A 113,557-nucleotide genomic window follows, 5' to 3' on the forward strand; every position below is an offset into this window, starting at 1 on the left:
GGATTGCGTAGAAATAAGGCGCAAGCAGATCGGCAATCGACTGGGCGTTTTGCACGTCGCGCATGGTGTAGCAGGCGGGCGTGAGACTGGAACAGCTCAACGCGCCGATGATATCGCCCTGCGCCTTCAAAGGCACATGCAGGCGCCCTTTCAGGTCATGTTCGATAATCGGACTGGAAAACGAACCTTCGAAATGAAAGCGCGGATCCGCGCGTGCGTCATCGGTCAGAAGGTAACCAGCCTCGCCCGACAACAGAGTACGGATAGGACTGCCGGACAGAAGCGCTGGCGGATTGCGGCTCCAGGCGGTGGCGATGCCAGCCTCGTAGGCAATGTGGAATTTTCCATCGAGCATCTTGATGCAGACGTCCAGATGGTCATACGGCAGGATATGCGTGATCTCTGCCGCCACGGCCTGAATGATGGAATCGAAGTCGAGTTGTCCGGCCAGCAATCTGGAAATATTCAGATAGTGGTCGAGCAACCTTTGAGGCGCGAGTTCGGCCAAGCGTTTCTCCTCCAGAACGCAAATTGCTGCTTATGAAGCTCTATAATACGCCGTGACATCCTCGGTGCGTCTTGCGGGAAACCGCAATTTTGCTGCGGGAACCCGCAGCGCAGTTGCTTCATTCGGCCTTCACAGAAAGCTCCTCTTCTTTCATCCTCGCTTCACCAGAAAATTGCCCGCTAGACAAGAGTGAAATCGAGTCAATTGCGGTTGGTGCCGTTGAGGAGCGGCGGTGCGGGAGGCTTCGCACCATATTCAATTTTAACGAACCGAAGCGCCGGGGCGCTGCGGGGCGGAATATTTGCAACCGGGAGGAAAGAATGAAGCTTGGGAAAATCCTTTTTGCGTCTGCGGCATTGGCAGGCGTTCTTTCGGCAGGCAGCGCGCTCGCCGACACTTCATCGAAGAAGATAGCGTTCTCGAACAACTATGCGGGTAATTCCTGGCGTCAGGCCATGCTGGAAAGCTGGGACAAGATCACCAAGGAAGCCGTGAAAGCTGGTGTGGTGGCTGCCGCTGATCCATTCACGACCGCCGAAAACCAGGCGACGGAACAGGCCGCCCAGATCCAGAACATGATCCTGCAGGGCTATGACGCGATCGTCATCAACGCCGCTTCGCCAACCGCTCTGAACGGCGCTGTCAAGGAAGCCTGCGATGCGGGCATCACCGTCGTTTCCTTCGACGGTATCGTCACAGAGCCTTGTGCGTGGCGCATCGCGGTCGATTTCAAGGCCATGGGCGAGGGCCAGATCGACTATCTCGCAAAGCGCTTCCCCGATGGCGGCAATCTGCTTGAAATCCGCGGCCTCGCCGGTGTTTCAGTCGATGACAATATTCATGCCGGTATCGAAGAAGGCGTTAAGAAAAATCCGAAGTTCAAGATCGTCGGTTCCGTCAACGGTGACTGGGCGGCAGACGTCGCGCAGCGCGCCGTTGCCGGTATCCTGCCGAGCCTGCCGAAAATCGACGCTGTCGTGACGCAAGGTGGCGACGGCTATGGTGCGGCACAGGCATTTGCTGCCGCCAAGCGCGAAACGCCGACAATCATCATGGGCAACCGTGAAGACGAACTGCAGTGGTGGAAGAGCCAAAAAGACGCCAATGGCTATGAAACCATGTCGGTTTCGATTGCGCCCGGCGTGTCCACGCTGGCTTTCTGGGTCGCACAGCAGATTCTCGACGGCAAGGAAGTGAAGAAGGAACTCGTCGTTCCGTTCCTCAGCGTCAGCCAGGAATCGCTCGACAAGGACCTCGCCAACACCCAGAAGGGTGGCGTCGCCAATGTCGAATATTCGCTGGAAGACGCCCAGAAAGTCATCGACGCCGCGAAATAAACCAGGCCGTTCACATAATCAAATGACAAGGGCGGGCTTCGCTCCCGCCCTTTTCCATCGTTTGTTCTTCCACATTTCCAGCAATCAGTTGAGCGTATGACAGAAACAGCAGAGAAACAGGAGGTCGTCGCCGCGCGCAATATTCGCGTGCAGTTCGGTGCAGTAAAAGCACTGGATGGCGCCGAACTCGTGATCCGCGAAGGCGAATGCGTGGGTCTGGTCGGCCACAATGGCGCAGGCAAATCCACCATCGTCAATGTCATCAATGGCGGGCTTTCCCCGCATGAGGGCAGCCTTTCCTATCACGGCCAGCCGGGACATGGCGTGGCGATAGCGCGCAAGCACGGCGTGCGCTGCGTGTTTCAGGAATTGTCGCTGTTTCCAAACCTCACCATTGCCGAAAATGTGCGCATCATGCAGCGCGACCTGACGGGCGCGAGCTGGCGCGGCAAGGCCGTCGAACTGATTTCCAAAAAGCTCGACGAGATTTTTCCCGGCCACAAGATCGACTGCGCCGCCACCATCGACGAACTTTCCATCGCCGAGCGCCAGATGGTGGAAATCGCCATCAACTTTACCGCGCCCGGCACCGCGCCGAAACTGGTTATTCTCGATGAACCAACCTCATCGCTTGATGCAGGCATCGCCGCGCAGCTCATGGCCTATGTGCGCCGTTTCGTCGGTACCGGCGGCGCCGTTATCCTGATTTCGCATATGTTGGGCGAAATTCTTACGACCTCGGACCGCATCGTCGTGATGAAGGACGGCAAGGTCGTCGCCAACCGTGCCGCCAGCGACTTTACCAATCGCAGTCTCGTGGAAGCCATGGGCAGCGTCGAGCGCGAAAAGGCTGCGCGCCGCGTTGCAAAGACCGATGCGAGCGGCACGCCCGTCTTGTCCTTCGCCAAGCGCGCCAGCGATATCAAACCGTTTCAGGCATTCAAGGGCGAAGTCATCGGTCTCGCCGGTCTGGCTGGACACGGGCAGACCAGGATGCTGCTTGATCTTTACTATGCGCGGCGGCCAAACTGGGTTCCGGCCCGCACATGCGAAATCGCCTTCGTGGCGGGCGACCGCAGCCTCAATGGCACCTTCCCGCTATGGAGCATTCTGCACAATCTTACCATCGGCTCGCTGGACCGGCTGTCGTCTGCAAAGCTCGTTGACCAGAAGCGAGAAGACACGCTTGGCGGCCAGTGGAAAGACCGCATCCAGATTCGCACCCCGGATATGGGCAACCGCATCCTGTCGCTTTCGGGCGGCAACCAGCAGAAGGTACTTTTCGCCCGCGCCCTGGCGACCAGCGCCAATGCGATCTTGATGGACGATCCGATGCGCGGCGTCGATGTCGGCACCAAGCAGGAAGTCTATGAAATTCTGCGCCATGAGGCCGAAAACGGACGCACCTTCGTCTGGTACTCCACCGAAATGGATGAAATCGAACTATGTGACCGCGTCTATGTTTTCCGTGACGGCGCTATCGTTGCGGAACTGACCGGCGAAGACATTACGGAAAAGAACGTGCTTGCAGCATCCTTTGAGGGAGGTCACGAATAATGCGCCTTTCCTCTTCCTCCATCCGCCTGCTGACGCCGGTATTCTCGCTGGTCCTGCTGCTTGCCGCCGTCTTCTACATGCAGCCGCGCGCCATGAGCTATACGGGGCTGAACCTGCTGTTCAATCTGGCAGTGCCTATCGCTCTGGCGACCATCGCCCAGATGCTGATCATGGCCGTCAACGATCTCGACCTTTCGATGGGAACCTTTGTGAGCTTTGTCGTCTGCGTTGCGGCGACCTACCTCAACACGGCTCCCCTCATCGGTGTGCTGATCCTCGCAGCCGCAATTGCCGCTTATGCGGCGCTCGGCGCGATCATTCACCTGCGCAATCTGCCTTCCATCGTTGTGACACTGGGCATGAGCTTCGTCTGGGGCGGTTTAGCCGTGTTGCTGTTGCCCTCGCCCGGTGGGCAGGCGCCGGACTGGGCGCGCTGGATCATGACAGCCAAGCCGCCTTTGATCCCGATGGCGATCATCGCCAGCATCGTGATTGCCATCGTCACGCATTTCATCGTGATGCGCTCGACCTTCGGCGTGCTGATGCGCGGCGCGGGCGGCAATACCCGCTCCATCGAGCGCGCAGGCTGGTCGGTCACTGCCATCCGCGCTGCGACCTATGCGCTGGCCGCCTTCTTCGCGGTGTTGGCCGGGATTGCACTGGTCGGTCTCACCACATCGGCAGATGCCAATATCGCGTTACGTTATACGCTTCTGTCCATCGCAGGCGTTATTCTCGGCGGTGGTGAGTTTGTCGGCGGACGTGTATCGCCCATCGGTGCCGTCATCGGTGCCCTGACGCTGACCCTTGCCGGGTCCTTCCTCTCCTTCATGCGCATTTCGCCGGACTGGCAGATCGGTGCGCAAGGCGGCATTCTCATCGTGGTGCTGGCTTTGCGCCTCTTCCTTAATCGCCTCGAAAAGAGGGAGAAAAAGCAATGAGCGGTCTCGCTGTCCTTACCAGCCGTCCGTGGATATGGTCGTTTATCGCGACCGCAGCGGTATGGATCATCACCATCCTCTTCACCGGTGGCGCAGGCGCACACGGGCTTTCCCATGCAGCCTTCACCTTCGCGTCCTTTTCGGTGATCGTCGGGCTGGGACAGATGTTCGTCATTACGCTCGGACCCGGTAATATCGACCTGTCGGTGCCCGCCAACATGACGCTCGCCGCCACACTGGCGCTGAAGCTCATGGATACGCAGGACGGCATGGTGCTGGCGGGCCTCGCCGTCGCCATCCTGATCGGTATCGCCATCGGCATCTGCAATTACGCGCTGATCAAGCTCCTGCGCATTCCGCCCATCATCGCCACCTTGTCGATGAGCTTCCTGATCCAGTCCACCGCCATCTGGAGCAATCGCGGCCTACGCGTAAAACCGCCGGAAAGCCTTTCGCAATTCACCACCGCCTCCACGCTCGGCATTCCTAATGTCGCGATCGTTGCACTAATCCTGTCGGTCATCGGCTGGGTGCTTTTGAAAAAGAGCATCTATGGACGCTGGATTTCGGCAATCGGCCAGAATCCTTTCGCCGCTCGCATGGCGGGCGTTCCGGTCGATGGCACCCGCTTCATCACCTATCTGCTCTGCGGCGTGCTGGCTTCGCTCTGCGGCTTCCTGCTTGCCTGCTTTTCGGGCGGTGCAGCGCTGAACATGGGCACGGAATATCTCCTGATGTCGATTGCCGTCGTCATCATCGGCGGAACGGCGGTCGCGGGCGGCGATTCCAACATCCCCGGCATCTGGGGTGCCGCCCTCTTCATGTTCCTCATCGTTTCAATGCTCAACACCTACGGCTTCGGCGCCGGTGTTCGCCTTGTACTGACTGGCCTCACCATTATCGCGGTGATCTTCCTCGCCAGTGGCCGACGGGCAGAGCGCTAAATTCTCTTGGAGTATCTCCCTTGTCTCAGACTGTTTCGATCTACGAAATCCACGACGAACGTTTCAAGCAGATGATCGTGCCGAGCGCCGATCTGGACGAACTTTATAGCGGCTGCCGCTGGGCGGAAGGCCCGGTCTGGTTCAATGATCTGAACTGCCTTCTGTGGAGCGATATCCCGAACCAGCGCATCCTGCGCTGGGTACCGGACGGCGAGGTTGGCGGCGGTGTTTCGGTATTCCGCAACCCGTCCAATTTTTCCAACGGCAATACGCGTGACCGCGAAGGACGCCTCATCACCTGCGAGCATGGCGGCCGTCGCGTCACCCGCACGGAAGCGGATGGCAGCATCACCGTGCTGGCCGACAGCTATCAGGGCAAAAAGCTGAATGCGCCGAACGACGTCATCGTGCGCTCTGATGGAACGGTGTGGTTCACCGATCCGACCTACGGCATTCTGGCGGATTATGAAGGCTACAAGGCCGACCCGGAACAGCCGTCGCGCAATGTCTATCGCCTCGACCCGAAGACCGGTGATATCGATGCCGTTGTTACGGATTTCCACCAGCCGAACGGGCTTGCCTTTTCGCCAGACGAAACCAGGCTCTATGTCGCCGACAGCGCCTATAGCCACGACCAGAACGCACCGCGCCACATCCGTGTCTTTGACGTTGTGGATGGCGGCAAGCGCCTGTCGGGCGGCAGTGTGTTCTGCACCATTGACAACGGCCTGCCGGACGGCTTCCGCTTCGATACGGATGGCAATCTGTGGACCAGCGCAGGCGATGGCGTGCACTGCTTCTCGCCGGAAGGCATGCTCCTCGGCAAGATCAAGACGCCACAAACGGTCGCCAATGTGACCTTCGGCGGCCCCCGCCGCAATCGCCTGTTCATCACGGCCACGAAATCGCTATATGCGGTCTATCTCACCGTGACCGGCGCGCAATACCCTTAAAAAATAGCGGCGGCTTTCCAAAACGAAAAGCCGCCGCTCTCTATAATTAAGTATATTAATTCATTGAGAAACTAAATTCGCCACATGCTCCGTTGATTTAACAACCGCCGTAAAACGGGCATGCCAATAATCTTTCTTCATTCAAAACGGGCCTCTCCGACCGAAAATCGAAGCGACCCACATATCCGGACAGTGAATGACGGAACAAATCAAAGACTGATCTCTTCTGTCCTTCAGCCATGCGCCCGATAAGTAAGGCCGACGCCTTGCATATGGGTACATGTCCTGATGTGCAGAACCTGTATAATCCAATCGTCAACGCAATGGAAACAGATTGTCAACAAAAGAGGTAAAATTACTGTGAGGAAAACCAGTAAAAACTACAATCTTTCATGATGTTAACCGAATAACCCAAGAAATTATATTAGCAATACCTACTTCATAATCCTATTTATTTCCCGTTGATTAGAATATCTGCATCAACCGTAACAATGACTTGCGGCGGGCCGATTACACATCCCAGTCAGGCGGAGTGCCTAAGTTCCAATGAACGGTGGCTCGGTGCACGATAACGAATATGGCAGCCATCGATACCGTGATATTCCACGTCGACTTCTACGCCAAAGACTTCGGCGATGCGCTCCGCTCGCAAGACATCGCGCGGCGTACCGAGCGCAACGAGATTGCCCTTATCCATCACCGCGATACGGTCGCAGAACATCGCGGCATGGTTCAAGTCATGCAAGGCAGCCACGACCGTGAGCTTCTGGCGACTGACAAGATCGAGCAACCCGATCTGATGCCCAATATCGAGATGATTGGTCGGCTCGTCCAGAAGCAGTATCCGCGGTTCCTGCGCCAGGGCGCGCGCTATATGCAGACGCTGCCGCTCGCCTCCAGAGAGCGTGTGCCAATAGCGGTCGGCAAGATGGACCATATCAACGTTGACCAACGCCTGGCCAACGATTGCATCATCTTCCGCCGACCACGGCGACAGCGCGCCGAGATAGGGCGTCCGCCCAAGCTCTACGGCCTGACGCGCCGTAATGCGCTCCGTCGTTCCTGCCTGTTGCTCGACCAGCGCCAGTTGCCGTGCAATCTCGCGACGGCTGAAACTGTCGATAGGCGCTCCGCACAGGCTGACTTCACCCACACGGCATCGACGGACACCGGAAAGCAAAGACAGAAAACTCGTTTTGCCCGATCCGTTCGGACCGATGATGCCGAGAAACTCGCCCTCCCTCACCTCCAGCGAAACATTCCGCAGAATTTCGACATTGCCCGCCGACCAGCCGACATTGCGCGCCGAGAGGATCATGACGAAGCCCTCCTTTGTCCCAGCAACAAGGCGAAGGCCGGCGCACCGAACAAAGCCGTGATGACACCGATCGGCAAAACCTGCCCCGGAATGATGATGCGCGACAGGATGTCGGCGACGATCATGAAGATTGCTCCAATCAGTGCTGCCGCTGGCAACAACCTGCCATGACGGACCCCGACCACCATTCGCGCCGCATGGGGAATGACAAGCCCGATAAAACCGACTGACCCGACGATGGAAACCATAACCGCCGTCATCATGGCGCTGACACCGATCAGCACCGCATAGACGCGACGTACCGGTATGCCGAGCGAAGCGGCGGATTCCGTTCCGAAGGTGAAAGCATCAAGCGCACGCGCATGCCATAGGCAGATGGCAAGACCGATCAGGCAAGCTGGCAAAGCGAGCGTGACGTCCGGCCAGCGCACGCCGGAAAGATTGCCCAAAAGCCAAAACATGATGCCGCGTGCCTGCTCGGCATTTGCAGCCTTGGTGACGATGAACGAAGTCAAGGCATTGAAAAGCTGTGAACCGGCAATGCCTGCGAGGATGATCGCGCTGCTGCCGCGCCCCGCCCGCAGTGCCAGCAAGGACACGAGACAGAAAGCAACGATAGCGCCAATGAACGCACCGAGCGATAACGTCAGCACGCCAGCACCGATGCCAAGGATGGCGACGCTGACAGCCCCTGTCGAGGCACCGGCGGAGATGCCCAGAATATAAGGATCAGCGAGCGAGTTTCGAAGCAGCGACTGCAGAATGACGCCGGATATTGCAAGCGACGCGCCGCAACATGCCGCGATGAAAGCACGGCTGAGGCGATAACTCCAGACGATCCCTTCATCGATGGGTTCAAGCGGATATCCGGCATTCCACACCCGGTTGGCCACGGTCTTCGCAACCACATCGAGCGGTATCGCCGTTTCGCCTATCGCAGCTCCAAGCCAAAGGGCAAAAAGCAACAGGACAAGCGAAAAGGCCAGAAAGAACACGCCGGAGCGTGCCCTTCCCTTCTGTTTGAAGCCCGTTGTCGCTGCCCGCGCCGTCACTTGTTCAGGTCCGAGGCGGCAATGTCAGCGGCAAGCGTTTCGATGCCTTCGATCACGCGAAGCGACGTGCTCATCGACTGCGCATCCATGTCGAAGACATGCTTGCCCTTGACCGCAGGCATCAGCTTCGTGACCGCATCATTGTCCAGAAACTGGTGCTTGACGGCAATGTCGTCAGCCGGATAGCGACGGCGATCCAGTTTTGCAGCAACGATCATCGAAGGGTTCGATTTCGCAATCGTTTCCCATCCGACCGTCGGCCATTCCTCCTCACTGTCGATCACATTCTTGATGCCGAGTGCCGAAAGAATATAAGCGGGCGCACCGAACTTGCCCGCGACATAGGGATCGGCATCCACCTGCGTGCTGGAGAACCAGACGACGGCGGACAGCTTGCCGCCAGCAGACCCGACCTTCTCGCGTGCAGCCGCTTCTCGCGCCTTCAAGTCAGCGACGAGTCTCTCGCCACGCTCCTGCACATTGAAGATTTCCGCCAGTTCGGTAATTTCCTGATAGACGATATCCATCTTGAAGGCTGCCGTGCGAACGCCGTCGCCACCGCCGGAATTGTCTTTGCCAACGCAATCGGATGGCGATGTGTAAGCCGGAATACCCAGTTCCTCGAACTGCTCAGGCTTTGCCACGATGCCTGTCGGGCCGACATGCCACTGGAAATCTGCCGTCACGATATCCGGCTTCTGCGCCAGAACACTTTCAAAGCTGGGATCATTATCGGCAAGCCGCTTTACCTTGGCGTTCACCTCCTCAAAGCCCTTGAGAACAGGGCCAAACCAGACCGCTGTGCCGACAACCCTGTCGCCGAGGCCAAGGCTGTAAAGAATTTCTGTGCTGCTCTGACCAACCGCAACCGCGCGGGTGGGTACCTGTTTGAAGGTAACGTCACGACCGCAATTTTTCAGCGTCAGCGGATATTGCGTTTCCGCTGCCTGTGCGGCCACCCCGCCTGCGAAAAAAAATGCGGCCGCGCAAAAGGCGGCGCGAAACGGCATCTTGCCGAGAATATTCATGAAAGTCCCCGAAATGATGAGAGAAAGACGCCCTGTCAGGCAGCGGAAAGAATCCGGCGCAGAAGACGGACAGGCATATCCGGAGACACGTCGAAATCATGCGATGACGATGGAAGAATGCGTCCTACGACGCGGAAATCTGTCATAACCAGCTCCTGCTCCGGGCATCCCCGCCCGTGACAATGGACAACACTAGACGGCAGGTCTCCTGGCTCACGAATATCTGCTGTTCATCTGCCTTCCCGCGCTTCTCCGGCACAGTGGCATGACGCTTTGAACGTCACGAGGATGAACGGCAATCCGCTTACAGTTGCGGGGGCAGCCACGGTCTTGGCCCCTTTTCGGGTCGTCCTCACCGTGTTCCCTATTAATCCCCTTCGCTCTCGGTCGGGGAACCGTCGTTACACTATTACGTCGGCGTATCGTCGCCGTCAAGCGCATCTCACCCGCTATTTCGGCATACTATTTTCAAGCGATTCGAAAGCCCGTTACGTAAATTACGGCCAAACTATTGTCGCATGTGCTGGCCTATTGAATTTGTTTTCGCTAATCTCCATGTAGTCTGCTCCCGCTAGAGGAGCGGGACTTGGGGAGGTCCGCCGGAGGGCGGCATACATTCCATTTGGGAGGACATATGCGTAGATTTATTCTGGCCCTGACGTCGGTAGCGGCGTTGGCTATGGCGGGTTCTGCTTCAGCGGAAGACTACAAAGTGCTGGCGCCTGCCGCTCCGGGCGGCGGCTGGGACCAGACGGCGCGCACGATGCAGAGCGCGCTTCAGGACGAAAAGATTTCCGGCAGCGTGCAGGTCATCAACGTTCCGGGCGCAGGCGGCACCATCGGTCTCGCGCAGTTCGTGAACCAGAACAAGGGCGATCCAAGCCAGCTCATCGTTGGCGGCTATGTCATGGTCGGCGCTATCCTGACCAACAAATCACCGGTGACACTTGATGCCATCACGCCAATCGCTCGTCTTACCGGCGAATATGAAGCTATCGTCGTACCCGCTGCTTCCGACATCCAGAATCTTGGCGATCTTGCAGCAAAGCTGAAAGCCGATCCTGGCTCTGTTTCCTGGGGCGGCGGTTCCGCTGGCGGCACCGATCACATCACCGCGGGCCTCTTTGCCAAGGCAGCAGGCGTCGACCCGACCAAGGTCAACTACATTGCCTTTTCCGGCGGCGGCGAAGCATTGGCGGCCATTCTCGGCAATCAGGTGACCGTTGGCATTTCCGGCTACGGCGAATTCGAAGCCCAGATCAAGGCTGGTACGCTGCGCATCATCGGCATTTCGAGTGACGAGCGCGTGGAAGGCATCGACGCACCGACCTTCAAGGAAGGCGGCGTGGATGTTTCGATCCAGAACTGGCGTATGGTGGGTGCAGCTCCCGGCATCACTGCCGAACAGGAAGCTGCCATCAATGCCGATATCGAGAAAATGGCGAAGTCGGAATCCTGGCAGAAGGCGCTTAAGGATAAAGGCTGGGCGGACACCTATCTTGCCGGTCCAGCGTTCAAGGAGCAGCTTGCCAAGGACGTCGCCGCGACTGAAACCATCCTCAAGGAAATCGGCCTCGTCAAATGACAGGATCAGACCAGCAGGAAAAGCGCCGCCCGGAAGGGGCGGCGCCAGATTTCGCCGCTCTTGTCATCGCACTCGTTCTTGCAGCCGTCGCCATTGCCATTGCCTGGTCGACGACCTACGGCAACGACGTGACGAGCTACTCACCGGTTGGCCCAAAAACCGTTCCCTATGTCGTCGCAGCCGGATTGTTCGGCCTTGCCGTCTGGACCGTGTTCGAAGCGCTTCGCGGCGACTTTCCCGAGCGTGAGCATCAGGAAATGGCCCCTATGGCATGGATCATCGGCGGTCTGGCCATCCAGATGCTGACGATGAAGACTGTCGGCTTTTCCCTGTCCACCGGCCTGCTTTTCGCAGCAACCGCGCGCGGCTTCGGCTATCGCAAATTCTGGATCAGCGTTCCCGTCGGCATCGTCTTCGCCTTCGTGATCTGGTTCATCTTTGCGCGCGGCCTGCAGCTATCGCTGCCGTCCGGCTGGCTCGAACAATTCGTTTAGAGACGGAGCGCTTTCATGGATACTGTCGCACTTCTCGCCAACGGACTTCTGGTGGCGCTTGAACCATCGAATCTTCTTTATGCGCTGATCGGCGTCACGCTCGGCACAGCCGTTGGCGTGCTCCCCGGCATCGGCCCGGCGCTCACCGTAGCGCTCCTTCTGCCCGTTACCTACAAGCTGGACCCGTCCGGCTCCCTCATCATGTTCGCGGGCATCTATTACGGCGGCATGTATGGCGGCTCGACCACGTCGATCCTGCTGAATACGCCGGGAGAAAGCGCCTCCATCGTCACCGCGCTTGAAGGCAACAAAATGGCCCGCGCCGGACGGGGCGGGCCGGCGCTTGCAACAGCAGCTATCGGCTCCTTCATTGCGGGCCTGATCGCAACGCTGGCACTTGCCTTCGTTGCGCCCTGGGTCGTGAAATTCGCCTTGTCCTTCGGGCCTTCCGAATATTTCGCGCTCATGCTTCTGGCTTTCATGACGGTCTCGGCCGCATTTGGCGATTCCACACTGCGCGGCCTGACATCCCTGTTCATCGGTCTGGCGCTCGGCCTCGTCGGCATTGATCAGTTGACCGGTCAGGCACGCCTTGTCATGGGAACGCCGAACCTGCTCGATGGCATCAATGTCACGACACTGGCGGTCGCGCTGTTCGCCATCGGCGAAACGCTGGCGGTCGTGTCGAAGAAGCTCAGACCGGAAGATGAAGTCATCGCCGTCAAGGGTTCCGTCTGGATGACGAAGAATGACTGGAAGCGCTCATGGATGCCGTGGTTGCGCGGCACCGCCATAGGCTTTCCGATCGGAGCCATGCCAGCAGGCGGCGCCGATGTGTCGAGCTTCCTTTCCTATTCGGCGGAACGGCAGTTCTCGAAACATCCCGAGGAATTCGGCAAAGGCGCCATTGAAGGTGTTGCGGGACCGGAGGCGGCCAACAATGCTTCCGCTGCCGGAACACTCGTGCCACTTCTGACGCTTGGGCTGCCAACCACGGCAACCGCAGCAATCATGTTGGCGGGTTTCCAGCAGTTCGGCCTGCAACCCGGCCCTCTCCTGTTCGTGACCAATGCCACGCTGGTCTGGGGTCTGGTGGCGAGCCTTCTCGTAGCCAATCTGATGTTGCTGGTTCTCAACCTGCCGCTGATCGGCTTGTGGGTGAAGATGCTCACCATCCCGCGTCACTGGCTTTATGCGGGCATTCTGGTTTTCGCCACGCTTGGAACCATTGGCGCGAATGCCTCAACCTCGATGCTGTTCGGCCTGCCGGTCTCATTCGAGCTTGGGCTGCTTCTGGCGTTCGGTGTCCTCGGCTATGTGCTGCGGCGCTTCTCATACCCCATCGCGCCAGTCGTCGTTGGCCTGATCCTCGGACCAATGGCCGAGAAAAGCTTGCGTCAGGCACTGCAGATCAGCCAGGGCAACCCGATGGCTCTGGTGCATTCCTGGGTATCGATTGTGCTGATCGCACTGGCGATTGCCGCAGTCGTCGTCCCCATGATCATGCGCCAGCGCGGCAAGGGTGAATTGCTGAGCCAGATGGCGACGGATGAGGATTAAACAAAAAAAAGCCCCGCAAAAGCGGGGCTTTTTTACTCAGATACACATACGCTTACTTAACTGCTCAACCCTGAATACGACGGAACTGGTCAACGTCGATGCCAAGCGTCTCAAGGTCCTGGGCAGTTGGCTTCTGACCAGCGCGCACAGCAGCAGAAGCACGAACGGCGCTACCGAATTGCGCGAATGCACGACCGAAACGATTATTGAAGCGGGTAAACATTTTTCTCTCCATCACGGACACTTCGTTGGTCCGCACCCATGAGATGGTGATGGCCTTGGCTCCTTAGAAGATCGGCATTTGCATGCCAGCCATGCAGTTTTGACATGCTCCTTTCAGCCCGTCTTGATTGCGATCAATGCCGCCTGCTCGCTGGCTTGCGAAGCTCATTTCAACCAAAGGAAGGAGCCACAGAATGTCGAATACCCCCCATACGCTTGGAGAAGAGTTTCCCGGCCAGCTCGATGCCATTCATGCCCTGAAAGCAAAGGATGCGCATTTTGCTCGCATTCTGGAAGAGTATGATTCCATCAATGACCGCATTCACCGGGCCGAAACGAAGATTGCGCCCGTGAGCCAGGAAGAAGAAACAAACCTGCGCAAACAGCGCCTCACCTTGAAGGACAGCATCGCCGAGGCGCTTGCCGAAGCCTAAGCCGTCATCAGGACAAATCGTTGCCCCGACAACGGCTCAGGAGGCTTTGCCCTCGATCTTGTCGTTGACTTTGCTGTTGTCAGGGCCAACCGAGTTTTCCATCCTGCCCACCACGATCAGAACCGTTACGGCGATGAACGTCGCCATGATCGCGATATGCCAGAGGCCGAGGCCACTGGCGAGGCCGACGGATGCCGCAAGCCACATACCAGCACCGGTCGTAATGCCGGTTATTTTACCGCGTGCGAAAATAATAAACCCCGCCGCCAGGAACGCGACGCCGCTTGTGATCGCTTCAACGAGCCGCGAGGGGTCCATCCGGATATTCTGATCATTAAATACCGGCACATTGACCAGTTCCAGCGAGACAATTGTAAAGGTAGCCGAGGCGAGACAGACCAGCATGTGGGTCTTCAGCCCGGCGGGACGCCTCCGCCATTCCCGCTCCAGACCGATGATGGAACCAAGCAGCGTTGCTAGCAGCATTCGCGCCAGAACCACCGGCAAACTGATTACATTGTCGTGCGTAAATTCAGCCCAGAATTGTTCCATGCCCGATAACGGGCATGGTGGGGTTTGGTTCCGCTACGGCCAAAAGCTAACAACAGCGATGACCTACAGTCATTTTGCCGATGCTGGTGGAACCGTTTCTGTCGTGGCAGGCGGCAAGGAATTCTCGCCATTGGGGGTGTTCTCGTCGGGAGAAATAACAGCGCCGTAGATCTCTACCAGTACCCACACGACGAGCGCCGCCGCGATACTGACCAGCAACACTATGAGAACGGGCTTACCTTCACGGCCTTGTCTTGCTTCAGTCGGGTTGACCTGTTTCATGGATCAAATCCTCCTGTTCGTTTCAGCGGCATGAAACGTGCCGCTATAGACCTAATGGAAGGATAGGGCTTTTGTTCCAATCAGTGCGAGATGCCTTGCATCGCTTTGCCGCTAATCGATTGGTTTCATTGAGTTTGCCAAAGACTGGTGAGCGAGCGCTTCAGCGCTGGCTCAAACTCGCAACAAATGTATGAGGGGCAATGGTACGGTCGGTTGGAGTTGAACCAACGACCTCAGGAGCCACAATCCTGCGCTCTAACCAACTGAGCTACGACCGCGTACCTTTGTGTCGGCTGCGTGACGCTCTGGCGTCGCCGACAGGGGGTCACATACGGAGAATCGATCCATATTGCAAGTGATTATAGCTCTCTTTTTTGAGAAATTCCCAATTGCAGGATTCTATATCAAATCCTGCTCATAAAGGTCACGCGCTGGTAACCATTATAGATGACCGGCTGTGTACAACTCGGATATTGGATCGAGCCTGTAAAATTGCCTTTCCCGCATTAACTAATGAAACAGAAAATGCAGCCCATACCCAATGGCAATGTGGACCCGCGCCCATAAGAGGCTTATTAACAGGACGTTAACAAGTACTGCGGGCGGTCGAAAGAACAGGTAAGGACAGGTATGTCAGGATCATACCCCTTCATCGATATTGCCGCGCTGGATTCGATCCGCGAAGGCTTTGCAAAGGGTGATGCGCAGCTCGTGCTGACGCACGACCTGTCGGCAGTGCTTTGGGTCAATGGACCCGGCGCGAAGCTTTTCGGCTTTGATCGCGTGGAAGACATGATCGGCGGCAGTCTCGATTTGCCCATAGCCACACGCCGACAGATTGCTTCGTCAAACGCCGATACGGACGGCCCGGCCCGAACCGTTTCCGTTCGGCTCGGCGGCGGGTTGCGTTCCGATCTTACCCGTTTCAACGTTTCTCATATCACGCTTCCAGACGGAGTGTCCGGACTACTGCTGACTGCCGACAGCAAGGACGCCAAGGCAGAAGCCGTCATTTCCGGCCTCAGCGACGACAGCACGCATATTGCCCTGATCGATGCGAACAGCCGGGTGATTGCCGCAAGCCCGCGTTTTGCTGCGCTCGACATTTCCTCCGCCACGCTGGAAGACCTCGTCATCGAGGCTGCAGACGCAACCGACCGTATCGTCAAGCGCCGCATCCGTGCCGGAAAACACTCCGTACCGGGAGCGATTGCCCGGCTGACCGACATACCGCCTATGCATCTTCTCTGCATCATCGGCGACGCCCCTGTCTCGGCACTTGCCGCACCAGCCGCATTGCAGGGCGAAGCTGAAGATATTCTGGAAGAAATGCTTCCCGAGCCTGTGGAGACCCCGAAAGCCGAAGCGACTAAGGAAGAGACCTCTGCGGAGCAGCCGAAGCCCCGCGGCTTCATATTCGACCAGGATGCACCGCCTGCCCGCTTCATTTGGAAAGTGGGACCGGACGGTGCATTCAGTGAAGTATCGCCAGACCTTGCTGCGACGATCGGGCCGAATGCGGCCGACATCGTTGGACGTCGCTTTGCCGATGTTGCAAATGTCTTCGGCTTCGATCCGGATGGCAGCATTACAGCTCTGCTCGACAAGCGCGATACATGGTCGGGAAAACGGTTGATGTGGCCGGTCGAAGGTACGGATCTGCGCGTGCCGGTCGAGCTTGCCGCTCTGCCCGTCTATTCCCGCGACCGGAAGTTCACCGGTTTCCGTGGCTTTGGTGTGGTGCGCCCGGCAGAGGCCGAGAAAGACCCCGAAGAAATCGGACTTGTGCTTGCAGGTGGTATTCCGCAGGCGCGCAAGCCCGTCAGCGAGCCGGTTGAAACTGCCGTCTCTGCAGAAGACGACGACGTTCTGGCGTTCACAGAAGAAGTTGCCAATGACGACAGCCCTGTCGCAACGCTTCCCAAACCGCCGCTCGATATCGCACCGAACCCCGGACGCCGCGATTCCGACAAGGTCATCAGCTTGCTGAATGCCTGTGCAGAAGAGAAAGTCGCTGCGGATCAGGCCCGGATGCTGAAAGAGAGGGAACATGAAAAGCGTCCCGAAGGCGGGCTCACCAAGACCGAGCGCAACGCATTCCGCGAAATCGCCGACCGTCTGCGCAAGCAGGGCCTTGCCAACTCGCGCGCCGAAAGCGACGCGAGCGTAATATCGGAAGAGGCAACGGCGGATCGCCCGCAGCCGGTCGAAAAGACTGACGTAAAAGCGTCGCTCATCGGTGCAGATGCCACCGAAACCACGTCATTCTCGACGCCCGAGACCACCCATGCGAATGAAACCGCCCTCTTGGCCAATCTGCCGGTACCGGTCATTATTCATTCGGGTGACAACGTCCATTACGTCAACCAGGCCCTGCTTGACCTCACCGGCTATGAATCGCTCGACGATATTCGCGATGCGGGTGGCGTCGACGTGCTGTTCAACAGCGATAGCGACGATGGTGAATCGCGACAGGGCATGGTGCTGCGCCGTGCCAATGGCAGCGAAGAACCTGTCGATGCGCACCTCAATGCCATTTCCTGGCGCGATGGCCGTGCACTTATGCTGAGCCTGATGCCGGTAGCGGCACCTGCTGAGACCATTACCGCACCGACCACAGCGCCAGTCGCGGTAGACCCAGTCGCGAACGCGGACGGCGAAAAGCAGGCGCTTGCAGATAATGTCGAGGAACTGAAGACCATTCTCGACACGGCGACGGACGGTGTTGTCCTCATCGATCCGGAAGGCCGCATCCGTTCCATGAACCATTCGGCCTCGGCCCTGTTCGGCTACGAACGCGACGAGACGGAAGGCAAGTTCTTCTCGATGCTGTTTGCCATCGAAAGCCAGCGTGCCGCGATGGACTATCTGCACGGCCTTTCGGGCAACGGCGTTCTGAGTGTCCTCAATGACGGGCGCGAAGTGATCGGTCGTGAAGCCAAGGGCGGGTTCATTCCGCTGTTCATGACCATCGGCAAACTGCCGCATACGCGTGGCTTCTGCGCCGTTCTGCGTGACATCACGCAGTGGAAGCGTACCGAAGAAGAACTGACCAATGCGCGCAAGGAAGCTGAACGCGCCTCAAGCCAGAAAACCGAGTTTCTGGCGCGTATCAGCCACGAAATCCGCACGCCGCTCAATGCGATCATCGGCTTTTCCGAGCTGATGGCCGACGAGAAATTCGGTCCAATTGGCAATGACCGCTACCGGGACTACCTGCGCGACATCAATCGTTCCGGCAATCACGTTCTGGCACTGGTCAACGATCTGCTCGATATTTCGAAGATCGAAGCCGGCGCTCTGGATATGAAATTCGAAGCAGTCTCGCTCAACGATGCCATTGCCGAAGCAATCGCACTGATGCAGCCACAGGCCAATCGCGAACGCGTCATCATCCGTTCGAGCTTCCAGTCCAACCTGCCCGACATTGTTGCCGATACGCGTTCGATCAAGCAGGTGGCTCTGAACCTTCTGTCCAATGCCGTGCGCTTCACTGCGCCGGGCGGTCAGGTGATCGTGTCGACAAGCTACGAGATGAACGGCGACGTCGTGATGCGGGTGCGCGATACGGGCATCGGCATGACCAAATCCGAGGTTGAGCAAGCACTGAAGCCGTTCCGCCAGATCAACGCGCTGGAACGTCGCAAGGCTGAAAGCGCGAAGGATTGGCGCAGCGAAGGCACCGGACTGGGTTTACCTCTGACAAAAGCCATGGTGGAAGCCAATCGTGCGCAATTCGCCATCGATTCCACTCCGGGACACGGAACGGTGGTTGAGATCGCCTTTCCGCCAACCCGCGTTCTGGCTGACTGATCTGCATCGTCAATAATCAAGAAACCTCCCATGGCGGGAGGTTTTTTTATGGCCTCGCGTGAGCAAAAAAAAGCGCCGGACGAACCGGCGCTATCAGAATCTCAGAGACAAAGGACACAAAAGCAATCCGCAATGGAGCACCGGAAACGGCAGCTCGATCATCACTCAGTGTTGCATTTGTTATCGCGTAAAGCCGGTTAACGACGCCTTAAATTCTTCGTTCAGAATTTACACATTGGTAGCGACTGTAAAATCAGGGTTAATTTCCGTGCAGCAATTGATTAACCATAGGATAGAAGCAGCACTGGTGATTTGATTCCGTCTTCTGCCACCGTAGATGACGGGTCATGCTTCCGGCGTCTTTGCTTTGGATCATTGCTGGTTTAAAGCTTGGTAGAACTCACTGATTGGATGGTTGATGCGCTGGCCCCGATTTATGCGCCTCATAATTGCGCTCGTCATTCTATGCGCCGCGGCTGCAGCAACCTTGCTGGCCGTGGTGCCTTTTATCGTCTCTACCGATGCCATCCGTATCCGTGTTGCGCAGGAAATCAGCGCCTGGACAGGCTATAGCGTTGAACTGCGGCAAGCCCCTCGCCTGAAAGTGTTCCCTGTTCTGCGCGCATCCTTGAATGGTGTAACGCTTAGCAAACTCACCGATCAAGGTCAGAAACCGCTCATGAGCGCGGACCGCATCGATGTGGAACTATCGCCGCTCGATGCCATCATGGGGCACATCTCGTTCTCCGAAACGCAGATCGTCCGTCCGCATATAAACCTCGACGGACCTGTTTCAAATTTCTCACAGCTTCTCGACGCTGTCGCCAATTCCAATGGGCGTCTCGGCACCGCCATCCGCGCGCAGCGCGCATTGCAGCAAAGCGGTTCCGGCGATAATGCGCTGGCAGCACAGCAAGCCTCGCAACCCTTCGGCCGCGTCGTGGTTCGCGACGGGACGATTGCGTTCAACCGTCCGGGCAGCGAACCGGAAATCACCAGTGACGAGCAGATCACCGATGTCAATGCAACGCTGGAATGGCCGCGCACGTCGAGCGCCGCGACGCTGAAAGGCAACGCCAAATGGCGCAACGAGACGTCCCAGTTCAGCCTGACCGCTGCGCAAGCTCTGCCGCTTCTGGCAGGCGGCACATCGGATGTGACTGCGAGCCTGACCGCCAACCCGTTAAGCCTCACATTTCAGGGCAAGGCGAATATTTCCAAGGATCGCTTTTTCGAAGGTGATTTGACGGCCAAAACCCCGTCACTGAGCGGTGCAGTACGCTGGCTCAGTCTCCCGCCAATTGCGGGCAGCGCCGAAATAGGTGCGTTTTCGCTGGAATCCACCATCACAGCGACGCCGAAACGGCTGAAGTTCGCGGATGTGGAAATGACCGCCAGTGACAGTCCTGCCAAGGGCGTGATCGAGATCGGCCTGGAACAGGACCAGCCTGCGGTAACAGGCACGCTGGCTTTCGACAAGCTGGATCTTCGCCGCCTGTTTTCAGCCTTCATTCCGTTACCGGATAGCGGTGCACGTTCGCCGAACGAGCGCAACAATCCCGACCGCGATGTCGTCGACACGAGCTTCATAGACCGCGCGGAAGTGGATCTGCGGCTTTCGGCACAGAATGCCACAGCAGGCCCCGTGAATATGACGGGTGTGGCCGCTGCGGTGCAGATACGGGGTGGTCGCGCCATCTTCGATATCGGCGACGCCAAGGCCTTCAACGGCATCATGCAAGCCAATGTGCAGATCGTGCGCGACCTGAAAAGCGCCAGCGGCGAATTGCGCTTCAACGCCTCGGATATCGACAGTTCGCAGTTCTTCACAGCACTTGGCTTCGACAAACCTTTCATAAGCGGCAAGGGCAATGTTTCCCTGTTCATGAAAGGTCCGGCCAATCGCTGGTCCGGCCTTTTGACCAATGCGCAAGGTAATGTTTCCATCCAGCTCAACAATGGTCAGATGCAGGGCTTTGCCGTGCAGGACTTTCTCACCAAGGCGCAAAGCCAGCGCTTTTTCGCTCTCGAGCGGAAGGAAAATGTCGCGCTGGCATTCAATCGTCTGGACGTGAAGGCCAACCTGTCCGATGGCGTTGCGACGCTGGAAAATGCCCGCCTTGATACGTCCGACGGCACGCTGACACTTGCAGGCATCGTGCCTTTCGTGGATCGCAGTCTGGCGCTGAGCGGCGAAGTCGTCTTTCCCAGCAGCCAGCCGCAACAACCGCAGGAAAGCGGCACCGATGGCCAGACCAGCCAGCCGCCTGCTGAAACCCCGCCTGCCAAGCCACCGCTCAATTTCTTCGTCGGCGGCTCGTGGGACCGGCCATTTATTTCTCCGTCTTCAATGGGAACGGGGCAGTAATCAAGGCGACCTGCCGGTCTGAACGCCTCGGCCCCTCCTGAGAGCGCGTTTCGATCTGAATGAATCAGATCGGCGCTCTAAATTCTTCTATTTGAAGCATAATCTTATCGATCCACGTTTCGCTCCGGTCGGATTATGCTCTGGCGTAAAAGCCACCTCCCTTTACGCCTTTCGGTGATGTCAGCCAGCCGAAGACCCGAATTGACCGACTGGCCTGCGCCCCCGAAAATCAGCGTCTTTCATAGAAGCATTTCCAGCAAAAATGCGGTGCGGTTTTGCGTCGGACAATGCGTAGACCAAGTTAATTGTGCGGGGGGCGCGGTTGTGCCGACACATACCCAGCCAGAACGTTATCCCGAACTCGATGCGCTGCGCGGACTGGCGGCGACTGTCGTTTTGCTGCGGCACTTTGTGAATATCTGGCCCTATGATGCCATGGGGCCCTATTTTTTCATTCTGCTGCGATCGCCCCTCCGTTTCTTTTTTGCTGCGCATGAAGCAGTTCTGCTGTTTTTCCTGTTGAGCGGCTTCGTTCTGACACTGCCATTCATGCGCCGCGTGCCATCCTATCCAGCCTATCTTGTTCGGCGCACCTGCCGGATATACTTGCCTTATCTCGTCGCGCTCTCGCTCGCACTTGCTGGCGCCCTGTTTCTGAACGGGCCTATCCAGCAGCTCAGCAACTGGTTCAATCTCACATGGACCATACCGGTGACGCCACAAATGATCGCACAGCACGTGCTGTTCATCGGCTCTTATCCCAATGGTGAAGTGAATACCGCGTTCTGGTCTCTCGTTTATGAGATGCGGATATCGATCATATTTCCGCTGCTCTTCGTCATCACCGTGACATTGCGGCCCTCGGCTGCGATTGCGGTGGCTTTCGGGCTTTCCGTTCTCGCCAATGCCTTCCGCTCCGATCCCTATACTGGCGGCTGGTGGATAACCGTGCATTTTGCAAGCTTCTTCCTGCTCGGCAGTCTCATGGCGCAGAACCTGTCAGCCATACAGAGCTTCTACAGGCGACTATCCAACCGAAGGACTGTCGCAATCAATAGCCTGGCTCTCCTGCTGGTTACATATGGAGCCGGGCCGCCCATGCTGAAGAACTGGTTCGGAGATCTCACAGACTGGGCCACGATGGCGGGGCTTGTCTGGATCATCGTGCTTGCAACTTCAAGCGATACCTTACGCCGCTTCTTGCTGCGGCCCTTGCCACAGTTTCTCGGGCGCATTTCCTATAGTCTCTATCTGGTTCATGCCACCGTGCTCTTCACACTGGTGCATGTATTTTACGGGCATGTCGCTCTGATAGCACTGCTACCCGCCTACATTATCCTGAGCATCGGCCTTGCAACGCTGATGCATCGCTATGTCGAAGTGCCGACCATGGCACAGGGCAAGCTTCTCGCCGCACGGTTTGCCTACTGACCGGATGGCCAGCAGGCAAATACTCCCGTTTTATCCCATACGGAATGCCGCCTGTTCGTCGCGGCGACGCTGCACTTCACGACGCTTGTTGACAATCGAGGCGATGATAACGCCGACCGTCACCAGCGCGATCAGGATGGTGCAGATCGCATTGATTTCCGGCGTCACGCCAAGACGCACCTGGCTGTAGATTTTCATCGGCAGCGTGGTTGCGCCCGGACCGGATGTAAAGCTCGCAATCACCAGATCGTCGAGTGACAGGGTGAATGCAAGCATCCAGCCCGAAACCACTGCGGGCAGGATCACCGGCAGCGTTACCTTCATGAAGGTCGTGACCGGCGGCGCGCCAAGGTCCATTGCCGCTTCTTCCAGTGAGCGGTCAAAGCTCACCAGTCGCGACTGCACCACGACTGCCACGAAACACATCGAAAACGTAATGTGGGCCAGCGTCACCGTCCAGAAGCCGCGGTCGAAATTCATCGCCACGAAGAGCAGAAGCAGCGACAGGCCGGTAATGACATCCGGCATGACGAGCGGCGCGTAGACCATACCGGAAAACAGGATGCGTCCGCGAAAGCGCGTATAGCGTGTGAGCGCCAATGCGGCGAGCGTGCCCAGAACAGTTGCAATCGTTGCAGACAGGAGGCCGACGCGGATCGTTACCCACGCCGCATCCATCAGAGCTTGGTTGCGGAACAGTTCGACATACCACTTGGTCGAAAACCCTGCCCAGACCGTGACCAGCCGGGATTCGTTGAACGAGTAGATGACCAGCAGGACGATGGGCAGATAAAGGAAGGCAAAGCCCAGAGCCACCGATGCAATGTTGAAGCGGGACCAGTTGTTTTGCATCCTATTTCCCCTTTTCCTGCTGACGCGCCTGCACCTGCTGGAAGATCACAATCGGAACGATCAGCAGGATCAGGAGCACCACGGCCACTGCCGACGAGACCGGCCAGTCACGGTTGGAGAAGAACTCGCTCCAGATCGTCTTGCCGATCATGAGTGTCTGCGAACCACCGAGAAGATCGGGGATGACGAATTCACCCACTGCCGGAATAAACACGAGGAAGCTACCAGCCAGGACGCCAGCCAGCGACAACGGGAAGGTGATCTTCCAGAAAGCGGCGAACGGCGTGCAACCCAGATCCTGCGCCGCTTCAATGAGCGAATAATCCATCTTTTCCAGCGACGAATAAATCGGCAGCACCATGAACGGCAGATAGGAATAGACGATACCGATGAAGATGGCTGTATCGGTATTGAGAATAGTAAGCGGCGTATCGATGATGTTGAGCCACATCAGAAACTGGTTCAGCAGGCCTTCCGGCTTCAGAATGCCGATCCACGCATAGACGCGGATCAGAAACGACGTCCAGAACGGCAGGATCACCAGCATCAGCAATGTCGGACGAATCGTCGTCGGCGCGCGCGCCATGCCATAAGCCATCGGATAGGCCACGAGTAGCGTCAGGACGGTGGAGATAGCCGCAATGCGGACACTCGACAGATAGGCCTTGTAATAAAGCGGATCATCAAGCAGCCACAGATAATTGTCGAAGGAGAGCTGTTTGATTTTCTCCCAGATCGCGGCAAATCCCAGCGTCAGGTCGAAGGTCGGCGTATAGGCCGGGATCGCCATCGCGACTTCCGAAAGGGAAATTTTGAAGACGATGAAAAACGGGACGAGAAAGAATACCAGCAGCCAGAGATAAGGCACTGCGATGACGAGACGGCTGGCAATGGAAGCGATGAGCTTCTGCATGGTGGCCTCCTCAGGCGGTCAGCACCAGACCGGCATCGGTATCGAAGGAAACCCAGACGCGCTCGTCATAGGTCAGCGGATTTTCGGTTCTGCGCACGGCATTGAGGCTTGCTGCCTTGATCGTGCGGCCATTGTCGAGCCGCACATGGAACACCGTCATGTCGCCGAAATAGGCAATATCCCAAAGCTCGCCTTCCACCGCATTAACCGAAGCATCGTCCGGCTTTTCGCGTGTGATCCGCGTCTTTTCAGGACGCACCGCATACCAGACCTTCTGGCCCGGATTGAGTTCTTCTCGAGTCTCGGTCTGAATGTGAAAACCGAATTTTTCGGTCGCGATTTCCGCCTCGCCATTCGCGGCCTTCACCACCTCGCCTTCGATAATATTCACATTACCGATAAAGTCGGCCACGAATTTGGAGCCTGGCGCCTCATAGACTTCCGCTGGCGTCGCCACCTGCTTGATGCGACCCTTGTCCATCACCGCAATGCGGTCGGACATGGTCATAGCTTCTTCCTGATCGTGGGTGACGACCATGAAGGTCATGCCAAGCTTGACCTGCAAATCCATCAGTTCGAACTGGGTTTCCTCGCGCAGCTTCTTGTCGAGCGCGCCCAGCGGTTCGTCCAGCAGCAGCACCTTCGGGCGCTTGGCAACGGAACGGGCAAGCGCCACGCGCTGGCGCTGGCCGCCGGACAACTGATGTGGCTTGCGCTTGCCATATTGCTCCAGCTTCACGAGCTTGAGCATTTCGGCGACGCGCGCGTCTATTTCCGATTTCGCCATGCCGTCCTGCTTGAGACCGAAGGCGATATTGCTCTCGACCGTCATATGCGGAAACAGCGCATAGGACTGGAACATCATGTTGACCGGGCGCTTATAGGGTGGGATGCCGCGCATATCCTGACCGTCGAGCGTGATACGACCCGATGTCGGCTCCTCGAAACCTGCCAGCATGCGCATCAGCGTGGTCTTGCCACAGCCGGAAGCACCCAGCAGCGCGAAAAACTCGCGGTTGAAAACATTAAGCGACAGATCATCGACGGCGGTAAAATCGCCGAATATTTTCGTCACATTCTCAAAAGAAATGAAGGGCTTGGCCGCCGGATCGTTCCAGGGCGCAAATTTGCGGCGAAAGCTGCCAAAAGATTCCATTCCGTTCCCCTATAAACTAACCGGAACCTGATCCCGCGGGCAAAACCCACTTGTTACAAGACGCAGAGCGGCCCTCCGTCTGCACAGTGGGCCGCTCTTCACGATGTCGGTTGGGACATATCGGTCCCATAGTATTTTGGCTCTTACTGGCCGGTGACGATCTTCGTCCAGGCGCGGGTGACCACGCGCTGGGTCTTGGTGTCGTAAGGCGTCGGCACGAACAGCTTCTTCATGACGTCTTCGGTCGGATAGATTTCCGGATCGTCAAGAATTTCCTTGTCGATGAACTCCTGCGAAGCCTTGTTGCCATTGGCATAGAACACGTAGTTCGAAGCCTTGGCAGCCACTTCCGGGCGCATCATGTAGTTCATGAATTCAAGCGCTTCCGGCACATGCTTGGCGTCTGCCGGGATCGCCATCTGGTCGAACCAGATCAGCGCGCCTTCCTTCGGGATCGAATAGCCGATCTCGACGCCCTGCTTGGCCTTTTCGGCGCGATCACGTGCCTGGAAGATATCGCCTGAATAGCCGATCGCCATGCAGATATCGCCATTGGCCAGCGCATTGATGTATTCCGACGAGTGGAACTTGCGGATATTCGGGCGGATCTTGAGATAGAGATCCTGCGCCTTCTGCAAATCGTCCGGTGACGGCGAATTCGGGTCCAGACCCAGATAATTGAGCGCCGGACGCAGCATTTCACTGGCTGAATCGAGCAGATAGATGCCGCAATCCTTCAGCTTGGCCGACTGTTCCGGGTCGAAGAGCACCGCCCAGGAATCTATGGTATCGGTGCCGAGCGCTTCCTTGATCTTGGCCTTGTTGTAGCCGATGCCGGTCGTGCCCCACATATAGTTGACAGAATATTCGTTGCCCGGATCGTAAGTTGCGACACGGGTCGAAATTTCGTCCCACATGTTCTTGAGGTTCGGCAGCTTGTCCTTGTCGAGCTTCAGAAACACGCCTGCCGGAATCTGGCGACCAAGGAATTCTCCCGACGGCACGACCAGATCATAGCCGCTGCCGCCAGCCAGAAGCTTGGTTTCCAGAATTTCGTTGGAGTCGTAAACGTCGTAGACGACCTTGATCCCGGTTTCCTTGGTGAAATCCTTGAGGATGGAGTCGTCGATATAATCCGACCAGTTATAGATATTGACCACCCGCTCCTGCGCACTCGCGGAAAATGTGGCAGCCGCTACAAAGCCTGTCACGACGGTCGTTGCCAGAAGGAAGGATTTGATCCCCATCATTTGCTCCAATCTGCACATTAAATTCCGGTGCAGGTTCAAGGTGGATATACTGTTTCTTTATTGCACTTTTTTAGATTGCACAGCATTCGTCAACAGGGTCGTGACAGGACGAACATAAAAATTGCATCTCAAAGGCTCCCCAAGGGGCGATGAGATTTCGGTTATGTTGAGTCGAAAATGATGAGGCTCGAGAACCGGAGAGGAGCGTACTACCAAGCAAAGTCCCGAAAAGTTGCAGACTTTTCGGAAAAGACCATGCGTGGAAGACTACTACGTGAGCACCGGAAGCGAAAAACCGCTCCATTTGCAGGCCAGCAGAACCGAAATATCGCGCCCCTACTGGAAGTCGAACGCAGAAAGCCCCGCCACCATCTCGTCCAGACCGAGCGGGCGTGTCAGCGGTGGCTCGGCGCGGGTGATGCAGCCCTGTCTTTCGCACAGACGACAGGCCGGGCCAATCTCGGTGTTGCCCGCCTTCGAAAGCGAAGCGCCATAGACAGTTTCAACGCCCGTTTCCAGCGCACAACCAAGCAATAGTGCCGTCCGGCGCGGGCGCTCACTGAATGCGCCTTGCGGTCCTTCCAGAGTGCGCGCGATGGTCAAAAATGCAGAACCGTCCGGCAATTCCGCCGGTTCGACCAGCACCTGGCCCGCCTGTGCAAAAGCGGCATAGACCGGCAATTTCGGGCATTGCCCGCCGAAGCGCACCGGAAAACCTTCCGCACCTGCAACACGCAGGCGATTGCCGGCATGGTCGATTTCCATGACGAAGAAGGGCAGCGCACTTGCCCCCTGCCGCTGCAAGGTGGTCAGGCGGTTTGCCGCCTGCTGGAATGAAACGCCGAAGCGCGTGCGGAGCACATCGACATCATAACGGGCCCGGACAGCGGCATCACGAAACTGGCGATAAGGCATCATCAAGGCCTGCGCCGCATAGCGCGCCAGTTCGAAACGCGCGATGCGCTTTGCCTCGCCTGACGACAGTTTCAAGCCTTCCGTCTCCGCACCGATCACCACCTGCATGCGGATCAGCGCCGCCTCCATGGCGATTTCCTGCAACTGATCGAAGGGGGACAGACGCTCTGAAATAAACAGTCGCTGCGAATGCCGGTCATAACGCCTGCGCCAGTTCGGCATGGTGGCAACCGGCAGCGTGCGAACCGTGATGCCATGCTCGCGCCGCAGCCAATCCTTTAAGGCTGTCGACAGATCGCCATCCGGCTTCAACAGTGCGAAAAAACTTTCTGCCTCTTCCTCGATGCGCGGATAATGGTTGGCCCGCCGCGCCATCACATCGCGCACTTCATCCAGCGGCAGGCGCGTCGCCGAAAGCTCTGCCCCACTTCCCTCATGCGACAGCAATTGCGACAGATCGGACAGGCGCTGCTGCTGCTCGCGATAGGCACGGTAAAGCTTCATGATGCCGACGGCAGCATTGGGCGCAGCCTCACCGATTTCGACCAGTTCCTGATCGCCGGGCAGTTCGCCGGTCAGAAGCGGATCGGAGAACACTTCCTTCAGACCCGTGATCGTGGAGCCGCTTTCAGCCTGAAGACTGTCAAGGTCGAGCTTGTAAACGCTGGCAAGCTTCAGCAGAAGCTGCACCGTCAGCGGTCGTTGATTGCGCTCTATCAGGTTCAGGTAAGACGGCGAAATGCCAAGCGCTTCGGCCATGGCCGTCTGGGTCAGGCCCCGCTCGTTGCGGATGCGCCTGATGCGTGGCCCGGCAAATATCTTGCGTTCGCTCACCTGGTTCTCCCGACCCATAACGGCAATTTTACAATTCATGACAGAATAGGCGCAAAAATCGATTTTAACAAGATTTACAGATTTACATCGTCACCCAGTCAAAACTCCGACAGCATTACCTCAATTATATGCCCATTTCTCCGGTTTCTCTGGCACTTCAATAATCTCATTTGTAAATCTGGTCACAGAAAGAGCGACCATCAGATGCTCTACAAATACCGACTACAACACGAGGAGACACCGAAATGACAGATTTTTACAGCCTTATTCCTTCGGCACCAAAGGGTCGCTTCGACGGCATCCAGCGTGCGCATACGGCCGAAGATGTAAAAAGGCTGCGCGGTTCGGTGGAGATCAAGTACTCGCTCGCTGAAATGGGCGCTAACCGCCTCTGGAAGCTGATCCATGAGGAAGATTTCGTCAATGCGCTCGGCGCGCTTTCCGGCAATCAGGCCATGCAGATGGTTCGCGCCGGCCTGAAGGCGATCTACCTCTCCGGCTGGCAGGTTGCGGCGGATGCGAATACGGCATCGGCCATGTATCCGGACCAGTCGCTTTATCCGGCCAATGCCGCCCCGGAACTCGCCAAGCGCATCAACAAGACGTTGCAGCGTGCCGACCAGATTGAAACAGCAGAAGGCAATGGACTTTCGGTCGATACGTGGTTTGCGCCAATTGTTGCCGATGCGGAAGCAGGCTTCGGCGGTCCGCTGAACGCTTTCGAGATCATGAAAGCCTTCATCGAGGCGGGTGCAGCAGGCGTGCATTATGAAGACCAGCTCGCTTCGGAAAAGAAGTGCGGCCATCTCGGCGGCAAGGTTCTGATCCCGACGGCAGCGCATATCCGCAACCTCAACGCGGCACGCCTGGCAGCAGACGTGATGGGAACGGCCACGCTGGTCATCGCCCGCACGGATGCGGAAGCTGCCAAGCTTCTGACCTCGGACATCGACGAGCGCGACCAGCCCTTTGTCGACTACGATGCAGGCCGCACGGCTGAAGGCTTCTATCAGGTGAAGAACGGCATCGAGCCATGTATCGCCCGTGCGATTGCCTATGCGCCCTATTGCGATCTGATCTGGATGGAAACGTCCAAGCCCGATCTCGAACAGGCTCGCCGCTTCGCGGAAGCCGTGCACAAGGCGCATCCGGGCAAGAAGCTCGCCTATAACTGCTCGCCGTCGTTCAACTGGAAGAAGAACCTCGACGACGCCACGATTGCCAAGTTCCAGCGTGAGCTGGGCGCGATGGGCTACAAGTTCCAGTTCATCACGCTGGCGGGTTTCCACCAGCTCAACTTCGGCATGTTCGAACTGGCACGCGGTTACAAGGACCGGCAGATGGCAGCCTATTCCGAACTGCAGCAGGCGGAGTTTGCAGCCGAAGCCAACGGCTACACCGCGACCAAGCATCAGCGTGAAGTCGGCACCGGCTATTTCGATGCCGTGTCACTCGCAATCACCGGCGGCCAGTCTTCGACCACCGCCATGAAGGAATCGACTGAAACAGCACAGTTCAGACCGGCTGCTGAATAACAGCCCGGCGACAAACAGGAGGAACAGTTCCATGAATTCGCCAGCACGCGTCAAGGAAAGAGCAGAAGAACAATCTTCAAGCATGACCACGGATCAGCAGACCGTTATCCGTATGCTCGCCAACGATCTGCATCGCCTCAACTACACCGTCATGAAGGCGGTCGAGGCAGGCGTTTCCGTGGAACTGGTCCGTTCCGCCCGGCATCATGGTGGAGACGGCAACTGGGGCGATCTGTTGATCCCCGTTATCGTCACCCACGACAAATGATGACGATCTTGACCACCGCCGTCGCCACCATGTTCATGCACATTGCTTTTGGCAGCGACAGAATGTCCGAACTGGCAGTTACCCGTAAAATTTGATGAAACGGGGTTGATCTGCCACTCGCTTTATGGTCGGATTTCCTCAACTGACCTCCCCCGGCTGGCCCTGCCAGTCGGGGCTTTTTTTACATCAGATGATAATCGACGGGCTGCGGAAGGTCGGGCAGGTTTTCCTCACCCAGCGCTTCTCGCAGATTGATTTCGATTGTGTCGGCGATAGCACCGATGGGCAGATCGTTCGGCAGCGTTCCAAATGGTTCTTCCAATTCATCGCCCAGCGCATCCAGCCCAAAGAAAGTATAGGCCACCAGCGTCGTCGCAAATGGTGTTCCCCAACCAAGCATATCCGCAAAGCCGAACGGTATGAAGAAACAGAACAGATAGGCCGTGCGGTGCAGAAGCAGCGTATAGCCGAAGGGAACCGGCGTGAACCGCAATCGCTCGCATGCCGCCTGAACTTCCGCCAATGCGGAAACTGAACTGTCTAGCGTCTGGAAATCGACCGGATGTAACCCGTCCTTCACCCGCATACCCGCAAGCACCGCACCGAGCTGGCGCAAGATGAAATCGGGCTTGTTGCGGCTTTTGCTCAACGACACCTGCTCTTCTGCGGACAGCCATTTGTCGTATTTGTTTGGACCGGCGGTTTCCTCTGGCCGAAGATGACTGACCATGGCCTGCGAAAAGGCAATTGCATAAAGGAGCAGCTTTTTCCTGCTGCCTTCAAGCTCCCGCGTGTTTTCCAGCAGCAGCGTCTGACGCGCCAGACTCCGCGTCGTATAGACGAGCTTTCCCCAGATTTTGCGCGCTTCCCACCAGCGATCATAACAGGCGTTGTTGCGAAAACCGAGGAAGATCGAAAGCGCAATGCCGAGCAGCGCCAAGGCCGTTCCATTGTTGACGGCGGGCACCCAACCCGGAAAAGCGCGATGCGCCCAGACGACCAAGAGCGACAGAAGAAAAACCGCAAAGATCTGCGGCAGGATGCGCAGGATGATGGAGCCCTTCAGAATGAAGAAGAGTTTCCACAGAGGCGGGCGCGGGCGAACGATCATCTCAACTCAGTCCGGAAAATGGATGGCAGCAGCCCTATACACCTTTCTTTCGTTCCAACGCCATCCCGAACAATCTTGATCGAAAATTCACTCAATGCTGGCAAAACCCTGCTCCGTGCATTGGCACGAAAAACCTGGGAGGATGATTGTGCTTTCCGGGATCGTCTACGAAAACATCCCCTTGCGGGGGCAAGGAACACAGGAATTTTCATGTCTGTTCAGTCTCTCATTGACAGTATCGCCACCAAGATCAACATCGATCCGCAGCTTGCAGAAAAGCTGGCCGGTTCGGTGTTTTCGGTTCTGCAGCACAGTGCGCCTGAAATCGGCAACAAGATTTTCGCGCTCCTGCCGGATGCCCAGCAGCTCGCCAGTGCCCACGACGTGCTTGCCTCAAGCACCGGCGGCATCATGGGTGCGCTTTCGGGCCTGATGGACAATGTGGCGGGCGAAAAGATGAGCGCACTTTTGAAAGCTGCCGCTACGCTTCGTTCCAGCGGCCTCTCAAGCGACCAGATCACCGAAGCAGGCGGACAGGTGATCAATTATGTGCGCGATCATGATCCACAACTGGTTGACCAACTGGTTACGAACGTGCCGGCTCTGAAGGGCCATTTCGGCCTCTGACACATCGATTTTTATTTGTGTGCGCTTTCTGCGATGGCGCACACAAAAGCTTGCCGGACCCATTTGTCATTGCCGCCTGTCGCAGCTATCATGCCGCTATCGAAATCATTCTCTGGTGATGGATGTCTGCTGATACGACGGAAAAGAAGGTTACGCGCGCCCCGCGTCGCCGTACGCCTGCTTATGTCAAATCTCTTCGCGGTGTGAAAAACTGGAAGCAGGCAACCGAATGGCTTGCCTGGCGCGATATCGAAGACATCGAATGCATCACCCCCGATCAGGCGGGGGTTGCCCGCGGCAAGATGATGCCGTCGAAGAAGTTCACCTCCAATACCTCGCTGGCATTGCCTTCCGCCGTCTTCATGACAACAATTTCCGGCGACTATCCGGAAGACGGCTACGGCTTCCATTACCCCGAAGATGATGGCGACCTGAAGCTGGTACCGGACCTATCGACCCTTTCGGTCGTGCCATGGGAGTCCGATCCGACCGCACAGGTTATCTGCGATCTCGCTTATCAGGACGGACGCGGGGTGGAATTCACCCCGCGCAATGTGCTGCGCAATGTGGTTGCCGCCTATAGCAAGCGTGGTCTGAAGCCGGTTGTGGCACCGGAAATCGAGTTCTATCTGGTCCGCAAGAACCCCGACCCGGATTATCCGCTGACACCGCCGGTCGGACGCTCGGGCCGCGCCATTGGTGGCGGACAGGGCTATTCGATTGCGGGCGTCAATGAGTTCGACGAACTGATCGACGATATCTATCATTTCTCCGAGGGCCAGGGGCTGGAGATCGACACGCTGATCCACGAAGAAGGTGCCGGTCAGCTTGAGATCAACCTGCGCCACGGCGATCCGGTGGAACTGGCTGACCAGGTTTTTCTGTTCAAGCGCACGATCCGCGAGGCGGCGCTCAAGCACGACATGTATGCCACATTCATGGCCAAGCCCATTCAGGGCCAGCCCGGATCGGCAATGCACATTCACCAGTCCATCGTGGACAAGAAGACCGGACGCAACATTTTCACCAATGAGGATGGCAGCGAAAGCGAAGCTTTCCGCCACTTTATCGGCGGTATGCAGCGTCACGTGCCGAATGCGCTTGTCATGTTCGCGCCTTACGTGAACTCCTACCGCCGCCTGACGCCGGACGCTTCCGCGCCCGTCAACGTCAAATGGGGATACGATAACCGCACCACCGCTTTCCGCGTGCCGCGCTCCGACCCCAATGGGCGCCGCGTGGAAAACCGCATCCCCTCCTCCGACGCCAATCCCTATCTCGCTCTGGCGGCTTCGCTTGCCTGCGGCCTGATCGGCCTTGTAAACAAGATCGAACCCGAACAACCTGCAACCACGAGCGTCAACACCAAGGAAGTCGAGCTGCCCCGCGGCCTGATCGACGCGGTGGAACTGTTCGAAGAGGACGCAGAGCTGCGCAACCTGTTCGGCAGTTCCTTCGTCACGACCTACGCAGCCATCAAACGCGCCGAGTTCGAAACCTTCATGGAAGTCATCAGCCCTTGGGAACGCGAGTTTTTGCTGCTCAATGTTTAGTATAGGGCAGTAGGGCAGTAGGGCAGTAGGGCAGTAGGGCAGTAGGGCAGTAGGGCAGTAGGGCAGTAGGGAAAAGCTAAACGGGGGATCATGGCAGTCAATTCATATCGTGATCTTCTTGTTTGGCAGCAAGCGATGGAAATGGTCACCTCAATCTACAAGGTGACCGATTGCTGGCCCAAGGAAGAAATCTACGGTCTGACAAGTCAGGTTCGACGTGCTGCCGTTTCTGTTCCTGCGAATATCGCTGAAGGCTTTGGGCGAGAAAATCGCGGCTCCTACCAGCAATTCCTGCGCATTGCCCAAGGCTCTCTCAAGGAAATGGAAACGCATCTCCTCATCGCCGAAAGGCTTGGTTTCATGCAGAACGAAACAATCAATTCAATGTTGGTGAAAAGCGAAAGTATAGGCAAACTTCTCAGACTTCTGATCCGGAAACTCTCCGATCAATAACATAATGCCTTATTGCCCTACTGCCTTACTGCCCTACCCACCCGGAGCCGCCAATGCCCTACCAGTCCCCAATCTCGCCCGGCTATTCCTGGTACGAGGCGACGGTTCCCGACCGGCCGCAATATCCCGAGATGGATGGCTCGCGGCAGGCGGATGTCGTTGTCATTGGCGGCGGATATACGGGGCTTTCGGCTGCCTATCATCTGGCGAGGCAGGGCGTGGATGTCACGCTCATCGACGGTGCGCGGTTCGGCGATGGGGCGTCGGGGCGCAATGGCGGCCAGTTCGGCACAGGCCAGCGCACATGGGCCGAAGACCTTGAAGCGAAATACGGCCTTGAACGTGCCAAGGCCCTGTTCGACGTCGCGGAGGAGGCCAAGGCCTATCTCCTTGCCTTTGCCGACGAACACAGGATCGACATGGAATATGTGCCCGGCCAGATTTCGGTCGTGCACAAGCCGCGCTATCTGAAGCCGTATGAGCGCCATGTCGAGGTAATGGCAAGCCGGTTCAACTATCCGCATTTGCGTTTGCTCGACCGCACTGAAACGGCGAGCCTGCTTGGTTCCGAACGCTATTATGGCGGCGTCTATGATGCGGGCACCGGCCATATTCATCCGCTGAAACTGCTTGTCGGAACAGCGAAAGCCGCCCATGCCGCAGGCGCAAAGCTTTTTGAAGACACCAGAGCCACCAGGATCAGCACCGCAAGCGGGCGGGTCGAAGTCGAAACCAATCGTGGAACCATATCCGCGCGAAACGCCTTCATTGCGGTGAATGCCTATGGCGGATTGCTGGAGCCGGTCAGCGCATCGCATGTCATGCCGATCCGCTCGTTCATCGGCGCAACAGTGCCGCTCGGCGACAATAGCCCGGTTATTCCGGGTGGTGAATCCATTGACGATTCCCGCTTCGTGGTGCGTTATTTCCGCCGTTCGAAGGACGGCAGGCTGCTGTTCGGCGGGCGCGAAGCCTATACTGCCGACAATCCGCGCGACATCAGCACGCATATCCGCCGCCAGATCGCCGAGATTTATCCGGCGCTGGACAAGGTCGAGATCACCCATGCATGGGGCGGTTCGGTCGGCATAACCATGCCGCGCCAGCCCTTCGTGCGTGAAGTGATGCCCGGTGTCATTTCAGCAGGCGGCTATTCCGGCCACGGTGTCATGCTGGCCAATTATATGGGCAAGCTCTATGCGGAAACCGTCGCAGGCAATCGCGACAGGCTGAAACTGTTCGAAGAACTGCGCATTCCCGCCTTCCCCGGCGGCCGCACTTTCCGCTCGCCGCTGCTGTTCCTCGCCCTGTCATGGTATGCGCTGATGGATAGAATATAGCCGTTACTTTGGCTTGTTTGCTGTACGCTCCAGCTTGGTCAAAACCTCGATCAGATTGGGGGCAAGTTCGCGTATTTCGGCCAGGTGCGCGGCACTCAGCCGCTCAAGAACCTGCTCTGCCTTGTCGGTCAAAGCCAATGTGTGGCGGCGACGGTCCGAGGGGTCAACCATCCGCATCGCCAGATCGGCATCCGCCAGTCTGCCAACCAGCTCCGTTGCCGTGTGCGGCGCGATGACAAGCCACTCCGCAAGGTTACCGACCGTCATCGGCGTATCAGCCGCATGGGCCTTGATCGCAAGCAACGCCTGATGCTGTTGCGCCGGGAGCCCTTCCGCTTCCGCAGCCGTCGCGCTGAAACTCATGAACCGGCGCAAACGATAACGAAGTTCCGCAAGCGCCTGATAGTCGGCTTGTGTCAAAGCATCCGGATTTCTTTTCACAACACGCTTCTCCCGTGCGCCTTCTATCTGCGAAGCCGCACTGCTCCGGTCTTTCCGAAGGCGTTTTGCAGCAATCCCTTTCCCCATAGCAAGCCCCTTGTCCAAACACAAAGATGGCGATTGATTTATATCGTATTACGATATATTTAACCCGCCGTTAGAGCGCATCCCGAAAAGTGTGAAACGATTTTCGGATCAGATGCGCGTCAAAACAAACCGTTGAGACGCGCCGATCTGATTCAATCAGATCGAGACGCGCTCTAAGTCGCTCTCCCCCAAAGCTAGCGTATCCGCCGAGAAAGACAGGAGTTTGCTATGGCCCGGCAAAACGAGTTTCGAGGACCCCACGATTTCACCGGTGGCGTGGCGCGCCGCGTTGCCGGCGATTTTACCGCCGACAGGCGAATGCTGCTCCTGATCGCGATGGCGATTGTCATTGGCGCTGTCAGTACCGCTGCCGCATGGGTGCTCGTAAGCCTGATCGCCTTCGTCACCAATCTGGTCTGGTTTGGCCGCGTCAGCATTGATCCGGCAACGCTGGCGCATCTTTCACCGTCCGTCTGGATCGTTCTCATCCCCATATTGGGCGGTCTGGCAATTGGGCTGATGGCACGTTACGGCTCGGAGAAAATTCGCGGACACGGTATTCCCGAAGCGATTGAAGCCATCCTGATCGGTGGCAGCCGCATGTCGCTTAAAGTGGCGATACTAAAGCCGCTCTCATCGGCGATTTCGATCGGCACGGGCGGTCCGTTCGGTGCCGAAGGTCCGATCATCATGACGGGCGGAGCTATCGGATCGCTCTTTGCGCAATTGTTCCAGATGAGCTCAGCCGAGCGGAAAACCTTGCTCGTCGCCGGTGCCGCCGCTGGCATGACCGCCATTTTCGGCACGCCCATTGCCGCCGTGATGCTGGGCGTCGAACTGCTGCTCTTCGAGTGGAAGCCCCGCAGCTTCATTCCCGTTGCGGCTGCAGCAGCGGTTGCCAACACGAACCGCCCCTTGTTCTTCGAGACAGGTCCGCTGTTTCAGACCCATTTTCATCTGGTCCTGCCCTGGTGGGGAATAGCAGCATGTGCACTGATCGGCATCGTTGCCGGGCTGCAATCGGGGTTGCTCACCACACTCCTCTACAAGCTGGAGGATACATTTGAACGTTTGCCCATTCACTGGATGTGGTGGCCTGCAATCGGCGGCATTGCCATTGGTATTGGCGGCCTGATCGAGCCGCGTGCGCTTGGCGTCGGCTATGATCTCATCGACGGTTTTCTCAACGATAAATTCCTGGCAACCACGGTGCTGGTGGTGCTGCTCGTCAAAAGCGCAATCTGGCTCTGTGCGTTGGCATCCGGCACTTCCGGGGGCGTTCTGGCGCCGCTTCTGATCTTCGGCGGCGCGATGGGCTGGCTGCTTGGCCTGATCATGCCGGGTGGAGAACCGGGTTTCTGGGCGCTTCTCGGAATGGCTGCCATGATGGGTGGAACGATGCGCGCGCCGCTGACCGGCACCTTCTTTGCCGTCGAGGTTACCGGCGATTTCGGCCAGATCGTTCCGGTTTTCGTCGCAACGGTGACCGCCTATGCAGTGACGGTTCTTCTGCTCAAGCGCTCCATCCTGACCGAGAAAATTGCACGACGCGGACAGCACATCACGCGCGAATATGGCGTCAGCCCGTTTGAATCCGTCCGCGTGCATGAAGTCATGGTGACGAACGTGGACACGTTACCGGCAAACATGACCGTGCAGGAAGCCTCCGCCTTCTTTGCCTCGGAGACAGCGCGACATCGGCTTTATCCGGTCATTGACAACGACCGTGTCCTTGTCGGCGTGGTGACACGCGCGGATGCGCTGGAATGGCAGAGAAAGACGGAACTGTCGGGCCAAACGCTTGCAGACTCGATTTCCGACACATCCACTCCGGTGGGCCATCAGGATGATAGCGTAGCCTTCATCACCGACATGATGATCGCGACCGATTGCGGACGCATCCCCATTGTGACACGCGAAGGAAAGCTCTGCGGACTGGTCAGCCGGAAGGATCTCCTGCAACTGAGAGGCCAGATCATCGGCAGTGAAACGGAACGAAAGTCTTTCCTGCGCGCTGCGGAAGCTGGCTAAACTGCTTCACAAGAGAAAGGCGGAGCACCCTTCGGCACCCCGCCTTTCTTACCACCGCCCGGTAATATTCACTATTTTACGCTACGCTCTCGCCGGTTTTTGCGGCCAGACGCTGATAGGTTTCCTCAACTACGTCACGCAGCGGAAGAATGCCGCTCATGCACAACAATGCGTGCAAGTGCTGGCGGGCACCCTCATAGCCCACGAGCGGCGCATAGGGCTGCATGATGATGTTGGCTTCCTCCGGATAGAGTTCCTGATATTCGGCGAAATTGGTGAAACTCTTATAGCTGTCGCCACGCATCAGATAGGTTTCCACGGCAGCCCCTTCCGCCAGCACGGCTTCATGACTGTCGAGAACGATATTGTAATAGTCGATCGTTTTGTCCATCGATACGCGCGCTATGCTTTGACCATTGACCAGGTCCTTCGCGCGGATCAGCACGCCGTCGATAAGCAATGCGTGGTTGGGTGAAAGATAAAGGTCGCGCTGCGGTGTTTTGCTGTCGATAGCATAGCGCTTGACGCGGATCGGCATCACGCTCTCATTCCATTGCGTGCCGCCTTTTCTATGGTTCTGCCAGCCCACCCATTTGACCGGGCGCGTTTCACCCCGAGCCGTTGTCACAAGATCGCCGACAGTCAATGTCTCCACCGCCACCAGGCCGGTTGGGGTCTCGACGAGTGTGCCTTTCAAAAGGCAGTTAGCGCCGGAAACACCTCCCTTTCCTCTTTCTCTCCTCCACCATTTTCTGCCCATGGCGTGTGCCGGCGATGATGAAATCGATGAAGTCAGGACCCCGAGTGCCGCAACCTTTACGGCAGCGGCGGCAGTAAGACCCAAAAAATGCCGTCGCGCACGACTGCGCGGCGAATGCCCGTTCCTTTCTGAAGACATGAATCCCTCCGCTCTTCTCGTTACGGCACCGGCCTGAAAATCAGCGTGGATTTCTGGCAAAGCACGATGCGCAGCTTCAAAAACTGAAGCGTCGTTCCGTGTTGCGCGGATCAGCGGCGCTTCAATGCTTTGCCCCAATTCAGAGCGCATTTCGATCCGATTGAATCAGATCGCCGCGCTCATTGTCTTGTTTGACGCGCATCTTGTCCCAACACCGTTTCACACTTTTCGGGATGCACGCTAACGATTCCGATCTTATCTGATCGCGACCCCGAAAAAATTGCCGCAATCAGGTCAAAAGCCTTCTCGAATAGGCGTAGACCCTAAGCCGAAAGGTGAGTTTTTCTGCCATTGAAAGGCGTTGCCCGCGGGCGTTCGAGCTGATCGAGGTTAAGCCCGCTCCTGCAAGTGTGATTTGTCAGCCTTTTAAAAATAGTATACCCCCCTATTCTAATAGAAAGGCTGTTTCAATGAGCGTGCATCATCATACGAACCATTCCGGCCATCACCTGCATTCCAGGCATGAGCATGTCTTCCTGGGAGAAAATCACCGGCGCAACGAAAAGCGCACCTGGATCGTGATCGCCATCACGGCAACGATGATGATAATCGAGATCACAGCCGGCAACCTTTATGGCTCCATGGCGCTGACTGCCGACGGCTGGCATATGTCCACCCATGCGGCGGCAATGCTGATCGCGGCCCTTGCCTATCTCTATGCACGCAAGCACGCGCATAATTCGCGGTTCACATTCGGCACCGGCAAACTCGGCGATCTGGCCGGCTTTGCCAGTGCCATCGTTCTGGCGCTGATCGCCCTCTTGATCGGCTGGGAAAGCTTCTGGCGCTTCAGCATGCCGGTCAGCATAAATTTTCACGAGGCCATTCTGGTTGCCGTCATCGGGCTTGCCGTCAACCTCGTCTGTGCCTGGCTTCTCAGGGATGATCATTCCCACCACCACGGGCACCATGATCACGGTCATGAGGGAAGCCACGACCAGAACCTGCGTGCAGCCTATATGCATGTGCTTGCCGATGCTCTGACGTCTGTGCTTGCCATCGCAGCGCTTCTGCTGGGCAGTCTTTACGGCTGGCTCTGGCTTGACCCGGCAATGGGTATCGTCGGCGCGGCGGTGATCGCGCACTGGTCATGGGGATTGATAAAGGACACCGGTTCGACGCTGCTGGACTATCTGCCGGAAGGTGAAGATCTGCCGGAAGAGATCGCTGAAATCATCAGTCGCGAAGGCGGAGAGATCGCCGATCTGCATGTCTGGCAACTTGGACCCGGCCATCACGGTGCATTGTTTCGATCATAGCGGAAGAGCCGAGAGCCCCCTCCTATTACCGGAACAAGCTTGCAGCGATCCATGATTTGTCGCATGTGACCGTAGAGGTGGAAGCGCGCGCCGCCTGAATATGGAGCATGCCTCCCAAAAGTGGGAACCGGTTTTGGGATAAAGACATGCGTGAATGTCAGCAACATTGCCATGAAGGACCAAGGCTCCCATGACCCATACGATCCGCGAAAAGCAGAAGCTCATCAACCGCGTGCGCCGCATTCGCGGCCAGCTTGAGGGTGTGGAACGGATGCTCGAGGAAGAGAAGGGCTGCGCGGAAGTCATGCAGGTGATTGCGGGCGTACGCGGCGCGGTCAACGGGCTCATGGCGGAGGTGATTGAAGACCATATTCTGATGCATGTTGCCGATGGCGCCCTTCCGCAAAAAGAGCGCGACGAAGGTGCAGGCGAACTGGTCGACGTGGTTCGCGCCTATATGAAATAGGCTTTCAGGACCCGGCTTCGTGTCAAGACGTATTTTTATCGTCACAAGGACAGCAACATTCCTGCGCCGGATGATTTCCCCTATTGCGTGCAATTGGAAAAACACTAACCTTCCAACTGTGGCATAGCGAGTCTATGTCGGGGCTTGGAGAGAAATACGAATGAAACAGAAACTTATTGTTGCGGCTGCTATCATGGCCGCAATGGCGACGCCTGCGCTGTCGGCAGATCTCGGCGTGTCGTTTCAATGGGGACCAACGAAGAAGTGCTTTGATTCAAAGTCGCCGCCGTTCAACATCACCGGCGTTCCAAAGGAAACGAAAACGCTGACGTTCCGCATGGTGGATCGCAATGCCATGGGTTTTGAACATGGCGGTGGCAAGGTCGCCTATAATGGCAAGGCCGCTATCCCTTATGGTGCATTTCGCTACAAGGGGCCATGCCCTCCAGGCGGTTCCCACAACTACTCGTGGACTGTGAAGGCGCTGGATGCCAGCGGCAAAACGCTTGCCGAAGGCAAAGCAGCGAGGATGTTCCCGTAGGACTTCATCCAGCGTCCAGGGAGACTGTTGACATCCGCATAAAGCAGGAATAGCTAGACAGCATGAACAAAGTACTCATCAGCACCCGGTCTTATTACGCTCCGCTCATATAGCGGCGGGTTTGCTTTGTCATAGTTCAACCGCTGCATTGCCAGCGGTTGATTTTCAAGGACAGCACCTCTGGCCATGCGGCCATAAAGAGGTCAGTCCATGTCTCGCGACAACAATCAGCATATGAAAATTGGTATTATCGGCTTTGGTGCATTCGGGCAGCTTATCGCCCGTCACCTGAACCCGTATTTCCAGTTATATGCTTACGATCCTGCCGCAGACCTTGATCGGATAGCGCTGATGCATGGCGTCACCCTGACCTCTCTGGAAGAGGTCGCCCTCTGCGATATCGTCATCCTTGCAACGCCGGTCGCAACGCTTGACCGCGTGGTGGAAATGATCGCCCCGCATCTGCGCCCCGGCACGCTTGTTCTCGATGTCGGCTCGGTCAAGGTCGGGCCAGCCGATATCATGCGGCGTGGCCTGCCTGCGCATGTCGATATTGTCGCCACACATCCGCTCTTCGGTCCGCAGAGTGCGCGCGACGGTATAACAGGCCTGAAAATCGCCTTCTGCCCCGTGCGCGGCACGCGGTTCCACCGCATTGCTGCTTTCCTGAAAAGGGAACTTGTGCTCGATGTCATCATAACAACGCCGGAAGATCATGACCGCGAGGCGGCAATGGTTCAGGGGCTGACGCATCTGATCGCCAAGGTTCTGGTGCAGATGGAGCCGCTACCAACCCGCATGACAACGAAGAGCTTCGACCTTCTGATGCAGGCGGTCGGCATGGTTCGCCATGATGCGCCGGAAGTGTTTCAGGCCATCGAGTACGCCAATCCCTATGCTTCGCAGGTTCGAAAGCGTTTCTTTGAATTAGCAGATCACGTCAATGATGAGTTGGCGCGTTCTCATCCAGTGATCGCGAAGGATCAGGATAAGCCCGTCTGTCCTGCGAATGCTACTACAGGGGCATTTCGGAAGTCTGCTTGACCGTCTGGCTTGGCACGTCGGTCTTCAGGTTCTGAACGCCCTTGATCCGGCTCAGATATTCCGACTGGAAGCGGCGGTAATCCTCGATATCCGCCGCAACCACCCGGATCATCGCATCATAATCGCCGAGCATGAAATAGCATTCGAGCACCTGCGGCAGCTTCAATATCTCCTTGGCGAAGGTCTGAAGCGTTTCCTCGTCCTGCTTGTCCAGCCGGATGCGCGTGAAGAAAGTCAGTCCCTTGCCAACCTTGGCCGGGTTCAGCACCGCGACATAGCGGTCGATCACGCCCGCCTCTTCCAGAAGTTTCACCCGCCGCAGGCACGGCGAAGGCGACAGGCCGACCTCGCGCGCGAGATCGTTATTGGCAATGCGACCGTCGCGCTGCAGTACGCGCAGAATCCGTTTGTCAATCTCATCCAGCTTCATTGGCGCTCAATTCCATTTATGCCAATCTTATTGGCATTCCCTGCCAAATATTGATGCAAAGAGGCATAATTCGCAACCAAATTGCTCGCGAAATTGGTTATAGTCGCGAAACTTCTCAAGCAAATATGCAAGAGACTGAGCAAGGGGCGGTTGTTAACCAGCGACCAGCCAACGGGAATTTTATGGATATTTCACAGGCCTATGTGCCTCAAAAAAGCAGATCCGGGCGCGGCTCGGAATTCCGTCGCGGGGCCGCTGCCGGTCTGCCGGTTCTGCTCGGTATTATTCCCTATGCGCTGGTTCTGGGCGCGCAGGCCGCGCAAAAGGGCCTCAGTGTCATCGAAGTGCCCATGATGACCGGGCTGAACTTTGCAGGCGGGTCGGAATTCGCGGCCATCCAGCTCTGGACCTCGCCGCCGCATGTCCTGCTGATTGTTGCGATCACCTTTCTGGTCAACAGCCGCCATCTGCTGATGGGTGCGGCTCTGGCGCCCTTCATCCGCCATCTGCCCAAGCGCAAGGCTTTCGCCAGCCTGTTTCTCATGTGCGATGAAAGCTGGGCGCTCGGCCTTGCCGATGCGAAACGCCGTCAGTCGAAAGGCGTCAATCCGGCGCTGAGCCTCACCTTCTATGCCGGTGTGGCCATACCTTTCTATCTCGCCTGGGTCGTCTTCACCACGCTGGGCGCAGCCTTCGGCCCGATGATGGGAGACCTGCGCCCCTATGGTTTCGACATGGCATTCCCGGCAGTGTTTCTGGTTCTGCTGGCGGGCATGTGGAAAGGTTTTGCGGCAGCGCGCCCATGGCTGGTCAGCCTTGTGGTCGCCGCGCTGAGCTATCTCACCATTCCCGGCGCCTGGTATGTCGCCGCCGGTGCCTTGTCCGGTCTCGTTGCAGCCTATCTGCTGGCAGGTGAAGAATGATCGATCCGTTAGCTGTTCTGACCATCGTTCTGATGGCAAGCGTCACCTATCTCACGCGCATCGGCGGCTATGTGCTGCTGCGCAACCGCACGCTGAGCAAGCGTGCTACAGCGGTGATGGAAGCCGCCCCCGGCTGCGTTCTGATCTCGGTCATCGCGCCCGATTTCGTCTCGGACAAGCCTGCCGACCTGATCGCGCTTGCAATCACGATCTTCGCCGCGACGCGCTTTTCCATGCTGCCAACCGTGCTGATCGGCATCGGCGCGGCAGGCGCCTGCCGCTACCTGATCGGGTAAAGCATGTCTCCCAAAAGTGGAAACCGGTTTTTGGATAAAGACATGCTTGAAAACAAATAAAGCATGTCTCCAAAAAGCGGGAGCCGGTATTGCTCAGTGCAGGTGCTTTAGCTTGTCCGGGTTGCGCACCACATAGATGCCGACAATCTTGCCGTCTTCTATATCGAGCGCCGTCGTCTGGATTTCCCCATCGGCTTCACGCGTGATGATGCCGGGCAAACCATTGATGAAGACCGTGCGCAAAAGCGTCGACTGATTGCCACGGAAATAGCCCGCCAGTTTTTCGTGGGTCTTCATCACCTCGTCGAAACCGAAAACAGGCTTCGGGAAAGCCGGGCGCTTGCCGCCGCCATCGGCCTGAAGGTTCACATCCGCAGCCAGCATCGCGCCAAGTGCATTCATATCGCCGCTGCGCGACGCCGTGAAAAAGGCCTGCGCCAGTTCAAGCCCGCGCTGCTTGTCGACCTGAAAACGGGGACGCTCCTCGCGCACATGCTTGCGGGCGCGTGCAGCAAGCTGGCGGCAGGCGGCAGCATCGCGTTGGATTGTTTTGGCTATTTCGTCGAAATCCAGCCCGAAGACATCGTGCAGCAGGAAGGCGGCGCGTTCCAGTGGCGAAAGACGCTCCAGCGCCAGCATGAGCGGAAGGGTGACATCGTCATCCGCTTCCTCTTCGACAACCGGATCGGGAATCCATGGCCCGAAATAGGTTTCGCGCTGGTTGCGCCCGGATTTCAGAAAATCGAGGCACAGGCGGGTAACGGTGCGGCGCAGAAAGGCTTCCGGCTCACGCACCTCGCTGCGGTCGGCGTTCATCCATCGGATGAACGCCTCTTGCACCATATCCTCGGCATCGGCAACCGAGCCCAACATGCGATAGGCGACGCGGATCAGTTTCGGGCGCAGCGGATCGAAGCTTTCGGCTGCATCGCCTTGCGAGGATATGTCGACCATCAGACGGCTGCCTTTACTGCGGGCTTCTTGGCTTCCGGTTCGAACCAGAGGCCGAAGCCAACCGCCATGCGGTTCCATCCATTGATGATATTGATCATCAGCGTAAGGTTCACTTGCTCCTCCTCAGTGAACTGTGCCTGCATGGCCGTGCGGGCGTCTTCCAGATCATGGCCTTGCGACAGGCGGGTCAGCGCGTCGACCCATCCCAGAGCCGCACGTTCGCGCGCAGAGTAGCATGGTGCTTCGCGCCATGCCGACAACAAATAAATGCGTTGTTCGGTCTCGCCCAGAGAGCGTGCTTCAAGCGTATGCATATTGATGCAATTTGCGCAGGCGTTAATCTGCGAGGAGCGGATTTTGACAAGCTCGATCAGGCTCGCTTCCAGACTGGATGCGATCGTCATCGAAGCGTTCATCCAGGACTTCATCGTGGCAGGGGCAACATTGAACGGGTTGAGCAGAGGGGTCATGATATCGTTCCTTTCGGTTCAAGGGGTTCGATAGACATGACGAGACAGCAATACCGAATGTGACATTCGACGGAAAAAATTTTGAGCCATGGAAAATTCGGCAGAACTTCCGCCCCCGGTCATTCCTGTAACCAGCTTTCTGCCCTCCCTCGCCTTCACAATCGCCAAGATTGACAACATACCAACTGGTCGGTATTATTTATTGGAAGCTTTATATCCGGCTATTTTAGAAGGGCGCGTTGGAAAGAAGCAGAAGAAAACTTGAACCGGGAGGCATCGGTTTACATTTGGGGCAACGAACGTGACATTGAGGAGAAACCGTCATGAACAATGCATCCACCACCAACAACAGTCCGGCACGTCCCATCATCACCGCATTTGAAAATTCACCTGATCGCGGCCGAGGGATGGCGCGCGATATGCCCGTTCGATGGGCACTTGAAGAGACCGGGCAGGACTATGATGTACGCCTCGTTTCGTTCGAAGCGATGAAAGCCCGCCCGCATCTTGATCTGCAACCGTTCGGGCAAATCCCTACCTATGAAGAAGGCGATCTGGCGCTGTTCGAATCCGGTGCAATCGTGCTTCATATCGCCGAACAAAATCCCGGCCTTCTGCCAGATGATGCCAATGGCCGGGCACGCGCAATCACATGGATGTTCGCCGCGCAGAGCACTATCGAGCCGGTAATCCTTGAGCGGGAAAGAGCTGGCTTTGTGGAGCGGCGGGAGAGCTGGTACGAACAGAGGATGCCTATCGTGGAGGCCTATATCCGCAAAAGGCTGGACGCACTTTCCGTTCGTCTCGGCAACAATGGCTGGCTCGACGGAGCCTTCAGTGCCGGTGATCTTCTGATGGTGACAGTGCTGCGGAGGCTGAAGAGTTCAGGCATGTTGAACGATTACCCGAACCTTGCGGCCTATGTTGTGCGCGGGGAAGCCCGCCCGGCCTTCAAGCGCGCATATGAGGCTCAGCACGCAGTGTTCCTCGCGGCATCGAAAGATTAAGCTTGTCTTGGCTGCCATCTATCCGCAGTCGAGTTCGCTCAATATCCATTCCCTGAATGCGCGGACCTTGGGCGTGTTGCGCCGCGACTTGGGATAGACGAGCCAATAAGCGCGCCCGTCATCACCAAGAATATCGAAGGGCTGGATAAGCTGGCCGGTGGCGATTTCGATCTGGTGGAAAGCGGGCGTAAGAATGCCGACACCCTGCCCCGCGACCGTCGCGCGCCCTTCAATATGCTGCGCTCCCAGCCGGCTCTGCGTATTGCCCTGCATTGGCGGGTTTTCGATCCCCGCCGCATTGAACCAGATTTTCCACCAGGGATCGCTCACATCGATTATCTTGAGCCGCAGAAGATCGGCAGGCTCTTTTACTCCGCCGATGGTCGCGGCCAAGGCAGGACTCAGCATCGGCGTGAAACTCGCCTTGATGAGCTGATGCGCTTCCAGCCCCGGCCATTTGCCGAAACCGCTCCTGATTGCGATATCGACATTGGTTGTCGCAAAATCGATCACGCTGTCGGACGTGTCAAGCCGGACCGCGAGCGACGGATGCCGCATCTGGAACGAGCCAAGCCTATGTGCCAGCCAGTTGGCGGCAAAAGTCGCGAGAACGCTGATCGTCAGTGTGCCCTCCGCATCTTCCCGCAGGCTGGCGAAGGCATTGCGCATCGTCTCGAACGCTTCCGTGATCGCGGGCGCAAGACATTTGCCGAGTTCGGTCAGCTCCACCTGCCGCGGCAGACGCAGAAACAGCGGCGCACCGACGCGCTCCTCCAATATCTTGATCTGATAGCTGACGGCAGCCTGCGTCATGCCCAGTTCTTCCGCGGCGCGGGTAAAACTGGCATGGCGAGCGGCGGATTCAAAAACGCGAATAGCCGATAAAGGGGGAAGCGCTGTCGTCATGATGCATAAGTCCTCCTTATGCATACTAATCGAGGTTCAATTGGAAAACAAAGGTTTTCAGGCGCATACCTATAGGCACAGTTTAACGAGCAACTGCCTCCCACAGCCGCTTCATTCGATAGGTAAGGTCATGAAAAACCTCGATTCTGCCTGCACAACCGCCACAGCGCCCACCATCAGCCATGGGGCAAACAGCGGCTGGAATGCGCTGTTCTTCCGTCTGTTTTCGCGCAAACGCACTTATACCGTCATCACCGAGCATTCACCGGAATATCTCCTGCGCGATATCGGCATCCGTGACGGGCGCACGCCATATCATTCGCGTGACGGCCATAAGCTGCCCGAATGGTGATGACTGTTTCAGGCGCTGATGACCGCAAAGCCCCGCGCTTTGAGGCCACGCCGGTCCTCATGCAGATTGCTGACGAGACGGCTGCGACTTCCGTCCAGATGTGCACTCATCAACGCCGTCGCCTTGTCGGCATCCCCTTCGCGCACCGCGTCGAGAATGGCGCGGTGTTCGGCCCAGGCGCGGGCGAGCGCGGCCTCGTCGCGCACCTCCAGCCAGCGCGCCCGTGAAAGGCGCTGCATGGCATCGCGCACGCCGCGGCTGAGAAATTCGTTACCGGACAGCCGCGCCAGTTCGATATGAAAATCCATGCCGATACGGTGCCATTCCTCGCGCGACGTATCCGCATCACAGCTATCCAGCATGGCCAAAATCAGTTCCACGCCGCTGCGATCTTCAAGTGCGCAGGTCAGTTTTAACGCGGCAATTTCCAGCGCTTCGCGATAAACGCCAATCTGCTCGATCTCGCTGAGATTGATCGGCGAGACTGTCCAGCCGCGCCCTTCGCGACAGATCAGCCCTTCCGCCTCCAGCCGCAAAAGTGCTGCGCGGATCGGCGTGCGTGAGGCGGCAAATTGCGCCTCTATCCAGCGCTCGGTCAAACGCTCGCCCGGCCCCAGTTCCAGACCGAGGATCATGTCGCGAAGTTGCGTTTCAACCTGCCTCATCTGTGACATCGGCGACCATTCTCCATTTTCGATCAGCACTGCAATTGACAAGCCTGATCAACAGGCGCATTCATGCATACCGTTTTGGTATCCCAAAATGGAATACATTGCAATCGCGAGACATGACATGAGCACCGCCCAAGCCGCTGCCAGCGATGAAACCGTCGCCACAGCCCGCCAGGAAAATGTGGCCACGGAAGAAAATCACGAACGCTACTGGAAGCAGAACCTGCTGATCTGCCTCATCGGTTCGTTCACCACGCTCATTGCCATGTCGCTGCTCCTCCCCTTCCTGCCGCTCTATGTGGAACAATTGGGCGTCACCGATCATGCAGCCATCGTGCAATGGTCGGGCGTTGCCTACGGCGCGACCTTTCTGGCAGCAGCCTTCGTCGCACCACTCTGGGGCAGGCTTGGTGATCGTTACGGGCGCAAGCTGATGCTGATCCGCGCGAGCCTCGGCATGGCCATCGCCATGTCGCTGATCGGAATGGTGACGAGCGTCTGGCAACTGGTGGCGCTGCGCCTGTTCGTGGGCATTGCGGGCGGCTATTCATCCGGTTCGATGATCCTCGTCGCCACGCAAACACCAAAGGATAAGACCGGCTGGGCGCTGGGCGCGCTTTCGGCCGGCATCATGGCGGGCAATCTCGCAGGACCGCTGCTCGGCGGCGCGCTGCCGCCGCTGATCGGCATTCGCGCAACCTTCTGGCTGGCAGGCGGTGTGATTTTCCTCACCTTTCTGGCCACCACATTTCTGATCCGCGAAGAGCGCAAACCGCCAAAGCCGACCAGGGAGCAGAAGGCGCAATCCATCTGGGCGGCCGTCCCCGACAGAAAGCCCGTTATCGCCATGCTGGTGACGGGCATGCTGCTGCTTTTCGCCAATATGTCGATCGAGCCGATCATCACCGTCTATGTGATCCAGCTCATGGACGACCAGACGAAAGTGACGCTCATTTCCGGTGTGGTGATGGCTGCTGCTGCACTCGGTAGCATCATGTCTTCCTCACGGATGGGTCGCCTTGCCGATCGCATCGGCCACACCCGCGTCATCATCGGGGCACTATCCGTTTCCGCACTGCTTCTGATCCCGCAGGCCTTCGTGACAGAAGCCTGGCAGTTGATCGGCCTGCGTTTTCTGATGGGGCTGGCGCTTGGTGGATTGCTGCCCTGCATCACCAGCGTCATCCGGCACAACGTCCCCGACCGCGTGGCGGGCGGCATCCTTGGGCTTTCCGTCTCGGCGCAATATGTGGGGCAGGTCGTAGGACCAGTGGCTGGCGGCTTTGTCGGCGGTCATTTCGGCATGCGCTCCGTGTTTCTCGGCACCTGCCTGATCATGGCTATCGGCGCATTTTATAACTGGACCGTCCTGCGCAAGAACCGATAGTTTCTGCCATCTCCCGAATCCCCAAGACCCAGGGCAGAACCAGGATGAAAGCACATATCTTCGCGCCTTTCGCAATGCTTGCCGAAAGCCTTCTGCCCCACGCGCTCGAACATGGCGAGGACGGGTCGCACGATCTGTCCCACCTTGCCCGCGTCTGGAAAAATGCCGCTGCAATCCAGCATCAGGAAGGCGGCAATGCCGAAGTGCTTTGCGCCGCAGCCCTGCTGCATGATTGCGTGAGCGTGGAGAAGAATTCGCCTGACAGAAACCGCGCTTCGCGACTGGCGGCGGAAAAGGCAACAACCTTGCTGCACAACCTCGGCTGGGATGACGCGCGCATCGGCCTTACCGCCCATGCGATTGAGGCGCACAGTTTTTCGGCCAATATCGAGCCTGTCACGACGGAGGCAAAAATCCTGCAGGATGCGGACCGGCTCGATGCCATCGGCGTCATTGGCGCTGCGCGGTGTTTCTACATTGCGGGCCGCATGGGCAGTGCGCTTTACGACTGGCGCGACCCGCATGCCGAAAACCGCCCACTGGATGACAAGCGCTTCGCGCTCGACCATTTCCGCACCAAACTGTTCGGCCTCGCCTCCGGCTTCAAGACGGAAACCGGAAAGCTGATGGCCGCTGAACGGCACAGTCGACTGGAAGCCATTTTTGATGATTTCCTTGCCGAAGCCGATGGCTAGATTGGTAGATTGTGGTTATGGCGAGCCGAAAATGGTGGAGTTTGAGCACCGGAAGCGCAAAACAACGCCATTTGCAGGCCGCCAGAGCCGCTGTCTCAGATTGAATAGCCACCGTCGATATTAAGTGCCGTCCCCGTCACCATGGAGGCGGCGTCCGAGGCCAGCCAGAGCGCAGCTTCCGCCACATCCTCCGGCGTTGAAAACCGGTCGAGAGGAATGGTGCGTTTCAGCGCCTCGCGCGCCTCTGGCGTATCTTCCTCCAGAAACAGTTTCAGCCCCTCGCCGTCGCTTTCAGCCGGGCAGATGCAGTTCACGCGGATATTCTTGTCCGCCAGCTCCAGCGCCATCGCCTTGGTCGCGCTGATGATCCAGCCCTTGGATGCGCTGTACCAAACCAATCCCTTGCGCGGACGCAATGCGGTTGCCGAAGCCGTATTGATGATGACGCCGCCGCCCTGATGCTCCATGATCGGCACAACGATCTGCGTCGAATAATAAAGCGCTTTCATATTCACGGACGAGATCAGGTCGAAACTATCCTCCGTCACTTCCGTCAGCGGCATGTTGCGATGCGTGAAACCGGCATTGTTGACCATGATGTCAATGCGGCCGAACGCTTCGAAGGCCGTGCGTGCCACGCGCTCCATATCGTCCTTGCGCGACACATCCGACTGCACGGAAAGAGCATTCTCGCCAATGTCGGCAAGCTCATCCTCGACACGTTTTACGTTCACATCAGCGAGAATGACCTTTGCACCTTCGGCTGCAAATCGGCGCGCCATGCCTGAACCGAAACCCGAACCGGCACCGGTAATGATTGCGACCTTATCCTGCAGCCTCTTCATGTCATTCTCCTTTTGAGCATTTCCCGTAAAGTGCAATCACTTGTATCCAGATTATTTGTTTCAATATGGCGTAAAGAGCCTGAACCAAAATGAACATGTCATGTATGCACAACCCGTTAATCCGTCAATTATGGCAGGGCACCTTCAATTTCGTGCGATTGCGGCATTGCGGCTGTTGAATTTAAATCGATTAGATAATAGACAAGGGCAGCTTGAAAATCGCATGCTGCCCACAGGCAGACTGATTTGCGCAAGAAGAGAAGAGAGCGATAGATGACCAGCCAGACAATTCCGGTAGAGCCTTTCGACTGCATCGTGTTCGGCGGTTCCGGCGACCTTGCCGAACGCAAGCTCATCCCGGCACTGTATCAGCGCCAGCGCGCAGGCCAGCTCACCGACCCGACGCGTATTATCGGCGCTTCACGCAGTGCCATGACCGATGAAGAGTACCGGCAGTTTGCCCGCGATGCCATTCATGAGCACGTCAAGCCTGCGGAAGTTGACGAGAAGCAGGTCGACGAATTTCTGAAGCGTGTCAGCTATGTTGCCGTCGACGCCAAGTCCGAAGAAGGCTGGGACGCGCTCAAAACCCTGATCGGCAAGAAGCCGGAAAAGATTCGCGCCTTCTATCTCGCGGTCAGCCCGACATTGTTCGGCGACATTGCCACGCGCCTGAAGGCGCATGGCCTGATTACCCGCGATACGCGCATCATCGTGGAAAAGCCGATCGGCCGCGATCTCGAATCCGCCATGACGCTCAATGATACGCTGGGCAGCGTTTTCCGCGAAGATCAGATCTTCCGCATAGACCACTATCTCGGCAAGGAAACCGTGCAGAACCTGATGGCGCTGCGCTTTGCCAACGCACTCTATGAGCCTCTGTGGAATTCCGCCCATATCGACCATGTGCAGATCACCGTTGCAGAAGCTGTCGGCCTTGAAGGTCGGGCCGGTTATTACAACACGGCGGGCGCATTGCGCGACATGGTGCAGAACCATATTCTCCAGCTTCTTTGCCTCGTTGCAATGGAGCCGCCTTCATCGATTGAAGCGGATGCCGTTCATGACGAGAAGGTCAAGGTTCTGCGCTCGTTGAAGCCGATCACCAATTCCAATGTCGAAGACGTGACCGTGCGCGGCCAGTATCGCGCCGGTGCTTCGGCTGGCGGCCCGGTGCGCGGCTATCTGGAAGACCTTGAGAGCGAGACCAGCAACACGGAGACCTTCGTGGCGCTGAAAGCTGAAATCGCCAACTGGCGCTGGGCGGGTGTGCCGTTCTATCTGCGCACCGGCAAGCGTCTGGCGACCCGTGTTTCGGAAATCGTCGTGACCTTCAAGCCGATCCCGCATTCCATCTTCGGCGAAAGCGCTGGCAAGGTCATGGCCAACCAGCTCGTCATCCGTCTGCAACCCGATGAAGGTGTGAAGCAGTGGCTGATGATCAAGGATCCGGGTCCGGGCGGCATGCGCCTGCGTCACGTGCCGCTCGACATGAGCTTTGCCGAATCCTTCAGCGAACGCAATCCGGATGCCTATGAACGGCTGATCATGGACGTCGTTCGCGGCAACCAGACCCTTTTCATGCGGCGCGACGAAGTCGAGGCTGCATGGCGCTGGGTCGATCCGATCCTTCAGGGATGGGAATTGAACAGCCAGCCTGTGCAGGGCTACACAGCAGGAACATGGGGCCCATCGTCCTCCATCGCGCTCATCGAGCGTGACGGGCGTACCTGGCACGAGAGCCTCTAAAAGCATTTCCAGCAAAAGTGCGCAGTGGTTTTGCGTAGGATAATGCGAAAAACAAAGAGATAGAGCGGCTTCACGATTTTATCCGATTGGAACCGCTCTGGTTTCTGCTTTGGAAAGGAATGGAATGAACATCGAACGTCACGACTTCACCAGCGGAACGGAACTGGCGCAATCGCTTTCTGAGGCAATTGCAATCAAGCTGGCAGCCGCAATCGCTGAGCGGGGGCAGGCCACACTGGCCGTCTCCGGCGGCACCACGCCGTTGAGACTGTTCGAGGTGCTCTCCCGCAAGATGATCGACTGGAACCTCGTCACGATCACCCTCGTTGACGAGCGTTTCGTACCTGTCGAAAGCGACCGCTCCAACGAAAAGCTGGTGCGCGAGCATCTTTTGCGCGATCATGCGGGCGTGGCCAGGTTCGTTGGCCTCTACAATCCGGCGGCGACGGCCGAAACGGCGGCGCTTGCCGCTGCCAGCCGTATCGACGCATTGCGCCGTCCGTTCGACGTGGTGGTGCTTGGCATGGGTAATGACGGTCATACCGCCTCCTTCTTTCCCGGTGCCGACCGGCTCGATCAGGCGATCGATCCGGCAACGCGGGCGCTCGTCCTGCCCATTCAGGCCGAAGGTGCTGGCGAAAAACGCCTGACCCTGACCCTTCCCATCATCACTGAAGCCGAAATGCTGGTTCTGCATATCGAAGGCGCTGCCAAGCAGGCAACGCTGGAAAAGGCGCTTTCCGGCGATGACGAGAATGAAATGCCCGTGCGGGCTGTCTTCCACCATGCGCGCACACCGATCCAGCTCTACTGGACAAGCTAAATTCGATTCAAGCCAGATTGGCACAGGTGATACCCATGCCCACCGATACGGCACATAAACGCATTCAGGAAATCACCGCGCGCATTCGCGAACGGTCCAAGCCGACGCGCGAGGCCTATCTTGGCCGTGTGCGCGAGGCTTCATCCAGCAAGCCAAAGCGCGCCGTTCTGGGCTGTGCCAATCTCGCGCATGGTTTCGCCGCCTGCGGCCCGCACGACAAGGCGGCGCTGATCGGCGACGAGATTCCAAACCTCGGCATCATCACCGCCTATAACGACATGCTGTCGGCGCATCAGCCATTCGAAACCTTCCCGCAGCTTATCAAGCAGGCTGCGCGCGAAGCGGGCGGCGTGGCACAGGTTGCAGGTGGCGTGCCAGCCATGTGCGACGGCGTCACGCAGGGTTTTGCGGGCATGGAATTGTCGCTGTTCTCCCGCGAGGTAATCGCGATGGCAACCGCCGTCGGCCTGTCGCACGATATGTTCGATGCAGCCGTCTATCTCGGCGTCTGCGACAAGATCGTTCCCGGTCTCATCATTGGTGCGCTGACTTTCGGCCATCTGCCCGCCGTGTTCGTGCCTGCCGGGCCGATGACCAGCGGCCTGCCCAATGACGAAAAGGCCAAGACCCGTCAGCTCTATGCCGAAGGCAAGGTCGGACGTGCCGAACTTCTGGAATCGGAATCGAAGTCCTATCATGGCCCCGGCACCTGCACCTTCTACGGCACGGCCAATTCCAACCAGATGCTGATGGAAATCATGGGCCTGCATCTGCCGGGTGCATCCTTTATCAATCCGGGCACGCCACTGCGTGATGCCTTGACCCGCGAAGCCGCCAAGCGCGCATTGGCGATCACCGCCTGCGGCAATGAATATACGCCGGTCGGCGAGATGCTGGACGAACGTTCGTTCGTCAATGGCGTCATTGGTCTCAATGCGACCGGCGGCTCGACCAACCATACCATCCACCTGATCGCCATGGCGGCGGCTGCCGGTATCAAGCTGACATGGCACGATATTTCCGAGATTTCGGATGTGGTGCCGCTTCTGGCACGTGTCTATCCGAACGGCCTTGCCGATGTGAACCATTTCCATGCCGCTGGCGGCATGGGCTTCCTGATCCGCGAATTGCTCGATGGCGGCATCCTGCATGAAGATGTGCGCACCGTGTTCGGTGAAGGTCTGCGGCCTTATGCGATCGAACCGAAGCTTGGCGCCGATGGCACCGTCGTGCGTGAGCCCGTGCCGGAAAAAAGCGGTGACGACAAGGTGCTGGCCAAAATCCATGCGCCATTCCAGCCGACCGGAGGCCTCAAGGTTCTGACCGGCAATATCGGCAATGCGATCATCAAGGTTTCCGCCGTGAAGCCGGAGCGTCAGGTCATCGAGGCACCTGCCAAGGTGTTCAACGATCAGGCAGAAATGCAGGCCGCGTTCAAGGCTGGCGAGCTGACCGGCGATTTCATCGCTGTGGTCCGCTATCAGGGCCCGAAGGCCAATGGTATGCCGGAGCTGCACAAGCTGATGACGGTTCTGGGCATTCTGCAGGATCGCGGCCAGCGTGTGGCCCTTGTCACCGACGGTCGCCTGTCCGGCGCGTCGGGCAAGGTTCCCTCCGCCATCCATGTCACGCCGGAAGCACTTGATGGTGGCGTCATCGGAAAAATCCGCGACGGTGATGTCATTCGTCTCGATGCCGTGAACGGCACTCTGGAAGTTCTCGTCAATCTCATGCTGTTGAATGATCGCGCCGAAGACCGCCCTGATCTTTCCGGCAATGAGCACGGCATGGGGCGCGAATTGTTCCGCGCTTTCCGCCAGATCGCCGGGCGGGCTGACGAAGGCGCTTCGGTGTTCTGAAAGCAGCCGGAATGAAATTAAGGCAAAACAGCAATTTTAGCTGTTTTGCCTCTCAAACCATCAAAACCGGAATAAAACTGCGCGCAAAGCACAGTTGAATTGTGTCAAAAAACCGGCTTTTTCACGCCAGCAGTGCGGCACGCCGAGGTAAGCGTGTTTGCCATCAGCATGGCGATGGTCATCGGACCGACGCCGCCCGGAACCGGCGTGATCGCTCCGGCGACCTTTTCGGCTTCCGCAAAATCGACATCGCCGACCAATCGTGTCTTGCCCTCACCCCGTTCGGGAGCCGGAATGCGATTGATACCGACATCGATCACCGTTGCGCCGGGCTTGACCCAATCGCCCTTGACCATTTGCGTACGCCCGACCGCCGCCACTAGAATATCCGCCGTGCGGGCAATCGCAGGCAGGTCCCTGGTGCGGCTATGAGCAACCGTGACCGTTGCATTGGCGGCGAGCAGCAGATTGAACATCGGCTTGCCGACAATATTGGAGCGCCCGATCACCACAGCATTGAGCCCCGAAAGATCACGGCCATGGACGCGCTCGATCATGATCATCGCGCCGGCTGGCGTGCAGGGAACGAAGGCGGTTTCCACCTCGCCAGTGCCAAGCTTGCCGACATTGATGAAGTGAAAGCCGTCAACATCCTTGTCGGGTGAAATTGTCTGGATCACCCGGCCTGAATCGATGTGCTTCGGCAACGGCAATTGCACCAGAATGCCGTGAATGGCGGGATCGTTGTTCAGGCTCTCGATCAGGTCGAGAAGCTCCTGCTCCGACGCCGTTTCCGGCAGATCGTGCTGCACCGAGTGGAAACCGCATTCCTTGGCCTTTCTGCTCTTGGACGCGACGTAGACCTGACTTGCCGGGTCTTCACCGACGATCACCACCGCAATGCCGGGCACAATGCCGGTTGCGGCCACGAGCTTTTCGGTTTCGGTCTTCACCGTGGAAACCACATCCTCGGCGAGCTTCTTGCCATCTATCAATTGAGCCATAGCGAGCGCTCCGTTCTTTTGTGATATCGGGCTTAAGTGTCTGGGAGATACACGACATCTTTTTCGTACACATGCCCATAAGCGTCATGACACCCGATGACAATTGGCGAATGCGCGACAATGCAGGATTTAATGAAGTTTCAGAACGCAAAGTCCTGCGAGAACCAGTCAGGGTCTCGTGATACGGGATGAGCGCACGTCGTCGATGGCACGACCGAGGGCGGCATTCTCCGTGGTGCGGTTGACGCCTTCATTCTCGGCTTCCCAGCGCGCATTGGCTTCGCGGATAACGGCAGCAAGCCGGGTTTCACCGTAGGGTTCCAGAACCTCTTCCGGCTCGGCTTCATTCCTGACCGACGACCGGGGCTTGCGACCGGCCAGCATCATCGAAAGAAGACCAAGCAAAAACCCGCCCAGCAATCCAAGGACGATAATCCATTGTGGGGAGAGGGTGCGCGGGTTCGGTTCCGCCATGGCTGGCATAACTATCCGCACTGTCGCCGCGGAACCCGCCGAGGCGCGTTCTCCCCGTGCCGCACGCATCTGCAAATCTTCAAACAATGCCTGCTTTGCCGCCGCATCGCGTTCCAGCATTTGCAGCCGGGCTTTGTCTTCATCCGTCGCAGGCGTCGAGCCGAAACCGGCAATGGCAGCCGCTGCCTTTTGCTCACGTTCGACTGCATTCTTAAGATCGGTTTGTAAAATGCTGCGCTGGCTGGAAATCTCCTTGTCGATTTCCGCTTCGATCTGGCTCGCTTCAGCCCCCTGTCCTGCGGCGCGATACCGCTCAACCAGTGCGCCCAGTGCTCCGGAACGCATGGTTTCAGGCACGCCCTTACCGGCGAGGCTCTCGGCGGTCGCGCCGTTCAGGCTGTTGGCCTCCGCTGCAATACGCGCTGTCTCGGCCTTGCTGTCGGCGAACTCGCGTTGAAGTGCGGCCTTGTTGTCGTCATCGCCAAAATCCCGGCTGACGCGAAAAACCGCAGCCGCTTGCTGCGCCGCTTCTGCATCGGCCTCCAGACTTTGCAGACGCGCCGGAAGATCGCCCTCAACCCCGTTCAACTCTCCGCCGCCCTGCAGATGATCGCGAAACGCCTGCGCAACGGCATTGGCCAAAAGTGCTGCCGTTTCCGGCCTGTCAGCCGTGGCATCGACATTGACCGTGCCACTGTCGAGCGCCTGTGTGAAATCAAGACGCTGGCGCAGCAATTGCACCCCCGATAGCTTTTTATGTCCAGCCACTGCTGGAGACTGCTGATCTTCGGGCAGCAATCGGGTCAGGCGAAAGCGCAACTCCTCCAGAAATGAAGGCGCGCCAAGATCGGCTGCACGCTCGATACGCGCCATCTGTGCGGCGCGCTCCAGAACAACATTCGAGGCAATTTCGCTGCGCCGCTCAGGCGGGAAAACTTGCAACGACGCCGTCGCGCCATATTGGGGCGGTTCCAGAACAGCATATGTGGTTCCGATAATTCCGCCCAGCATGGTGAAACCGGCCAGAAGTCCCCAGCGACGCCTGCGGCGCGGCAATTGTACCGGCTGTTCAGGTTCCGGGACGGTGGCTGATGCAGGTGATTCCGACGCGGACGGTTCCTTGATCGGGGCACCGTCAAGATTGGCTTGCAGCGCCTCCCGCACGGCATTCATCCGGCCCTGCATATCCGCCTTCGGATCGACCCGCTCGCTCTCTTCGGCGTCTAACAAATCCTGTTTGCGGCGGAGCAATTCCTCGCGGCGCCTTTGATGTTCGCGGTCTTCGTCATTGTTTCCGGTCGCACGGACGGATGGCACAGGCTCAAGGAATTCCGGCGCATAGGCCAGAAGTGGGCGCACAGCCGCACGTCTCCTCTCTCCGTCCCGTTCCACCATCGCTCCGTCCCGCTTTTCACCCGTGGCTATTGATCCAGATTAATATTCATCATGGCAAATAAACCGTTAAAATTGCAATTATATGTATTGATTCATACAGATAAATCAGGAGACAGCCATGAGTGCGGAAACGGAATACCCGATCGATCCAGCCCGACTTGGCGGCATAATCCAGTTTATCCAACATGCAGAACGGCTGAAAAGCACTTTGCGTTCCGGCCACACTTCTCAGGGCCGACCGGAAAGCACAGCCGAACATAGCTGGCGGCTATGCCTGCTGGTGATGCTGTTCGACCGGGAGCTGGGCGATTGCGACCGGCTGAAACTCATCAAGATGTGCATCATCCACGATCTGGGCGAGGCGATTTCCGGCGATGTACCCGCTATCCATCAATCCGCCGATGATGGACGAGCCGAGCGCGAAAAAGCCGACCTCATGACGCTATGCGCGCCGCTGCCGGACGATCTCAGCACCGAAATCATGGAGCTTTGGACGGATTACAGCGAAAGCAAATCGGCGGAAGCTATCTTTGCCAAGGGCTTTGATAAGCTTGAAACCATGATGCAGCACAATATCGGGCTCAATCCGCCGGATTTCGATTATGCGTTCAATCTCGATTACGGCGTCAAGCAGACGGCACGCCACCCGCTACTGCGCCAGTTCCGCGAAATCGTGGATGCGGAAACCCGGCGCAATGCAGAAAAACGTTAGCTCAGCGTCGCGAAGTGGCGCAGTGTGAAGGTGATCTGGTAAATCAGCGCAACGGCAGCGAAAACCGCATGATAGCGCCGGTTGCCCCAGAACACCGCAATCAGACTGAACAGGATGAAGCAAGCGACCTGAATGGGATATTCGATGCCGTAGAGCCGGTAGTGATCGGCTCCTTTCAGCAGCGTATCAATGAAATCGACCACATAGACCAGCGCCAGAATGCCGAAGAACCACTTGCGCCGTGAAATGAAATAATCGCGATAGCCGGTATATTCTTCCATACTGTCGGGGAAAAGCAGCGTGCTGAGCAGGAAATAAAGCCCAGCATAGAAGATAACGAACAGATACTTCTCGAAGGTCCAGAGTGGAATGGTTCGCAAGCTGAACTCGAACCACCAGAAATGAATGACGGAAAGCAGAATGAACCCCACCCACGCCAGATGGACCGGATAGATTTTCTGCTTGCCGGGATGCTGGATAAAGCGCGCCAATCCTGTCAAAAGGCGTGAAACGCACAGGCCCAGGATCATGCCGATAATAATACGGACGTGTCCGAAAGCTTCTGATGGCGGAACGCCTGTCGTCAAAGCCGGATCCATTGTCTCCCCATTCCAGCAACGCAAACAGGAACTGCTTCGTTGCTCTGTCCAGAATTCCAGATGGCAAGCATAATGGTCGATACCTTATGAGCAATAGGTAAACCGCACCGCAATAACCAAGCAGTACTTGGCAGGCAAATATCGTGCTTTTCGCCATACCGTCTTGCAGGTCGCAATCGCGCGGGTCTATATCCCGAAAGGAATGAGAAAAGGCGTACATGACGCTGTGCGCCGAGAATCAAACAGGTGGAACAATCACTATGCATGACACGGTAATTCTGGTCGGTTGCGGCAATATGGGCTTCGCCATGCTCAAGGGCTGGCTCGATAGCGGTATCCTCAAGGCGAAAGACGTTTATGTCGTGGAACCGACCGAAGCGCTTCGTGATCGCGCCGCTGGCGCGGGCGTCCATGCCTTTGCTGATGCTGAAGCCCTGCCCAACGATCTGAAGCCGCGCATGGTTCTCGTGGCTGTGAAGCCGCAGGTCATGGCACAGGTTCTGCCAGCCTATAAGCGCTTCGCACCCGCTGCCACTTTCGTCAGCGTTGCAGCCGGTATTCCGGTCGCCCTTTTTGAAAGCAAGCTTGGCCACGATGCAGCCATTCTTCGCTGCATGCCGAACACGCCTGCCGCCATCGGCAAGGGCATGTTGGTCACGTTCAGGAACGCCAATGTCACCGATGAAAATGAAGCCTTCGTCGCGCGCCTGCTTGAGACATCCGGCAAGGTCACCAGTGTGGATGATGAAGCGCTGATGGACGTCGTAACCGCCGTTTCGGGTTCCGGACCTGCCTATGTGTTCCACTTCATCGAGGCGCTGACCGATGCCGGTGTGACCGCCGGTCTGCCGCATGAAACGGCCGCACTTCTGGCCATGCAGACCGTGATGGGTGCAGGCGCTCTGGCCGATGCCAGCACGGACACGCCGTCAAAGCTGCGCGAACAAGTGACAAGCCCGAACGGCACCACCGCTGCCGCGCTCGAAGTTCTGATGGGCGGTGACCGCCTCAAGACGCTTGTGGCAGAAGCCGTGGAAGCTGCCCGCAAGCGTTCGGTGGAACTGGGCAAAAGCTAAACTGAGAGGCGGGGCACCGCTTCGATGAGCGCTTTGGTGACAGGCGCTTGCGGTACCGTTATCAGCTCCCGCGTCGGGCGGCATTCAACAATCTGCCCGCGCTCCATCACGGCGATACGGTCTGCCATCTGTGCCGCGACCGCGAGGTCGTGGGTGATGAAAAGATAAGCCGTCTGATCGGCTTTCTGTATGTTCCGCAACAGGTTGAGAATGGCGCCGCGCACGGTGACATCGAGCGCCGAAACCGCCTCGTCCAGCACGATCAGTGACGGAGCGGTTGCAAGAGCCCGCGCAATCGCGACACGCTGGCGCTGCCCACCGGAAATCTCATGGACGCCGCGCCGCGCCAGCGCCGGATCAAGGCCCACAGTTTGTAAAAGGATGGCAATATCGCGCTTAAGCCCGTGGATGCGCAGCGGCTCGCGCAGGAGATCATTGACGTTCGCACGCGGATTGAAGGCCGATAGCGGGTCCTGAAACACCATCTGCATACGCGCCCGCGCTTTGCGAAGATCAGCACCTTTGAGCGCCAGCCAGTCCCGGCCTTCAAAGCGGATTGCACCGCTTTCAAGCGGATGAAGCCGCAGCAGTGCCCGCGCCAGCGTGGACTTGCCGCTGCCGGACGGGCCAACCAGCGCCAATATCTCGCCCGGCTGGATCGTGAGGCTGACACCATCGAGCGCAAGGGCGTCGCCATAGCGCAAACTGAGATTGTCGGCTTTCAGAAGCGGATCAGCCATGGGCTGCCTCCAGCACCGGCACGGCGGCGATCAGCGCCTTCGTATAATCCGTTTGCGGGTTCGAGATGATAGTTTGTGCCGGGCCGAGTTCCACCAGCTTTCCCTGACGAAAAACCGCGATGCAGTCGACCAGTCCCGATGCCAAGGCGATGTCATGGGTGATGAAAATCAGTGTCATTCCATCTGCACGCACCAGTTCGCGCAAGAGCGAGACAATCTCCTTCTGCACGATGGTATCGAGTGCGCTTGTCGGCTCGTCGGCAATCAGCAGGCGCGGACCGGCGGCAATGGCGAGCGCAATCGCGATACGCTGTTTCTGCCCGCCGGAGAACTGATGCGGATAGCGCGCAAAACTTAGCTCCGGTTGCGGAATGTGGACACGTTTTAAAAGGCTTACTGCTTTGGCTTGCGCAGCCATCCTGTCGATTTTCGCATGAGCGCGGATCGTTTCGACAAGTTGCGCGCCAACCGTCATCAGCGGATCGAAGCTCGATGCCGGGTCCTGAAACACGAAGCCGATGTCGCGTCCCGGTCGCCGCTTGCCATCCGCCCAATCCATGCGGCCCGAAATGCGGGCATTGCCCGGCAGGAGCGAGGCCAAGGCCAGCGCCAGCGTGCTTTTGCCCGAGCCGCTTTCGCCAATGATCGCCAGTGTTTCACCGCGACGGACATCGAGGTCGATAGTCTCCAGCGCCATTTCACTTCCATAGTGCACGGAAAGCTGTTCCAGCCGGACAATCGCGTTCATGACTGCACCTCGCGCCGCGACATGGCGTTCGTCAGCCCTTCGCCCGCCAGATAGATGCCGATGACAGTCAATGCCAACGCCATGCCGGGCAAGATCGAAAGCCAGGGTGCGGAGCGCAAAACCGTGCGCCCCTCGGCAATCATGCCACCCCATGTGACGCGGTTCGGATCGCTTAAGCCCAGAAAGGACAGAGCCGCTTCGATCAATATGGCGGAAGCGACGACCACCGGCACCAGCGCCAGAACCGGCGGCAGAGCGTTGGGCAGTATCTGGCGGAAAGCGATTTCCATCGGATGCATGCCGATGACACGAGCCGAAGCCACGTAATCGCTTTCGTGGATTGTGAGCACCTGTCCGCGTGTGAGGCGCGCAGCCTGCGTCCAGCTTGAAAGCGCAATCGCGGCAATCAACACCGGCAGTGTCGGCCCGGCAATGCTGACCAGCGCCAGCGCAAGCAGAAAGCCCGGCACGGTCTGGAAGGCTTCCGTAATCCGCATCAGAACTTCATCGACGATACCGCCCGCAAAACCGGCCAGCGTCCCGATGATGCTGCCGAGGATAATTGAGGCCAAGGCAGCGGCCAGTCCCACGGCAAGCGAGGTGCGCGCGCCGTAGCAAAGTTCAGCCAGAACATCGCGCCCAAGCTGGTCGGTCCCGAAAATAAAATCTGTATTGTCAAAGGGTTGCAGCAGCGGCGTTGAGACGATGCTTAAAGGATCGGCAGGAAAGAGGAGAGGCGCGGAAAATGCGGCCAGCACCAGCAGCGTCAGCAGGATCGTGCCTGTTATACCTTCACCCGTTCTGAAATAACGTTTAGCCCCGCTCATGCCCTGCCGCCTCCGGTCGCGATACGTGGATCAAGCCAGAGATAGATCAGGTCGATAAGAAAATTGACCACAATCACCATGATGGCGCTGACCAGAATGACGCCGAGCAGCAGCGGCGTATCACGGCTTGCGACGGCCTCTTGTGCAAGCCTCCCCAGCCCCGGCACGGCGAAGACACTTTCGATGACCACGCTGCCGCCGAGCATGGATGCGGCCTGCAGGCCCAGTACAGTGACGACTGGCAGCAAGGCGTTCCGCGCCACGTGGCGCAGGACAATGCGCGAATGCGAGATGCCCCTTGCCCGCAAGGCGCGCACGAAATCCATGCGCCATATGTCGGCCATGGCGGCGCGCATGACCCGCAAGTAAAGTGCCAGATAGATCACCGCCAGCGAAACAACCGGCAGTACCAGATGAACTGCAATGTCGCCTGCCCGCGCCAGCCCATGCTTGCCGGAAGCGATTGTTTCAATGCCGCTCGACGGCAACCAGCGCAGCCTGATCGAAAACAGGATGACCAGCACGAGCGCCAGCCAGAAACCAGGGATCGCATAAAGGACCAGCGATGCAACGGATAGAAACCGGTCACGAAAGCTTCCGGGCTTTGCACCTGCCACAATCCCGAGGAGCGAGCCCACGGCAAAAGACAAGGCGGTCGCCGCGCCCATCAAAAGAAGCGTGTTGGGCAGGCGTTCCAGAATGACGTCGAGAATGGGCCGGTTGAAACTGACGGACCAGCCAAGATTACCCTGCGCAAGAGCTGCCAGATAGGCCCCGAGCCGATGCCAGACCGACTGATCCAGCCCCCAGCGCGCCCGCATTTCGGCAATCGTTGCCGCATCGCCGCCGAATGTCACTGCATAGGCGTCGACGGCATCACCCGGCGCGCTTTCCAGCATAAAAAAGCAACCGACAATGACAATCAGCAGCACGACAATGCTGCCGACCAGACGTTTGCGGAAAAGGGCCAGAATCTGTCTCACGGCGGCAAGATACAATCAATCTGGTTGCTTCGTCACTGCTCCAGCCACGTATCCGCCCAATTGGAAACAGCCCAGCGCGGATTGTTGGAAACATTCTTCACGCGGTCGCTGGCAACGGTGATGAAACCCCATTCCGCAACATTGATGAGCGGCAAATCCGCCTCCACCATCTGCTGGAGCTGATGGTAGAGCGCCGTTCGCTTTTCCTCATCGATTTCGCGTGCGGCTTTGGCGATCAGTGCGTCCAGTTCAGCATTGGCATAGCCGCCCTGATTGGAAAACGGCACGCCTACCGGGATACCGCTTTCGACCAGAATTGTCGTCGATATGGCCGGATCGCCGCGATAAACCATCGGTGCAATCGCCAGATCGAAGTCATGATCGGTGTAAACTGCCTTCTGGTGCGCGGCGGAATCATTATTGACGATGCGCGCATCGATGCCGACAGCAGCAAGCGCCTGACGCAGATAATCGCCGAACTGTTTCGTTTCATTGAAATAGGGCGCAGGAAGAAGCTTGAGCGCGAAGCGTGTGCCGTCCTTGCCCCGCTTGTAACCAGCCTCGTCCAGAAGCGTATTGGCCTTCGCGACGTCGAACGGATAGGACGGCACGTCATCGGTATAAAACTGGCTGTCATAACGCGGCACAGGATCAGTCGAGGTTTTGGCATAACCGAGGAAAATCGTCTTCACCACAAATTCGCGGTCGATGGCATGAGCGATCGCCTGCCGAACCTTCAGGTCCGCCAGCTCCTTGCGGCGGTGGTTGATCTCCACCACAAGCTGGTAAGTCAGCGCCTCATAGCCTTTCGAAATCACCGTCAGGCCCGGAACCTTCGAAATGCGGTCCAGATCGGCGAGCGGCACGGCGGAAAAAGCGGCAAGATCGATTTCTTCGGCCTCCAGCGCGCCTGCCGCTGCGGCACGGTCCGGCAGCACGCGATAGACGATCTCATCCAGATAGGGCTCACCCTCGCCCCAATAATCATCGTTCCGTGTCAGCCGGTAATATTCTCCGGTCTTGTGCTCGGCATATTTGAACGGACCGGTTCCGACGAGCTTCTCATTGGCCGGATTGGCCATGATATCACTGCCCGCAAAGACGTGCTTCGGCAGCACTGCGGTCAATGCCGGTAAGGCATTACGGATAAGCTGGAAGGGCGTCGGCTCGGAGAAATGGAAGATGGCGGTAAGATCATCCGGCGTTTCAACCTTCTCCAGCGCCTTGAACACAACACGTCCCAGGTTTTGCAACGGCTTCCAGACTTCCATGGCCGAAAATGCCACATCCGCCGATGTAAACGGCTTGCCGTCATGCCATTTGACGCCTTCGCGCAGGTGGAACGTTGCCGTCAGCCCGTCGGTCGAACCTTCCCAGCTCATGGCAAGCCGTGGCGTGAGACCATTTTCACCTTCGAAAGACGCTTCCGCCAGAGGCTCGACCACCTTGCTTGCGACGAAGAAAACGCCATTGGACGCGACGATGGCCGGGTTCAGATTACGTGGTTCTGAATCTGCGGCCACCACCAGCCGTCCGCCTTTCTGCGCCTCCCCAGCCGCATTCGACCGTTGCGGCCAGATGGCGATCACGGCCAAAGCGGTCGACCCCGCCAGAAAAGCCCTACGCGACAGAACCAGTTGAGCCATATCCATTGCCCCGCAATCACATTTTCATTCTCTGACTTTTTTATACCAGTCGCCCATAAATGACAGGATCAAAACCTGTCACCCGAACAATAAATGTCGAAAAACACTTCATTTTTCGGCATCTTTAACCGTCAAGTAAAAATAATATTTCAACGGTTTGCTAGCTTATTATTGCAGTATTTCAACCTATACGTTTGAATTATTTTTCCGATAAAATCCAATTTAAAGAAAATCCCCTCTTGCCAAACAGGCATTCTTCCGTAGATCATGGTTAATTATGTGTTGTCGTATTTCGTGAGCTTCCATTTCGACACGGCGCACATAGACCAGTGAAGAGCAATTCATGGCTCTTGTTTGAATGCATTTGTCAGCCCCAATTCAATCATCTGGCGGCAAATGCCCCCTAATTACTCGCGCATCGTGTTCCGAAAACCGTTTCAGACTTTTCGGGATGCGCTCTAAAGCTAAACCACATTGGAAGAGAGGAAACAGAAATGTCCAGTTTGCTGCCCCCGCTTCATGACGGTCATGCACCGATCTATCTTCATCACGCGTTCCAGGATGCGGTTGATGCTTATGAAGATTGGACCCCGGAAACGGCTGAGCCTGTTGTTCGGGTCAATGGCAAGACTACTCGTATCAGCGTCGTCTTTCGCCGCCTGTGGAACTGCACCGATATGGTGCCGCGCCACACGTTGGAAGCGCTGAGGGATATCGTCCCGACCGGCATTATTCTTGCCGAGCACTGGAAGGAAACGCCCACATTCGCAGAAGCTGCCCGCATCATGCGTGCCGCCCTGGAAGGGCGCAAGGCACGACGGCTCCCGGTCGTGTGCTGATTTTCCTGAAACCGACAATGAAAACGGGCGGATTTTCCGCCCGTTTTGCATTTCTCGCTCTGAAACAACGCGCTCTAGAGCATAATCCGACCGGAGTGAAACGAGGACGATCAAGATTATGCTTGAAATAGAAGAAGTTAGAGCGCCGGCCTGATCCAATCAGATCGAAACGCGCTCTAAACGACAGGATCAAGCTTGCGGAACCGCACGCGGGCGCTGCGTTCTATGGCTGCAACAGTCAGCTCATCGAGCGTCCAGCGGTCACGCAACATCTGGAGGAACTCCAGCTCCTCCTGCTCCACATGCAGATCGGCGGCGGCCACCTCGACAGCCAGCGCATAGGCCGTATCGTAGAGGCGTTCCGGCAAGGCTTCATGAGCGAGGTCGAGAATTTTCTCAAGGCCGTCTTCGTACGCCAGCAATGCATAGCAATCATTGGCAAGCTGCGGCAGACGCCCGGTATCGAAACCACGGAAAACCGGCAGGCGCGTCACCACATTGCCGATGGATTCCAGTTCGGCATCGGTCATGGTGGTGTCGGCTGCAGACGTCGTAATCATGATATAGACGAGTGCATCCTGCGGGGTGATCTTTTTCATCGCGTACTCCTGCACAACAATGGCCGGAATCAACTCCAACGGCCCAAATTGGTTTGAAAGTTAGGAAGCCGCATCCCGTTGCGCAAGGAAATTCGGTCGCAACCGTTGACGGACAGTGGTTGCCGCGCCATAGAGCAGTATGCGCCTCCCTTATGCGCAAGTTTTCAACGAATAGAGCCCTTCACAGGATTAAACCATGACCTCGCACCGCCTTCCCGAAATCACGCTGACCCCGGAACTGACCGCGGCGGCTGCGGAAGCGAAAGCATGGCCTTTTGAAGAGGCGAAGAAAATCCTCAAACGCTATGCCAAGACCGGCCTGCCGGACACGGTGATCTTCGAGACCGGCTATGGTCCTTCCGGCCTCCCGCATATCGGCACATTCGGCGAAGTGGCGCGCACGTCGATGGTGCGTCATGCCTTCCGCATTCTGACCGAAGACAAGGTCAAGACGCGCCTGATCTGCTTCTCGGACGATCTCGACGGCATGCGCAAGATTCCGGACAATGTGCCGGACAAGGCAGCGCTTGAGCCCTATCTGCAAATGCCGCTTTCAACCGTCCCGAACCCGTTCGGCGGCGACTACAAGAGCTTTGCGGATCACAACAACGCCATGCTGTGCCGCTTCCTCGACACTTTCGGCTTCGATTACGAATTCGCCAGCGCGACCGAATACTATAAGTCCGGCAAGTTCGACGCCGTGCTTCTCAAGGCCGTCGAGCGCTATGACGACATCATGAAGGTGATGCTGCCGACGCTCGGCGAAGAGCGTCAGGCCACCTATAGCCCGTTCCTGCCGATCTCGCCCAAGTCCGGTCGCGTGCTTTACGTGCCGATGAAGAGCGTGGATGCCAAGGCTGGCACCATCACGTTCGACGATGAGGACGGCGTTGAAACCACCCTGTCCGTCACGGGCGGCAAGGTGAAGCTGCAGTGGAAGCCGGATTTCGGCATGCGCTGGGCAGCGCTCGGCGTCGATTTCGAAATGTTCGGCAAGGACCACCAGACCAATGCGGGCGTTTATGACCGCATTTGCGAAATCCTCGGCGGTCGCGCGCCGGAACATTTCGTCTATGAACTGTTCCTCGACCAGCTTGGCCAGAAGATTTCCAAGTCCAAGGGCAACGGCATTTCCATCGATGAATGGCTGGCCTATGCGCCGACAGAAAGCCTTGCGCTCTACAACTTCCAGAAGCCGAAGACCGCCAAGCGGCTCTATTTCGATGTCATCCCGAAAGCGGTGGACGAATATTTCACCTATCTCTCGGCCTATGAGCGTCAGGAATGGAAGGACCGGCTGAACAATCCTGTCTGGCACATTCATTACGGCAACCCGCCGAAGGTGAACCTGCCGGTTACCTTCGCGCTGATGCTCAATCTGGTCAGCGCATCGAATGCCGAAAGTCCAGCAGTTCTCTGGGGTTTCATCTCGCGCCACGTGCCGGGCGTAACACCGGAAAACAACCCGGAACTCGACGCGCTCGTCGGCTATGCGATCCGTTACTTCAACGATTTCGTGAAGCCGACCAAGCAGTTCCGCGCGCCTGACGATGTAGAGCGCGCAGCGCTTGAAGCGCTGGATGCCAAGCTTGCAACGCTGCCTGCCGGCAGCGATGGCAACGACATCCAGAATGCCATTCTCGATGTTGCCCGCGCCATCGAGCGTTATCAGGACCACACCAAGAAGAGCCCGGAAGGCGGTCCCGGTGTTTCGGTTTCCTTCTTCCAGATGCTCTATGAGGTGCTGATCGGCCAGGAACGCGGACCGCGCTTCGGCTCTTTCGTTGCGCTTTACGGCATCGACGAAACCCGCGCGCTGATCAAAAAGGCGCTGGCTGGCGCACTGGCGTAAGCTTCAAGATACGGAACGAAAAAGCCCCGCATCGCGCGGGGCTTTTTCGTTGTATGAGTAGAACTGACTGAAAGGGGTTCAGCCTCATTCGTCATTGTGCGGGCGGCGCGGGCGGAAAATCACCCTGCGTCTGTGGGGACGGCGAAGACGGCTGCGGCTCCGTTTCAGGGGCCAGCGGCGAAGGATTATCCATCATATTGCCGCTATCCGGCTCCGGATTGGGCAGCGACGTATCAGGCTTGTCGCCGAAGATACCGAGGCGAGCCTCCACGGCCTTGCGGCCCGCTTCGTCATAGGCACCGCCCGGAACAGCCTTCGCCCAGCCATTGGCGACGAGCCATGCGGCTGCATCTTCATTGCCCAGCGTACATTCGGTTGCGACTGCCGCACCGCTGTCGTTTTCAGGCAGGCGGCACATGACGGCACGAGAACGCAACCATTGCCGGAAGGCAGTGCGGGCCTGCATGCCGCATGGCCAGCTTTCGCCGGAAGCGGTCTGGCATGTCTCTTCGACGGGAACGATTTCTATCCCCTGCAGCTCGACGGTACGGCCCTGGCTTTCCAGCCGACCTGCTGCCACAGCGACCGGGCGCTGCAAAAGCTGCATCTGCTCGCCCGCATCGACAGGCGTGGCCGGTGGCGGCGGTTCCGGTGGCTTGGGTGTCGATGCAAGACCGAGATCGCTCAACGGAGGTCGCGGCGCCTCGCGTTCCATGTTGCCTTCATTGGCTTTGCCGTTTTCCTGCGAAGCAGGCGGCTGACCTTCAGCAGGCGCGGCTTGGCCCGACTGCGGAGACGCCCCCTCCGGTGCATTACCTGTTTCAGGTGATGTTCCCGGCTCGTTATAGTCGAATTGCTCGACAACAATGCCGTTGCCCGTACCGGAAACGACTTTCTCCTGCGTATCGCCGGAATCGATGACGACGACGGGGCGATCCAGCGCGCCATAGAACGGCGCCACGAAGGCTGCGACCAGAACTGCGCCTGTTATGCCAGCCAGACCGCCGAAGACGGCGCGCGCATGACTTTTACCCTGTGATTGCGCCATTACTGGCTCGCCCACAAAATGCGGGCGACCCATTCGATATCCTTCGACTCGAAAATGCGGTTCGGATGTTCGGGGTTGAGCGAATGAAGCTCAATGGTTCGCGGCGTCTGGCGATGCAGGATCTTGGCCATCACTTCTCCGTCTTTCGTTCGCACTACCACCCGGTCGCCCCGGCGAATGGCGGTATTGGGTGCAACGATCAGCGTATCGCCATCACGGTAAAGGGGCAACATCGAGTCGCCCGAAACCTCCAGCGCATACACACCTTCCCCTGTGCCAGCAGGAAATTCCACGATGTCCCAGCCCTGCCCTGCCGGAAAACCGGCATCATCGAAATAGCCGCCCGCGCCCGCTTCGGCCATGCCGAGCAGTGGAATCGACTGCATGTCCTGCGTATATTCGCCAAAATGCGGCGTGCGATCTTCACCCCGGATAAGCCGCGTGAATTCATCAAAGGTGGAGCCGGTTGCTTCCATCACCTTGGCAAGCGATTCCGTCGAAGGCCAGCGCGCACGCCCGTCGGAGGCATAGCGCTTGGATTTGTTAAAGGTCGTGGGGTCAAGCCCTGCACGACGCGCCAGCCCGGACGCGCTCAGGGAATGACGTTCAGCCAGGGCATCAATGGCCGCCCACACGCTATCGTGAGAAAACATAGTAATGATCCGCCACCTAGGTTCCGACATATCTTCTGAACGATCACCTATCAGAATGATATGCTTAAGAGGATTTTAAACCTAACTTCCCGTCCCATCTTCAGCTTCAACCTACCGAAAAAGCCGGAATTACGCAAGATGGGTGAATTAACAGGGAAAATTTTCTTATTCACGGAATGATGAAGCAGGTGCGATCCAGTTCTAGCAGGATGACGCAAACAAAAAGCGCGGCATGAGACATGCCGCGCCTGATGATCTAAAGCGCATCCCGAAAAGTGTGAAACGGTTTTCGGGATGCGCGTAAGACAAAGAAATGATGGAGCTTATGCTGCCTTCTTCGTTTCCGCCTTGTACGGGTTGAAGCGCTGATAGAAGCTTTCGCCGTTCTCGGCCATTTCGAGCAGAAGCTTCGGCGCCTTGAACTGCTGGCCGTACCTGCGCTGCAACTCTTTGGCAAGCTTGACGAATTTCTTCGCGCCCATGCCATCGATATAGGAAAGCGTACCGCCCGTATAAGGTGCAAAACCAAACGCGAGGATGGAGCCGACATCGGCTTCACGCGGATCGGTGACAATACCTTCTTCCATCACGCGGGCAGCTTCCAGAGCGATGGTGACGAGGAAGCGTTCCTTCAGCTCCTTCACATCGATTTTGTCAGGATTCTGCTGCGGATAGAGATCCTTGAGGCCCGGCCACAGATGCTTCTTCGCAGGCTTGGCCGGATAATCGTAGAAGCCCTTGCCGTTCTTGCGGCCCTTGCGGTCGAACTCGTTGACGAGACGATCCACCAGCTCCACATGGCGCGGATCGACAGCTTTCTCGCCAAGATCGGCAAGGGTTGCCTTGAGGATTTTCTGCGACAGATCGATGGCCGTTTCATCGTTGAGCGCAAGCGGACCAACCGGCATACCGGCCATGCGGGCGGCATTCTCGATCATTGCAGCCGGGACACCTTCAACGAGCATGTTGTAGGCTTCCGACATATAGCGCAGCACGCAGCGATTGACGTAGAAACCGCGCGTGTCGTTGACGACAATCGGCGTCTTCTTGATCGCACGAACGTAATCGAGAGCTACGGCCAATGCCTTGTCGGAGGTCTTCTTGCCGAGGATCACTTCCACCAGCATCATCTTGTCGACTGGCGAGAAGAAGTGGATACCGATGAAGTTCTTCGGACGCTTGGAGACTTTCGCAAGACCAGTGATCGGCAGGGTCGAGGTGTTCGACGCAAAAACCGCAGAAGTTTTCAGCACTTCCTCGGCCTTTTCAGTCGCCACGCGCTTGACTTCGCGGTCCTCGAACACGGCCTCGATCACCAGATCGGCACCTTCGAGCAGCGCATAATCAGGCGTTGCCGTGATGAGCGACAGGAGCTTTTCCTTGTCCGCTTCCGTGGCGCGGCCCTTCTGCATTTCCTTGGCTATAAGATCAGCCGCATGTGCCTTGCCCTTGTCGGCGGATTCCTGATCGCGGTCGATCAGCACCACCGGAATGCCAGCCTTTGCCGTCACATAAGCGATGCCCGCACCCATGAAGCCCGCGCCGATAACGCCGATCTTCTTGAGCTTGGTCGGCTTTTCATCAACCGGACGACGCGCGCCCTTGTTCAATTCCTGCAGCGACACGAACAGCGAACGGATCATCATGCCCGCTTCGGTCGTCTGGAGGATTTCGGTGAAATAGCGCTGCTCGATCTTGAGGCCGGTATCGAACGGCACCAGCAGGCCTTCGTAAACCGATTTCAGAATAGCGAGTGCTGCCGGATAATTGCCGGAGGTTTCGCGGCGCAGGATTGCCGTTGCGGCGGGCCAAAGGTTCGCACCGGCAGCCGAATAGATCGCGCCACCCGGCAGCTTGAAGCCCTTTTCATCCCACGGCTGAACCGGCTTGAGGCCACCCTTGATGAGCTTCTTTGCGGTCTCAATCAGCTTCTTGGCCGGAGCAATCTCGGTGACGAGACCCATTGCCTTGGCGCGCTGCGCAGTTAGGCTGGAGCCGGTCGTCATCATCTGAAGCGCGTCCTGCTGGTTGGCAAGACGGGGAACGCGCTGCGTACCGCCAGCACCGGGGAACAGGCCGACCTTGACTTCCGGCAGTGCCATCTTCACGCCCGGAGCATCGGATGCCACGCGGGCATGGCACGCGAGCGACATTTCAAACGCACCGCCCATGCAGGTGCCGTTGATGGCCGAAACCCAAGGCTTGCCGCAGGTTTCAAGCTTGCGGAAAAGGCCGCTCATTTTGCCGACATTGTCGAACAGGGTCTGGACCGCGCCTTGTGGGTCCTTGGCCTTCTGCTTCTGGAACTCCTTGAACATGCCTTCGAGCATGGTCAGGTCAGCGCCACCGGAGAAGGTATCCTTACCGGATGTTATAACAACACCCCTGACCTTTTCATCGGCAGTCGTCGCGTCGATGATGGCATTGAGTTCCTGCATCGCATCGACGGTGAAGACATTCATCGACTTTTCAGGCATGTCCCAGGTAACGAGAGCAATACCGTCAGCGTCGGTTTCAATTTTGAAATTTACATAAGCCATTGTCTGAACCTCCCCTTTACACGCGCTCGATGATCGTCGCCGTACCCATGCCGGCACCGATGCACAAAGTGACCAGCGCGGTGTTGAGATCGCGGCGTTCCAGCTCATCCAGCACCGTGCCGAGGATCATCGCACCGGTTGCACCGAGCGGATGGCCCATAGCAATGGCGCCGCCATTGACGTTAATCTTGTCGTGCGGAATGTCGAAGGCCTGCATGTAACGCAGAACCACGGCGGCGAAGGCTTCGTTCAGCTCGAACAGATCGATGTCCGAAATCTTCATCTTGGCCTGTTTGAGAAGCTTTTCCGTCACATCGACCGGACCGGTCAGCATGAGCGCCGGTTCCGAACCAATATTCGCAAAAGCACGAATGCGCGCACGCGGCTTCATGTCGAAGGCCTTCCCAGCCTTCTTCGAACCGACGAGAACGCCAGCCGCGCCGTCCACGATGCCCGACGAATTACCGGCATGGTGGACATGATTGACGGTTTCGACTTCCGGATGCGCCTGAATGCCGACCGCATTGAAACCACCCATTTCGCCCGGCATCACGAAGGACGGATTGAGCTGGCCCAGCGCCTGCATATCAGTCGTTGGGCGCATATGTTCGTCATGATCGAGAATGGTCAGGCCATTCTGGTCCTTGATCGAAATGACCGAATTCTTGAAATAGCCCTTTTCCCACGACTTGGCGGCACGCTTCTGGCTTTCGACAGCATAGGCGTCGACATCATCGCGGCTGAAGCCGTATTTCGTGGCGATCAGGTCGGCGGAAACGCCCTGCGGCATGAAATAGCCCGGAAAACCAACCGACGGGTCCATATACCAGGCGCCGCCCGACATGCCCATGCCGACGCGGGACATGCTTTCCACGCCGCCTGCAATCACCAGATCGTCGGAACCGAAGGCGACCTTGGCTGCCGCCAGATTGACCGCATCGAGGCCCGAAGCGCAGAAGCGCGAAATCTGGATGCCCGGCGCCTTGAAGTCGTAACCGGCTTCAAATGCGGATGACCGCGGGATGACCGCGCCAGCTTCGCCGACCGGATCGACGCAGCCGAAAATAATGTCATCGACCTTGGCGGTGTCGATGCCGTTGCGGTCGCGCAGCGATTCCAGAACCTTCGCGCCCAGACGAACGGCAGGCACTTCGTGCAGGCTGCCATCCTTCTTGCCACGTCCGCGCGGTGTGCGCACGTGATCGTAAATATAAGCCTCAGCCATGTTTACTCCTTCCCGCTGAACCCGAAAGTCCAGCCTGATCTCTAAATCAAAATGCGTCTGCGTTAAGCGCCATCATGCTATCTGCACCCGACTGAATGCGTGCGAGATGTGCTGCGCTTTCCGGCATGATCCGCTCGAAATAGTAGCGCGCGGTAACAAGTTTGGCTTCGAAGAACGCCTTGTTGCCTTCACCACTGCCAAGCTTTTCTTCGGCAACCTTCGCCATGCGCGCCCACATGTAACCAAGCGCCACCAGACCAAAGAGATGCATGTAATCGTTGGAAGCAGCACCGGCATTGTCGGGCTTGGCCATCGCATTCTGCATCAGCCACATGGTAGCGGCCTGAAGATCATTGAGGCCCTTCTTCAGATGCTTGGTGAAGAAGGAAAGCTTCTCGTTCTCACGATTGGTTTCGCAGAATTCGCCCACTTCCTTGAAGAAGGCCGTAACCGCACGACCACCGTTAAGCGCCAGCTTGCGGCCAACAAGGTCGAGCGCCTGAATGCCGTTTGCGCCTTCATAGATCATAGCAATACGCGCATCGCGCACATACTGGCTCATGCCGTGTTCTTCGATATAGCCGTGACCGCCGAAGACCTGCTGCGCCATGACGGCGTGTTCAAAACCCTTGTCGGTCAGAACGCCTTTCAGAACCGGCGTCAGCAAACCGACCAGATCGTCTGCCGCCTGACGTTGCGCTTCATCACCTGCGCGGTGCGCAATATCGGAGTTGAGCGCCGTCCAGAGGATGAGCGCACGACCGGCTTCGTTGAAAGCGCGGATGTTCATGAGGTTGCGGCGGATATCCGGATGCACGATGATCGGATCGGCCTTTTTGTCCGGTTCTGCGGCACCCGAAAGCGCGCGACCCTGAATACGCTCACGCGCATAGATCGCCGCATTCTGGTACGCCGTTTCGGCAATCGAAAGCCCTTGCAGGGCAACACCGAGACGCGCTTCGTTCATCATGGTGAACATAGCGCGCAGGCCCTTATGCGCCTCACCGATCAGATATCCGGTCGCATCGTCATAATTCATGACGCAGGTGGAGTTGGCGTGGATGCCCATCTTTTCTTCGATGGAACCGCAGGAAACGCCATTGCGCTCGCCCGGATTGCCATTTTCATCAAGAATGAACTTCGGCACGATGAACAGCGAAATGCCCTTCACACCTTCCGGCGCACCGTCGATACGGGCCAGCACCAGATGGATGATGTTTTCCGACATATCGTGTTCGCCGGCCGAAATGAAAATCTTCTGGCCGGAAATCTTGTAGCTGCCGTCTTCCTGTGGTGCGGCGCTGGTGCGCAGCAGGCCCAGATCCGTACCGCAATGCGGTTCGGTCAGGTTCATCGTGCCGGTCCAGGTGCCTTCCACCATCTTCGGCAGATAGGTGTCCTTCTGCTCATCGGTGCCGTGGGTCAGGATCGCGGCAATCGCGCCCTGCGTCAGGCCCGGATACATGGTGAGCGCCATATTGGCCGACGACATATATTCGCCGACAGCCGTGTGCAGGAGATAAGGCAGCCCCTGCCCGCCATATTGTTCGGGCACGGCGAGACCGAGCCAACCGCCTTCGCGATACTGATCAAAAGCGGCCTTGAAACCCTTTGGCGTCTTCACAGAACCGTCTGATGCGCGGACGCAACCTTCCTGATCGCCGGTGTGGTTGACCGGAAATAAAGTGCCTTCGGCGAGCTTCGCACCTTCGGACAGGATCGCCTCGACGACATCGGGCGACGCGTCGGCAAAGCCCGGCAGGTTGTTGTAGCGCTGATAATTCAGAACGTCGTTGAGAACGAAATTCGTATCCTCAACTGGCGCGCGATAGCTCGGCATAGAAATCCTCCAAATTCACCACCTGAGCCGTTCCGCGATGGCTGGAACGAGCCCGTAACCGCGTTTCATGCCTGCATGCCACATTATAGCGAAACGTTGTGACAGCGCGCATGTTGCAACAAAAAGGGATATTTTTCTGCGAAAAACCGCCATTTTTGCTACTTTTTGACCGACCGTATCACGGATCTTGCGCACGATCTGTCACTTCAGAGCCGAAGCTAACCTACTTTGACGTTTCCGTAAACGTCAAAAATTACACAAGTTCGTGCGACTTGGGGAAATGTTCAATCGACCAGATCTGGAGCATATGGAAACATGCGCGAAACAGACCCAGAGCATGTCGCAGCTAGAGCGCGTCTCGATCCGATTGAATCAGCTCGGCGCGTCTCAACTGTTTGTTTTGACGCGCATCTGATCCGAAAACCGTTTCACACTTTTCGGGATGCGCTCTAATCACGATTGCCCGTGCCAGCAAAAAACCGCCGGAACGCTTTCGTTCCGGCGGTCTGCCTTGAAGTGTCAGATCGAAGTTTTTCGGAAAATCGGCTAGTGGCCTGATTCCGACATTTGCATCCATCGGATATGGATGCCGCGCCAATGTCGGAATCGAAAAGCCCGCTAGCAGATTTATATTTCTAGTGGAATTTTCGAGTTTGACGTTTGAAACGAGATCTATGTCAGACGGGTATCAAACGTCAAATTCAATCCACTAGGCAGCAGAAGAGGTCGTTGCTGCAGGAGCGACCGGGGTTCTCGACCGTGTGGGAGCAACCTTCTTCTTCGGCTTTGGCAGAAGGCCTTCGCGCTGAGCTCTCTTTTTCGCATCCTTGCGCGCACGGCGAATAGCTTCGCCCTTCTCCCGCGCACGCTTTTCCGAAGGCTTTTCGTAAGCCCGGCGTTCTTTCAATTCACGCAGAATTCCCTCGCGCTGCATCTTCTTCTTGAGCACACGCAGCGCCTGATCGACGTTATTATCTCGTACAACGACTTGCAAATTAACTCCTTTCATGGTCCAGCGAACCAACCGACAAAACGTCATCGTTTCATCGCGCCGCGGCGACCGGTCTCCATTCATTCATTTTGCACGAACGCACGATCATTCCATGGATCGCGCTTGTCGCACCCGAATATGCTACGGATCGCGCCTGTCGCGCTCAAGGCGCGCAGCTTTCAACCGTTCGGTCTTGGCATCCACCACAGCTTTTTCGTGCTGAAGGATGGCTCTAGCCGTCTGGTCGGTTACAGCGCTCTTTGCCTCCATGCGCGAAAGCGGTTTCTTGAAGAGCGTATCCTTGGTCAGTCCCGCCGATTTTTCTTCGGGCATTCTACCTACTCCCGGTGAAAAGCCGTTTCACACCTTTCAGGATGCACTCCAAAATAAAAAAGGCCGGGAGAAACCCGACCTTTCAATCGCCTCAACAATCAATGCCAGTACATCCGTGGTCAAAGATCGGAGACAATGTCTTTACGCCGAGTTACAGCGCCTGAAGATTATCAGCAGCCTTCTTGCCGGAACGGCGATCAGCCACCAGCTCGAAGCTCACCTTCTGACCTTCATTGAGCGTATGCATACCTGCACGCTCAACAGCAGAGATGTGAACAAACACATCTGGCGAACCATCATCAGGCTGAATAAACCCGAAGCCTTTGCCGCCGTTGAAGAATTTTACTGTTCCGTTTGCCATAGAGAATTCCTTTCGATTCGCACGGTTGAAGAATAACGAAATAAATTTCGCTGCGTATTTTACGAAATTGAAAGAAAAGTCAGGACGCAATACGCGCCTTGTCGTTCGATGACAAAATCGATTTGTAATAAATATACCCTTATGTCACTGCCTACAAGGGTAGCAGGCCAATTTTATTTTTCACGTCAAATCGATTTCACCATAGAACTTTTTGAATGGTTGAAAACAACGGTGCATAAAAGCAAAGCTTACCGAAAATTATTGGGCAATTTCGTCGGCATGAGCCCTCAATTCCAGCTTTACTGTAACGAATAGATGGGGGTTTTCGCCCTTCAATCCCAGTCGCAGAGCTGTGATCGGGCGTGAATTCTGTTGATCGGCTTTGCCATGGAACCCGACAAATTAATTGCTACTTTAATAGACGGGATCGGCCCGGCATAGTTGAATGAATATGCGAGTTGACGATCCTTCGGAGGAGCGCAATCCAGTTTGCGCCATTCGGGAGAAGATTGAAATGCGGTACCACCTTATGGCTGCCATTGCGGCAGGTGTTTCGCTGTTTTCGTTTGCCGCCCATGCGGAAGATTTCACCATGGGTACACTGAAGTCTTACGATCAGGCGAGCCACGTCGTCACCCTGGCCGACGGTCAGAGCTTCGAACTCTATCCGCCCTATCATCCAAATGTACGGCCCGGTGAAAAGGTTATTGTCGACTGGCAAAGTAATCTGAATGGTGACGACCACGCCGACTATGTCGGCCCGGCATCCCAGATGCACCATATGTAGCATGTGAGAAAGGCGGCAACTCTGCCGCCTTTCCCTGCCCTATTTGATCCCCTCTATCGTGCTTACTTGACCCAAACGACACGGCGGGTCTGCGTATCAATCAGAGCCGGGCGATCTTCCACATAAACATAGGAATAAGTTGGCTGGTCGGGAACGGCCACAAGCGGCACATCTTCCGGGATGACCGAACCTTCCGCCAGATCTCCTTCAATCATGACCGGGTCAACCGGGTTGGTTTCGATATAGGTCACGATTTCCTTCGGCACGAGCGGACCGGCATTCGGCTCATCGACGTAATAGACGACCTGACGGTTCTGCATGGAAACAATCACCGGCTCGCCATTGACATAGATATAACCGAAATCCGGATTTTCGGGGATCGGATGAACCGCCACCGCATCGGGAAGGACGTAGCCGTCGCCGATTTCCCCCTCAATAACGACAGGATCCGATGGATTCGCTATGACATAATCGCGCGCTGCCTGAGGCACTTCGATAAGCACTCGATCCTGCGCGAGCGCAAAACCGGAGCTGGCGAGAAACGCCGCTGCGGTCAGAACAAGAGCTTTTTTCATTTTCAGCCTCACTTTCGCGTTAAGTCGCAAGGCTGGGATAACCGGACTACCGCGTCGAAGTTCCCGCCAGACAGCACACTTCGTGCGACAGGCTGAAACATTCCGCCCCTTGCAGACAGAGCTTGCCTTGACCTGTATTGACCGAGGTCACGCATTCGGAGATGCGCAAATATACCCAAATAAAAAAGATGGCGGCAATAATTGTGAACAGTATTTGGATCGTTCCAGGACACCCCGGAGCGCAATCGGAGAGGCACGAGTTAATACATATTTTCCAGAACTTCCGGGACCAAGACTTCGGGAGATCGCCTTGCGGATAAATCAGTTTTCACGAAATTACATTTCAATATTCAGCTACACTTAAATTAGTCGACAACGATTGAAGAATTTTACCCAGCAAGTTGCTATTTTAAGATCGATCTAAGTTTAGGTAAGATGACCTCGTTTTCAATGAACAGAAGGTTTTAACACTTTTTCATATTGTCAGGCGCAACCCGTTCTCGCTCTGCAAGCAACATCTGTGTTGGTGAATTAGACCAAAGCACAGCCTGCAGAACAAAACGAAGAGTGCAAAAGCGGCTTGTATAATACCGATACAGGGTAGGCCATTCCGTCATTCCCCCGTATGGCGTCAAGGTCTGGATTGCATTCTGGAAGCGTTGATTTTTAACTATATTTTTTATTACGAATAAATAGGCTGCCCTTGTCTGTCCCATCATCCAGACAAAGGCAGCCACATTTAATGGCGCCATATGCCCGCAATCAGCGTGGCGCTTTTCCCATCCGCACCAGAATGGCCCGAAGCTCGTCGACGGACCGGTCAACCTCGTCCTTTTTCTTCTCAAGCTCGACCAGTTTTTCCTTGAAGCGCTTGCGCAGCTTCTCAATCTCGGCGGAGTCGCCGCCGTTTTCCCACACGCTGATAAGCTGCCCCATCTCGCTCAGCGTGAAGCCGATGCGACGTCCAAACAGGATGAGACGCAATCGTGTGTGGTCGTTGTAATCGTAAAGCCGCGTCACGCCTGCACGGCGCGGATTAAGCAATCCCTTGCCTTCGTAGAAACGCAAGGCCCGCAACGTCAGGTCGAATTCCTCGGCCAAATCACCAATCCGGTATAGTTGACCACCTGACGGATTTTCCTTTTGCACATGCCCGCTTGCGCCGGTTAGCAGATCCGCAATCGCTACATCTGCAGCCAGCTTGTGCGCCTTTGTCTGTTTACTCATGTTCTACCTGTTTCCGCCCCCGGAAACGCCCGGTCACCGCACGATTGCGCGATGGAACCACTGTTGATGACAGCTCACATTGACATTGCTGTCAGTGCAGCAGCTTCGATTTACACTCGCCGCCGCAATTCACTCGTCTTCCATGCTCGATAGATCCGCTTTTCATGTCGGGCTGCTTTGATACGCCGAATTCAGCCCGTTCAACCGTGGGATGCTTTCCGCGCCCACTAAAGCACTCACTTAGTCGCATAAATTAACGAGTTATTTACCACGTTTGTACAAATGTAAGCAGAGCAAATTCTCGCTTGTTGCGCTGGTGAAATTTGCTCTCGGCGGTCTCTATCATTGGAAAAAGTGAATTTCTCATGGCAAACCCAGATCTGGCGTCAGGTTCACGATCCATTATTGACGAATTGAACGCCCGTCGCGAGCGCCGAGCGCCTTCGCCCGCCATGGAAGAACTTAACCGGACTTTGGCAAGCCTCGAAAAGCGCCTGATGGATCTGGAACAGGATGACACCCCAGACGTGCGCAACATTCTGCGCTCGGAACGTCAGCCTGTTCGCCATCCGGACGAGACCGTCACCGGCCTTGCCGAAATTGCCGAAAATCTGCGTCGGATGCGCGCGAGCCACGAAGAACCGCAGCAACATTATGCTTCCAGCGCCGAGGTCAGCCATGCCAGCCGCGAGATGACCCGTCTTCAACGCGCAGCGAGTGAAGAAGGCTTTTCACAGCGGATGAGTGACGACTTCGACCGTATCAACGACAGTGTGCGCCTTCTCGCGGACCGCAGCAGCGAAGCCAATGCGCAGGCCCTCCGCCGCCAGCTCGAAGAGCTCAGCCGCACGGTCCAAAGCCTTGCTCGCGAAGAAACGCTGCATCGCCTCAATAATCGCTGGGACCGATTCGACGCCCGTTTCGAGGCGTTCGAGCAGCGCCACAACACCGTCGATCCGGCATTGAATGCAATCGGCTCGCGGCTTGAGCAGGTGCGTGACGCCATCGGCACCCTGCCGCAGTCGAACCGCTTGAGTGCCATAGAGGATCGCATCGGCCAGCTTGCAAACTCCATCGAGGAATCCCTCAGCCCGCAACATGCATCGTCGCTGGAACAGAGCCGCCTGCAGCAAATAGACGAACGACTGGACGAAATCAGTCGAGCCATCATCGCCACAAGCCGCGCCCAGCACCCGGATCAGGATGGCGTGCGCCGTCTCGAGCGCATTGAAAACCGGCTGGCGGAACTTGCTGAACAGCTTGCCGCTTCGGCGACACAGCAGAATTCCGACACGCTCTATCGCAAGCTCGGTGAACTTTCCTCGCGTATCGACGGACTTTCAACCGGCTCGGCACTACCGGACGGCGTCATCGACCAGCTCGCACACCAGATCAACCTGCTTGCCAATCAGGTTGGCAAGGTCATGGAGAATCTCAGCCAGTCCGACTATCAGGCTGTTGAGGCGCGCCTTGAAGCCATCGGCGAAAAACTCGAAGCCGCCGAACGCAGAGCCGAAGAGCCACATCCTGCCGTTCTGGACAAGATCGACCGCCGCTTCGCGGAACTGACACAGCGTCTCGACACGCAATATGCCACACAGCATGTCGACAACAGCGCGATCCACACGCTGGAAGGCCGCCTCGACGATCTCTCGCAGCAGATTTCACTGGGTCTTCTTCAGGCGCCGACCTATGAAGGTCCGGGACTGGACATGAAGGCAATCCGCAGCCTTGAAGATCAGATTGCAAATATTGCGCACCATCTGGCGCAGCCCGTCGCCGAAATCGCAGAGCTGAAGCCGCGTCTTGATTCCATCGAACGCTCCATCGCCTCCAATCGCGAAACAGTGCTGGACGCTGCTCGTGAAGCCGCCGAAAGTGCGGTCGCGCGGGTTCTGCAGCACGGTTCGCATGGTGACAGCCTGATCGCACGGCAACTCGCCGACGACATGAAATCGCTCGAAGCTCTGGCGCGTAATTCCGACGAGCGCAACGGCAAGACATTCGAGACCGTGCATGACACACTCGTCAAGATCGTTGACCGTCTGGCCAGGCTTGAGCAGGACGTAGCGGGTAAATCAGACACACAGGACACCGAAAATCCGGTTTTCACCAGCCCCAACGGTGGATCACCGCGCCCATCGGCACCGCGTTCACCGGCTGCGGCCGCTGCGGAAGCGGCATTCGCGACCGTTCAGAGCGAAGCCGGTCCTGTCAATATGCAGGCGGGCGACACGGCTGGAAAGTCATCGATTTTTGGTGGTTTTGCCAAGGCAATACGCGGTCGCCGTGCCGATACGTCCGCTGGAAAGAACGACGAAACGCTCGAAGCAAGCGCATTTGATGCGACACTCGACGCGCCAGCCTTCGAAAGCGATCTTGCTGCCATCGAGCCGATCACGCGCGAAGAACCTGAGCTTGAAAGAACCCCATCTCCTCGCCCTCAAGGCGAAGGCATGCCGGATCTTAATTCGATCATGAAGCGGGTGCGCGAAGAACGCCGCCAGCGCGAAGATGCTGCCGATGCGGCACTTGCCGCCAACGGCAAAGTGGACTTCATAACGGCGGCACGGCGCGCCGCGCAGCTTGCCGCCGCCGAAGCCGAACAGCTTCAGAAGGGTGCAACCAAACGCTCTGGCAAGAAGAAGTCGTCAGTCGGCGACATGATCCAGCGCCAGCGCAAACCCATTTTGATGGCAATCGGTGCCGTGATGATCGCTATGGCCGGTCTGCAAATCGGCTCTGCCTTCCTCAACCGCGACGAACCGGTGGAATCGGCAATCGATACAGCGCCGCCGCAGATCGACAGCACTGCCACCGACAGCACACCTGCACCAGCCGACGAAATCGCTGCGAAGATCGCATCAGACACGACACCTGCGCTCGAGCAGCCCGCCCCCGCAACAGTGCCTCCGGTTACGGAACCGCGTGCGGAGAAAGTTGCGCAGGAAGAAACCCCGGCACAAGCAGATGAGCAACAGGCAGCGGTGGAAATCCCCACACAGGTCGAACAGCCTGCTGCTACAGCCGCCAATCCGGTGAAACCCGTGGAAACGGCAGCATCGACCGAAGCTGCCGCACAGCCTCAGGCCGCTATTCCGCCCGTGCCGGAAGAAGCCGGTCCGGCAGCACTTCGCGAAGCTGCGGCCAAGGGCGATGCTCGCGCCCTCTTCGAAGTCGGTAACCGCTACATGGAAGGCCGCGGCGTTGCCGCCGACTTTGCCAAGGCGGCGAAATGGTACGAGATTTCCGCAAGTCAGGGTTTCGCACCGGCGCAATATCGCCTCGGCAACTTCAATGAAAAGGGCCTTGGCATGCCTCGCGACCTCGACAGGGCCAAGACCTGGTATCAGCTCTCGGCGCAGCAGGGCAATGCAAGCGCGATGCATAATCTTGCCGTCCTTTTCGCAACCGGTGCCAATGGCAACCCGGACAATACTTCCGCAGTGCGCTGGTTCACCGACGCTGCAGAACTCGGTGTGAAGGACAGCCAGTTCAACCTCGGCATCCTTGCTGCCAAGGGGCTGGGAATGCCAGCCAATCTGGAAGAGAGCTACAAATGGTTCTCGCTCGCCGCCAATGCTGGCGACAAGGATGCTGCCGACAAGCGTGACCAGATTGCCAAGGCCCTGAAGCCGGAACAGCTCGAACGCGCCCAGGACACGGTCAAGCTCTGGAAGGCCAAACCGCTCGACCAGGCAACCAATTCCATCGACGTACCGGATGCATGGGCCGAGAGCAAACCGCTTACTACCGGCTCGGTGGATATGAAGAAGGCGGTTCGCAACATCCAGCTTATTCTTCAGAAAAACGGCTATGACGTTGGTTCAGCCGATGGTCTGATGGGCGGCAAGACCCGCACCGCAATTGCTGCATTCCAGAAGGCAAATGGCCAGAAGCCTACCGGCGACGTTGACCAGAAACTGGTTCAGCTTCTGCTTGAGAAGAACAAGTAAAATACTGAAACTAAAAGATTTCCGAAAGGGTGGCCTACGCCACCCTTTTTGCTTTTCAAACATAAAGGTCTGAAAGAAGTGACAGGTTGAATCGACTCGTTGAGCCTTATTATCTATGCCCTATCAACGAGGGGATGGACGATGCTCTTGCACGTAAACAACGACATGGAAAACGGTATCATCGCGAAAATTCCCCTCGCACTGGACAAGGATATCAAGGGGTTCCAGGGAGATGCGATCGACTTTGAAATTTCCTCCGGCGACAAGCAACTTGTCCCCGCGGAGGATATTCATCCCTACAAATCCATTTTCAAGGTTGTATCCGGCAGTTTCGAGCTGAAGAATATATTCATAGCTGTGTCGTTCAACGCGAACTTCACCACCCCCGATGGCAAAAAGACCTGTTTGACGCGTTCCAGCCCTATGGAGGAATGGAATGTGATGAATGGCAGCTATTATGCAGAAAGCATGAACTGCTTCGGCTTCAAGTCCGGCAGCCGATTTGCCGGAAACTTCAGTGTGAACCTGACCAATCCTTATCTTTATATCATAAAGAGCGGCACCCTGACCGACAGTAAAATGTCCGACAACATCTCAATCCGCGCACAGTTCTATCCGTCGTCAGCCCATTCCCTCATCACGCCGAAAGAAGATATCAATATCGTCATCAGCAACCGCCAAAACGCGACCGATTGATTAACAGTGCATCGCGGCCAAGTTTCGCTCATGTATTTCCTATATATTCTGTGGGATTATACCGGCAGCGACTGTTTTCAACACTGTTCACGGCTCTTTTTGTTGTTCTTAAACAACACCCTGCTTTTTTCCTCAAATAGAGTTCCGCGATATGACTTTATCGGCAATCGGCGTTTGACTCCGCGACGGCGACAGAGCAAGACATTGTGAGAAGTGGTCCGGTTGAAACTCAAAGTTCGAGTTAAGCCTAACTACTTGTTTTCATGCATTTCCGCGCTCAGAACCGTTTCATAATTTTGCCGGAGATGTTTTTGTAGGGTGAGACATCTTGCGGAGAAGCGCAACCGCAAGCAGATGTATGTCATGCGTTCGTGAAAGCCGGGTTCGGAATTGGGTATTTACCTTCCCATTGCGGAATTATCGGTGAACATGCTGGTTCTCCTCGGCATGGGCGCTGCCGTGGGTTTTCTGTCCGGATTGTTCGGCGTTGGCGGTGGTTTTCTCATCACACCGCTTCTGATCTTTTATAACATTCCACCTGCAATCGCGGTCGCCACCGGTGCCAATCAGGTCATAGCCTCGTCGGTTTCGGGGGCACTTGCGCATTTCAAACGTCGAACGCTCGATATCAAGCTGGGCCTGTTTCTTGTGGCGGGCGGTATATTGGGTTCGCTCGTTGGTATCTTCGTATTCTCGTGGCTGCGCGATCTCGGCCAGTTGGACCTGATCGTTTCCATACTCTACGTCTTCTTTCTCGGCACTGTCGGCGGATTGATGCTGGTGGAAAGCGTGCGTGCATTGCGCCGCGTAAAAAAGGGGCAGGCTGGTGCCGTGCGGCGCTCCGGCCAGCACACGTGGATACATCGTCTGCCATTCAAGATGCGATTTCGGGCATCCACCATCTATGTCAGCATCATTCCTGTGCTCGGCATCGGCTTCTTCATCGGCCTTCTCTCCTCCGTGATGGGTGTCGGCGGCGGCTTCATCATGGTGCCAGCGCTCATCTATCTGCTGCATGTTCCAACCAATGTGGTCGTGGGAACCTCGCTGTTTCAGATCACCTTTGTAACTGCATTCACAACCGTCCTGCAGGCGACAACCAACCAGTCCATCGACATCGTGCTTGCTTTCCTGCTGATGGTTGGCGGCGTTATCGGCGCGCAATATGGCGCGCGCGCTGGACAGAAACTGCGCGGCGAACAATTGCGCCTTCTGCTGGCGCTTCTGGTGCTTGCCGTTGGCCTGCGTCTCGCCTTTGGCCTGTTTGTACGACCCGACAATCTTTTTTCCATCTCGATTGCGGATATCTGACATGCGGAGCCTCACGTTTTCCTCCGCATTGATGTTCCTTCTAATGACGGGAAGTGCGCTGGCGCAGGTCGATTCCAGCGGTAACGGCAACACGGTTCCGCAATTGCAGAACCCCGCCGATGAAACCATCGAGATCGGGCTCTCAACCGAAACCATCGCCATCACATCGAATTTTGGCGGCACCGATCTCACCATATTCGGCGCGCTCGACAATGCCGACCCGATGATCCAGCGGCAGGGCCGTTACGACATCATCGTCGTGCTGCAAGGCCCTTCGCGCGACCTCGTGGTGCGCAAGAAGGACCGTTATCTCGGTGTCTGGGTCAATGCGGATTCGGAAACCTTCATGGGCGTGCCACTCTCCTATTCGCTGGCCTCCACCCGCAATCTGCAGGACATTACCGAAGAGAAAATCTATCGGCAGCTTTCGGTTGGCGTGCGCAACTTCTATCTCGTCCCGGAAGATGCGGGCAGCCTGTCAGGCAATATCCCGACATTCGGCAACGAACTGCGCGAGATGAAAATCCGGCAGGGCCTCTACACACAGCGCATAGGGGGCGTGGAGTTCATTTCCCGCACCCTGTTTCGCGCCACGTTGAACCTGCCCGCCAATGTACCGGTGGGGCGCCACAAGGCCAGGGCGCTTCTATTTCGCAACGGTGTTTTTCTGCGTGAAGCCAATGCCAGTCTGGAAATCGTCAAGGCAGGTTTTGAACAGAGCATCTATGATGCCGCCCATCAAAACAGCTTTCTCTACGGCCTCTTCGCCGTTTTCCTCGCCGTTTTCACCGGCTGGTTCGGGCGCATTCTGTTCCGCAGGGATTAACCACTGTAAAGCGCACCGCGCGCTATCGGGTAGACCTTGCCCTGACCCAGCATATAGGCGCGCAGGGTCTCCTCAGTGAACAGCCCTCGAAAGGCGCGATCCAGAATATTCAGCGCACCCGTATAGGCTCCAAAAGCAGGCATGATGAGCCTTTCGCCGTCGCTCACAAAACAGGGGCGGCGCACCGATCGTCCGCGCCGCACGATGCGGGCCGCCGGATGAAGGTGGCCTGCAATCTCGCCCTGCCCGGCCTTGCGCGATGGTTCATGCCTGAAAACAAGCGGCCCGACTGCCAGTTCCTCCACACAATCGCCCGGCAGGTCAACCGGGCGATCCGGATCGTGATTGCCGGTAATCCAGAACCAGTCGCGATGCTCCATCAGCGATTTCAGACGGATGGCATAAAGCGACGGCAGGCGCTCGCTGGCCGTCGCATCGTGAAAACTGTCACCGAGGCTGATGACGGTTCGCGGCTGATAGCGCGCGATTGCCAGCGCCAGCATGTCAAGCGTCGCTGCGGTGTCATAGGGCGGGATGAGCTGGCCGCGTCGGGCAAAGGATGAGCCTTTTTCCAGATGCAGGTCGGAAACGATGAGCATATGCAGGTCGGGCAGGAACACCGCGCCGGATGGATCGCACACAGTCGCGACACCACGCACTTGCGTATGGGCCAGACTGTAAGCTTCACCATTTCCCCACACTGCAGTCTTCATTGCATAGCCTCTCTGATCAGGTCGTCCGCGGCCTCTTCAAGCAGCATTTCATCGCCCTCACCTGCCACACGCTCACGCCCGATTTCGAGCATCACAGGCAGTGCCAGCGGAGAAATCCTGTCGAGGGGCTTGTGCAGCAGATGACCTTTCACGCGCGCCAGCATGTCGCCAAGACGCTTGATATCCAGCAGCCCGGTCGCCGCGTCCGCGCGCGTCGCCTGCAGCAATATGTGGTCCGGCTCATGGGTCCGCAGCACGTCATAGATCAGATCGGTGGAAACCGTAACCTGACGGCCTGTTTTCTCCTGTCCCGGATGACGACGCTCGATAAGCCCTGAAATCACGGCACAATTGCGGAAAGTGCGTTTCAAAAGGTAACTTTCATCGAGCCAGGCTTCAAGATCATCCCCCAGCATATCCTCGTCGAACAGTCGGGTGAGATTGAGTTTTCCGGTGCTGATCAGCGCGCCCATATCCTTGAGGCCCCAAAGCCCCAGCGAATAATCGGTAGCGACAAAGCCGAGCGGATGTGCGCCCATGCGTTCCAGACGGCGTGTCAGCAACATGCCGAGCGTCTGGTGCGCCAGCCTGCCTTCAAACGGATAGGCGACCATGTAGAAGCGATTGCCCCGCGGAAAGGTTTCGATCAACAGCTCGTCAGTTGCTGGCAGCACGGATTTCCACTGCTGCACTTCAAGCCACTCCCGCACCTGTTCCGGCAAAAACTGCCAGCGCGTGCGGTCGGCAAGCATCGCGCGCACCTGCGCGGCGAGATAGGTGGAAAGTGGAAACTTGCCGCCTGCATAGACAGGAATTTTGGCATCCTGCCCGGCAGCATTGGAAGCGATGCATTCGTTCTCGCGGATGCCTTCAAACCGCAGCACCTTTCCGGCAAACAGGAATGTGTCGCCAGCCGTCAGTGTCTCAAGGAAATATTCTTCGATCCGCCCCAGAACACGCCCACCGCGCGCATTTCCGCCCTTGCCGCCACGAGTAAGTCGCACATTCAGCTCTGGCGCTTCGACAATCGTGCCGATGTTGAGCCGATATTGCTGCGCGATGCGTGGATTGGATACCCGCCACGTGCCGTCTACGGTCTTGCGGATTTTCGCAAACCGCTCATAGGTCTTGAGCGCGTAGCCACCGGTCGCCACGAAATCAAGAATGCGGTCGAATGTATCTCGCGGAAGGTTCGAATAAGGCGCTGCACTCTGCACCTCACGATAAAGCTGATCGGCGTTGAAAGGCTCGGCACAGGCCATACCGAGCACATGTTGCGCCAGCACATCCAGCGCCCCGTCGATCAGGGGCGGCGTATCCTGTGCGCCCAGATAATTGGCGTCGAGTGCGGCACGACACTCCATCACCTCGAAGCGATTGGCGGGCACGAGAATGGCCCGGCTTGGCTCATCCATGCGGTGATTGGCGCGGCCGATGCGCTGCGCAAGGCGGCTCGCCCCCTTCGGCGCACCAACGTGAATGACCAGATCGACATCGCCCCAGTCGATCCCGAGATCCAGTGTCGAGGTCGCGACCACAGCCCGCAATGTGTTGGCGGCCATGGCCTGCTCGACCTTGCGGCGCTGGCTGGCATCGAGCGAGCCATGATGCAGCGCTATCGGCAGCGTGTCCTCATTGACCCGCCAGAGCTCCTGAAACAACATTTCCGCCTGACTGCGCGTATTGACGAACAGAAGCGTCGTGCGATGCTGGCGGATCGCCTCATAAATATCGGGAATCGCATAGCGCGAGGAGTGGCCAGACCATGGCACCCGCTCATCGGAATCGAGAATGGTGATTTCTGGCTTGGCACCGCCATCCACCGTCACAAGACCAGCCATGGGTCCGGTGCCGTCCTGTTCCACCAGCCAGCGGCGCAGTTCATCGGGCTCAGCCACCGTGGCGGAAAGGCCGATCGTCTGCAATTGCGGTTGCAGACGGCGCAGCCGCGCCAGCCCGAGCGCCAGCAAATGCCCGCGCTTGGAAATCACCAGCGAGTGCAATTCGTCCAGCACCACGTAGCGCAAACCCTTGAAGAATTGTTCCGCGCCTTTGGAAGCGATTAACAGTGCAAGCTGCTCTGGCGTCGTCAGCAGAATATCCGGCGGCGCCAGCTTCTGCCGCTGGCGTTTGTGCGCGGGCGTGTCACCGGTCCGGGTCTCGATGGTGATGTCGAGGCCCATTTCCTCGACCGGCACCGTGAGATTGCGATGGATATCGACGGCCAGAGCCTTCAACGGCGAGATATAAAGCGTGTGAACACCGCGTCTTGCCATTCCCGGTTTCTTGCGACCTTGACGCTCAAGATCGACCAGCGCTGGCAAAAACCCGGCCAGCGTCTTGCCTGCCCCTGTGGGCGCAATCAGGAGCGTGGATTGCCCTTGTTCGGCACGAGCCAGAAGCTCAAGCTGATGCGCGCGCGGCGACCAGCCCTTGGCCGCAAACCATTCGAGAAAACGGTCCGGCAAGGGGAAAGCGGCAGACGCGGCGGCGGGCTTCAGGTTCAGTGTCACGCCGTCAATCTAATCGCAGCAAAGCGGGTCGCCAAGGCATTTGTTCACTTTTGTTCTCATTTTGTCAGCAGCAAAGGGCTCCCTCCCTTTTCGGCGCAAACTTCATGACCTATCTTGAAACCATGCGTTTCAACCAGCTTCTCTGTTCCTCCCCCAAAGGCCTTTATTGCCCGCCCGGCGATTTCTACATCGACCCTGTGCGCCCGGTCGAACGCGCGCTCATCACCCACGGGCATTCCGATCATGCACGCTCCGGCCACACTCATGTGCTGGCAACGCCCGAAACGCTCGACATCATGGCGCTGCGCTACGGCGCAAACTTCGCGGAAACGACCCAACCGATAAGCCTCGGTGAAACCCTTACGATCAACGGTGTCCGGGTGAGTTTTCATGGCGCAGGCCACGTGCTCGGTTCGGCCCAGATCGCAGTGGAGAAGGCGGGAACCCGCATTGTCGCTTCCGGCGATTACAAGCGCGCAGCCGATCCGACCTGCGCGCCTTTTGAGCCTGTCGCCTGTGATGTCTTCATCACCGAAGCAACCTTTGCGCTGCCGGTCTTTCGTCATCCGGATGCGTCACACGAGATCGCGACGCTTCTCAGATCAATCCGGCAATTTCCTGAACGCGCGCACCTTGTCGGTGCCTATTCGCTGGGCAAGGCACAGCGTGTCATCAAACTCATACGCAATGCTGGCTATTCAGAACCGATCTACATTCATGGTGCGCTGGAAAAGATCTGCAATTACTACCAGTCGCAAGGTATCGATCTCGGCCCCCTTGAACCAGCAACCCTGGAACGTGACGAAGCACAGCCGGATTTTGCAGGCAAGATCATCGTCGGCCCGCCCTCGGCCTTTTCCGACCGTTGGGCACGGCGTTTCCCCGATCCCATTTCGGCATTCGCCTCCGGCTGGATGCGCATCCGCCAGCGCGCCAAACAACAGGGCGTGGAGCTGCCGCTCATCATTTCCGACCATTGCGACTGGGATGAACTGACCGCGACCATAACGGAAATCGCACCCGCCGAAGTCTGGGTCACCCATGGGCGCGAGGAAGCGCTCGTTCGCTGGTGCGAGCTGCAGAACATACCGGCAAAGCCGCTGCATCTCGTCGGCTATGAAGACGAGGGCGATTGATGCGTGCCTTCGCTGAACTTCTTGACCGACTGGTTCTGACACCGCAGCGTAACGGCAAGCTTCGGCTGCTTGTCGACTATTTCCGCACCACGCCCGACCCGGATCGCGGTCTGGCGTTGGCGGCAATCACGCGCGATCTCGAACTGCAAAGCGTGAAACCCGCCATGCTGCGGGCGCTGATAGCCGAGCGCACCGATCCTACACTCTTTGCCTATTCCTATGATTATGTGGGAGACCTCGCCGAAACGATTTCGCTTATCTGGCCCGGTCCGAGCGAAACCGCGCCCGGCGCAAATCTGCCACTTGGGATCGTGGTGCACGAATTGCAGAATGCTTCGCGTCGCGAAGGCCCCATGCTCGTGGCAGGATGGCTCGATCTGCTCGGCATTTCTGAACGCTACGCGCTGTTGAAGCTCGTTACCGGCGGTTTGCGCGTCGGGGTTTCAGCCCGTCTGGCCAAACAGGCCCTTGCTGATTTCGGCGGCGTCAACGTCGTGGAAATCGAGGAACTCTGGCACGGCCAGTCATCACCCTATGAGGCGCTTTTCGCCTGGCTGGAAGGCCGTGGTGAAAAACCTGCCGCCACCGCAGCCGCACCCTTCCGCCCGGTCATGCTGGCAACTGCCCTCGATGAAGCTGACCTCTCCTCGCTCGAGGCGCCTGCCTACAGTGCAGAATGGAAATGGGACGGCATTCGCGTGCAGGCGGTTTCGGAAGGTGGCGTGCGCCGCCTCTATTCGCGCACCGGTGACGATATTTCCGGCGCATTCCCGGATATTCTGGAAGCTATGGATTTCGAAGGCGCAATCGATGGCGAACTGCTCGTCGGTCATCATGGCGAAACCGGCATAGAAACAGCCACTTTTTCCGATCTCCAGCAACGACTGAACCGCAAGACCGTGAGCGCGAAGCAGTTACGCGACTATCCGGCTTTCGTGCGCGCCTACGATCTGCTGCAGGAAGGAAACCAGCAGACAGGCAGCGATTTGCGCACCTTGCCTTTTTCCGAGCGCCGCGCCCGCCTGCAAAATTTCGTCGGCAGGCTCGATCCGCGCCGCTTTGATCTCTCACCCGTCCTGCCCTTTGGCGACTTTCAGGAACTGGCGGAGTTTCGCTCCAATCCACCCCATCCCGTCATCGAAGGCGTGATGCTGAAGCGTCACGACAGCACCTATCTGCCCGGACGCCCCAAGGGGCCATGGTTCAAATGGAAGCGCGATCCCTTTACCGTCGATGCCGTGATTGTCTATGCCCAGCGTGGGCACGGCAAGCGCTCCAGCTATTATTCAGATTTCACCTTTGCCGTCTGGACGGGACCGGAAGACGAGCCGGTGCTCGTTCCGGTTGGCAAAGCCTATTTCGGCTTTACGGACGAAGAACTGAAATTGCTGGACAAGTTCGTGCGCGAGAATACCACCGAGCGCTTCGGACCGGTCCGGTCTGTCCGCGCCGAACCCGATCATGGGCTTGTGGTAGAAGTCGCTTTCGAAGGCCTCAACCGTTCCACGCGCCACAAATCAGGTGTCGCCATGCGCTTTCCGCGTTTTTCGCGGCTTCGGTGGGATAAACCGCCCCGCGAAGCGGATCGGCTTGAAACGTTGGAAAAGCTGCTGACCTGACGAGAGCGCCGATCTGATTGAAGCAGATCGAAAAGCGCTCTAACCTTTTGTTTTTTATGCGCATTTTATCTGATCGAAGCAGGATCAGAAATCAGTCCAGTGAACTGATTTCCCTGCGTAGGCGTTTCACTCTTTTCGGAATGCGCTTTAATCAGCCGCCGTCGAAACGCGGATCTCATAGATGTTGACCGGCTTGCCGGAACCGCTGAGATCAGAGTTGACGGTGATGGTGCCCGCGCGACCCGCCTTCTGACCGGACGGAACAGTCATGTCAAAAAGGAAGTCGCTAATGGAATCGCGCACGTCATAGCGCCTGCGTCCACAGTCGCCAAGACTGCCGAAATCGCAATTGACTGACATCTGGGTCGTCTTGCCATCATCGGTGCGTGCCACGATGTTGAAGGTCGCCTTCTTGCCTTCCAACTGATTCAAGATGCCTTCACCGACGTCAAATGTAACCGTATCTTCGGCACCGGAAGACTGGATGCGGGCAAAACTGCGCGTGCCTTCCTGTTTGATTTCAGCCGTCGCACGTCCTTTGACCGACATGCGTGTCGCCTCTGACGGCTGGAAGATGGTTATCCACTTCAGCCCGCCTGGCTCCTCGCCTTCCTTCAAGGGCGCAATATTGCCGTCGCTATGCAGCGGATTATTCGCCGGTCCACGGCTCAAATCGATAAAGCTGTTATAGAGCGAATAACCGATGAAAGCGGCGACAGCCAGTACGAGCGCCGGTATACCGTAGCTGTAGAAAGGTGAATGGCGTTTCTTTTTCCTGCGGTCCTTGCGCGACACGCCGCCCTCATAACCAAGGTCGGCACTGCTGCGCTTCTTCTGCCGCGAGGTCGCACGAATATCGCCGGTGTCGAGTGCGGGCGATGCTTCTTCCGCCCTGCCGCCAAGCACCGGGTCTTCTCTGAACGAAGCGCCGAGCGACGGCTCGCGACGATCTTCCGTGCTGCTGCCGGTCTTGAATTCCTGTTCAATACGAGAGATTGCATCCTTCAGTTTCTGACGACGCTCTTCCTTTTGCGCATCGCTGAGCGCGGTGTTCGTCGCAAGAGCGCGCTCATGCGCACCCCAGGCGGATTCATAAATTCGCTGGCGGGTCGCCGGATTATGCGCATCCGCCTTGGCAAATGCATTCCTGATCGCGCGCTCAATACTTTCCAAAGGCTGCTCTTCCCTTGTTCGTTCTTCCCGCCATCTTGTCACGCCCCCAACAGGAGCAAGCGGTCCCCGATACAGACGATTTCATAAGCCTCAGCGAAATTAACGTCTGAATCAAGGCATTTACCTGTTCATCACCCGCTTTGACTAGCTGATAAGCATGTCGGAGACACCTAATATTAACTCTGAATGCGGTTTTCCCCCATCCGTATAGCGTTACAGGATCAAACTGCGCCCGTTGCGGGTGAGCAAGACATCCTGAAGTGTGCAGGCGATTCCCTCCCAATGGGCATTTTCGGCAGAAGCAGCGCCCCTATGCTTCCAAAACATGCACATCGGCTGACTTTCGACACGCCTTGTCAAGCTTTTCAACGACAGCGGGGCAGACCCTATCGACAAGCTGGCTCGCACGCTTTTGATATTGCCGTTGGACAAAGAGCTGCTAAAACTATTACGTTTACGCAAACGTCAATCAAGGAGGACGGTTGAAGATGGCCTTGCCGGATATTCTGAAAAGCAGACTGCGCATCCCGGTGGTTGGTGCTCCCCTATTCATCATTTCCCATCCGGCTCTGGTGATGGCGCAGTGCAAGGCAGGTGTCGTCGGCTCTTTTCCTGCGCTCAATGCCCGCCCTGAAGCGCAGCTTGATGAATGGCTGGCAGAGATTACGGAAGGCCTTTCCGCTTACGACAAGGCCAATCCCGACCGGCCATCCGCGCCATTCGCGGTCAACCAGATCGTGCACCGTTCCAACAAGCGGCTTGAGCACGATCTCGGCCTTTGTGTGAAGTACAAGGTGCCGATTGTCATTTCCTCGCTCGGTGCAGTGCCGGAAGTGAATGCCGCGATCCATTCCTATGGCGGCATCGTCCTTCATGACGTCATCAACAACCGCCACGCCAATTCAGCAATCCGCAAGGGTGCGGACGGCCTCATCGCAGTTGCTGCCGGTGCGGGCGGCCATGCGGGCGCGCTATCGCCCTTCGCACTTGTGCAGGAAATCCGCTCCTGGTTCGATGGACCCTTGCTCCTTTCCGGCGCCATCGCCAATGGCGGCTCCATCCTTGCGGCGCAGGCCATGGGCGCCGATCTTGCCTATATCGGCTCGCCCTTCATCGCCACGACAGAAGCGCGCGCGACAGATGCCTATAAACAGATGATCGTCGACTCGAATTCATCCGACATCGTCTACTCCAACTATTTCACGGGCATTGGAGGCAACTACCTGAAGCCGTCCATCGCTAATTCGGGCCTCGACCCGGACAACCTTCCGGAGGCTGATCCTTCCAAGATGGACTTCGACAAGGCGCAGCAGGACGGCGCCAAGGCATGGAAGGATATCTGGGGCTGCGGTCAGGGCATCGGCGCTATCCGCGAAGTGGCTCCTGCCGGACAACTGATCGACCGGCTCGAGCGTGAATACAAGGAGGCTCGCCAGCACCTTTGCGCGGGCGCGTGATTCTCTGATTTTCACGACACCGCGTCGGCTTCGACGGCCGGCGGGGTGTCAGCACTCCATATGCCCGACGAAACTACCATAACTTCCATCTCGCAAAACCGACTCGCTTGCGCAGTGTCAGGCTCTCGCGATAGGCATGGCGTGAAACCTTTTGAACAAACATACATATTGTTTGATTTGGGCCTTGCTTTCCTCCATGCTTTTGGTTATCAGCGCACCGTCCAGCCAGAAATGGTTGGCTTCCTTCGGGAAATTGGAACGCAATGTTCCGGGCCGCTTTAGCTCAGTTGGTAGAGCACATCATTCGTAATGATGGGGTCAGGTGTTCGAGTCACCTAAGCGGCACCATAAAATCAATGACTTAGCTAGTTTTCGTTTTCACCATATTGATGCTAGCAATCAAATAGCAATCACCTTCGCTACACGTAATCTGCTCGGCAAAACTGTCTTATCAAGCAGCATAAAATCCCTGTGGAAAAAGGTTCTGGAACACACAGAAACCACCTGAGCCGCACGTCGTTAGAATTAATGCTTGTCAATTTCTGCATTGCCGAACTCGACTAATCTTGTTGTAATGTTATCAACAAGTTCTGACACCTTTCGTAGTCGGACACCCTCCGTTGTTATGTGAGCTCAAATAAATGGCGAAAAAGCCAGATACAAAAACGAGCAGCCTAGCCTTGAGCAGCTCTATCTCAGCCTCACCGAGCACCTTGTTCGAAAATACAATATGTCATTAAGCTTTCTCGCGACGCACACTGACAGTCCTCGAGAACATCCCCTGCCCTCAACAAATTATGAGCTTGACCATCTACTGACATCTGAGCAAGCCGCCAGTGTATTAGGTTTAAGTCCAAAGACCCTAGCTAACTAGCGGGTACAGGGCATTGAGAACTTACCTTATCGAAAAGTGGGCAAAGCCATTCGTTATAAATACGGCGATCTATTTAGCTTTCATTGATCTACAAAAGAGGGAAAACACTAGTCAGAAGTGAAGCAGATTCTATTATCTGAAAGTGCCATGACTAATCATTTTGAATGGCCGCAATGGGGCCGTTTGCAGCAAAAAAGCGCAATGGCCGCTTTGGAGTGCGTATATATTTTACTGTAATGTCTGCTATAAAGCGCAAATCCAACTGTCAGCGATCAGCATAACATATGGCAAAACCCCACTTTTGCCATATGTTTCCTTTCACTGTAGTTCACCATTGTTATAAGGCATGCAATAACTCTGATCCGACTGGTCAAGCCAGTTCAAGTCACACTTCATGAACTTCGAATGCCCCATCTTTCTGTAGAATTCGCTTATCACTTTGACTCGTATCGCTACTATTTTTCAGTCGAGCATTGGACACTTCATTGCTTTACGCGGCCTTGTTTTTGAGAATGTCGAGCGCGACGTCGATGATCATGTCTTCCTGGCCGCCGACCATGCGGCGCTTGCCAAGTTCGATGAGGATTTCACGCGTATCGACGCCATAGAGTTTCGAGGCGTTTTCCGCATGACGCAGGAAGCTCGAATAGACGCCCGCATAGCCGAGCGAAAGGCTTTCACGGTCCACGCGCACTGGACGGTCCTGCAACGGACGCACCAGATCATCGGCAGCATCCATCAGGCCATAGAGGTCGCAACCCGTATCGATGCCCTTGCGGTTGAGAACGGCGATCAGACCTTCAAGCGGCGCATTGCCCGCCCCTGCCCCCATGCCCGCCAGCGATGCGTCAACGCGAACAGCACCCGCTTCGATACCGGCAACGGCATTGGCAACGCCGAGCGTCAGATTGTGGTGGGTGTGAACGCCGATTTCAGTTTCAGGCCGTAGCGCATCGCGCAGCGCCTTCACGCGAAGCGTATATTGTTCGGGCAACAGCGCGCCTGCCGAGTCGGTGACATAGACGCATTCCGCGCCATAGCTTTCCATCAGCTTCGCCTGTTCGACAAGCTTTTCGGGCTCGGCCATATGCGACATCATCAGGAAGCCGATAGTGTCCATGCCCAGTTCCCGCGCGGCCTCGATATGCTGGCGCGACACGTCGGCCTCGGTGCAATGGGTCGCAACGCGAACCGAGCGTGCACCGGCATCATAGGCTTCCTTCAGCTCATGCACCGTGCCAATGCCCGGAATGAGCAGCACGGTGACGCGGGCATGCTCGCAGGCGTCGGCAACCGCGCCGATCCATTCGACATCGTCATGCAAGCCGAAACCGTAATTGAAAGTCGAACCGGCAAGGCCGTCGCCATGGGTGATTTCAATCGCGTCCACCTTGGCTGCATCCAGCGCCTTCGCAATCACGACGACATCCTTCAGCGTGTATTGATGGCGGATCGAATGCATGCCGTCGCGCAGCGTGACATCCTGAACATAGAGCTTATCGGGATTGGAGCGGGCCATTATGCAGCCTCCTTGGCAAGCGCTTTTGCTGCCCAATGATCGGCGGTGACCAATGCAGCGGATGTCATGATGTCGAGATTGCCGGCATAGGCAGGCAGATAATGTGCAGCGCCTTCCACCTCGAGCAGGATGGTCGTCTTGAGACCCGATACGAGCCCGATGCCCGGCACGCGAACGGGCGCATTATCGCCGATGACTTCGAACTGCACTTTCTGCTTCAGGCGATAGCCCGGCACATAGGCCTGAACCGTCTTGACCATTTCGGTAATCGAAGCTTCGATGGCTTCGCGGCTGCCGCCTTGCGACAGAACAAACACCGTATCGCGCATGATGAGCGGCGGTTCGGCAGGGTTGAGAATGATCAGCGCCTTGCCGCGTTCGGCACCGCCCAGATCACGGATCGCCTTCGACGTGGTTTCGGTAAATTCATCGATATTCGCGCGGGTGCCGGGACCAGCCGAACGCGACGAGATCGAAGCGACGATTTCGCCATAGACCACGCGGTCGGTTGCGCGCTTGACGGCATAGACCATCGGGATCGTCGCCTGACCACCGCATGTGACCATGTTGACGTTGGGCTCGTCGATATTGGCGTCGCCATTGATGGCCGGAATGGTGAAGGGGCCGATGGCGGCAGGCGTCAGGTCGATGACCTTCTTGCCGTCTTTCTGCAACAGCGCGTCATTATGCAGATGCGCCTTGGCCGAGGTTGCATCGAACACGATATCGATATTGCGATATTCCGGCATACGCATCAGCCCGTCGATGCCTTCATGGGTGACCGGAACGCCGAGCCGTGCGGCGCGTGCCAGACCATCCGAATTCGGATCGATGCCGACCATTGCGCCCATCTCGATATTCTTCGACGTGCGCATCACCTTGATCATCAAATCCGTGCCAATATTGCCGGAACCGATGATCGCGCATTTCTTCTTGGACATAGTGGGTCCTTTCTGATCTTCCAGCCGGTTACTTCACGCCTTGCTTAAAGTTCAACAGCAGCCAGTTCCTGCAAACTATAGCTTGGCTCAACGGCAACCGTATTGCGCAGAGGATGGCCAAACCCTTCAGCTACGATCTCGAAAACATCGCCTAGTTGGGTGTGAATTTTATCGGCAAATGACAGCGTGGCTGTGCCGAACATATGGACATGAACATCGCCCGGCTGGCGGAAAATCGCGTACTTGAAATGGTGATATTCGAGATTAGCAATCGTGTGGGACATGTTCGCCTCACCAGACAAAAACGGCTTTTCCCATAAAACTCTGCCGTCACGCAGAATGCGACTAGTCCCCCGAATATCTAGAGGCGCAGCACCAATCCGGATTTCCGGTCCCAAGGATGCCGGACGCAGCTTGGAATGGGCAAGCCAGAGATAATTGCCCCGCTCCGTCACATGATCGGAGAACTCATTGGCCACGGCAAACCCCAAGCGCATCGGGCGACCGTCATCTGCGATAACGTAAATTCCCGCTATCTCCGGCTCTTCCCCGAAATCCTGTGCGAATGCCGGCGAAACCAATGCCGCACCAGGTGAGGCTAGAGTGTGGCCGTTGCCTTTGTAAAACCATTCTGGCTGCACGCCTGGTTCACCTGCCAACGGTTTGCCGCCTTCAAGGCCCATACGGAACATCTTCATGGAATCCGTCAGTTCGGCTTCTTCCGTCATGACCTTGGCATGCATGCTGTCACGGGTCGCAGCCGATCCCAAATGGGTGAGCCCCGTGCCGGTCAAATGCAAATGTGCCGGATCGAAATGAGTAATCGGCGGCAGGTAGAGGCCATCGGCGGCCAGCCTTTCCGGTTCAAACTGCGCTCCGAAGCCTTGTCCTTTGATCTGATCGACGAGGCTCCTACCGCTTCGGGCCGCAGCAAGCGCCAGTTCGCGCACGCTGGCCGCGCCAAGCACTTCGCGCGCTGGTTCGCCGTCCTCCCGTGCTAGAACGCGGATCGCTTCGTTCTCGTCCTGAATTTGAGATAACAACATTTCCAAACTACCTTTTGCTGGAGCGTTACATGCTCAGGATCAGCTTGCCGAAATTGTCGGCAGCTTCCAGCATGCGATGCGCTTCCATTGCGTCACTGAAGGGTAAAACTGCATGGATGGTCGGCGCGATTGCACCCGATGCGAGGACCGGCAACCAGCATTGGCGGAAACGCTCGACAACTTCGGCTTTCTCGTCTGCCGAATGCGGCCGCAGGGTAAAACCACGTAGCTGCAGCATCTTGGTCAGAATGGCGGGCACATCAGCCTCGGCCTTTCCGTTGCTGAGCAGTCCCACGAATGTCATTCGACCTCGCCAGCGTAAAAGCGCAATATGACGCGCCAGATATGCGGGGCCGACGAAGTCTTCGATCACATCGATGCCATCAGGGTAGATCTCGCGGGTTGCCTCGGCAAAATCGACCTCGCGATAATTCAAAACATGTGCCACACCCCAATCGCGGAGGCGACGCGCCTTGTCCTCGCGCCCCACGGTGGTAACGATTTCTGCCTCTACATGTTGCGCCATGCGGATCGCAGTACTGCCGACGGCGCTACCGCCCGCGTGGATCAGTACCCGCTCACCTGCCTTAAGGCACGACAATTCGAATAAAGTCTCATGGGCCGTACAGAATGTTTCAATGACTGCAGCTGCCTGCACATCATCCCAGTCTGAAGGAACCACAACCACATGCCGCCAGTCGGCGACTGCATATTCTGCATAACCACCGCCCGAAAGAAGAGCTGCAACCCGCTTGCCACGTAGATAATTTGGTACATCGCCGCCCGTTTCGACAACTTCACCGCCGCATTCAACGCCCAGTACAGGATTTGCGCCCGCAGGTAGTGGATAGACACCTGTTCGCTGCATAGCATCAAGCCGATTGACCCCCACAGCGCCAACACGGATCAGCACCTCATTTGCAGTCGGTGTCGGGCGCTCCACTTGCATAAAACGCAGCGCTTCCGGCCCACCCGGTTCCGGAGCATGGCAGATTTTCATCATAGACACGGATCAGTTTCCTCCAGTTTGCTCGGCAGGCTTGTCCATTTCTGCATGGAACCATTGTTCCTGAATGAAGCGATACTCCCCTTCATATCCGCGCCTGACACGAGCAAAGCCGGGAAAGTGGATATGCATTCCGCCAACAAGAAGGTCTTCATCGACGCAGCGCTGCAGAATCCTGCGACGCGACAAAGCAGCGGCAGGCGTATCGGTGTCGAAAATCATCCCAACATCAGGATCGGCAAGCTGCACCTCGGGCACATGAACAGTGTCGCCCCAAATGATCATTGCTTCACTGCGGGAGCGCAGAATGTAGCAACTGTGTCCCGGCGTATGTCCAACGGATGGAACAGCAGCGATCCCAGGCAGAACTTCGCACTCAGCATTGAAAATTCGCACGTTATCAGCGAGATAAGGCGTTATCTGAATGCGCCCAGCATCAAAATAAACCCGCTTCTGGCGCTCCGTAGCGCGAGCTTTTGCCTCGTCATCGAACCAATGCTGAATTTCCGCCTCATGAACATGAACAACCGCTCGCGGAAAATGTTTAGCACCGGTTTCCGGATTGGTGAGACCATTGGAATGATCTGGATGGATATGGGTCAAAAGCACGTCAGTAACCGCTTCCGGCGCGATATCCAGCCGTGTGAGAAGTTCCGGCAATCGCCCGCAAGTTGGCCCCATGATGTCGCCCGAACCGCAGTCGATAAGGATAACCCGGCTTTCATGCTGGACAAGAAACGCGTTGATTGAGACAACTGGAGGCGCGATCCGTGTCTCAGCGGTCAGAAACTGTTCCAGCCGTGCAGCATCGCCATCACGGAAAATATCGAAAGTGTCGTAGGCGACGTAGCCGTCGCAAAGCGTTGTGACCAACATATCGCCTAGCGGGCGATGATAAATAGCTGGTATCTGTTCGAAGCCGCTCATATCTGCCTGCCTTTCCCGACAAGTTCCGGTTGCGGCGTTTCAATGAGGTCGTAAAGCTCCGCAAGCCGGCGGCGCAGCTCGGCGCGCGACAGTTTGCCGATTGCATTGCGCGGCAACTCATCAATGGCGACAAAAAGCCTTGGCCGTTTGTAAGAGGTCATGCTGGCCAGCGCGGGGGCAAGACGCTCCTGCCAATCCGATGGTGGACATTCGGCAACCAAAGTGACGATTTCACCCCAATATTCCGACGGAAAGCCGAGCGCGATTATTTCGGTTTCGGGAAGTGCGGCGGCCAGCGCTCGCTCGACCTCATCTGGGGCTACTTTGTAGCCGCCGGTTTTCATCATGTCGGACTGGCGTGCCACGAGAAAAAGACAGCCCGTCTGATCAATCCTTCCTAGATCACCGGTATCGTGAAACTCGCCGGGTGCAAGCATCTTCAGGCCGCTGACCGTGATGTAGCCCCGAAACATATGCGGGCTATGCAGGAAAATATGCCCCGACTCGCCGTCTCGAAGTACGCGACCTCCATCGTCGCGAATTTCAATCCGCACGCCCGTTGCCGCCCAGCCGACGCACAGCCCCTCATCGGTGCTGGCGTTTCCGGCATAGGCTTCGGCGGTCTCGGGAGGTGAGAGCACGGTGATTGGATTGAACATCTCGCTTTTCCCGTAGGTGACGCGGATGATCTCACCAAATTGCGCAACAGCCTTGTGATACAGCATCGGGGACAGAGGAGCCGTTCCCGTCAGTATCGTATGCAATTGCGGCTTGGCGCTGTCGGTCTGTTCCAACGCCTCGGTCAACTTGGCGAGCACTGTCGGCGGCGCAAACATTTCAGTGATCGAACCTGACGCCAGAAGCGGCAGAACGGCGGCTGTATTCACACCATGCATCAGATGCACGCTCGCGCCTTCGGCAAGATAAGCGAAGGTCAGCAGTGAACTCCCATGCGAAAAGGGCGTCATCAAGAGGATACGGTTTTGCGCGCCCGGACGAGTGGGAAGGACCGAACGCAAGAGAAGCCCCGCCGTCCAGCGTCCGAGATGCGTGTGGATAGCACCCTTAGCAGGCCCCGTGGTGCCACTTGTGAAAACGATACGGCTCGGCGTTTCCGGCTCCACATCCGGCCACCCTTCCGCCGTCAGCGGGCGCGGTGCGCATTTGCGCACATCCTCCACCGCAACGCACGGCGTCAGCGTCATCGTTGTCGCTCGGTCGAGAAGCACAATCCGAGTACCTGTGCAGGAGAGCGCGTGATCGAACTCTTTCTGGCTGAGTACGGGATTAATCGGAACCTCTGTCGCTCCAGTCAGCGCAACGGCATAGCTTGCCGCCGCTGCCAGCATCGAATTTTGAAAAATCGTTGCGATAAAATCGCCGGGACCAAGGCCAAGCGCACTCAGACGATCGGCAATGCCCGCCGCACGGTCAACGATCTCAGCGATTGTATGACTACCCTCAACATCAATGATGCCGACACGCTGACCATAGCGTCCGCGCATGGTCGCAAGTTCATTTCCCCAATGCATTTGGTCCTCCCGTACTCACCGTACTTCCTCGGGAAAATGTTCAGGCTCAAGCGGGTCCTCATTGTTCGCCGCCAAGGCCCGAGACCATTTTTCCAACCACCAACCATAGGGTTCAGGCCAACTGGAAAAATCGCGTTCCACTCCCATCTCCCAGGCCACGTGGCGCACCCAAAAAGGGTTGAACAGCATCTGGCGGCCAATACAGATCAAATCGGCCTTGCCCTCGCGGAGAATGGTTTCAGCATGTTGACCCGTGCGGATCATACCGACAGCGGCGGTTGGCATTCCTGCTTCGCGACGCAGTCTTTCAGACAGTGCTACCTGATAGCCCGGTCCCCGCGACAGGTTCGAGTTAGTCGCGCCAGCACGCATATTGCCGCCGGAGGAACAGTCGATGAGATCGACACCTGCAGCCTTCAGCGCTCGGGACAGCACGACACTTTCGTCTTCGGTCCAGCCGCCGTCGATCCAGTCCGTCACCGAAAGCCTTGCAAAAAGCGGCATCGAATCCGGCATAATTGAGCGAAGCCGGTCAACCACCATCAGGGGCAGGCGCATTCGGTTTTCGAGATTACCGCCAAAACGGTCGGTGCGCTGATTGGCCAATGGCGAAAGAAAGCTCTGGAGCAGATAGCCATGCGCCAAATGTAGTTCGAGCAAATCAAACCCTGCGAGAATAGCCCGACGAGCACCCGCTGCGTAGGCATCAACGATACCATCAATCTGCTGTTCGCTCATTTCGACCGGCGTTAGCCAGTTTTCCGATAACGGAATAGGTGAAGCTCCCATCGGATAAAGCTGAATATCGCCTGCAGCCAGATTGCGCTCCGAAATCGGACCGTTACCTTCGTGCGCGCGCTGTTGCCCGCCCTTGCGCCCGCCATGACTGATCTGGATTGCAGTTTTCGCGCCATAGCGTTTCATCTCGGAGACCAATCGCGCCATTGGCTCGATATGGCTGTCGGACCAAAGACCGGGATCGCCGTTGCTCACACGACCGGCGCGGGTCACGAAAGTCTGCTCCATGATGACAAGACCCGCGCCTCCCATGGCCATGCGTTCATAATGCGCGAACTGAAAGGGCGTCAGGCACCCGTCTTCCGCCGAATAAGTACCCATGGGCGAAACGACGATGCGATTTTTCAGAGTCACGCCGCGCACATGGTAGGGATGGAATAGAAGTGGTCCTTTTGTCATCTGGTATTCCGATCCTATCGGTTACCGGTCAATGCGAGCGTGTCACGCAAAACGTCGGCAATCGGAATATTCGCTCCGTCATCAAGCGCCGCGAATAGTTTCGCGGCGTGATCACGCGCAACACCAACCGGGCCTCCAAGCTCGGTTAACCTGCACTCGAACACCTCCAGAGAACGTTCTTGTGTTTGATAGATCAGATTGCGTGGCATTTCCTGAGAATGCGCTTCGCGTTCACTGCCATCCTTCATGGTCACCGTCAGCAGCGAATCCCACGCGCCGTTAACCGCGTCGGGGATAACAGTCGTCTTGGCGATCAGATCGAGGACCAGCGGATCGTTGCGCAGCTCATTGCCCATGTCATAGGTGATGTCGCCTTGCGACAGCATGGTCGCCACTGCAAAAGCGGTGCTTGCCTGCGTCTGAACCAAACGTTCGTAAGGGCCCTTAAAGTTGGTGCCTGGATAGGCCGTGAATGGCTCCCAGAGCGTCACCTTGATGTCAGCAATCTCGCGCGGATCGATTTTGTCCAAGTAGAGCTTCTGCGCAGCCATGGCTGCTGCCATGTTGTCCCCGAGTGTTGCGTAGGGTTTCGCTTGTATGGAGTTCATGATCGCCGGATCGGGCGGTAGAGACCACACTTCCGGGGTGGCATCCATACCGGCCACTGTGGCCAGAAAACCTTTCGGACCATCAAGAGCCTGCGGCGCGCCCATGACGCCCGCCTTGGCAAGACAGGCTGCAATCAGCCCACCCTGTGCTGCGCGGCCATTCTGTACACGCCATTCATCGGCACCAGCACGAACCGGTTCTAACGTGCCTGCGGTGGTGGATGCAGCGATCGAAACAGCGGAGCCTGCTTCTGTGGCATTTAGTCCGAGAAGAGCAGCACTACCGGCAGCAGCAGCAATAGTGCCGAAGGTTGGGCTGGTGCGAAATCCGCGCGCAATCAGTTTTCGCGCGACGACCTCATCACGCCCGAGCCAGTTAATCACACTATAGCCAGCGACCAGCGCACGGAGCACATCTTCAAGCGTCGCGCCGTTGCGCTCACCAAGCGCGACAATAGCAGGCGGCACAAGCGAGCCGGGATGTGTCCAGGATTCATGGTCCGTGTCATCCTGAAAATGCGCATGAACCGCGACGCCATTGGCAAAGGCAGCTTCGCTTGCCGAAAAACGTGCGCCGGATATCCATGCGGTCGCGGAATTGGGGGCACCCTCACCCAGCGGATATGACAAAGCAACCGCTGCCCGCGCAGTGGGTTCTGTGCGTGCCGCAAGTGCCAAACCCAATGAATCGAGCAGGCAGATCAAAGCCTTTTCCCGAACGGAACGTTCCAGTATCAATGTGGAATAACTGGCAAGGTAGTCACCAAGAATCTGGCTTGCGATTTTCATAGTGTCCTTCTCCCAAAAGACGAATTTTTTATTTCGGTGCGCCCTACCGCCTATCCGCGGCTGTAAAGCCAGGCACGGCTGGTTCCCATACCGGCCTTGCGCAGGCGCACGAGGCTCAAGGCATGGCTCCAGGCCGCAGCGAAAACATCCAGCACTGTCGCTTTGTCGATCTGTTTGAGGCCTTCGCGTGCCAGAATTTCCGCCATCACGCCCTCGGCAGGAACAATAACTTCCGCCCCCCGCGCGATTAGCTCCCGCGCAGTTGCCGTAAACGTTTCAATTAATTGAGCGGGCTCGTCGCGCGCTGCAATTAGCTCATATTCATCCATGCCAGGCGATAGCGCCGTGACCTCCAGGACCCGTGTTTCCAAATGATGCTTGGCCACCGAGAGCTTGGTCATGTAGGCAACATTCGGAGCGTTCGAAATCAGACCAATTTGTCCACCAAGCGAACAACCGGTCAGCAGAGCAGCTTCCGTCAGCGAGACAACCGGAATATCGACAGCCGTACGCATCTCTCGCAGATATGGCTCGCTGAATGACCCCATGATGAAGGCGTCATAACCCTGCTTCTCTGCCTCGACAGCCTGCTCTACGATGGGTGCAAGCACACGATGATAGAGATAGGCGTTGCCAAGCGCATCGCTTGGGCTCTGGTCGCCGTAAGTACCCTCCGGTAAGCCCTGAACATGCACTTCAGCCTCACCATCCAGCAAACTGCGGGCATGGGCTTCTATACCGCGCTTGTAGGCGTCAATTCGGCTCAACTCATTGACCGATTGGTGCCAGAATTTCATTGCCATGCTTTTTCCTCCCTAAGTTCTCCCGTTCAGGCGGAAGCTTGGCTCTTCACAGCAGCGGCGGTGGGAAACACTTCCGGTCCCATCGGCTTTTCGCCGTTGGACGAAAGTGCCCGGCCCCATTTTTCGAGCCACCAGCCATATTGCGGCGGCCAACCGGAGAAATCGCGATTAACGCCGAGCGCTTCGGCCGCATGATGTGCCCAGAACGGATCAAACAGCGCCTGACGGCCCAGGCAAATCAGATCAGCGCGGTCCTCCCGCAATATGGCTTCCGCGAATTCCGGCGTCCGGATCATGCCGACGGCGGCAGTCGGAATGCCGGTTTCCTTGCGTATCTGCTCAGCGAAAGGCACCTGATAACCTGGGCCTCGACCAAGGCTGGAATTGGTAGCACCGATGCGCAGATTGCCGCCGGAGGAACAGTCGACAAGATCGACACCCGCGTCGGACAATGCGCGCGCCAGAACGACACTGTCCTCCATCGTCCAACCGCCATCGATCCAGTCGGTGGCTGAAATGCGCGCGAGGAGTGGCATAGAATCAGGGATGACCTGCCTTACGGCGCGCACGACTTCCAACGGAAAGCGCATGCGATTTTCAAGACTGCCGCCATAGTCGTCAGTGCGCTGATTGGCGAGCGGCGACAGAAAGTTCTGCAAGAGATAGCCGTGCGCCATATGGATCTCGATGAGATCGAAACCTGCAAGCATCGCGCGTTTTGCTGCGGCGACAAAAGCCGACCGAAGGCCGTCAAGGTGATCGAGAGAAATCGGTTCCGGCGTCAGCCAGCCCTCGCCTAGTGGCAGCGCCGATGGCGCCAGCGGTACCCATTGTTCTTCACCCATCGCCAGATCGCGTTCGGTCAAGGGTCCGTTACCGCGAATGGCACGCTGCATACTGCCCTTGCGCCCACCGTGATTCAGCTGAATTCCGGTCTTCGCACCATAAGATTTCATATGACTGACAATCGACCGCATTCCAGCAATCTGGCTGTCATCCCACAGGCCCGGATCACCATTGGTCACGCGACCACGTCGGGTGATGGAGGTCTGCTCCACCATGACCAAGCCAGCACCACCCATGGCAAAATTCGCGTAATGCGTATGGTGAAAGGGCTGCAGTTGCCCGTTCTCCGCCGAGTAGGTTCCCATCGGCGAAATCACGATGCGGTTTTTCAGCGTCACACCACGCAGTTTGAATTCGGAAAATAATCGGACATTCGTCGGCATTTTTGCTCCTCCACAAATTTCCCGGACCATGCCTGTCAGAAGACATAGCTCTCCCGTTCCGCAGCCATGCGAGCGCGGATTGCATCATTCCCTATTGGCGATTGCCGGTTACTTCGGCGTCAAATCCCCCACGAGCGGCGGCGTGCAGGACGCCTGCGCATTGAACGTGGTTGGAATGATGACGCGACGTGGCTCTTCCCTTTTCCCGTGCGCAATCAGATCAAGCAACAAGGCCGCAGCCGTTGCGCCCACTTCGTTTTGATCCCAGCTGACGACAGCAATCGGCGGCTGATGCAGATCGGCCAGTTCGCTTTGCCCAGACCCTACGACCGAAATATCTTGCGGGATGCGTAATCCCCGCGTGCGAACCGCCTTCAACACGCCTGCAAGCATATCAATGCCGCCTGCAATAATGGCTGTCGGAGGTTGCGACATTCCGAGCAGGGAAGACGTCACTCGATAAGCCTGATCGCGTAAAAAGCTCTCTGCAATGATCAGTTCCGGGGCTGGTTCCAAACCGCGCTCCTTGTAAGCACGCATGAAGCCGCGAACGCGTGCGCCACCCGGGTGCAATCTGGTCGGGCCCGTCAAAAGTGCGATGCGACGATGACCAAGATCAAGCAAATAGCCTGTCGCCTGAGCAATACCGGCCTCGTGATCGGCATAGACGGCGTTGCACCATGACGGTTGATCCCGGTCAATCATTACGAACGGCACAGGTAACGTGCGCAACAGCTCTTCGAACTCGCCCTCTATCGGCGTATAGGGGCCCATCAGTACGCCATCGACCTGCCCGCTCGAAAAGCTGCGCAGCAATTCAACCTCGCGGTTGCGACGACCTTCGGAATTAGCGATCAGCAGTGCATAACCGGACTCATTGAGCATGTTATGTGCCGTGGATACAAAACCACCCAACTGCGCAATATTGATTTCGCGCAGGATGCAGCCCACCGTCTTTGTCCGCCCCATGCGCATCGACTTTGCCGCGGCGTTGGGTACATAGCCCAATTCCGCAATCGCACTTTCAACCGCCTTGCGGATTTGCGGGCGCACATCGGCAGCATCGTTGACCACGCGCGAAACCGTACCGATCGATACGTTAGCGAGCAAAGCGACATCGCGTATGGTAGGGGTTTTGGCCATGTTCAATCCGTAGCGAAGCCTTTCAGATTTCAAAGTTCCATTGTTCGGTAGCGACCCTATATCCGGTTCCCTCCCGCACAAGCCAGCCGAATCCGGGGAAATGAATATGCATTCCGGCAACGAGCATGTCCTGTTCGAAAATCCGTGCCAGCAGGTTTGTGCGGTTACGAGCCGCCATATCCGGATCATGATCGAAGCTCATTGAAACTTCGGGACGGGCAACCTGAATTTCGGGAACATGAGCAAGATCACCCCAGACAATCATCTGCTTGTCTTCCGAATTCAAGAGCCAGGTACTGTGGCCCGGCGTATGGCCCGCGCATTCCACAAGCGTAATGCCTGGCAGCACCTCTTCACCATCATCAGCAAGTCTTAGTCGCCCGTCACGATACGGGTCCACCTGCTCACGCGCCCAACCGAAATAACGAAGCCGCTTACGTTCGTCTGCTGCTTGCATTTCGGTATCAGAGTACCAGTGCTCGATTTCCTTGCGGTTGGCGATCACCGTCGCATTCGCAAACAATCGTTCACCCGTCACGGGGTCGGTCAGTCCACAAGAATGATCCGGATGACAATGCGTGAGGAGAATATGGTCCACCTCCTCCGGCCGCACGCCAGCTACCTCCAGATTTTCGAACAATTTGCCCGCCGTCGGACCGAATTTTTCGCCGGAACCACAATCAATCAACACGGTACCGACAGGACCCCGCAGAAGGAAACAATTGACCGAGATTCTCGGCGGTGAAACCCGATGATCCCGCGCCATCATCTCATCGACTTCATGCGGTTCGAATTCACGGAAAATATTATAACCCATCTCAACATAACCGTCGGAAAGGGCTGTCACGAGAAAAGAACCGAAGCGGCGGTGATAGACGCCGGGTATCTGTCGGGTGGGCAAGCTGTTCATCACAAATCGTTCCAGATCAAATATGTATGCATTTCATATCGGGCCGTTGCTTCATCACACCAGATCAAGCTCGCGCAGATCTTTCAATTCCTCGATGCGGTATAGCTTTTCAAACAACGGACCCAGCTTTTCTTCGGGCAGGAGAATGCCAGCGCAATCCTCGAATTTTTCCTTCAAAGCTTCACGGTCAAGCTGCATCTGCCAGCTTCCACGTGCATGTTCCACCGGTTCATGACGCAGCACTGTGCCATCTTTCAGGGTGATCCAGATGAGATCGAACGGTGCAAACGGTAGATCTTCGCCCGCTTCTTCTTCATTGACCGTCACCTCAACACGCTCCAGCATAGACTGCACATCGCTGCGACTGACGAATTCATCTGTCAACTCCTTCAGTCCCACTCGTCGGGCCACGACAGCACTCGCCATTGCGAACTCCATAGAGAATTTGGCTGCCAAACCGGTCTGCGGACGGGCGTTGCGCAACATGAGTTGCTGGGTCACACCTGTATGAACATTGATTTTCACGATTTCGGATGGAGCAATATCGTTTTCATCAACAAGATCGAGCATGGCATCAATAGAACGATGGGTCGCATAGCATGTGGGATAGCGTTTAATATTGACGCCATAACGCGCAGCCATCGATTCCTCACCAATTTTGAACGCATCGGCGCTCAAGATCGGAGCCCCTGACGGTGAAAACGATTGCAGGAAACCCACCCGGTGCTCAAGCGCATCAGTGCTACCGGTATAGCCTGTCTTGGCAAGCAGCGCAGCTTGAATGCCTGATTGCGCCGTTCGTCCGGCATGCAGCGACTTGGTCATAGAACCAAAATTTGCAACCAAACCAGCCGCCAACGAAGCAGCAATGGCCAACGCATGTGCGGTTTCTTCAGAAGAAAGCTTGTTGAGCCTGGCAGCACCAGCAGCACAGGCCAGTGTTCCCATGACCGCGGTGGGATGGAACCCACGGTCATGCAAGCGTCCCGCCTCCAGCGCTGCCAGGTGAGCCCACAATTCGTAACCGACGAGATAGGCTTCCAGCGCCTCCTGGCCAGAGGATTGCAGCGCATGTCCTTCCGCCAAGATCATGGGCACCAGCACCGCACTGGGATGACCGGCAAGCGCCACATCATCAAAGTCCAGAACATGGGCCGCCACACCATTGACGAGTGCGGCATCCGCCGCACCATATCGCTGGCCGTTGACGGCGCCGGGTGCGTCATTGCTTCCACTGGCAGGCGTTGCAATCGTCGCGACGAATTCGACCGCCGGTTCGCGCGCGCCAGCAAGCATAGTGCCGACACAGTCCACGATACCGATGCGTGCGGCGTGAACCGCCTCTGCCGGAACATGAGCGAGGTCGAAATTCTTGATGAACTCCGCGGCCTTGATCGTGATGCTATCCATGATGGACCTCAATAGGACCGTGGGAGACCCAACATGTGCTGACCGACATAGGCCAGGATCATGTTGGTCGAAATCGGCGCAGTCTGATAAATGCGGCACTCACGCCACTTCCGTTCGATGCCGTATTCCACTGCATAGCCAAAGCCACCAAACGTCTGCAGCGCAGTATCAGCTGCTTTCCAGGTCGCCTCCGAGGCAAGCAGTTTGGCAATATTGGCTTCGCCACCGCAGGGCTGGTGCGCGTCGAACAAGGCAGCAGCCTTGCGGGCCATCAGATCGGCGGCTTCAAGTTCCGCATGGGCGCGAGCAATAGGGAATTGCACACCCTGATTGGCGCCGATTTCTCGATTGAAAACGCGACGTTCCTTGGCATATTCCACCGCGCGGCGGACCATATAGCGGCCATCGCCAACACATTCCGACGCAACGAGAATGCGTTCTGCATTCATGCCATCCAGAATGTAGCGGAAACCTTTGCCTTCCTCACCGATTAGTGCTGACGCCGGTACGCGTAGATTTTCGATGAAAACTTCCGTCGTGTTGTGGTTGATCAATGCGCTGATGGGACGAATGTCAACACCGTTTCCGCGCGCTTCACGCAGATCGATCAGGAAAACCGAAATGCCGTCCGTTTTCTTGGCAACCTGATCAAGCGGCGTGGTGCGGGCTAGAAGCAGAAGGAGATCAGAATAAAGCGCGCGCGACGTCCAGACTTTCTGGCCGTTGATCACATAGTGATCACCGTCGCGCACTGCACGGGTTTTGAGCTGCGTCGTGTCCGAGCCAGTCGTCGGCTCTGTCACGCCAAAGGCCTGGAGGCGCAGCCGTCCAGCAGCAATCTCAGGCAGGTAGGTGCGCTTCTGCTCCTCAGAACCGTGGCGCAGCAATGTGCCCATGATATACATTTGGGCATGTGCAGGGCTCGCCTGACAGCCACAGGCATTGATTTCTTCCAAAATCACAGCCGCAGCGCGCAGTGGCAATCCAGCTCCGCCAAATTCTTCGGGAATGAGCGCCGCCAAAAAGCCTCCATCCGTCAACTCCTGTACAAATTCAGACGGGTATCCAGATTTTTCATCCAGCTTTGCCCAGTAATCGAGCGGATAGTTTTCACAAATACGACGGATTGATTCACGTAGTTCCGGAAAGTCTTCGCCCAGTTCCATGGTAGCGACAGTATTGGTCATAGCGTAGTCTCACTTTGCGACTGAAAATATTTTGGGAAGACCGGCGCGTGCTATCGCGCCGCTGTAGTGTTCTTCTTGGCCAAGCCACGCTTCGACATCGCGGCGGATATCCAGCAGGGCGCCAATGTCGACACCAGTAGAAAAGCCCATGCTTTCAAGCATATATGCCGTATCTTCCGTGTTGATGTTGCCTGTTGCACCAGGTGCAAACGGGCATCCGCCAAGCCCGGCCATTGAACTGTCAAACACACGGACGCCGGTTTCCAACGCGGCTGCTACATTGGCGAGGCCGAGGCCACGCGTATCGTGGAAATGACAGATGATGCGGCGTCCATCTGCGATCTCGACAATCGGCGGCAGGATTTCGTGGACCTGCGCCGGATTGCCGTAACCCACCGTATCCGCCACGATCAGCTCGTCTGCCCCCATATCCGTCACACGGCGCGCAATCTCGAACACGCGTTCCGGCGCGACATAACCTTGCAGCGTGCACCCAAAACTGGTTGCCAGCCCACAGGCGAGCACCATATCGCGACCGGTCTCCGACTGTTTCAGCGCCACGATGCGACCAAATTCCACGAC

At 57.1% G+C, this 113,557-nt stretch carries 101 protein-coding genes, 2 tRNA genes, 1 pseudogene and 1 riboswitch (2 of these 105 cut by a window edge); of the genes and pseudogenes, 45 read left to right on the forward strand and 59 right to left on the reverse strand.

The features are described 5' to 3' along the window. On the reverse strand, nucleotides 1-508 hold the 5' end (the start) of the coding sequence (locus tag ACYSN1_RS10975) for a GAF domain-containing sensor histidine kinase (protein WP_461725692.1). The gene continues 731 nt to the left of window position 1, outside the view; only the first 508 of its 1,239 coding nucleotides appear in the window; its start codon is at nucleotides 506-508; its stop codon lies off the left edge, out of view. A 320-nt stretch (nucleotides 509-828) separates the two neighbouring features. Here ACYSN1_RS10975 and ACYSN1_RS10980 point away from each other — a divergent pair, with 320 nt between their 5' ends. The 5 genes from ACYSN1_RS10980 to ACYSN1_RS11000 all read left to right on the forward strand — a co-directional run bounded on the left by ACYSN1_RS10980 (nucleotide 829) and on the right by ACYSN1_RS11000 (nucleotide 6,240). Then, complete coding sequence (locus tag ACYSN1_RS10980) at nucleotides 829-1,845, forward strand: substrate-binding domain-containing protein (protein ID WP_461725693.1); 1,017 nt, start codon at nucleotides 829-831, stop codon at nucleotides 1,843-1,845. 96 nt (nucleotides 1,846-1,941) lie between these two features. Next, complete coding sequence (locus tag ACYSN1_RS10985; RefSeq protein WP_461725694.1) at nucleotides 1,942-3,402, forward strand: sugar ABC transporter ATP-binding protein; 1,461 nt, start codon at nucleotides 1,942-1,944, stop codon at nucleotides 3,400-3,402. Beyond that, a complete protein-coding gene (locus ACYSN1_RS10990; RefSeq protein WP_461725695.1) occupies nucleotides 3,402-4,343 on the forward strand; it encodes an ABC transporter permease in 942 nt (313 codons plus the stop codon). The genes ACYSN1_RS10985 and ACYSN1_RS10990 overlap by 1 nt, the downstream gene beginning before the upstream one ends. Beyond that, nucleotides 4,340-5,287 (forward strand): ABC transporter permease, encoded by a 948-nt coding sequence (locus ACYSN1_RS10995; RefSeq protein WP_461725696.1) that lies wholly within the window; start codon nucleotides 4,340-4,342, stop codon nucleotides 5,285-5,287. The genes ACYSN1_RS10990 and ACYSN1_RS10995 overlap by 4 nt, the downstream gene beginning before the upstream one ends. A 71-nt stretch (nucleotides 5,288-5,358) precedes the next feature. After that, complete coding sequence (locus ACYSN1_RS11000) at nucleotides 5,359-6,240, forward strand: SMP-30/gluconolactonase/LRE family protein (RefSeq protein WP_461725878.1); 882 nt, start codon at nucleotides 5,359-5,361, stop codon at nucleotides 6,238-6,240. A gap of 523 nt (nucleotides 6,241-6,763) precedes the next feature. Here ACYSN1_RS11000 and ACYSN1_RS11005 read toward each other — a convergent pair. The 3 genes from ACYSN1_RS11005 to ACYSN1_RS11015 are packed head-to-tail and all read right to left on the reverse strand — an operon-like array spanning nucleotide 6,764 to nucleotide 9,638. Then, nucleotides 6,764-7,558, reverse strand: a complete 795-nt coding sequence (locus ACYSN1_RS11005; protein ID WP_461725697.1) for an ABC transporter ATP-binding protein — start codon at nucleotides 7,556-7,558, stop codon at nucleotides 6,764-6,766. Further along, nucleotides 7,555-8,610: a FecCD family ABC transporter permease gene (locus ACYSN1_RS11010; RefSeq protein ID WP_461725698.1), complete on the reverse strand. Its 1,056-nt coding sequence runs from the start codon at nucleotides 8,608-8,610 to the stop codon at nucleotides 7,555-7,557. The genes ACYSN1_RS11005 and ACYSN1_RS11010 overlap by 4 nt, the downstream gene beginning before the upstream one ends. Next, a complete protein-coding gene (locus tag ACYSN1_RS11015) occupies nucleotides 8,607-9,638 on the reverse strand; it encodes an ABC transporter substrate-binding protein (protein ID WP_461725699.1) in 1,032 nt (343 codons plus the stop codon). The genes ACYSN1_RS11010 and ACYSN1_RS11015 overlap by 4 nt, the downstream gene beginning before the upstream one ends. A gap of 181 nt (nucleotides 9,639-9,819) precedes the next feature. Beyond that, a riboswitch (cobalamin riboswitch) is annotated at nucleotides 9,820-10,053 on the reverse strand. Nucleotides 10,054-10,272: 219 nt separating this feature from the next. Here ACYSN1_RS11015 and ACYSN1_RS11020 point away from each other — a divergent pair. Genes ACYSN1_RS11020 through ACYSN1_RS11030 form a run of 3 tightly spaced genes read left to right on the forward strand, consistent with a single transcriptional unit; the run spans nucleotide 10,273 to nucleotide 13,277 of the window. Further along, the gene (locus ACYSN1_RS11020) at nucleotides 10,273-11,223 is read left to right on the forward strand and encodes a Bug family tripartite tricarboxylate transporter substrate binding protein (protein WP_461725700.1); all 951 of its coding nucleotides are present in this window, start codon (nucleotides 10,273-10,275) and stop codon (nucleotides 11,221-11,223) included. Continuing rightward, entirely contained in the window at nucleotides 11,220-11,717 is a 498-nt protein-coding gene (locus tag ACYSN1_RS11025) for a tripartite tricarboxylate transporter TctB family protein (protein ID WP_461725701.1), read from the forward strand. Before ACYSN1_RS11020 ends, ACYSN1_RS11025 begins: the two co-directional genes overlap by 4 nt. A gap of 15 nt (nucleotides 11,718-11,732) precedes the next feature. Beyond that, on the forward strand, nucleotides 11,733-13,277 hold the full coding sequence (locus ACYSN1_RS11030) for a tripartite tricarboxylate transporter permease (protein WP_461725702.1): 1,545 nt from the start codon (nucleotides 11,733-11,735) through the stop codon (nucleotides 13,275-13,277). Nucleotides 13,278-13,341: 64 nt separating this feature from the next. Here the strand turns inward: ACYSN1_RS11030 and ACYSN1_RS11035 are convergent, their stop codons facing one another. After that, a complete protein-coding gene (locus ACYSN1_RS11035; RefSeq protein ID WP_100229493.1) occupies nucleotides 13,342-13,500 on the reverse strand; it encodes a hypothetical protein in 159 nt (52 codons plus the stop codon). Nucleotides 13,501-13,693: 193 nt separating this feature from the next. Here ACYSN1_RS11035 and ACYSN1_RS11040 point away from each other — a divergent pair, with 193 nt between their 5' ends. Continuing rightward, nucleotides 13,694-13,933: a YdcH family protein gene (locus tag ACYSN1_RS11040; RefSeq protein ID WP_461725703.1), complete on the forward strand. Its 240-nt coding sequence runs from the start codon at nucleotides 13,694-13,696 to the stop codon at nucleotides 13,931-13,933. Nucleotides 13,934-13,969: 36 nt separating this feature from the next. On the opposite strand, the gene ACYSN1_RS11045 is transcribed toward ACYSN1_RS11040, so the two are convergent. From ACYSN1_RS11045 to ACYSN1_RS11055, 3 genes are all read right to left on the reverse strand, one after another. Further along, the gene (locus ACYSN1_RS11045; RefSeq protein ID WP_461725704.1) at nucleotides 13,970-14,485 is read right to left on the reverse strand and encodes an MgtC/SapB family protein; all 516 of its coding nucleotides are present in this window, start codon (nucleotides 14,483-14,485) and stop codon (nucleotides 13,970-13,972) included. 69 nt (nucleotides 14,486-14,554) lie between these two features. Then, on the reverse strand, nucleotides 14,555-14,767 hold the full coding sequence (locus ACYSN1_RS11050; protein WP_109986365.1) for a hypothetical protein: 213 nt from the start codon (nucleotides 14,765-14,767) through the stop codon (nucleotides 14,555-14,557). 201 nt (nucleotides 14,768-14,968) lie between these two features. Then, nucleotides 14,969-15,045: transfer RNA gene (locus ACYSN1_RS11055), tRNA-His, on the reverse strand. 352 nt (nucleotides 15,046-15,397) lie between these two features. Here ACYSN1_RS11055 and pdhS point away from each other — a divergent pair. From pdhS to ACYSN1_RS11070, 3 genes are all read left to right on the forward strand, one after another. After that, nucleotides 15,398-18,580: a cell-division control histidine kinase PdhS gene (gene pdhS / locus ACYSN1_RS11060; RefSeq protein WP_461725705.1), complete on the forward strand. Its 3,183-nt coding sequence runs from the start codon at nucleotides 15,398-15,400 to the stop codon at nucleotides 18,578-18,580. Between the two features lie 418 nt (nucleotides 18,581-18,998). Next, the gene (locus ACYSN1_RS11065) at nucleotides 18,999-20,948 is read left to right on the forward strand and encodes an AsmA family protein (protein ID WP_461725706.1); all 1,950 of its coding nucleotides are present in this window, start codon (nucleotides 18,999-19,001) and stop codon (nucleotides 20,946-20,948) included. Nucleotides 20,949-21,272: 324 nt separating this feature from the next. Next, a complete protein-coding gene (locus tag ACYSN1_RS11070) occupies nucleotides 21,273-22,379 on the forward strand; it encodes an acyltransferase family protein (protein ID WP_461725707.1) in 1,107 nt (368 codons plus the stop codon). A 30-nt stretch (nucleotides 22,380-22,409) separates the two neighbouring features. On the opposite strand, the gene ACYSN1_RS11075 is transcribed toward ACYSN1_RS11070, so the two are convergent. The 5 genes from ACYSN1_RS11075 to ACYSN1_RS11095 form a co-directional block, all read right to left on the reverse strand. Beyond that, nucleotides 22,410-23,231, reverse strand: coding sequence for an ABC transporter permease (locus tag ACYSN1_RS11075; RefSeq protein WP_461725708.1), 822 nt, complete (start codon nucleotides 23,229-23,231; stop codon nucleotides 22,410-22,412). A 1-nt stretch (nucleotide 23,232) separates the two neighbouring features. Then, nucleotides 23,233-24,144 carry an ABC transporter permease subunit gene (locus ACYSN1_RS11080; RefSeq protein ID WP_461725709.1) on the reverse strand — a complete coding sequence of 304 codons (912 nt, stop codon included), beginning with the start codon at nucleotides 24,142-24,144 and terminating at the stop codon, nucleotides 23,233-23,235. Between the two features lie 10 nt (nucleotides 24,145-24,154). Further along, nucleotides 24,155-25,300, reverse strand: coding sequence for an ABC transporter ATP-binding protein (locus ACYSN1_RS11085; RefSeq protein ID WP_461725710.1), 1,146 nt, complete (start codon nucleotides 25,298-25,300; stop codon nucleotides 24,155-24,157). A gap of 143 nt (nucleotides 25,301-25,443) precedes the next feature. Continuing rightward, nucleotides 25,444-26,547, reverse strand: coding sequence for a polyamine ABC transporter substrate-binding protein (locus ACYSN1_RS11090; RefSeq protein WP_140018907.1), 1,104 nt, complete (start codon nucleotides 26,545-26,547; stop codon nucleotides 25,444-25,446). Between the two features lie 339 nt (nucleotides 26,548-26,886). Beyond that, nucleotides 26,887-28,299, reverse strand: a complete 1,413-nt coding sequence (locus ACYSN1_RS11095; protein WP_461725711.1) for a helix-turn-helix domain-containing protein — start codon at nucleotides 28,297-28,299, stop codon at nucleotides 26,887-26,889. Between the two features lie 245 nt (nucleotides 28,300-28,544). Between ACYSN1_RS11095 and aceA the strand changes: the two genes are divergently transcribed. Both aceA and ACYSN1_RS11105 read left to right on the forward strand, forming a co-directional pair. Further along, nucleotides 28,545-29,834 (forward strand): isocitrate lyase, encoded by a 1,290-nt coding sequence (gene aceA, locus ACYSN1_RS11100; protein WP_105544028.1) that lies wholly within the window; start codon nucleotides 28,545-28,547, stop codon nucleotides 29,832-29,834. A gap of 31 nt (nucleotides 29,835-29,865) precedes the next feature. Further along, nucleotides 29,866-30,102: an SMc00767 family acetate metabolism repressor gene (locus ACYSN1_RS11105; protein ID WP_010659117.1), complete on the forward strand. Its 237-nt coding sequence runs from the start codon at nucleotides 29,866-29,868 to the stop codon at nucleotides 30,100-30,102. A 181-nt stretch (nucleotides 30,103-30,283) separates the two neighbouring features. Here the strand turns inward: ACYSN1_RS11105 and ACYSN1_RS11110 are convergent, their stop codons facing one another. Then, nucleotides 30,284-31,213, reverse strand: coding sequence for a bestrophin family protein (locus ACYSN1_RS11110; RefSeq protein ID WP_461725712.1), 930 nt, complete (start codon nucleotides 31,211-31,213; stop codon nucleotides 30,284-30,286). Between the two features lie 210 nt (nucleotides 31,214-31,423). Here ACYSN1_RS11110 and ACYSN1_RS11115 point away from each other — a divergent pair, with 210 nt between their 5' ends. The 4 genes from ACYSN1_RS11115 to ACYSN1_RS11130 all read left to right on the forward strand — a co-directional run bounded on the left by ACYSN1_RS11115 (nucleotide 31,424) and on the right by ACYSN1_RS11130 (nucleotide 35,186). After that, the gene (locus tag ACYSN1_RS11115) at nucleotides 31,424-31,840 is read left to right on the forward strand and encodes a DUF2267 domain-containing protein (protein ID WP_461725713.1); all 417 of its coding nucleotides are present in this window, start codon (nucleotides 31,424-31,426) and stop codon (nucleotides 31,838-31,840) included. 122 nt (nucleotides 31,841-31,962) lie between these two features. Beyond that, nucleotides 31,963-33,393: a glutamine synthetase family protein gene (locus ACYSN1_RS11120; RefSeq protein WP_461725714.1), complete on the forward strand. Its 1,431-nt coding sequence runs from the start codon at nucleotides 31,963-31,965 to the stop codon at nucleotides 33,391-33,393. 90 nt (nucleotides 33,394-33,483) lie between these two features. Then, a complete protein-coding gene (locus ACYSN1_RS11125; RefSeq protein WP_109989539.1) occupies nucleotides 33,484-33,846 on the forward strand; it encodes a four helix bundle protein in 363 nt (120 codons plus the stop codon). Between the two features lie 53 nt (nucleotides 33,847-33,899). Continuing rightward, nucleotides 33,900-35,186, forward strand: coding sequence for an NAD(P)/FAD-dependent oxidoreductase (locus ACYSN1_RS11130; protein WP_461725715.1), 1,287 nt, complete (start codon nucleotides 33,900-33,902; stop codon nucleotides 35,184-35,186). A 3-nt stretch (nucleotides 35,187-35,189) separates the two neighbouring features. Here the strand turns inward: ACYSN1_RS11130 and ACYSN1_RS11135 are convergent, their stop codons facing one another. Beyond that, the gene (locus ACYSN1_RS11135; RefSeq protein WP_461725879.1) at nucleotides 35,190-35,549 is read right to left on the reverse strand and encodes a MarR family winged helix-turn-helix transcriptional regulator; all 360 of its coding nucleotides are present in this window, start codon (nucleotides 35,547-35,549) and stop codon (nucleotides 35,190-35,192) included. A gap of 393 nt (nucleotides 35,550-35,942) precedes the next feature. Here ACYSN1_RS11135 and ACYSN1_RS11140 point away from each other — a divergent pair, with 393 nt between their 5' ends. Continuing rightward, nucleotides 35,943-37,745, forward strand: a complete 1,803-nt coding sequence (locus tag ACYSN1_RS11140) for a chloride channel protein (protein WP_461725716.1) — start codon at nucleotides 35,943-35,945, stop codon at nucleotides 37,743-37,745. Between the two features lie 76 nt (nucleotides 37,746-37,821). Here ACYSN1_RS11140 and ACYSN1_RS11145 read toward each other — a convergent pair whose 3' ends face one another. Further along, the gene (locus tag ACYSN1_RS11145; protein ID WP_461725717.1) at nucleotides 37,822-38,643 is read right to left on the reverse strand and encodes a Hint domain-containing protein; all 822 of its coding nucleotides are present in this window, start codon (nucleotides 38,641-38,643) and stop codon (nucleotides 37,822-37,824) included. A 470-nt stretch (nucleotides 38,644-39,113) separates the two neighbouring features. Between ACYSN1_RS11145 and dmeF the strand changes: the two are divergent. The 4 genes and pseudogenes from dmeF to ACYSN1_RS11165 all read left to right on the forward strand — a co-directional run bounded on the left by dmeF (nucleotide 39,114) and on the right by ACYSN1_RS11165 (nucleotide 42,013). Further along, nucleotides 39,114-40,060: pseudogene (gene dmeF / locus ACYSN1_RS11150) on the forward strand (CDF family Co(II)/Ni(II) efflux transporter DmeF). Nucleotides 40,061-40,152: 92 nt separating this feature from the next. Then, nucleotides 40,153-40,428: a metal/formaldehyde-sensitive transcriptional repressor gene (locus ACYSN1_RS11155; RefSeq protein WP_012093288.1), complete on the forward strand. Its 276-nt coding sequence runs from the start codon at nucleotides 40,153-40,155 to the stop codon at nucleotides 40,426-40,428. Between the two features lie 160 nt (nucleotides 40,429-40,588). After that, nucleotides 40,589-40,969, forward strand: a complete 381-nt coding sequence (locus ACYSN1_RS11160) for a YbhB/YbcL family Raf kinase inhibitor-like protein (RefSeq protein WP_461725718.1) — start codon at nucleotides 40,589-40,591, stop codon at nucleotides 40,967-40,969. Nucleotides 40,970-41,179: 210 nt separating this feature from the next. Further along, nucleotides 41,180-42,013 carry a prephenate dehydrogenase/arogenate dehydrogenase family protein gene (locus ACYSN1_RS11165; RefSeq protein WP_461725719.1) on the forward strand — a complete coding sequence of 278 codons (834 nt, stop codon included), beginning with the start codon at nucleotides 41,180-41,182 and terminating at the stop codon, nucleotides 42,011-42,013. Here ACYSN1_RS11165 and ACYSN1_RS11170 read toward each other — a convergent pair. Then, entirely contained in the window at nucleotides 41,985-42,443 is a 459-nt protein-coding gene (locus ACYSN1_RS11170) for an Lrp/AsnC family transcriptional regulator (RefSeq protein WP_061346941.1), read from the reverse strand. The two genes, ACYSN1_RS11165 and ACYSN1_RS11170, sit on opposite strands and share 29 nt — an antisense overlap. A gap of 182 nt (nucleotides 42,444-42,625) precedes the next feature. Here ACYSN1_RS11170 and ACYSN1_RS11175 point away from each other — a divergent pair, with 182 nt between their 5' ends. Both ACYSN1_RS11175 and ACYSN1_RS11180 read left to right on the forward strand, forming a co-directional pair. Then, complete coding sequence (locus tag ACYSN1_RS11175) at nucleotides 42,626-43,366, forward strand: AzlC family ABC transporter permease (RefSeq protein ID WP_461725720.1); 741 nt, start codon at nucleotides 42,626-42,628, stop codon at nucleotides 43,364-43,366. After that, complete coding sequence (locus tag ACYSN1_RS11180; protein ID WP_010659133.1) at nucleotides 43,363-43,662, forward strand: AzlD family protein; 300 nt, start codon at nucleotides 43,363-43,365, stop codon at nucleotides 43,660-43,662. Before ACYSN1_RS11175 ends, ACYSN1_RS11180 begins: the two co-directional genes overlap by 4 nt. Nucleotides 43,663-43,755: 93 nt before the next feature. On the opposite strand, the gene ACYSN1_RS11185 is transcribed toward ACYSN1_RS11180, so the two are convergent. Beyond that, the gene (locus ACYSN1_RS11185; protein WP_461725721.1) at nucleotides 43,756-44,616 is read right to left on the reverse strand and encodes a sigma-70 family RNA polymerase sigma factor; all 861 of its coding nucleotides are present in this window, start codon (nucleotides 44,614-44,616) and stop codon (nucleotides 43,756-43,758) included. Further along, nucleotides 44,616-45,086, reverse strand: a complete 471-nt coding sequence (locus ACYSN1_RS11190; protein WP_461725722.1) for a carboxymuconolactone decarboxylase family protein — start codon at nucleotides 45,084-45,086, stop codon at nucleotides 44,616-44,618. Before ACYSN1_RS11190 ends, ACYSN1_RS11185 begins: the two co-directional genes overlap by 1 nt. A gap of 323 nt (nucleotides 45,087-45,409) precedes the next feature. On the opposite strand from ACYSN1_RS11190, the gene ACYSN1_RS11195 reads away from it, so the two are divergent. Continuing rightward, nucleotides 45,410-46,093 (forward strand): glutathione S-transferase family protein, encoded by a 684-nt coding sequence (locus tag ACYSN1_RS11195; RefSeq protein ID WP_461725723.1) that lies wholly within the window; start codon nucleotides 45,410-45,412, stop codon nucleotides 46,091-46,093. 18 nt (nucleotides 46,094-46,111) lie between these two features. Here the strand turns inward: ACYSN1_RS11195 and gcvA are convergent, their stop codons facing one another. Beyond that, a complete protein-coding gene (gene gcvA / locus ACYSN1_RS11200; RefSeq protein WP_461725724.1) occupies nucleotides 46,112-46,999 on the reverse strand; it encodes a transcriptional regulator GcvA in 888 nt (295 codons plus the stop codon). A 130-nt stretch (nucleotides 47,000-47,129) separates the two neighbouring features. Here gcvA and ACYSN1_RS11205 point away from each other — a divergent pair, with 130 nt between their 5' ends. Further along, nucleotides 47,130-47,351 (forward strand): hypothetical protein, encoded by a 222-nt coding sequence (locus ACYSN1_RS11205; protein ID WP_461725725.1) that lies wholly within the window; start codon nucleotides 47,130-47,132, stop codon nucleotides 47,349-47,351. A gap of 8 nt (nucleotides 47,352-47,359) precedes the next feature. On the opposite strand, the gene ACYSN1_RS11210 is transcribed toward ACYSN1_RS11205, so the two are convergent. Then, entirely contained in the window at nucleotides 47,360-48,025 is a 666-nt protein-coding gene (locus ACYSN1_RS11210) for a GntR family transcriptional regulator (protein WP_461725726.1), read from the reverse strand. Nucleotides 48,026-48,143: 118 nt separating this feature from the next. Here ACYSN1_RS11210 and ACYSN1_RS11215 point away from each other — a divergent pair, with 118 nt between their 5' ends. After that, nucleotides 48,144-49,409, forward strand: coding sequence for a multidrug efflux MFS transporter (locus ACYSN1_RS11215; protein WP_461725727.1), 1,266 nt, complete (start codon nucleotides 48,144-48,146; stop codon nucleotides 49,407-49,409). Between the two features lie 44 nt (nucleotides 49,410-49,453). Beyond that, a complete protein-coding gene (locus ACYSN1_RS11220; protein ID WP_461725728.1) occupies nucleotides 49,454-50,104 on the forward strand; it encodes an HD domain-containing protein in 651 nt (216 codons plus the stop codon). 95 nt (nucleotides 50,105-50,199) lie between these two features. On the opposite strand, the gene ACYSN1_RS11225 is transcribed toward ACYSN1_RS11220, so the two are convergent. Further along, the gene (locus ACYSN1_RS11225) at nucleotides 50,200-50,949 is read right to left on the reverse strand and encodes an SDR family oxidoreductase (protein ID WP_461725729.1); all 750 of its coding nucleotides are present in this window, start codon (nucleotides 50,947-50,949) and stop codon (nucleotides 50,200-50,202) included. 273 nt (nucleotides 50,950-51,222) lie between these two features. On the opposite strand from ACYSN1_RS11225, the gene zwf reads away from it, so the two are divergent. The 3 genes from zwf to edd all read left to right on the forward strand — a co-directional run bounded on the left by zwf (nucleotide 51,223) and on the right by edd (nucleotide 55,380). Then, a complete protein-coding gene (zwf, locus tag ACYSN1_RS11230; RefSeq protein ID WP_140018885.1) occupies nucleotides 51,223-52,698 on the forward strand; it encodes a glucose-6-phosphate dehydrogenase in 1,476 nt (491 codons plus the stop codon). Nucleotides 52,699-52,822: 124 nt separating this feature from the next. Next, nucleotides 52,823-53,521 carry a 6-phosphogluconolactonase gene (pgl, locus tag ACYSN1_RS11235; RefSeq protein ID WP_461725730.1) on the forward strand — a complete coding sequence of 233 codons (699 nt, stop codon included), beginning with the start codon at nucleotides 52,823-52,825 and terminating at the stop codon, nucleotides 53,519-53,521. 35 nt (nucleotides 53,522-53,556) lie between these two features. After that, a complete protein-coding gene (gene edd / locus ACYSN1_RS11240; RefSeq protein ID WP_461725731.1) occupies nucleotides 53,557-55,380 on the forward strand; it encodes a phosphogluconate dehydratase in 1,824 nt (607 codons plus the stop codon). Between the two features lie 104 nt (nucleotides 55,381-55,484). Here edd and folD read toward each other — a convergent pair whose 3' ends face one another. Together folD and ACYSN1_RS11250 are read right to left on the reverse strand one after the other, a co-directional pair. Continuing rightward, complete coding sequence (gene folD, locus ACYSN1_RS11245; RefSeq protein ID WP_461725732.1) at nucleotides 55,485-56,384, reverse strand: bifunctional methylenetetrahydrofolate dehydrogenase/methenyltetrahydrofolate cyclohydrolase FolD; 900 nt, start codon at nucleotides 56,382-56,384, stop codon at nucleotides 55,485-55,487. A 168-nt stretch (nucleotides 56,385-56,552) separates the two neighbouring features. Next, nucleotides 56,553-58,253 (reverse strand): GNVR domain-containing protein, encoded by a 1,701-nt coding sequence (locus ACYSN1_RS11250; protein WP_461725733.1) that lies wholly within the window; start codon nucleotides 58,251-58,253, stop codon nucleotides 56,553-56,555. A gap of 118 nt (nucleotides 58,254-58,371) precedes the next feature. Between ACYSN1_RS11250 and ACYSN1_RS11255 the strand changes: the two genes are divergently transcribed. After that, nucleotides 58,372-58,965, forward strand: a complete 594-nt coding sequence (locus ACYSN1_RS11255; protein ID WP_461725734.1) for an HD domain-containing protein — start codon at nucleotides 58,372-58,374, stop codon at nucleotides 58,963-58,965. On the opposite strand, the gene ACYSN1_RS11260 is transcribed toward ACYSN1_RS11255, so the two are convergent. After that, entirely contained in the window at nucleotides 58,962-59,564 is a 603-nt protein-coding gene (locus ACYSN1_RS11260) for a hypothetical protein (RefSeq protein ID WP_109989559.1), read from the reverse strand. The genes ACYSN1_RS11255 and ACYSN1_RS11260 overlap by 4 nt on opposite strands. Before the next feature lie 260 nt (nucleotides 59,565-59,824). On the opposite strand from ACYSN1_RS11260, the gene proC reads away from it, so the two are divergent. Then, entirely contained in the window at nucleotides 59,825-60,640 is an 816-nt protein-coding gene (gene proC, locus ACYSN1_RS11265) for a pyrroline-5-carboxylate reductase (RefSeq protein WP_461725735.1), read from the forward strand. Here proC and ACYSN1_RS11270 read toward each other — a convergent pair. The 5 genes from ACYSN1_RS11270 to ACYSN1_RS11290 are packed head-to-tail and all read right to left on the reverse strand — an operon-like array spanning nucleotide 60,637 to nucleotide 65,584. Beyond that, nucleotides 60,637-61,380 (reverse strand): ABC transporter ATP-binding protein, encoded by a 744-nt coding sequence (locus tag ACYSN1_RS11270; RefSeq protein WP_461725736.1) that lies wholly within the window; start codon nucleotides 61,378-61,380, stop codon nucleotides 60,637-60,639. The genes proC and ACYSN1_RS11270 overlap by 4 nt on opposite strands. After that, on the reverse strand, nucleotides 61,373-62,128 hold the full coding sequence (locus ACYSN1_RS11275; RefSeq protein WP_461725737.1) for an ATP-binding cassette domain-containing protein: 756 nt from the start codon (nucleotides 62,126-62,128) through the stop codon (nucleotides 61,373-61,375). The genes ACYSN1_RS11270 and ACYSN1_RS11275 overlap by 8 nt, the downstream gene beginning before the upstream one ends. Beyond that, the gene (locus ACYSN1_RS11280) at nucleotides 62,125-62,955 is read right to left on the reverse strand and encodes an ABC transporter permease (protein WP_461725738.1); all 831 of its coding nucleotides are present in this window, start codon (nucleotides 62,953-62,955) and stop codon (nucleotides 62,125-62,127) included. The genes ACYSN1_RS11275 and ACYSN1_RS11280 overlap by 4 nt, the downstream gene beginning before the upstream one ends. After that, nucleotides 62,952-63,953, reverse strand: a complete 1,002-nt coding sequence (locus ACYSN1_RS11285; protein WP_461725739.1) for an ABC transporter permease — start codon at nucleotides 63,951-63,953, stop codon at nucleotides 62,952-62,954. Before ACYSN1_RS11285 ends, ACYSN1_RS11280 begins: the two co-directional genes overlap by 4 nt. Before the next feature lie 17 nt (nucleotides 63,954-63,970). Then, nucleotides 63,971-65,584 (reverse strand): ABC transporter substrate-binding protein, encoded by a 1,614-nt coding sequence (locus ACYSN1_RS11290; RefSeq protein WP_461725740.1) that lies wholly within the window; start codon nucleotides 65,582-65,584, stop codon nucleotides 63,971-63,973. A 494-nt stretch (nucleotides 65,585-66,078) separates the two neighbouring features. Here ACYSN1_RS11290 and ACYSN1_RS11295 point away from each other — a divergent pair, with 494 nt between their 5' ends. Beyond that, nucleotides 66,079-66,423 carry a BRA0787 family protein gene (locus ACYSN1_RS11295; RefSeq protein WP_105543996.1) on the forward strand — a complete coding sequence of 115 codons (345 nt, stop codon included), beginning with the start codon at nucleotides 66,079-66,081 and terminating at the stop codon, nucleotides 66,421-66,423. 176 nt (nucleotides 66,424-66,599) lie between these two features. Here ACYSN1_RS11295 and ACYSN1_RS11300 read toward each other — a convergent pair whose 3' ends face one another. Further along, the gene (locus ACYSN1_RS11300) at nucleotides 66,600-67,022 is read right to left on the reverse strand and encodes a tellurite resistance TerB family protein (RefSeq protein WP_061346917.1); all 423 of its coding nucleotides are present in this window, start codon (nucleotides 67,020-67,022) and stop codon (nucleotides 66,600-66,602) included. A gap of 196 nt (nucleotides 67,023-67,218) precedes the next feature. On the opposite strand from ACYSN1_RS11300, the gene ACYSN1_RS11305 reads away from it, so the two are divergent. Beyond that, complete coding sequence (locus tag ACYSN1_RS11305; RefSeq protein ID WP_461725741.1) at nucleotides 67,219-68,874, forward strand: lysine--tRNA ligase; 1,656 nt, start codon at nucleotides 67,219-67,221, stop codon at nucleotides 68,872-68,874. Between the two features lie 91 nt (nucleotides 68,875-68,965). Here the strand turns inward: ACYSN1_RS11305 and ACYSN1_RS11310 are convergent, their stop codons facing one another. From ACYSN1_RS11310 to ACYSN1_RS11345, 8 genes are all read right to left on the reverse strand, one after another. Further along, complete coding sequence (locus ACYSN1_RS11310; protein ID WP_461725880.1) at nucleotides 68,966-69,922, reverse strand: thermonuclease family protein; 957 nt, start codon at nucleotides 69,920-69,922, stop codon at nucleotides 68,966-68,968. After that, complete coding sequence (locus tag ACYSN1_RS11315) at nucleotides 69,922-70,575, reverse strand: S24 family peptidase (protein WP_461725742.1); 654 nt, start codon at nucleotides 70,573-70,575, stop codon at nucleotides 69,922-69,924. Before ACYSN1_RS11315 ends, ACYSN1_RS11310 begins: the two co-directional genes overlap by 1 nt. Before the next feature lie 323 nt (nucleotides 70,576-70,898). After that, on the reverse strand, nucleotides 70,899-73,115 hold the full coding sequence (locus ACYSN1_RS11320) for an FAD-dependent oxidoreductase (protein WP_461725743.1): 2,217 nt from the start codon (nucleotides 73,113-73,115) through the stop codon (nucleotides 70,899-70,901). A 16-nt stretch (nucleotides 73,116-73,131) separates the two neighbouring features. Then, entirely contained in the window at nucleotides 73,132-74,340 is a 1,209-nt protein-coding gene (locus tag ACYSN1_RS11325) for an acetyl-CoA C-acetyltransferase (RefSeq protein WP_461725744.1), read from the reverse strand. 46 nt (nucleotides 74,341-74,386) lie between these two features. Continuing rightward, nucleotides 74,387-76,180 carry an acyl-CoA dehydrogenase C-terminal domain-containing protein gene (locus tag ACYSN1_RS11330; RefSeq protein ID WP_461725745.1) on the reverse strand — a complete coding sequence of 598 codons (1,794 nt, stop codon included), beginning with the start codon at nucleotides 76,178-76,180 and terminating at the stop codon, nucleotides 74,387-74,389. 709 nt (nucleotides 76,181-76,889) lie between these two features. Further along, nucleotides 76,890-77,174, reverse strand: coding sequence for a 30S ribosomal protein S21 (rpsU, locus tag ACYSN1_RS11335; protein WP_140018855.1), 285 nt, complete (start codon nucleotides 77,172-77,174; stop codon nucleotides 76,890-76,892). A gap of 138 nt (nucleotides 77,175-77,312) precedes the next feature. Beyond that, nucleotides 77,313-77,504 (reverse strand): hypothetical protein, encoded by a 192-nt coding sequence (locus ACYSN1_RS11340; RefSeq protein ID WP_461725746.1) that lies wholly within the window; start codon nucleotides 77,502-77,504, stop codon nucleotides 77,313-77,315. Between the two features lie 151 nt (nucleotides 77,505-77,655). Beyond that, nucleotides 77,656-77,865, reverse strand: a complete 210-nt coding sequence (locus tag ACYSN1_RS11345; RefSeq protein WP_105543986.1) for a cold-shock protein — start codon at nucleotides 77,863-77,865, stop codon at nucleotides 77,656-77,658. Nucleotides 77,866-78,379: 514 nt separating this feature from the next. Between ACYSN1_RS11345 and ACYSN1_RS11350 the strand changes: the two genes are divergently transcribed. Then, nucleotides 78,380-78,652, forward strand: a complete 273-nt coding sequence (locus tag ACYSN1_RS11350; protein ID WP_461725747.1) for a hypothetical protein — start codon at nucleotides 78,380-78,382, stop codon at nucleotides 78,650-78,652. Between the two features lie 62 nt (nucleotides 78,653-78,714). Here ACYSN1_RS11350 and ACYSN1_RS11355 read toward each other — a convergent pair whose 3' ends face one another. Both ACYSN1_RS11355 and ACYSN1_RS11360 read right to left on the reverse strand, forming a co-directional pair. After that, nucleotides 78,715-79,227 (reverse strand): DUF1236 domain-containing protein, encoded by a 513-nt coding sequence (locus ACYSN1_RS11355; protein ID WP_461725748.1) that lies wholly within the window; start codon nucleotides 79,225-79,227, stop codon nucleotides 78,715-78,717. A 762-nt stretch (nucleotides 79,228-79,989) separates the two neighbouring features. Continuing rightward, the gene (locus tag ACYSN1_RS11360) at nucleotides 79,990-80,454 is read right to left on the reverse strand and encodes a MerR family transcriptional regulator (RefSeq protein WP_461725749.1); all 465 of its coding nucleotides are present in this window, start codon (nucleotides 80,452-80,454) and stop codon (nucleotides 79,990-79,992) included. Between the two features lie 365 nt (nucleotides 80,455-80,819). On the opposite strand from ACYSN1_RS11360, the gene ACYSN1_RS11365 reads away from it, so the two are divergent. The 4 genes from ACYSN1_RS11365 to ACYSN1_RS11380 all read left to right on the forward strand — a co-directional run bounded on the left by ACYSN1_RS11365 (nucleotide 80,820) and on the right by ACYSN1_RS11380 (nucleotide 87,243). Next, nucleotides 80,820-84,410, forward strand: coding sequence for a peptidoglycan-binding protein (locus tag ACYSN1_RS11365; protein ID WP_461725750.1), 3,591 nt, complete (start codon nucleotides 80,820-80,822; stop codon nucleotides 84,408-84,410). A 165-nt stretch (nucleotides 84,411-84,575) separates the two neighbouring features. After that, nucleotides 84,576-85,106 (forward strand): hypothetical protein, encoded by a 531-nt coding sequence (locus ACYSN1_RS11370; RefSeq protein WP_461725751.1) that lies wholly within the window; start codon nucleotides 84,576-84,578, stop codon nucleotides 85,104-85,106. Nucleotides 85,107-85,535: 429 nt separating this feature from the next. After that, a complete protein-coding gene (locus ACYSN1_RS11375) occupies nucleotides 85,536-86,417 on the forward strand; it encodes a sulfite exporter TauE/SafE family protein (protein ID WP_407921838.1) in 882 nt (293 codons plus the stop codon). Nucleotide 86,418: 1 nt separating this feature from the next. Continuing rightward, nucleotides 86,419-87,243: a TIGR02186 family protein gene (locus tag ACYSN1_RS11380; RefSeq protein WP_461725752.1), complete on the forward strand. Its 825-nt coding sequence runs from the start codon at nucleotides 86,419-86,421 to the stop codon at nucleotides 87,241-87,243. Here the strand turns inward: ACYSN1_RS11380 and pdeM are convergent. Continuing rightward, nucleotides 87,240-87,956, reverse strand: coding sequence for a ligase-associated DNA damage response endonuclease PdeM (gene pdeM, locus ACYSN1_RS11385; RefSeq protein ID WP_461725753.1), 717 nt, complete (start codon nucleotides 87,954-87,956; stop codon nucleotides 87,240-87,242). The genes ACYSN1_RS11380 and pdeM overlap by 4 nt on opposite strands. Next, nucleotides 87,953-90,469, reverse strand: coding sequence for a ligase-associated DNA damage response DEXH box helicase (locus ACYSN1_RS11390; protein WP_461725754.1), 2,517 nt, complete (start codon nucleotides 90,467-90,469; stop codon nucleotides 87,953-87,955). The genes pdeM and ACYSN1_RS11390 overlap by 4 nt, the downstream gene beginning before the upstream one ends. A gap of 122 nt (nucleotides 90,470-90,591) precedes the next feature. On the opposite strand from ACYSN1_RS11390, the gene ACYSN1_RS11395 reads away from it, so the two are divergent. Next, complete coding sequence (locus ACYSN1_RS11395; protein ID WP_461725881.1) at nucleotides 90,592-91,605, forward strand: ligase-associated DNA damage response exonuclease; 1,014 nt, start codon at nucleotides 90,592-90,594, stop codon at nucleotides 91,603-91,605. Then, nucleotides 91,605-93,224, forward strand: coding sequence for a cisplatin damage response ATP-dependent DNA ligase (locus tag ACYSN1_RS11400; protein ID WP_461725755.1), 1,620 nt, complete (start codon nucleotides 91,605-91,607; stop codon nucleotides 93,222-93,224). The genes ACYSN1_RS11395 and ACYSN1_RS11400 overlap by 1 nt, the downstream gene beginning before the upstream one ends. A 147-nt stretch (nucleotides 93,225-93,371) precedes the next feature. Here ACYSN1_RS11400 and ACYSN1_RS11405 read toward each other — a convergent pair whose 3' ends face one another. Continuing rightward, on the reverse strand, nucleotides 93,372-94,397 hold the full coding sequence (locus tag ACYSN1_RS11405) for a hypothetical protein (RefSeq protein ID WP_461725756.1): 1,026 nt from the start codon (nucleotides 94,395-94,397) through the stop codon (nucleotides 93,372-93,374). Between the two features lie 488 nt (nucleotides 94,398-94,885). On the opposite strand from ACYSN1_RS11405, the gene ACYSN1_RS11410 reads away from it, so the two are divergent. Then, entirely contained in the window at nucleotides 94,886-95,854 is a 969-nt protein-coding gene (locus tag ACYSN1_RS11410) for an NAD(P)H-dependent flavin oxidoreductase (protein WP_140019372.1), read from the forward strand. Between the two features lie 272 nt (nucleotides 95,855-96,126). Next, nucleotides 96,127-96,202, forward strand: a tRNA-Thr gene (locus ACYSN1_RS11415). A gap of 1,016 nt (nucleotides 96,203-97,218) precedes the next feature. On the opposite strand, the gene dmpG is transcribed toward ACYSN1_RS11415, so the two are convergent. The 15 genes from dmpG to ACYSN1_RS11490 all read right to left on the reverse strand — a co-directional run. Beyond that, complete coding sequence (gene dmpG / locus ACYSN1_RS11420) at nucleotides 97,219-98,247, reverse strand: 4-hydroxy-2-oxovalerate aldolase (RefSeq protein ID WP_461725757.1); 1,029 nt, start codon at nucleotides 98,245-98,247, stop codon at nucleotides 97,219-97,221. Continuing rightward, on the reverse strand, nucleotides 98,247-99,188 hold the full coding sequence (locus ACYSN1_RS11425; protein ID WP_461725758.1) for an acetaldehyde dehydrogenase (acetylating): 942 nt from the start codon (nucleotides 99,186-99,188) through the stop codon (nucleotides 98,247-98,249). Before ACYSN1_RS11425 ends, dmpG begins: the two co-directional genes overlap by 1 nt. A 44-nt stretch (nucleotides 99,189-99,232) precedes the next feature. Continuing rightward, nucleotides 99,233-100,234: an AraD1 family protein gene (araD1, locus tag ACYSN1_RS11430; protein WP_461725759.1), complete on the reverse strand. Its 1,002-nt coding sequence runs from the start codon at nucleotides 100,232-100,234 to the stop codon at nucleotides 99,233-99,235. A 25-nt stretch (nucleotides 100,235-100,259) separates the two neighbouring features. Beyond that, on the reverse strand, nucleotides 100,260-101,237 hold the full coding sequence (locus ACYSN1_RS11435; protein WP_461725882.1) for an NAD(P)H-quinone oxidoreductase: 978 nt from the start codon (nucleotides 101,235-101,237) through the stop codon (nucleotides 100,260-100,262). Between the two features lie 9 nt (nucleotides 101,238-101,246). Then, nucleotides 101,247-102,167, reverse strand: a complete 921-nt coding sequence (locus tag ACYSN1_RS11440) for an MBL fold metallo-hydrolase (protein WP_461725760.1) — start codon at nucleotides 102,165-102,167, stop codon at nucleotides 101,247-101,249. Then, complete coding sequence (locus ACYSN1_RS11445; RefSeq protein WP_461725761.1) at nucleotides 102,164-103,699, reverse strand: class I adenylate-forming enzyme family protein; 1,536 nt, start codon at nucleotides 103,697-103,699, stop codon at nucleotides 102,164-102,166. Before ACYSN1_RS11445 ends, ACYSN1_RS11440 begins: the two co-directional genes overlap by 4 nt. A 15-nt stretch (nucleotides 103,700-103,714) precedes the next feature. Then, nucleotides 103,715-104,896 (reverse strand): NADH:flavin oxidoreductase/NADH oxidase, encoded by a 1,182-nt coding sequence (locus ACYSN1_RS11450; protein WP_461725762.1) that lies wholly within the window; start codon nucleotides 104,894-104,896, stop codon nucleotides 103,715-103,717. A 14-nt stretch (nucleotides 104,897-104,910) separates the two neighbouring features. Then, nucleotides 104,911-106,293, reverse strand: coding sequence for an MmgE/PrpD family protein (locus ACYSN1_RS11455; RefSeq protein WP_461725763.1), 1,383 nt, complete (start codon nucleotides 106,291-106,293; stop codon nucleotides 104,911-104,913). 50 nt (nucleotides 106,294-106,343) lie between these two features. Then, on the reverse strand, nucleotides 106,344-107,096 hold the full coding sequence (locus ACYSN1_RS11460; RefSeq protein ID WP_461725764.1) for an aspartate/glutamate racemase family protein: 753 nt from the start codon (nucleotides 107,094-107,096) through the stop codon (nucleotides 106,344-106,346). Between the two features lie 26 nt (nucleotides 107,097-107,122). Then, nucleotides 107,123-108,325, reverse strand: coding sequence for an NADH:flavin oxidoreductase/NADH oxidase (locus tag ACYSN1_RS11465; RefSeq protein ID WP_461725765.1), 1,203 nt, complete (start codon nucleotides 108,323-108,325; stop codon nucleotides 107,123-107,125). Between the two features lie 108 nt (nucleotides 108,326-108,433). Next, nucleotides 108,434-109,468, reverse strand: a complete 1,035-nt coding sequence (locus ACYSN1_RS11470; protein WP_461725766.1) for a LacI family DNA-binding transcriptional regulator — start codon at nucleotides 109,466-109,468, stop codon at nucleotides 108,434-108,436. 22 nt (nucleotides 109,469-109,490) lie between these two features. Next, nucleotides 109,491-110,378: an MBL fold metallo-hydrolase gene (locus ACYSN1_RS11475; RefSeq protein ID WP_461725767.1), complete on the reverse strand. Its 888-nt coding sequence runs from the start codon at nucleotides 110,376-110,378 to the stop codon at nucleotides 109,491-109,493. Nucleotides 110,379-110,432: 54 nt separating this feature from the next. Further along, nucleotides 110,433-111,788 carry an MmgE/PrpD family protein gene (locus tag ACYSN1_RS11480; protein ID WP_461725768.1) on the reverse strand — a complete coding sequence of 452 codons (1,356 nt, stop codon included), beginning with the start codon at nucleotides 111,786-111,788 and terminating at the stop codon, nucleotides 110,433-110,435. 8 nt (nucleotides 111,789-111,796) lie between these two features. After that, nucleotides 111,797-112,975: an acyl-CoA dehydrogenase family protein gene (locus ACYSN1_RS11485; RefSeq protein WP_461725769.1), complete on the reverse strand. Its 1,179-nt coding sequence runs from the start codon at nucleotides 112,973-112,975 to the stop codon at nucleotides 111,797-111,799. A gap of 9 nt (nucleotides 112,976-112,984) precedes the next feature. Then, on the reverse strand, nucleotides 112,985-113,557 hold the 3' portion of the coding sequence (locus ACYSN1_RS11490) for a hydroxymethylglutaryl-CoA lyase (protein ID WP_461725770.1). The gene runs 354 nt beyond the window's last position; the window shows 573 of its 927 coding nt (coding positions 355-927); its start codon lies beyond the right edge, outside the window; it ends in the stop codon at nucleotides 112,985-112,987.

The organism is Brucella sp. LJL56 (genome assembly GCF_054871705.1).

Excerpts from the sequence above, each read along its gene's own strand:
- ACYSN1_RS11160 (WP_461725718.1), top strand. The coding sequence starts at position 40,589 with ATGAAACAGAAACTTATTGTTGCGGCTGCTATCATGGCCGCAATGGCG.
- pdeM (WP_461725753.1), bottom strand. The coding sequence starts at position 87,956 with ATGAAGACTGCAGTGTGGGGAAATGGTGAAGCTTACAGTCTGGCCCAT.
- ACYSN1_RS11305 (WP_461725741.1), top strand. The coding sequence starts at position 67,219 with ATGACCTCGCACCGCCTTCCCGAAATCACGCTGACCCCGGAACTGACC.
- ACYSN1_RS11105 (WP_010659117.1), top strand. The coding sequence starts at position 29,866 with ATGAATTCGCCAGCACGCGTCAAGGAAAGAGCAGAAGAACAATCTTCA.
- ACYSN1_RS11275 (WP_461725737.1), bottom strand. The coding sequence starts at position 62,128 with ATGAACGCGATTGTCCGGCTGGAACAGCTTTCCGTGCACTATGGAAGT.
- pdhS (WP_461725705.1), top strand. The coding sequence starts at position 15,398 with ATGTCAGGATCATACCCCTTCATCGATATTGCCGCGCTGGATTCGATC.
- zwf (WP_140018885.1), top strand. The coding sequence starts at position 51,223 with ATGACCAGCCAGACAATTCCGGTAGAGCCTTTCGACTGCATCGTGTTC.
- ACYSN1_RS11030 (WP_461725702.1), top strand. The coding sequence starts at position 11,733 with ATGGATACTGTCGCACTTCTCGCCAACGGACTTCTGGTGGCGCTTGAA.
- ACYSN1_RS11440 (WP_461725760.1), bottom strand. The coding sequence starts at position 102,167 with ATGAGCGGCTTCGAACAGATACCAGCTATTTATCATCGCCCGCTAGGC.
- ACYSN1_RS11185 (WP_461725721.1), bottom strand. The coding sequence starts at position 44,616 with ATGGTCGACATATCCTCGCAAGGCGATGCAGCCGAAAGCTTCGATCCG.
- ACYSN1_RS11075 (WP_461725708.1), bottom strand. The coding sequence starts at position 23,231 with ATGCAAAACAACTGGTCCCGCTTCAACATTGCATCGGTGGCTCTGGGC.
- ACYSN1_RS11175 (WP_461725720.1), top strand. The coding sequence starts at position 42,626 with ATGGATATTTCACAGGCCTATGTGCCTCAAAAAAGCAGATCCGGGCGC.
- ACYSN1_RS11320 (WP_461725743.1), bottom strand. The coding sequence starts at position 73,115 with ATGGCTTATGTAAATTTCAAAATTGAAACCGACGCTGACGGTATTGCT.
- ACYSN1_RS10995 (WP_461725696.1), top strand. The coding sequence starts at position 4,340 with ATGAGCGGTCTCGCTGTCCTTACCAGCCGTCCGTGGATATGGTCGTTT.
- ACYSN1_RS11255 (WP_461725734.1), top strand. The coding sequence starts at position 58,372 with ATGAGTGCGGAAACGGAATACCCGATCGATCCAGCCCGACTTGGCGGC.
- ACYSN1_RS11365 (WP_461725750.1), top strand. The coding sequence starts at position 80,820 with ATGGCAAACCCAGATCTGGCGTCAGGTTCACGATCCATTATTGACGAA.
- ACYSN1_RS11145 (WP_461725717.1), bottom strand. The coding sequence starts at position 38,643 with ATGTCTTCAGAAAGGAACGGGCATTCGCCGCGCAGTCGTGCGCGACGG.
- ACYSN1_RS11470 (WP_461725766.1), bottom strand. The coding sequence starts at position 109,468 with ATGGCCAAAACCCCTACCATACGCGATGTCGCTTTGCTCGCTAACGTA.
- ACYSN1_RS11360 (WP_461725749.1), bottom strand. The coding sequence starts at position 80,454 with ATGAGTAAACAGACAAAGGCGCACAAGCTGGCTGCAGATGTAGCGATT.
- ACYSN1_RS11295 (WP_105543996.1), top strand. The coding sequence starts at position 66,079 with ATGTCCAGTTTGCTGCCCCCGCTTCATGACGGTCATGCACCGATCTAT.
- ACYSN1_RS11425 (WP_461725758.1), bottom strand. The coding sequence starts at position 99,188 with ATGTCCAAGAAGAAATGCGCGATCATCGGTTCCGGCAATATTGGCACG.
- ACYSN1_RS11220 (WP_461725728.1), top strand. The coding sequence starts at position 49,454 with ATGAAAGCACATATCTTCGCGCCTTTCGCAATGCTTGCCGAAAGCCTT.
- ACYSN1_RS11375 (WP_407921838.1), top strand. The coding sequence starts at position 85,536 with ATGCTGGTTCTCCTCGGCATGGGCGCTGCCGTGGGTTTTCTGTCCGGA.
- ACYSN1_RS11050 (WP_109986365.1), bottom strand. The coding sequence starts at position 14,767 with ATGAAACAGGTCAACCCGACTGAAGCAAGACAAGGCCGTGAAGGTAAG.
- proC (WP_461725735.1), top strand. The coding sequence starts at position 59,825 with ATGCATGACACGGTAATTCTGGTCGGTTGCGGCAATATGGGCTTCGCC.
- ACYSN1_RS11135 (WP_461725879.1), bottom strand. The coding sequence starts at position 35,549 with ATGAGTTTCAGCGCGACGGCTGCGGAAGCGGAAGGGCTCCCGGCGCAA.
- ACYSN1_RS10990 (WP_461725695.1), top strand. The coding sequence starts at position 3,402 with ATGCGCCTTTCCTCTTCCTCCATCCGCCTGCTGACGCCGGTATTCTCG.
- ACYSN1_RS11435 (WP_461725882.1), bottom strand. The coding sequence starts at position 101,237 with ATGATGAAAATCTGCCATGCTCCGGAACCGGGTGGGCCGGAAGCGCTG.
- ACYSN1_RS11455 (WP_461725763.1), bottom strand. The coding sequence starts at position 106,293 with ATGAAAATCGCAAGCCAGATTCTTGGTGACTACCTTGCCAGTTATTCC.
- ACYSN1_RS11480 (WP_461725768.1), bottom strand. The coding sequence starts at position 111,788 with ATGGATAGCATCACGATCAAGGCCGCGGAGTTCATCAAGAATTTCGAC.
- ACYSN1_RS11450 (WP_461725762.1), bottom strand. The coding sequence starts at position 104,896 with ATGACAAAAGGACCACTTCTATTCCATCCCTACCATGTGCGCGGCGTG.
- ACYSN1_RS11190 (WP_461725722.1), bottom strand. The coding sequence starts at position 45,086 with ATGACCCCTCTGCTCAACCCGTTCAATGTTGCCCCTGCCACGATGAAG.
- aceA (WP_105544028.1), top strand. The coding sequence starts at position 28,545 with ATGACAGATTTTTACAGCCTTATTCCTTCGGCACCAAAGGGTCGCTTC.
- ACYSN1_RS11040 (WP_461725703.1), top strand. The coding sequence starts at position 13,694 with ATGTCGAATACCCCCCATACGCTTGGAGAAGAGTTTCCCGGCCAGCTC.
- ACYSN1_RS11400 (WP_461725755.1), top strand. The coding sequence starts at position 91,605 with ATGCGTGCCTTCGCTGAACTTCTTGACCGACTGGTTCTGACACCGCAG.
- ACYSN1_RS11170 (WP_061346941.1), bottom strand. The coding sequence starts at position 42,443 with ATGAAGCTGGATGAGATTGACAAACGGATTCTGCGCGTACTGCAGCGC.
- ACYSN1_RS11110 (WP_461725712.1), bottom strand. The coding sequence starts at position 31,213 with ATGATCGTTCGCCCGCGCCCGCCTCTGTGGAAACTCTTCTTCATTCTG.
- gcvA (WP_461725724.1), bottom strand. The coding sequence starts at position 46,999 with ATGACGACAGCGCTTCCCCCTTTATCGGCTATTCGCGTTTTTGAATCC.
- ACYSN1_RS11000 (WP_461725878.1), top strand. The coding sequence starts at position 5,359 with ATGATCGTGCCGAGCGCCGATCTGGACGAACTTTATAGCGGCTGCCGC.
- ACYSN1_RS11020 (WP_461725700.1), top strand. The coding sequence starts at position 10,273 with ATGCGTAGATTTATTCTGGCCCTGACGTCGGTAGCGGCGTTGGCTATG.
- ACYSN1_RS11205 (WP_461725725.1), top strand. The coding sequence starts at position 47,130 with ATGAAAAACCTCGATTCTGCCTGCACAACCGCCACAGCGCCCACCATC.
- ACYSN1_RS11090 (WP_140018907.1), bottom strand. The coding sequence starts at position 26,547 with ATGGGGATCAAATCCTTCCTTCTGGCAACGACCGTCGTGACAGGCTTT.
- araD1 (WP_461725759.1), bottom strand. The coding sequence starts at position 100,234 with ATGTTGTTATCTCAAATTCAGGACGAGAACGAAGCGATCCGCGTTCTA.
- ACYSN1_RS11340 (WP_461725746.1), bottom strand. The coding sequence starts at position 77,504 with ATGCCCGAAGAAAAATCGGCGGGACTGACCAAGGATACGCTCTTCAAG.
- ACYSN1_RS11215 (WP_461725727.1), top strand. The coding sequence starts at position 48,144 with ATGAGCACCGCCCAAGCCGCTGCCAGCGATGAAACCGTCGCCACAGCC.
- ACYSN1_RS11310 (WP_461725880.1), bottom strand. The coding sequence starts at position 69,922 with ATGGCGCAATCACAGGGTAAAAGTCATGCGCGCGCCGTCTTCGGCGGT.
- ACYSN1_RS11140 (WP_461725716.1), top strand. The coding sequence starts at position 35,943 with ATGGCCCGGCAAAACGAGTTTCGAGGACCCCACGATTTCACCGGTGGC.
- ACYSN1_RS11080 (WP_461725709.1), bottom strand. The coding sequence starts at position 24,144 with ATGCAGAAGCTCATCGCTTCCATTGCCAGCCGTCTCGTCATCGCAGTG.
- ACYSN1_RS11355 (WP_461725748.1), bottom strand. The coding sequence starts at position 79,227 with ATGAAAAAAGCTCTTGTTCTGACCGCAGCGGCGTTTCTCGCCAGCTCC.
- ACYSN1_RS11180 (WP_010659133.1), top strand. The coding sequence starts at position 43,363 with ATGATCGATCCGTTAGCTGTTCTGACCATCGTTCTGATGGCAAGCGTC.
- ACYSN1_RS11475 (WP_461725767.1), bottom strand. The coding sequence starts at position 110,378 with ATGAACAGCTTGCCCACCCGACAGATACCCGGCGTCTATCACCGCCGC.
- ACYSN1_RS11290 (WP_461725740.1), bottom strand. The coding sequence starts at position 65,584 with ATGGCTCAACTGGTTCTGTCGCGTAGGGCTTTTCTGGCGGGGTCGACC.
- ACYSN1_RS11465 (WP_461725765.1), bottom strand. The coding sequence starts at position 108,325 with ATGCCGACGAATGTCCGATTATTTTCCGAATTCAAACTGCGTGGTGTG.
- ACYSN1_RS11445 (WP_461725761.1), bottom strand. The coding sequence starts at position 103,699 with ATGCATTGGGGAAATGAACTTGCGACCATGCGCGGACGCTATGGTCAG.
- ACYSN1_RS11120 (WP_461725714.1), top strand. The coding sequence starts at position 31,963 with ATGTCTGCTGATACGACGGAAAAGAAGGTTACGCGCGCCCCGCGTCGC.
- ACYSN1_RS11130 (WP_461725715.1), top strand. The coding sequence starts at position 33,900 with ATGCCCTACCAGTCCCCAATCTCGCCCGGCTATTCCTGGTACGAGGCG.
- ACYSN1_RS11300 (WP_061346917.1), bottom strand. The coding sequence starts at position 67,022 with ATGAAAAAGATCACCCCGCAGGATGCACTCGTCTATATCATGATTACG.
- ACYSN1_RS11005 (WP_461725697.1), bottom strand. The coding sequence starts at position 7,558 with ATGATCCTCTCGGCGCGCAATGTCGGCTGGTCGGCGGGCAATGTCGAA.
- ACYSN1_RS11460 (WP_461725764.1), bottom strand. The coding sequence starts at position 107,096 with ATGGCAATGAAATTCTGGCACCAATCGGTCAATGAGTTGAGCCGAATT.
- ACYSN1_RS11370 (WP_461725751.1), top strand. The coding sequence starts at position 84,576 with ATGGAAAACGGTATCATCGCGAAAATTCCCCTCGCACTGGACAAGGAT.
- ACYSN1_RS11280 (WP_461725738.1), bottom strand. The coding sequence starts at position 62,955 with ATGAGCGGGGCTAAACGTTATTTCAGAACGGGTGAAGGTATAACAGGC.
- ACYSN1_RS11330 (WP_461725745.1), bottom strand. The coding sequence starts at position 76,180 with ATGCCGAGCTATCGCGCGCCAGTTGAGGATACGAATTTCGTTCTCAAC.
- ACYSN1_RS11045 (WP_461725704.1), bottom strand. The coding sequence starts at position 14,485 with ATGGAACAATTCTGGGCTGAATTTACGCACGACAATGTAATCAGTTTG.
- ACYSN1_RS11035 (WP_100229493.1), bottom strand. The coding sequence starts at position 13,500 with ATGTTTACCCGCTTCAATAATCGTTTCGGTCGTGCATTCGCGCAATTC.
- ACYSN1_RS11125 (WP_109989539.1), top strand. The coding sequence starts at position 33,484 with ATGGCAGTCAATTCATATCGTGATCTTCTTGTTTGGCAGCAAGCGATG.
- ACYSN1_RS11025 (WP_461725701.1), top strand. The coding sequence starts at position 11,220 with ATGACAGGATCAGACCAGCAGGAAAAGCGCCGCCCGGAAGGGGCGGCG.
- ACYSN1_RS11325 (WP_461725744.1), bottom strand. The coding sequence starts at position 74,340 with ATGGCTGAGGCTTATATTTACGATCACGTGCGCACACCGCGCGGACGT.
- ACYSN1_RS11315 (WP_461725742.1), bottom strand. The coding sequence starts at position 70,575 with ATGTTTTCTCACGATAGCGTGTGGGCGGCCATTGATGCCCTGGCTGAA.
- ACYSN1_RS11260 (WP_109989559.1), bottom strand. The coding sequence starts at position 59,564 with ATGGATCCGGCTTTGACGACAGGCGTTCCGCCATCAGAAGCTTTCGGA.
- ACYSN1_RS11250 (WP_461725733.1), bottom strand. The coding sequence starts at position 58,253 with ATGGTGGAACGGGACGGAGAGAGGAGACGTGCGGCTGTGCGCCCACTT.
- ACYSN1_RS11210 (WP_461725726.1), bottom strand. The coding sequence starts at position 48,025 with ATGTCACAGATGAGGCAGGTTGAAACGCAACTTCGCGACATGATCCTC.
- ACYSN1_RS11270 (WP_461725736.1), bottom strand. The coding sequence starts at position 61,380 with ATGGCTGATCCGCTTCTGAAAGCCGACAATCTCAGTTTGCGCTATGGC.
- ACYSN1_RS11195 (WP_461725723.1), top strand. The coding sequence starts at position 45,410 with ATGAACAATGCATCCACCACCAACAACAGTCCGGCACGTCCCATCATC.
- edd (WP_461725731.1), top strand. The coding sequence starts at position 53,557 with ATGCCCACCGATACGGCACATAAACGCATTCAGGAAATCACCGCGCGC.
- ACYSN1_RS11485 (WP_461725769.1), bottom strand. The coding sequence starts at position 112,975 with ATGACCAATACTGTCGCTACCATGGAACTGGGCGAAGACTTTCCGGAA.
- ACYSN1_RS11065 (WP_461725706.1), top strand. The coding sequence starts at position 18,999 with ATGCGCTGGCCCCGATTTATGCGCCTCATAATTGCGCTCGTCATTCTA.
- folD (WP_461725732.1), bottom strand. The coding sequence starts at position 56,384 with ATGGCTCAATTGATAGATGGCAAGAAGCTCGCCGAGGATGTGGTTTCC.
- ACYSN1_RS11345 (WP_105543986.1), bottom strand. The coding sequence starts at position 77,865 with ATGGCAAACGGAACAGTAAAATTCTTCAACGGCGGCAAAGGCTTCGGG.
- dmpG (WP_461725757.1), bottom strand. The coding sequence starts at position 98,247 with ATGGCCCGCTCCAATCCCGATAAGCTCTATGTTCAGGATGTCACGCTG.
- ACYSN1_RS11225 (WP_461725729.1), bottom strand. The coding sequence starts at position 50,949 with ATGAAGAGGCTGCAGGATAAGGTCGCAATCATTACCGGTGCCGGTTCG.
- ACYSN1_RS10985 (WP_461725694.1), top strand. The coding sequence starts at position 1,942 with ATGACAGAAACAGCAGAGAAACAGGAGGTCGTCGCCGCGCGCAATATT.
- ACYSN1_RS11395 (WP_461725881.1), top strand. The coding sequence starts at position 90,592 with ATGCGTTTCAACCAGCTTCTCTGTTCCTCCCCCAAAGGCCTTTATTGC.
- ACYSN1_RS11085 (WP_461725710.1), bottom strand. The coding sequence starts at position 25,300 with ATGGAATCTTTTGGCAGCTTTCGCCGCAAATTTGCGCCCTGGAACGAT.
- ACYSN1_RS11155 (WP_012093288.1), top strand. The coding sequence starts at position 40,153 with ATGACCCATACGATCCGCGAAAAGCAGAAGCTCATCAACCGCGTGCGC.
- ACYSN1_RS11350 (WP_461725747.1), top strand. The coding sequence starts at position 78,380 with ATGCGGTACCACCTTATGGCTGCCATTGCGGCAGGTGTTTCGCTGTTT.
- ACYSN1_RS11115 (WP_461725713.1), top strand. The coding sequence starts at position 31,424 with ATGTCTGTTCAGTCTCTCATTGACAGTATCGCCACCAAGATCAACATC.
- pgl (WP_461725730.1), top strand. The coding sequence starts at position 52,823 with ATGAACATCGAACGTCACGACTTCACCAGCGGAACGGAACTGGCGCAA.
- ACYSN1_RS11380 (WP_461725752.1), top strand. The coding sequence starts at position 86,419 with ATGCGGAGCCTCACGTTTTCCTCCGCATTGATGTTCCTTCTAATGACG.
- ACYSN1_RS10980 (WP_461725693.1), top strand. The coding sequence starts at position 829 with ATGAAGCTTGGGAAAATCCTTTTTGCGTCTGCGGCATTGGCAGGCGTT.
- ACYSN1_RS11410 (WP_140019372.1), top strand. The coding sequence starts at position 94,886 with ATGGCCTTGCCGGATATTCTGAAAAGCAGACTGCGCATCCCGGTGGTT.
- ACYSN1_RS11165 (WP_461725719.1), top strand. The coding sequence starts at position 41,180 with ATGTCTCGCGACAACAATCAGCATATGAAAATTGGTATTATCGGCTTT.
- ACYSN1_RS11015 (WP_461725699.1), bottom strand. The coding sequence starts at position 9,638 with ATGAATATTCTCGGCAAGATGCCGTTTCGCGCCGCCTTTTGCGCGGCC.